This is a genomic window from Bacillus sp. BML-BC051, from assembly GCF_019656175.1.
In the GTDB taxonomy this organism is placed as follows: domain Bacteria; phylum Bacillota; class Bacilli; order Bacillales; family Bacillaceae_G; genus Bacillus_A; species Bacillus_A mobilis.
In genome coordinates this window covers 1-115,343 of the sequence record NZ_BPLI01000004.1, presented here as the reverse complement: position 1 = coordinate 115,343, position 115,343 = coordinate 1, and the positions used below count along the sequence as shown (strand labels likewise).

General features: G+C 33.5%; 133 protein-coding genes and 2 pseudogenes (1 of these 135 running past the window's edge). 101 read left to right on the top strand and 34 right to left on the bottom strand.

Annotated features, from left to right (window positions below; genetic code table 11):
• Both K5S59_RS01735 and K5S59_RS01730 read left to right on the top strand, forming a co-directional pair.
• Positions 1–514: the 3' portion of a gluzincin family metallopeptidase gene (locus tag K5S59_RS01735; RefSeq protein ID WP_098873504.1), read on the top strand. The gene continues 332 nt to the left of window position 1, outside the view; the window shows 514 of its 846 coding nt (coding positions 333–846); its start codon lies beyond the left edge, outside the window; the stop codon is at positions 512–514.
• A 28-nt stretch (positions 515–542) separates the two neighbouring features.
• Positions 543–1,211 (top strand): YjgB family protein, encoded by a 669-nt coding sequence (locus K5S59_RS01730; protein ID WP_098873505.1) that lies wholly within the window; start codon positions 543–545, stop codon positions 1,209–1,211.
• Positions 1,212–1,275: 64 nt separating this feature from the next.
• Here the strand turns inward: K5S59_RS01730 and K5S59_RS01725 are convergent, their stop codons facing one another.
• The gene (locus tag K5S59_RS01725; RefSeq protein WP_098873506.1) at positions 1,276–2,502 is read right to left on the bottom strand and encodes an MDR family MFS transporter; all 1,227 of its coding nucleotides are present in this window, start codon (positions 2,500–2,502) and stop codon (positions 1,276–1,278) included.
• A gap of 101 nt (positions 2,503–2,603) precedes the next feature.
• Between K5S59_RS01725 and K5S59_RS01720 the strand changes: the two genes are divergently transcribed.
• The 5 genes from K5S59_RS01720 (at position 2,604) to K5S59_RS01700 (ending at position 8,131) form a co-directional block, all read left to right on the top strand.
• Positions 2,604–4,340 carry an ABC transporter substrate-binding protein gene (locus K5S59_RS01720; protein WP_120450352.1) on the top strand — a complete coding sequence of 579 codons (1,737 nt, stop codon included), beginning with the start codon at positions 2,604–2,606 and terminating at the stop codon, positions 4,338–4,340.
• A 158-nt stretch (positions 4,341–4,498) separates the two neighbouring features.
• Positions 4,499–5,122, top strand: coding sequence for a YhbD family protein (locus tag K5S59_RS01715; protein WP_097843514.1), 624 nt, complete (start codon positions 4,499–4,501; stop codon positions 5,120–5,122).
• Between the two features lie 13 nt (positions 5,123–5,135).
• Complete coding sequence (locus tag K5S59_RS01710) at positions 5,136–5,846, top strand: bactofilin family protein (protein WP_001258373.1); 711 nt, start codon at positions 5,136–5,138, stop codon at positions 5,844–5,846.
• 18 nt (positions 5,847–5,864) lie between these two features.
• On the top strand, positions 5,865–6,572 hold the full coding sequence (locus K5S59_RS01705) for a hypothetical protein (protein ID WP_000401021.1): 708 nt from the start codon (positions 5,865–5,867) through the stop codon (positions 6,570–6,572).
• A gap of 23 nt (positions 6,573–6,595) precedes the next feature.
• Positions 6,596–8,131 (top strand): MDR family MFS transporter, encoded by a 1,536-nt coding sequence (locus tag K5S59_RS01700; RefSeq protein WP_120450350.1) that lies wholly within the window; start codon positions 6,596–6,598, stop codon positions 8,129–8,131.
• Positions 8,132–8,185: 54 nt separating this feature from the next.
• Here K5S59_RS01700 and K5S59_RS01695 read toward each other — a convergent pair whose 3' ends face one another.
• Positions 8,186–8,506, bottom strand: coding sequence for a hypothetical protein (locus K5S59_RS01695; protein ID WP_001062734.1), 321 nt, complete (start codon positions 8,504–8,506; stop codon positions 8,186–8,188).
• A gap of 253 nt (positions 8,507–8,759) precedes the next feature.
• On the opposite strand from K5S59_RS01695, the gene K5S59_RS01690 reads away from it, so the two are divergent.
• The 4 genes from K5S59_RS01690 to K5S59_RS01675 all read left to right on the top strand — a co-directional run bounded on the left by K5S59_RS01690 (position 8,760) and on the right by K5S59_RS01675 (position 13,018).
• Positions 8,760–9,539 carry a BC_2878 family exosporium-associated protein gene (locus K5S59_RS01690; RefSeq protein ID WP_097916754.1) on the top strand — a complete coding sequence of 260 codons (780 nt, stop codon included), beginning with the start codon at positions 8,760–8,762 and terminating at the stop codon, positions 9,537–9,539.
• A 244-nt stretch (positions 9,540–9,783) separates the two neighbouring features.
• Positions 9,784–10,554 (top strand): GNAT family N-acetyltransferase, encoded by a 771-nt coding sequence (locus K5S59_RS01685; RefSeq protein WP_098873507.1) that lies wholly within the window; start codon positions 9,784–9,786, stop codon positions 10,552–10,554.
• Between the two features lie 548 nt (positions 10,555–11,102).
• Positions 11,103–11,798 (top strand): CsxC family protein, encoded by a 696-nt coding sequence (locus K5S59_RS01680; RefSeq protein ID WP_001975871.1) that lies wholly within the window; start codon positions 11,103–11,105, stop codon positions 11,796–11,798.
• A 125-nt stretch (positions 11,799–11,923) separates the two neighbouring features.
• Positions 11,924–13,018 (top strand): BC_2427 family protein, encoded by a 1,095-nt coding sequence (locus K5S59_RS01675; protein ID WP_098258883.1) that lies wholly within the window; start codon positions 11,924–11,926, stop codon positions 13,016–13,018.
• A gap of 217 nt (positions 13,019–13,235) precedes the next feature.
• Here K5S59_RS01675 and K5S59_RS01670 read toward each other — a convergent pair whose 3' ends face one another.
• Positions 13,236–13,667, bottom strand: a complete 432-nt coding sequence (locus K5S59_RS01670) for a GNAT family N-acetyltransferase (protein ID WP_098258882.1) — start codon at positions 13,665–13,667, stop codon at positions 13,236–13,238.
• A gap of 834 nt (positions 13,668–14,501) precedes the next feature.
• On the opposite strand from K5S59_RS01670, the gene K5S59_RS01665 reads away from it, so the two are divergent.
• The 4 genes from K5S59_RS01665 to K5S59_RS01650 all read left to right on the top strand — a co-directional run bounded on the left by K5S59_RS01665 (position 14,502) and on the right by K5S59_RS01650 (position 17,542).
• On the top strand, positions 14,502–15,176 hold the full coding sequence (locus tag K5S59_RS01665; RefSeq protein WP_120450349.1) for a spore coat protein: 675 nt from the start codon (positions 14,502–14,504) through the stop codon (positions 15,174–15,176).
• A 362-nt stretch (positions 15,177–15,538) separates the two neighbouring features.
• Positions 15,539–15,739, top strand: coding sequence for a hypothetical protein (locus K5S59_RS01660; protein WP_060487103.1), 201 nt, complete (start codon positions 15,539–15,541; stop codon positions 15,737–15,739).
• Positions 15,740–15,753: 14 nt separating this feature from the next.
• Complete coding sequence (locus K5S59_RS01655) at positions 15,754–16,206, top strand: spore coat protein (RefSeq protein WP_097891924.1); 453 nt, start codon at positions 15,754–15,756, stop codon at positions 16,204–16,206.
• A 475-nt stretch (positions 16,207–16,681) separates the two neighbouring features.
• Positions 16,682–17,542 carry a DegV family protein gene (locus tag K5S59_RS01650; RefSeq protein WP_098259355.1) on the top strand — a complete coding sequence of 287 codons (861 nt, stop codon included), beginning with the start codon at positions 16,682–16,684 and terminating at the stop codon, positions 17,540–17,542.
• 33 nt (positions 17,543–17,575) lie between these two features.
• Here K5S59_RS01650 and K5S59_RS01645 read toward each other — a convergent pair whose 3' ends face one another.
• Complete coding sequence (locus tag K5S59_RS01645) at positions 17,576–18,010, bottom strand: Lrp/AsnC family transcriptional regulator (protein ID WP_098259354.1); 435 nt, start codon at positions 18,008–18,010, stop codon at positions 17,576–17,578.
• 142 nt (positions 18,011–18,152) lie between these two features.
• Here K5S59_RS01645 and K5S59_RS01640 point away from each other — a divergent pair, with 142 nt between their 5' ends.
• The 6 genes from K5S59_RS01640 (at position 18,153) to K5S59_RS01615 (ending at position 24,701) form a co-directional block, all read left to right on the top strand.
• A complete protein-coding gene (locus K5S59_RS01640) occupies positions 18,153–19,421 on the top strand; it encodes an APC family permease (protein WP_098872699.1) in 1,269 nt (422 codons plus the stop codon).
• A gap of 114 nt (positions 19,422–19,535) precedes the next feature.
• Positions 19,536–21,125, top strand: a complete 1,590-nt coding sequence (locus K5S59_RS01635; RefSeq protein WP_000544518.1) for a M3 family metallopeptidase — start codon at positions 19,536–19,538, stop codon at positions 21,123–21,125.
• Positions 21,126–21,155: 30 nt separating this feature from the next.
• On the top strand, positions 21,156–22,154 hold the full coding sequence (locus K5S59_RS01630; RefSeq protein WP_098258106.1) for a phosphotransferase: 999 nt from the start codon (positions 21,156–21,158) through the stop codon (positions 22,152–22,154).
• 20 nt (positions 22,155–22,174) lie between these two features.
• On the top strand, positions 22,175–23,566 hold the full coding sequence (locus tag K5S59_RS01625; RefSeq protein WP_120450347.1) for a 5'-methylthioadenosine/adenosylhomocysteine nucleosidase: 1,392 nt from the start codon (positions 22,175–22,177) through the stop codon (positions 23,564–23,566).
• An 81-nt stretch (positions 23,567–23,647) separates the two neighbouring features.
• Positions 23,648–24,106 carry a GNAT family N-acetyltransferase gene (locus K5S59_RS01620; RefSeq protein WP_120450345.1) on the top strand — a complete coding sequence of 153 codons (459 nt, stop codon included), beginning with the start codon at positions 23,648–23,650 and terminating at the stop codon, positions 24,104–24,106.
• A gap of 97 nt (positions 24,107–24,203) precedes the next feature.
• A complete protein-coding gene (locus K5S59_RS01615; RefSeq protein ID WP_098872694.1) occupies positions 24,204–24,701 on the top strand; it encodes a DinB family protein in 498 nt (165 codons plus the stop codon).
• A 44-nt stretch (positions 24,702–24,745) separates the two neighbouring features.
• Here K5S59_RS01615 and K5S59_RS01610 read toward each other — a convergent pair whose 3' ends face one another.
• Entirely contained in the window at positions 24,746–25,162 is a 417-nt protein-coding gene (locus tag K5S59_RS01610; RefSeq protein WP_000591785.1) for a hypothetical protein, read from the bottom strand.
• Positions 25,163–25,282: 120 nt separating this feature from the next.
• Here K5S59_RS01610 and K5S59_RS01605 point away from each other — a divergent pair, with 120 nt between their 5' ends.
• The 3 genes from K5S59_RS01605 to K5S59_RS01595 all read left to right on the top strand — a co-directional run bounded on the left by K5S59_RS01605 (position 25,283) and on the right by K5S59_RS01595 (position 29,298).
• Positions 25,283–25,930, top strand: coding sequence for a response regulator transcription factor (locus K5S59_RS01605; protein WP_120450344.1), 648 nt, complete (start codon positions 25,283–25,285; stop codon positions 25,928–25,930).
• Entirely contained in the window at positions 25,923–27,299 is a 1,377-nt protein-coding gene (locus K5S59_RS01600) for a sensor histidine kinase (RefSeq protein WP_120450342.1), read from the top strand. Before K5S59_RS01605 ends, K5S59_RS01600 begins: the two co-directional genes overlap by 8 nt.
• Positions 27,300–27,501: 202 nt before the next feature.
• The gene (locus K5S59_RS01595; RefSeq protein ID WP_120450340.1) at positions 27,502–29,298 is read left to right on the top strand and encodes a Xaa-Pro dipeptidyl-peptidase; all 1,797 of its coding nucleotides are present in this window, start codon (positions 27,502–27,504) and stop codon (positions 29,296–29,298) included.
• Between the two features lie 58 nt (positions 29,299–29,356).
• Here the strand turns inward: K5S59_RS01595 and K5S59_RS01590 are convergent, their stop codons facing one another.
• Entirely contained in the window at positions 29,357–29,641 is a 285-nt protein-coding gene (locus K5S59_RS01590; protein WP_120450338.1) for a hypothetical protein, read from the bottom strand.
• 194 nt (positions 29,642–29,835) lie between these two features.
• On the opposite strand from K5S59_RS01590, the gene K5S59_RS01585 reads away from it, so the two are divergent.
• From K5S59_RS01585 to K5S59_RS01575, 3 genes are all read left to right on the top strand, one after another.
• Entirely contained in the window at positions 29,836–30,600 is a 765-nt protein-coding gene (locus K5S59_RS01585; RefSeq protein ID WP_120450336.1) for a class I SAM-dependent methyltransferase, read from the top strand.
• Between the two features lie 204 nt (positions 30,601–30,804).
• Positions 30,805–31,068 carry a hypothetical protein gene (locus tag K5S59_RS01580; RefSeq protein WP_088082008.1) on the top strand — a complete coding sequence of 88 codons (264 nt, stop codon included), beginning with the start codon at positions 30,805–30,807 and terminating at the stop codon, positions 31,066–31,068.
• A 195-nt stretch (positions 31,069–31,263) separates the two neighbouring features.
• Complete coding sequence (locus tag K5S59_RS01575; RefSeq protein ID WP_000789031.1) at positions 31,264–31,494, top strand: hypothetical protein; 231 nt, start codon at positions 31,264–31,266, stop codon at positions 31,492–31,494.
• Between the two features lie 260 nt (positions 31,495–31,754).
• On the opposite strand, the gene K5S59_RS01570 is transcribed toward K5S59_RS01575, so the two are convergent.
• The gene (locus K5S59_RS01570) at positions 31,755–32,186 is read right to left on the bottom strand and encodes a cytidine deaminase (RefSeq protein WP_000921703.1); all 432 of its coding nucleotides are present in this window, start codon (positions 32,184–32,186) and stop codon (positions 31,755–31,757) included.
• A gap of 182 nt (positions 32,187–32,368) precedes the next feature.
• Between K5S59_RS01570 and K5S59_RS01565 the strand changes: the two genes are divergently transcribed.
• The 11 genes and pseudogenes from K5S59_RS01565 (at position 32,369) to dltD (ending at position 41,837) form a co-directional block, all read left to right on the top strand.
• Positions 32,369–32,860: an ankyrin repeat domain-containing protein gene (locus K5S59_RS01565; RefSeq protein ID WP_000511778.1), complete on the top strand. Its 492-nt coding sequence runs from the start codon at positions 32,369–32,371 to the stop codon at positions 32,858–32,860.
• Positions 32,857–33,453 carry a DJ-1/PfpI family protein gene (locus tag K5S59_RS01560; RefSeq protein WP_098258556.1) on the top strand — a complete coding sequence of 199 codons (597 nt, stop codon included), beginning with the start codon at positions 32,857–32,859 and terminating at the stop codon, positions 33,451–33,453. The genes K5S59_RS01565 and K5S59_RS01560 overlap by 4 nt, the downstream gene beginning before the upstream one ends.
• 397 nt (positions 33,454–33,850) lie before the next feature.
• Entirely contained in the window at positions 33,851–34,207 is a 357-nt protein-coding gene (locus K5S59_RS01555; protein WP_001228723.1) for an FtsB family cell division protein, read from the top strand.
• A 259-nt stretch (positions 34,208–34,466) separates the two neighbouring features.
• Entirely contained in the window at positions 34,467–34,793 is a 327-nt protein-coding gene (locus K5S59_RS01550) for a DUF3870 domain-containing protein (protein WP_000271329.1), read from the top strand.
• Positions 34,794–34,947: 154 nt separating this feature from the next.
• Positions 34,948–36,009, top strand: a complete 1,062-nt coding sequence (locus K5S59_RS01545) for a dipeptide epimerase (protein ID WP_120450335.1) — start codon at positions 34,948–34,950, stop codon at positions 36,007–36,009.
• 39 nt (positions 36,010–36,048) lie between these two features.
• Positions 36,049–37,050 (top strand): C40 family peptidase, encoded by a 1,002-nt coding sequence (locus tag K5S59_RS01540; protein WP_000755411.1) that lies wholly within the window; start codon positions 36,049–36,051, stop codon positions 37,048–37,050.
• 20 nt (positions 37,051–37,070) lie between these two features.
• Positions 37,071–38,693 (top strand): peptide ABC transporter substrate-binding protein, encoded by a 1,623-nt coding sequence (locus K5S59_RS01535; RefSeq protein WP_120450333.1) that lies wholly within the window; start codon positions 37,071–37,073, stop codon positions 38,691–38,693.
• A 144-nt stretch (positions 38,694–38,837) separates the two neighbouring features.
• Positions 38,838–39,123 (top strand): annotated as a pseudogene (locus tag K5S59_RS01530) (GNAT family N-acetyltransferase).
• Between the two features lie 66 nt (positions 39,124–39,189).
• A complete protein-coding gene (locus tag K5S59_RS01525; RefSeq protein ID WP_120450332.1) occupies positions 39,190–39,654 on the top strand; it encodes a helix-turn-helix transcriptional regulator in 465 nt (154 codons plus the stop codon).
• A gap of 37 nt (positions 39,655–39,691) precedes the next feature.
• Positions 39,692–40,072 carry an ammonia permease gene (locus K5S59_RS01520; RefSeq protein WP_120450330.1) on the top strand — a complete coding sequence of 127 codons (381 nt, stop codon included), beginning with the start codon at positions 39,692–39,694 and terminating at the stop codon, positions 40,070–40,072.
• A gap of 583 nt (positions 40,073–40,655) precedes the next feature.
• Positions 40,656–41,837: a D-alanyl-lipoteichoic acid biosynthesis protein DltD gene (dltD, locus tag K5S59_RS01515; RefSeq protein ID WP_120450328.1), complete on the top strand. Its 1,182-nt coding sequence runs from the start codon at positions 40,656–40,658 to the stop codon at positions 41,835–41,837.
• A 38-nt stretch (positions 41,838–41,875) separates the two neighbouring features.
• Here the strand turns inward: dltD and K5S59_RS01510 are convergent, their stop codons facing one another.
• Together K5S59_RS01510 and uptA are read right to left on the bottom strand one after the other, a co-directional pair.
• Positions 41,876–42,100 carry a hypothetical protein gene (locus tag K5S59_RS01510; RefSeq protein WP_098259433.1) on the bottom strand — a complete coding sequence of 75 codons (225 nt, stop codon included), beginning with the start codon at positions 42,098–42,100 and terminating at the stop codon, positions 41,876–41,878.
• A gap of 168 nt (positions 42,101–42,268) precedes the next feature.
• Positions 42,269–42,874 carry an undecaprenyl phosphate transporter UptA gene (gene uptA / locus K5S59_RS01505; protein ID WP_098259434.1) on the bottom strand — a complete coding sequence of 202 codons (606 nt, stop codon included), beginning with the start codon at positions 42,872–42,874 and terminating at the stop codon, positions 42,269–42,271.
• A gap of 493 nt (positions 42,875–43,367) precedes the next feature.
• Between uptA and K5S59_RS01500 the strand changes: the two genes are divergently transcribed.
• Positions 43,368–44,768 (top strand): HD domain-containing protein, encoded by a 1,401-nt coding sequence (locus K5S59_RS01500; RefSeq protein ID WP_120450326.1) that lies wholly within the window; start codon positions 43,368–43,370, stop codon positions 44,766–44,768.
• A gap of 193 nt (positions 44,769–44,961) precedes the next feature.
• Here K5S59_RS01500 and K5S59_RS01495 read toward each other — a convergent pair whose 3' ends face one another.
• Positions 44,962–45,726 carry a DUF1836 domain-containing protein gene (locus tag K5S59_RS01495; protein WP_000447235.1) on the bottom strand — a complete coding sequence of 255 codons (765 nt, stop codon included), beginning with the start codon at positions 45,724–45,726 and terminating at the stop codon, positions 44,962–44,964.
• Between the two features lie 258 nt (positions 45,727–45,984).
• Here K5S59_RS01495 and K5S59_RS01490 point away from each other — a divergent pair, with 258 nt between their 5' ends.
• Both K5S59_RS01490 and K5S59_RS01485 read left to right on the top strand, forming a co-directional pair.
• Positions 45,985–46,434, top strand: coding sequence for a hypothetical protein (locus K5S59_RS01490; protein WP_000914486.1), 450 nt, complete (start codon positions 45,985–45,987; stop codon positions 46,432–46,434).
• On the top strand, positions 46,422–46,730 hold the full coding sequence (locus tag K5S59_RS01485) for a YxcD family protein (protein WP_120450324.1): 309 nt from the start codon (positions 46,422–46,424) through the stop codon (positions 46,728–46,730). Before K5S59_RS01490 ends, K5S59_RS01485 begins: the two co-directional genes overlap by 13 nt.
• A gap of 24 nt (positions 46,731–46,754) precedes the next feature.
• Here the strand turns inward: K5S59_RS01485 and K5S59_RS01480 are convergent, their stop codons facing one another.
• The 4 genes from K5S59_RS01480 to K5S59_RS01465 form a co-directional block, all read right to left on the bottom strand.
• Positions 46,755–47,990 (bottom strand): NAD(P)/FAD-dependent oxidoreductase, encoded by a 1,236-nt coding sequence (locus tag K5S59_RS01480; protein ID WP_001279972.1) that lies wholly within the window; start codon positions 47,988–47,990, stop codon positions 46,755–46,757.
• Entirely contained in the window at positions 47,987–48,319 is a 333-nt protein-coding gene (locus K5S59_RS01475; RefSeq protein WP_001080018.1) for a (2Fe-2S)-binding protein, read from the bottom strand. The genes K5S59_RS01480 and K5S59_RS01475 overlap by 4 nt, the downstream gene beginning before the upstream one ends.
• Positions 48,316–48,588: a (2Fe-2S)-binding protein gene (locus K5S59_RS01470; RefSeq protein WP_000182241.1), complete on the bottom strand. Its 273-nt coding sequence runs from the start codon at positions 48,586–48,588 to the stop codon at positions 48,316–48,318. Before K5S59_RS01470 ends, K5S59_RS01475 begins: the two co-directional genes overlap by 4 nt.
• Before the next feature lie 72 nt (positions 48,589–48,660).
• A complete protein-coding gene (locus K5S59_RS01465) occupies positions 48,661–50,322 on the bottom strand; it encodes a sigma-54 interaction domain-containing protein (protein ID WP_120450323.1) in 1,662 nt (553 codons plus the stop codon).
• Positions 50,323–50,506: 184 nt separating this feature from the next.
• Here K5S59_RS01465 and K5S59_RS01460 point away from each other — a divergent pair, with 184 nt between their 5' ends.
• From K5S59_RS01460 to K5S59_RS01430, 7 genes are all read left to right on the top strand, one after another.
• A complete protein-coding gene (locus tag K5S59_RS01460; protein ID WP_001215266.1) occupies positions 50,507–51,682 on the top strand; it encodes an NAD(P)/FAD-dependent oxidoreductase in 1,176 nt (391 codons plus the stop codon).
• Positions 51,679–52,716, top strand: a complete 1,038-nt coding sequence (locus K5S59_RS01455; protein ID WP_001257533.1) for a proline racemase family protein — start codon at positions 51,679–51,681, stop codon at positions 52,714–52,716. The genes K5S59_RS01460 and K5S59_RS01455 overlap by 4 nt, the downstream gene beginning before the upstream one ends.
• Positions 52,713–53,654, top strand: coding sequence for a proline racemase family protein (locus K5S59_RS01450; protein ID WP_001025537.1), 942 nt, complete (start codon positions 52,713–52,715; stop codon positions 53,652–53,654). The genes K5S59_RS01455 and K5S59_RS01450 overlap by 4 nt, the downstream gene beginning before the upstream one ends.
• A gap of 22 nt (positions 53,655–53,676) precedes the next feature.
• Complete coding sequence (dapA, locus tag K5S59_RS01445) at positions 53,677–54,573, top strand: 4-hydroxy-tetrahydrodipicolinate synthase (RefSeq protein WP_000721282.1); 897 nt, start codon at positions 53,677–53,679, stop codon at positions 54,571–54,573.
• 18 nt (positions 54,574–54,591) lie between these two features.
• Complete coding sequence (locus tag K5S59_RS01440) at positions 54,592–56,076, top strand: aldehyde dehydrogenase family protein (protein WP_098259438.1); 1,485 nt, start codon at positions 54,592–54,594, stop codon at positions 56,074–56,076.
• Positions 56,077–56,206: 130 nt separating this feature from the next.
• Entirely contained in the window at positions 56,207–57,697 is a 1,491-nt protein-coding gene (locus K5S59_RS01435) for an alanine/glycine:cation symporter family protein (RefSeq protein ID WP_000437009.1), read from the top strand.
• A 102-nt stretch (positions 57,698–57,799) separates the two neighbouring features.
• Positions 57,800–58,165 (top strand): carboxymuconolactone decarboxylase family protein, encoded by a 366-nt coding sequence (locus K5S59_RS01430; RefSeq protein WP_098872686.1) that lies wholly within the window; start codon positions 57,800–57,802, stop codon positions 58,163–58,165.
• 145 nt (positions 58,166–58,310) lie between these two features.
• Here the strand turns inward: K5S59_RS01430 and K5S59_RS01425 are convergent, their stop codons facing one another.
• Positions 58,311–58,607, bottom strand: a complete 297-nt coding sequence (locus K5S59_RS01425) for a P-loop NTPase family protein (RefSeq protein ID WP_000398677.1) — start codon at positions 58,605–58,607, stop codon at positions 58,311–58,313.
• A 62-nt stretch (positions 58,608–58,669) separates the two neighbouring features.
• On the bottom strand, positions 58,670–59,314 hold the full coding sequence (locus K5S59_RS01420; protein ID WP_063259921.1) for an HD domain-containing protein: 645 nt from the start codon (positions 59,312–59,314) through the stop codon (positions 58,670–58,672).
• Between the two features lie 105 nt (positions 59,315–59,419).
• On the opposite strand from K5S59_RS01420, the gene K5S59_RS01415 reads away from it, so the two are divergent.
• The 4 genes from K5S59_RS01415 to K5S59_RS01400 all read left to right on the top strand — a co-directional run bounded on the left by K5S59_RS01415 (position 59,420) and on the right by K5S59_RS01400 (position 63,665).
• Positions 59,420–59,923, top strand: a complete 504-nt coding sequence (locus K5S59_RS01415; protein ID WP_001181845.1) for a GNAT family N-acetyltransferase — start codon at positions 59,420–59,422, stop codon at positions 59,921–59,923.
• Between the two features lie 237 nt (positions 59,924–60,160).
• On the top strand, positions 60,161–60,826 hold the full coding sequence (locus tag K5S59_RS01410; protein ID WP_000850058.1) for a lytic polysaccharide monooxygenase: 666 nt from the start codon (positions 60,161–60,163) through the stop codon (positions 60,824–60,826).
• Positions 60,827–60,988: 162 nt separating this feature from the next.
• A complete protein-coding gene (gene ppaC / locus K5S59_RS01405) occupies positions 60,989–61,918 on the top strand; it encodes a manganese-dependent inorganic pyrophosphatase (protein ID WP_000416857.1) in 930 nt (309 codons plus the stop codon).
• 100 nt (positions 61,919–62,018) lie between these two features.
• Positions 62,019–63,665 carry a M3 family oligoendopeptidase gene (locus K5S59_RS01400; protein ID WP_000910187.1) on the top strand — a complete coding sequence of 549 codons (1,647 nt, stop codon included), beginning with the start codon at positions 62,019–62,021 and terminating at the stop codon, positions 63,663–63,665.
• A gap of 18 nt (positions 63,666–63,683) precedes the next feature.
• Here the strand turns inward: K5S59_RS01400 and K5S59_RS01395 are convergent, their stop codons facing one another.
• A complete protein-coding gene (locus K5S59_RS01395) occupies positions 63,684–63,881 on the bottom strand; it encodes a DUF4017 family protein (RefSeq protein ID WP_000789490.1) in 198 nt (65 codons plus the stop codon).
• Between the two features lie 160 nt (positions 63,882–64,041).
• On the opposite strand from K5S59_RS01395, the gene K5S59_RS01390 reads away from it, so the two are divergent.
• From K5S59_RS01390 to K5S59_RS01380, 3 genes are all read left to right on the top strand, one after another.
• Entirely contained in the window at positions 64,042–65,247 is a 1,206-nt protein-coding gene (locus tag K5S59_RS01390) for a peptide ABC transporter permease (RefSeq protein WP_120450321.1), read from the top strand.
• Positions 65,248–65,267: 20 nt separating this feature from the next.
• Positions 65,268–65,717, top strand: a complete 450-nt coding sequence (locus tag K5S59_RS01385; protein WP_098259456.1) for a DUF6884 domain-containing protein — start codon at positions 65,268–65,270, stop codon at positions 65,715–65,717.
• A gap of 125 nt (positions 65,718–65,842) precedes the next feature.
• Positions 65,843–66,028: a hypothetical protein gene (locus K5S59_RS01380; RefSeq protein ID WP_002085081.1), complete on the top strand. Its 186-nt coding sequence runs from the start codon at positions 65,843–65,845 to the stop codon at positions 66,026–66,028.
• A gap of 52 nt (positions 66,029–66,080) precedes the next feature.
• Here the strand turns inward: K5S59_RS01380 and K5S59_RS01375 are convergent, their stop codons facing one another.
• The 4 genes from K5S59_RS01375 to K5S59_RS01360 form a co-directional block, all read right to left on the bottom strand.
• On the bottom strand, positions 66,081–66,533 hold the full coding sequence (locus K5S59_RS01375; protein WP_097844770.1) for a hypothetical protein: 453 nt from the start codon (positions 66,531–66,533) through the stop codon (positions 66,081–66,083).
• A 139-nt stretch (positions 66,534–66,672) separates the two neighbouring features.
• Positions 66,673–67,029: a hypothetical protein gene (locus K5S59_RS01370; RefSeq protein WP_000606238.1), complete on the bottom strand. Its 357-nt coding sequence runs from the start codon at positions 67,027–67,029 to the stop codon at positions 66,673–66,675.
• Positions 67,030–67,158: 129 nt separating this feature from the next.
• Complete coding sequence (locus K5S59_RS01365; protein ID WP_120450319.1) at positions 67,159–67,782, bottom strand: acetylglutamate kinase; 624 nt, start codon at positions 67,780–67,782, stop codon at positions 67,159–67,161.
• 684 nt (positions 67,783–68,466) lie between these two features.
• Positions 68,467–68,628 carry a hypothetical protein gene (locus K5S59_RS01360; RefSeq protein ID WP_000813317.1) on the bottom strand — a complete coding sequence of 54 codons (162 nt, stop codon included), beginning with the start codon at positions 68,626–68,628 and terminating at the stop codon, positions 68,467–68,469.
• A gap of 285 nt (positions 68,629–68,913) precedes the next feature.
• On the opposite strand from K5S59_RS01360, the gene recQ reads away from it, so the two are divergent.
• From recQ to K5S59_RS01300, 12 genes and pseudogenes are all read left to right on the top strand, one after another.
• Complete coding sequence (recQ, locus tag K5S59_RS01355) at positions 68,914–71,031, top strand: DNA helicase RecQ (protein ID WP_098259121.1); 2,118 nt, start codon at positions 68,914–68,916, stop codon at positions 71,029–71,031.
• 25 nt (positions 71,032–71,056) lie between these two features.
• The gene (locus K5S59_RS01350; RefSeq protein WP_000546559.1) at positions 71,057–71,440 is read left to right on the top strand and encodes a gamma-glutamylcyclotransferase family protein; all 384 of its coding nucleotides are present in this window, start codon (positions 71,057–71,059) and stop codon (positions 71,438–71,440) included.
• Positions 71,441–71,622: 182 nt separating this feature from the next.
• Complete coding sequence (locus tag K5S59_RS01345; RefSeq protein WP_120450317.1) at positions 71,623–72,366, top strand: class I SAM-dependent methyltransferase; 744 nt, start codon at positions 71,623–71,625, stop codon at positions 72,364–72,366.
• A 116-nt stretch (positions 72,367–72,482) separates the two neighbouring features.
• The gene (locus K5S59_RS01340; RefSeq protein WP_120450315.1) at positions 72,483–74,558 is read left to right on the top strand and encodes a HelD family protein; all 2,076 of its coding nucleotides are present in this window, start codon (positions 72,483–72,485) and stop codon (positions 74,556–74,558) included.
• A gap of 82 nt (positions 74,559–74,640) precedes the next feature.
• Positions 74,641–74,973, top strand: coding sequence for a DUF952 domain-containing protein (locus K5S59_RS01335; protein ID WP_000629064.1), 333 nt, complete (start codon positions 74,641–74,643; stop codon positions 74,971–74,973).
• Positions 74,974–75,141: 168 nt separating this feature from the next.
• A complete protein-coding gene (locus K5S59_RS01330) occupies positions 75,142–75,489 on the top strand; it encodes a PadR family transcriptional regulator (protein WP_000339354.1) in 348 nt (115 codons plus the stop codon).
• A complete protein-coding gene (locus K5S59_RS01325) occupies positions 75,476–76,477 on the top strand; it encodes an HAAS signaling domain-containing protein (protein ID WP_098872681.1) in 1,002 nt (333 codons plus the stop codon). The genes K5S59_RS01330 and K5S59_RS01325 overlap by 14 nt, the downstream gene beginning before the upstream one ends.
• A gap of 29 nt (positions 76,478–76,506) precedes the next feature.
• Positions 76,507–77,020 (top strand): annotated as a pseudogene (locus tag K5S59_RS01320) (GNAT family N-acetyltransferase).
• A gap of 162 nt (positions 77,021–77,182) precedes the next feature.
• A complete protein-coding gene (locus K5S59_RS01315; RefSeq protein WP_120450314.1) occupies positions 77,183–77,959 on the top strand; it encodes a serine hydrolase in 777 nt (258 codons plus the stop codon).
• Positions 77,956–78,327 (top strand): hypothetical protein, encoded by a 372-nt coding sequence (locus K5S59_RS01310; protein ID WP_000827986.1) that lies wholly within the window; start codon positions 77,956–77,958, stop codon positions 78,325–78,327. The genes K5S59_RS01315 and K5S59_RS01310 overlap by 4 nt, the downstream gene beginning before the upstream one ends.
• Before the next feature lie 32 nt (positions 78,328–78,359).
• A complete protein-coding gene (locus tag K5S59_RS01305) occupies positions 78,360–78,776 on the top strand; it encodes a GNAT family N-acetyltransferase (RefSeq protein WP_000680542.1) in 417 nt (138 codons plus the stop codon).
• A gap of 284 nt (positions 78,777–79,060) precedes the next feature.
• On the top strand, positions 79,061–79,867 hold the full coding sequence (locus K5S59_RS01300; protein ID WP_000540639.1) for a GH25 family lysozyme: 807 nt from the start codon (positions 79,061–79,063) through the stop codon (positions 79,865–79,867).
• 64 nt (positions 79,868–79,931) lie between these two features.
• Here the strand turns inward: K5S59_RS01300 and K5S59_RS01295 are convergent, their stop codons facing one another.
• Together K5S59_RS01295 and K5S59_RS01290 are read right to left on the bottom strand one after the other, a co-directional pair.
• The gene (locus K5S59_RS01295) at positions 79,932–80,144 is read right to left on the bottom strand and encodes a DUF3006 domain-containing protein (RefSeq protein ID WP_000820163.1); all 213 of its coding nucleotides are present in this window, start codon (positions 80,142–80,144) and stop codon (positions 79,932–79,934) included.
• 2 nt (positions 80,145–80,146) lie between these two features.
• Positions 80,147–81,532: an S-layer homology domain-containing protein gene (locus tag K5S59_RS01290; protein WP_000714649.1), complete on the bottom strand. Its 1,386-nt coding sequence runs from the start codon at positions 81,530–81,532 to the stop codon at positions 80,147–80,149.
• Between the two features lie 332 nt (positions 81,533–81,864).
• Here K5S59_RS01290 and K5S59_RS01285 point away from each other — a divergent pair, with 332 nt between their 5' ends.
• The 7 genes from K5S59_RS01285 (at position 81,865) to K5S59_RS01255 (ending at position 87,668) form a co-directional block, all read left to right on the top strand.
• Positions 81,865–82,218: an MmcQ/YjbR family DNA-binding protein gene (locus K5S59_RS01285; RefSeq protein ID WP_000994648.1), complete on the top strand. Its 354-nt coding sequence runs from the start codon at positions 81,865–81,867 to the stop codon at positions 82,216–82,218.
• Between the two features lie 21 nt (positions 82,219–82,239).
• Positions 82,240–82,947 (top strand): class I SAM-dependent methyltransferase, encoded by a 708-nt coding sequence (locus tag K5S59_RS01280; RefSeq protein ID WP_000655494.1) that lies wholly within the window; start codon positions 82,240–82,242, stop codon positions 82,945–82,947.
• Between the two features lie 65 nt (positions 82,948–83,012).
• A complete protein-coding gene (locus K5S59_RS01275) occupies positions 83,013–83,399 on the top strand; it encodes a ribosomal maturation YjgA family protein (RefSeq protein ID WP_000851055.1) in 387 nt (128 codons plus the stop codon).
• A 21-nt stretch (positions 83,400–83,420) separates the two neighbouring features.
• A complete protein-coding gene (locus K5S59_RS01270; RefSeq protein WP_000720538.1) occupies positions 83,421–83,939 on the top strand; it encodes a DNA topology modulation protein in 519 nt (172 codons plus the stop codon).
• 32 nt (positions 83,940–83,971) lie between these two features.
• Complete coding sequence (locus tag K5S59_RS01265; RefSeq protein ID WP_120450312.1) at positions 83,972–84,649, top strand: formylglycine-generating enzyme family protein; 678 nt, start codon at positions 83,972–83,974, stop codon at positions 84,647–84,649.
• Between the two features lie 85 nt (positions 84,650–84,734).
• Positions 84,735–85,928, top strand: coding sequence for a macrolide family glycosyltransferase (locus tag K5S59_RS01260; RefSeq protein ID WP_000124914.1), 1,194 nt, complete (start codon positions 84,735–84,737; stop codon positions 85,926–85,928).
• A 372-nt stretch (positions 85,929–86,300) separates the two neighbouring features.
• Positions 86,301–87,668: a lytic polysaccharide monooxygenase gene (locus K5S59_RS01255; protein WP_120450311.1), complete on the top strand. Its 1,368-nt coding sequence runs from the start codon at positions 86,301–86,303 to the stop codon at positions 87,666–87,668.
• Positions 87,669–87,785: 117 nt separating this feature from the next.
• On the opposite strand, the gene K5S59_RS01250 is transcribed toward K5S59_RS01255, so the two are convergent.
• The 3 genes from K5S59_RS01250 to K5S59_RS01240 form a co-directional block, all read right to left on the bottom strand.
• Positions 87,786–88,220: a GNAT family N-acetyltransferase gene (locus K5S59_RS01250; RefSeq protein WP_000555723.1), complete on the bottom strand. Its 435-nt coding sequence runs from the start codon at positions 88,218–88,220 to the stop codon at positions 87,786–87,788.
• Between the two features lie 105 nt (positions 88,221–88,325).
• Positions 88,326–88,988, bottom strand: a complete 663-nt coding sequence (rpiA, locus tag K5S59_RS01245) for a ribose 5-phosphate isomerase A (protein WP_033656356.1) — start codon at positions 88,986–88,988, stop codon at positions 88,326–88,328.
• 4 nt (positions 88,989–88,992) lie between these two features.
• Positions 88,993–89,313, bottom strand: a complete 321-nt coding sequence (locus K5S59_RS01240; RefSeq protein WP_001125374.1) for a 2Fe-2S iron-sulfur cluster-binding protein — start codon at positions 89,311–89,313, stop codon at positions 88,993–88,995.
• A gap of 143 nt (positions 89,314–89,456) precedes the next feature.
• On the opposite strand from K5S59_RS01240, the gene K5S59_RS01235 reads away from it, so the two are divergent.
• Positions 89,457–90,143 (top strand): RNA polymerase subunit sigma-70, encoded by a 687-nt coding sequence (locus K5S59_RS01235; protein WP_000337483.1) that lies wholly within the window; start codon positions 89,457–89,459, stop codon positions 90,141–90,143.
• Between the two features lie 21 nt (positions 90,144–90,164).
• Positions 90,165–90,746: an ATP-dependent Clp endopeptidase proteolytic subunit ClpP gene (gene clpP, locus K5S59_RS01230; RefSeq protein WP_000991615.1), complete on the top strand. Its 582-nt coding sequence runs from the start codon at positions 90,165–90,167 to the stop codon at positions 90,744–90,746.
• 45 nt (positions 90,747–90,791) lie between these two features.
• Here the strand turns inward: clpP and K5S59_RS01225 are convergent, their stop codons facing one another.
• On the bottom strand, positions 90,792–91,649 hold the full coding sequence (locus K5S59_RS01225) for a glycine betaine ABC transporter substrate-binding protein (protein WP_001227643.1): 858 nt from the start codon (positions 91,647–91,649) through the stop codon (positions 90,792–90,794).
• A 171-nt stretch (positions 91,650–91,820) separates the two neighbouring features.
• Here K5S59_RS01225 and K5S59_RS01220 point away from each other — a divergent pair, with 171 nt between their 5' ends.
• A complete protein-coding gene (locus K5S59_RS01220) occupies positions 91,821–93,026 on the top strand; it encodes a quaternary amine ABC transporter ATP-binding protein (protein ID WP_000370614.1) in 1,206 nt (401 codons plus the stop codon).
• Positions 93,019–93,855: an ABC transporter permease gene (locus tag K5S59_RS01215; RefSeq protein ID WP_000095064.1), complete on the top strand. Its 837-nt coding sequence runs from the start codon at positions 93,019–93,021 to the stop codon at positions 93,853–93,855. Before K5S59_RS01220 ends, K5S59_RS01215 begins: the two co-directional genes overlap by 8 nt.
• Before the next feature lie 48 nt (positions 93,856–93,903).
• On the opposite strand, the gene K5S59_RS01210 is transcribed toward K5S59_RS01215, so the two are convergent.
• Positions 93,904–94,140 (bottom strand): hypothetical protein, encoded by a 237-nt coding sequence (locus K5S59_RS01210; protein ID WP_000553814.1) that lies wholly within the window; start codon positions 94,138–94,140, stop codon positions 93,904–93,906.
• Positions 94,141–94,357: 217 nt separating this feature from the next.
• Here K5S59_RS01210 and K5S59_RS01205 point away from each other — a divergent pair, with 217 nt between their 5' ends.
• The 6 genes from K5S59_RS01205 to K5S59_RS01180 all read left to right on the top strand — a co-directional run bounded on the left by K5S59_RS01205 (position 94,358) and on the right by K5S59_RS01180 (position 97,188).
• Positions 94,358–94,525 carry a glycine zipper domain-containing protein gene (locus K5S59_RS01205; protein WP_000509285.1) on the top strand — a complete coding sequence of 56 codons (168 nt, stop codon included), beginning with the start codon at positions 94,358–94,360 and terminating at the stop codon, positions 94,523–94,525.
• 112 nt (positions 94,526–94,637) lie between these two features.
• A complete protein-coding gene (locus K5S59_RS01200) occupies positions 94,638–95,117 on the top strand; it encodes an HIT family protein (RefSeq protein ID WP_000106233.1) in 480 nt (159 codons plus the stop codon).
• Positions 95,101–95,925, top strand: a complete 825-nt coding sequence (locus K5S59_RS01195; RefSeq protein WP_000557588.1) for a PP2C family serine/threonine-protein phosphatase — start codon at positions 95,101–95,103, stop codon at positions 95,923–95,925. Before K5S59_RS01200 ends, K5S59_RS01195 begins: the two co-directional genes overlap by 17 nt.
• A gap of 68 nt (positions 95,926–95,993) precedes the next feature.
• Complete coding sequence (locus K5S59_RS01190; protein WP_080000136.1) at positions 95,994–96,317, top strand: DUF4181 domain-containing protein; 324 nt, start codon at positions 95,994–95,996, stop codon at positions 96,315–96,317.
• 28 nt (positions 96,318–96,345) lie between these two features.
• Positions 96,346–96,786 (top strand): NUDIX domain-containing protein, encoded by a 441-nt coding sequence (locus K5S59_RS01185; RefSeq protein ID WP_000701197.1) that lies wholly within the window; start codon positions 96,346–96,348, stop codon positions 96,784–96,786.
• A 21-nt stretch (positions 96,787–96,807) separates the two neighbouring features.
• Positions 96,808–97,188, top strand: coding sequence for a DUF4181 domain-containing protein (locus tag K5S59_RS01180; protein WP_120450309.1), 381 nt, complete (start codon positions 96,808–96,810; stop codon positions 97,186–97,188).
• A gap of 72 nt (positions 97,189–97,260) precedes the next feature.
• Here the strand turns inward: K5S59_RS01180 and K5S59_RS01175 are convergent, their stop codons facing one another.
• Positions 97,261–97,779, bottom strand: a complete 519-nt coding sequence (locus K5S59_RS01175) for a GrpB family protein (RefSeq protein ID WP_000901203.1) — start codon at positions 97,777–97,779, stop codon at positions 97,261–97,263.
• 40 nt (positions 97,780–97,819) lie between these two features.
• Positions 97,820–98,665 (bottom strand): oxidoreductase, encoded by an 846-nt coding sequence (locus tag K5S59_RS01170; protein WP_033656354.1) that lies wholly within the window; start codon positions 98,663–98,665, stop codon positions 97,820–97,822.
• Positions 98,666–98,839: 174 nt separating this feature from the next.
• Here K5S59_RS01170 and K5S59_RS01165 point away from each other — a divergent pair, with 174 nt between their 5' ends.
• The 5 genes from K5S59_RS01165 (at position 98,840) to lpdA (ending at position 104,161) form a co-directional block, all read left to right on the top strand.
• Positions 98,840–99,319 carry a DinB family protein gene (locus tag K5S59_RS01165; protein WP_000951601.1) on the top strand — a complete coding sequence of 160 codons (480 nt, stop codon included), beginning with the start codon at positions 98,840–98,842 and terminating at the stop codon, positions 99,317–99,319.
• Between the two features lie 169 nt (positions 99,320–99,488).
• Positions 99,489–100,487: an acetoin:2,6-dichlorophenolindophenol oxidoreductase subunit alpha gene (gene acoA / locus K5S59_RS01160; protein WP_000921294.1), complete on the top strand. Its 999-nt coding sequence runs from the start codon at positions 99,489–99,491 to the stop codon at positions 100,485–100,487.
• 17 nt (positions 100,488–100,504) lie between these two features.
• Complete coding sequence (gene acoB, locus K5S59_RS01155; protein ID WP_000198895.1) at positions 100,505–101,539, top strand: acetoin:2,6-dichlorophenolindophenol oxidoreductase subunit beta; 1,035 nt, start codon at positions 100,505–100,507, stop codon at positions 101,537–101,539.
• Between the two features lie 27 nt (positions 101,540–101,566).
• Entirely contained in the window at positions 101,567–102,766 is a 1,200-nt protein-coding gene (locus K5S59_RS01150) for a dihydrolipoamide acetyltransferase family protein (RefSeq protein ID WP_098259211.1), read from the top strand.
• Positions 102,767–102,781: 15 nt separating this feature from the next.
• A complete protein-coding gene (gene lpdA / locus K5S59_RS01145) occupies positions 102,782–104,161 on the top strand; it encodes a dihydrolipoyl dehydrogenase (protein WP_098259210.1) in 1,380 nt (459 codons plus the stop codon).
• An 82-nt stretch (positions 104,162–104,243) separates the two neighbouring features.
• On the opposite strand, the gene K5S59_RS01140 is transcribed toward lpdA, so the two are convergent.
• Positions 104,244–104,840 (bottom strand): hypothetical protein, encoded by a 597-nt coding sequence (locus tag K5S59_RS01140; RefSeq protein WP_000914461.1) that lies wholly within the window; start codon positions 104,838–104,840, stop codon positions 104,244–104,246.
• A 221-nt stretch (positions 104,841–105,061) separates the two neighbouring features.
• On the opposite strand from K5S59_RS01140, the gene K5S59_RS01135 reads away from it, so the two are divergent.
• The gene (locus K5S59_RS01135) at positions 105,062–105,718 is read left to right on the top strand and encodes a DUF4085 family protein (RefSeq protein WP_000873320.1); all 657 of its coding nucleotides are present in this window, start codon (positions 105,062–105,064) and stop codon (positions 105,716–105,718) included.
• Positions 105,719–105,767: 49 nt separating this feature from the next.
• Here the strand turns inward: K5S59_RS01135 and K5S59_RS01130 are convergent, their stop codons facing one another.
• On the bottom strand, positions 105,768–106,259 hold the full coding sequence (locus K5S59_RS01130) for a hypothetical protein (RefSeq protein WP_098259208.1): 492 nt from the start codon (positions 106,257–106,259) through the stop codon (positions 105,768–105,770).
• A gap of 249 nt (positions 106,260–106,508) precedes the next feature.
• Here K5S59_RS01130 and K5S59_RS01125 point away from each other — a divergent pair, with 249 nt between their 5' ends.
• The 7 genes from K5S59_RS01125 to K5S59_RS01095 all read left to right on the top strand — a co-directional run bounded on the left by K5S59_RS01125 (position 106,509) and on the right by K5S59_RS01095 (position 110,970).
• Positions 106,509–107,279, top strand: coding sequence for a DeoR/GlpR family DNA-binding transcription regulator (locus K5S59_RS01125; RefSeq protein ID WP_120450307.1), 771 nt, complete (start codon positions 106,509–106,511; stop codon positions 107,277–107,279).
• 12 nt (positions 107,280–107,291) lie between these two features.
• Positions 107,292–107,843: a GNAT family N-acetyltransferase gene (locus tag K5S59_RS01120; RefSeq protein ID WP_000584317.1), complete on the top strand. Its 552-nt coding sequence runs from the start codon at positions 107,292–107,294 to the stop codon at positions 107,841–107,843.
• Positions 107,844–107,847: 4 nt separating this feature from the next.
• A complete protein-coding gene (locus tag K5S59_RS01115; RefSeq protein ID WP_087956144.1) occupies positions 107,848–108,186 on the top strand; it encodes an NIPSNAP family protein in 339 nt (112 codons plus the stop codon).
• A gap of 17 nt (positions 108,187–108,203) precedes the next feature.
• Positions 108,204–108,377 carry a hypothetical protein gene (locus K5S59_RS01110; RefSeq protein ID WP_001220797.1) on the top strand — a complete coding sequence of 58 codons (174 nt, stop codon included), beginning with the start codon at positions 108,204–108,206 and terminating at the stop codon, positions 108,375–108,377.
• A 123-nt stretch (positions 108,378–108,500) separates the two neighbouring features.
• Positions 108,501–110,351 (top strand): sigma-54-dependent Fis family transcriptional regulator, encoded by a 1,851-nt coding sequence (locus tag K5S59_RS01105; protein WP_120450305.1) that lies wholly within the window; start codon positions 108,501–108,503, stop codon positions 110,349–110,351.
• A 112-nt stretch (positions 110,352–110,463) separates the two neighbouring features.
• A complete protein-coding gene (locus K5S59_RS01100; RefSeq protein WP_000873855.1) occupies positions 110,464–110,709 on the top strand; it encodes a DUF3977 family protein in 246 nt (81 codons plus the stop codon).
• Between the two features lie 21 nt (positions 110,710–110,730).
• A complete protein-coding gene (locus K5S59_RS01095; protein ID WP_033656070.1) occupies positions 110,731–110,970 on the top strand; it encodes a DUF3953 domain-containing protein in 240 nt (79 codons plus the stop codon).
• A gap of 28 nt (positions 110,971–110,998) precedes the next feature.
• On the opposite strand, the gene K5S59_RS01090 is transcribed toward K5S59_RS01095, so the two are convergent.
• On the bottom strand, positions 110,999–111,196 hold the full coding sequence (locus K5S59_RS01090; protein ID WP_000947693.1) for a hypothetical protein: 198 nt from the start codon (positions 111,194–111,196) through the stop codon (positions 110,999–111,001).
• A 96-nt stretch (positions 111,197–111,292) separates the two neighbouring features.
• Between K5S59_RS01090 and K5S59_RS01085 the strand changes: the two genes are divergently transcribed.
• On the top strand, positions 111,293–111,730 hold the full coding sequence (locus K5S59_RS01085) for an NUDIX hydrolase (RefSeq protein WP_033656069.1): 438 nt from the start codon (positions 111,293–111,295) through the stop codon (positions 111,728–111,730).
• A 35-nt stretch (positions 111,731–111,765) separates the two neighbouring features.
• Here the strand turns inward: K5S59_RS01085 and K5S59_RS01080 are convergent, their stop codons facing one another.
• A complete protein-coding gene (locus K5S59_RS01080; RefSeq protein ID WP_000799593.1) occupies positions 111,766–112,377 on the bottom strand; it encodes a TetR/AcrR family transcriptional regulator in 612 nt (203 codons plus the stop codon).
• Positions 112,378–112,536: 159 nt separating this feature from the next.
• Between K5S59_RS01080 and kynU the strand changes: the two genes are divergently transcribed.
• From kynU to kynA, 3 genes are read left to right on the top strand one after another with little or no spacing between them, the layout of a single operon-like run.
• Positions 112,537–113,823 carry a kynureninase gene (gene kynU, locus K5S59_RS01075; RefSeq protein ID WP_120450302.1) on the top strand — a complete coding sequence of 429 codons (1,287 nt, stop codon included), beginning with the start codon at positions 112,537–112,539 and terminating at the stop codon, positions 113,821–113,823.
• Between the two features lie 2 nt (positions 113,824–113,825).
• A complete protein-coding gene (gene kynB, locus K5S59_RS01070) occupies positions 113,826–114,455 on the top strand; it encodes an arylformamidase (protein WP_000858047.1) in 630 nt (209 codons plus the stop codon).
• 32 nt (positions 114,456–114,487) lie between these two features.
• Entirely contained in the window at positions 114,488–115,327 is an 840-nt protein-coding gene (gene kynA, locus K5S59_RS01065; RefSeq protein ID WP_120450300.1) for a tryptophan 2,3-dioxygenase, read from the top strand.
• Positions 115,328–115,343 lie beyond the last annotated feature (16 nt).

Sequence of the window (115,343 nt, the reverse complement as noted above, 5' to 3'; positions counted from 1 at the left end):
TGGAGACATATTTTTTGCAGCAGAAAAATTATCTCCAGATGTAAATCACCTTCGCGTTATTGTCGCTCACGAAATAGGCCATATATATCATAATGTTATGTTACAAAATGATGGAATAGATTGGGCAAAAGCTGAGTGGACTGACGCAGCAGTTACTTTGTATCGTGAAGGTGTCGCAACATATTTATCAAAGCAAATTTTGAAAGGCTTAAATGAATCAGTGTATTACTCATATGACAATGAGGGTGAACGTTGGTTACAATATTGTATAGAAAATGAAGAACATATAAAGAAACATTTTTTGGAAGATTATATAGAAAGATGGACGCTTGATAAAGAGAAAGAGTGGTTCCGATTATCTGGCGGACAATATTTTGGGTATAACCGACTTGGTTATTTTTTAGGAACAGCTTTTGTGGAATATGTTGTGCAAGCATTGGGTGAGAGTGAAGCATTTACTTTTTGGAACAAACACAATTTGAAAAGTAGTGTAATGGATTGGTTATCGAAATGAATAAGATTATTATAAGGGGCTGAAATGTATGAAATTGTATGTAAAGATAGCTATGTTATTTCTTGCTTTTACATGCATATTTGCATTAGCAGCATGTAAAGGGACAGATGAAAAAAAGGAAACAAACCAAACATCGGAAAATAGTAAAAGCGAACAGAATAATTCTGCAGAAGAAAAGAAAGAACCTAATGTAAAATCAAATAATGAAGAATCAACAAAACCAAAGACAGATTCAAGCACGAAAGATACAGTAATAAATCAAAAATCAATTAACTACGTTAAAGACTTGTTTGAATTAGCGAAAGAAGGAAAAGTACCTAACATCCCGTTTGCAGCACATACAGGAGATATTGAAGACATAGAGAAAGCTTGGGGGAAAGCAGATACAACGGAACAAGCAGGGAATGGAATGTACGCTACCTTTACAAATAAAAATGTTAGCTTTGGTTTTAATAAAGGATCACAAGTTTTTGATGTACGCTCCTATCATGCTGAACTAAAATCAATTACATTACAAGAAATAGAGAAAGCATTAGGAAAAGCAGCTTCAGTTAAAGTAAATGGGGAAGACAAAATATATGTATATAAAGTAAACAATCAGTTTGAGTTAAAATTCATTATTTCAAAATCGACTGGTAAGGTAAATCATATTTCGGTATTTTCGCCAGAGGATAGTATTAATAAAATGGCAGGGTAATAAAAAGGATGTCACAATAGTCTCAAGACTTTTGTGACATCCTTCTTTTTATAAAGAAAGCATCCTATAAAATATGAGTAGTATGCTCCGAAAGGTCTTTTTTCATTTTATTACGTTCTATATTTTGAATAAACATTGCTTGAATAATGCCTCCGACTACTAAGAAACAAGCACAAATATAAAATAGCATGCTACCGTTTAGTTGACTTAATAAAACCGCACCAAGTACAGGACCGCACGTTCGAGATATATCCCAATGTAACCCGTAAATTGAAAAATACAATCCACGTTTATCTGTAGGAGCAATTTCTGAAACGAATCGAAGTAAATGGTTTAAAGCAATACTTTCCCCAATGACTAAAAAGAGTAATGTGAAAAATAGTGACGAGATTGTTGCTGAAAATCCATAGCCAATTGCAGCTATCGTAAAGCAGATGTAAGAAATAAGTATAATTTTCGTCATGGAAAATCGTTCAGACCATTTCACGAGGAAAATTTGCAGAATGATTTCCATCATAGCTTTGCATGTTGAAATAAAAGCGAGTATAAATACGAAATCTGGAAATATATCTTTAGCGAAAATGCGATAATTTGTTTCAGTTTGTGCATAAAAAAAGCTAATAGGAAGTGTAGTAATCATAAGTCCCAAAACAGCGTAATGTTTGTGTACAAATTGTTTTGGAGATGATACTTCAAGTTTTTGCTTTGGCGTTGTAAGTACTGGAGCCGTTTCTGGAAGCTGCGTCCATACAACGACTGCATATACCATAAGTGTAATACTTTGCATAATAAATAAATATTCAGGGTGAGTACGATAAAAGATAGCACCAATTATTGGACCGATTACGGAACCAATTGCAGCCATTGTATGCAAAAGAGCAAAAATTTCTGCTTGCTGCTTTTGCTTTGTTAAATCAGCAATTTGTGCACGTTGAGCGGGAATATATAAGGAACGGCCAACCCCATTTATGACGTATAACAATGCAAATATAAAAACAGATTGAGCAAAGACGAAGCTGCCGATTGCAACGCCTTGCAGCAATAAGCCGAGCAACATAATTTTCTTTCGCCCATATTTATCAGTCACTCCTCCAGCAATAAGTGTAAATACAATATCTGAGAGAGGTTGTAGTCCAAAAATGAGCATAGTTATTATTATATTACCGTTTAACATTTTATTAACGTAAATAATCATAATAAGAGCTAACATAGATTCAGTCGTTCGTGTTAATAATTCGCCGCACAGTCTAATAATAATGGGTTTATTATAACGTAGTATGAGATTGTTCAATATTAATTCCTCCTTTCTATATTGAAATGATAAGATGAAAGGAGAGGTGGAAAAAGGGTAGAAACAAAAGGGGTTATTTTTCACCTTTTAGGGGGATTATGATGTTTATTTTAAATCAATATATTGAACTATGGTGTGCCTATGGTAAAGGTAGACAAGAAGGAGAGCAATTAGAAGTTACCGTACAAATGATAGCAGAAACATTATTTTGTACGGAGCGTAATAGTAAATTAATTATAAAAAAATTAGAAGAGTTACATTGGATCACTTGGTTTCCAGGTCGCGGGAGAGGGAATCGTTCTAAATTAATATTTCAAAAGCAGCCAATTCCACTAATTTTAGAAAGAGGAAAAGAACTAACGAAAAAAGGAGATGTGAAAAGTGGAATCTCATTTGTAGAACGCTACAGCTCACAATTTCCATCAGTAAAGAAAGAGTATAAAGCTTGGGTAGATTCCATATTTGGTCATCAAATAGAAAGGACACCTGAAGGAAGAAAAGACGTACTTCGTTTGCAAGTACAGATGAACCTAGACATCGCTTTAGATCCGGTTTACGCAACAATGCGCTCAGAATGTCATATGGTTAAACATATTTTTGATACACTCGTATATGTTAATGAGGAAACAAATTGTATAGAGCCTAGGCTTGCTTTTCACTGGCAATATAATGCTGCTGAAAAGGTTTGGACATTTTATTTAAGAAAAAGCGTTTATCTTCATAATGGAAAACGACTTACTGCACACCATGTTATACATTCATTGAATCGATTTATGAAAGCAGATAACAACCCACACGCATGGATGTTACAACATGTTGAAAGTGTCCGTGCAGCGGATGAATTTGTTGTTGAAATTCAATTACATAAGGAAAATAGGATGTTTTTACATATGCTAAGCGCAGAACAGTGTTCTATCGTAAATGAAGATGAAACAGGGAGCTTCATTGGTACAGGTCCTTTTATATTACGTGAGAAGAATGCACAGTTATTTGTATTAGAAGTGCATGATTTATATTATCGTGAAAGACCTTTTCTTGACCGAATTGAACTAATGAATGTAGAGCAAAATGTAAATACGTATGATGTATTAGTAAAGGCACAGTATAAAGATAAAGAAAATCCTAAAAAAGAGTTGTCTCGGCTTGAATCGAACGTAACATATGTAACGTGCAATCTTGTAAAAGATGGACCAATGCAAGATGAGTTGTTTCGAAGGGCGCTATATAAAATTATTCATGGCGATAAAATTGTTCACGAGCTCGGCGGTGAACGTGGAGAATCGGCAAAGAAACTAATATTAGCAAATGAAAGCATAGTAGAGATTGAAGAAGATATAGCATGTTTAATGAAAAGGAGTACGTATCATAACGAAGTGCTACAACTTTATACATTTACAGGACGAGATCACGTTGAAGATGCACAATGGATACAAAAAGAGTGTGCGAAGTACGGGATTCGTGTAGAAACTAATTTTCTTGAAATAGAAGAGTTATTGGAAATAAGTACGATACAAAAGGCTGATATGATGCATGATAGTGCAACTATTAGCGAACGAATTGAAGATAGTCTGCTATATATGTTTCTTACAAAAAATAGCTTTATTCATGGGCAAAGCAGCATGGACTTTCATAAAACGTTGTCCCCGTATTTTAAACAAGAACGAGCAGAAAAAAGAGTTACATTGTTACGCGATATTGAGAACACTTTGTTACGTCAAATTCATATTATTCCTTTATACCGCAACGAACAACAAGTAACTTCTCACGAAAAAGTACAAAATATAATGATTAATTCACAAGGGTGGATTGATTTTTATGAAATATGGTTTACATGTTGATATATAAGGGTTTTTACGCATTTTATAGGATGCGTGAGAACTCTTTTTTTGTGTAAAATAGGGTTGTTTTTACACATTGTTACGCTGCTTGTGATAAAAGTCTATTTACAGCGTAACAGTGTTATGTTACATTGTTATCAGGAAGGAGTGTTATACAGTTGAGTACAGATTTAATTTCAAAAAAAGATTTATTAGAACTAACTGGTATTTCATACGGACAGTTATATAGGTGGAAAAGAAAAAATTTAATACCGGAAGATTGGTTTGTACGAAAGTCAACATTCACGGGTCAAGAGACATTTTTTCCGAAAGAAAAGATATTAGAGCGTATTGATAAAATTCAAACGATGAAAGAAGATTTATCTCTTGATGAACTAGCGAATATGTTTTCACCGAGTGTAAGAGAAATCCTTTTAACAAAGGAAGACGTCTTACGTAAAGGGATTGCATCAGAGTCAGTTTTACAATTCTTCATAGAACAAACGAATAAAACAACAGAGTTTCAATTTGTAGATATTCTTTATGTGTATATGTTAGAAGAATTACTACAATCTGGAGAGATTAGTTTAGAAGAAGGAAAAATGGTCTTACAAGTTTTACGTGAAAATTATGAAACGATTAAGCATAAAACTTGTGATTTAATCGTCGTCCGAAAGTTAGGGATTTCTACATGTTTCTTAGTTTCAAACGTGGACGATTTAATTTTTGAAAAAGGCACCAAAATTGTTTTACGTGAAGCGATTATGAAATATACCGAAGCATTAAAAACGAAACTATTATAGTGGAGGAGAAAGTATGCGTACAGATAATTTGATTATAAATGGTTATGGTTCATCGAATGGCGGCGAGTTTCATAAAGTGCAATTAAATGGAAAAGGGACTGTTAATGGAAATGTTGAATGTGATCAATTTGAATGTAACGGTTACGGTGCTGTTACTGGAAATTTGAAAAGTAGCAATGCAAGAATTAGTGGATCGGGTAAAGTCGATGGTACAGTTATTGCGGAAACAATGCGAATTGATGGAAAAGCAACAATTACGCAAGATGTGAAGGCGAACAGTTTAAAAATTGCAGGAAAAGGTACGATAGGTGGAAATGTAACTGGTGAAGAATTTAAAATCAACGGTCAAGCAACGATTGATGGTAATTGCGAAGTTGATACTTTTTCTTCAGAAGGACAATTTACAATTGGCGGATTATTAAGCGCCGATGAAATAAATATTAATATTCACGGTACATGTCGAGCGAAAGAAATTGGTGGTCAAACGATTAAAGTAAAACATAGACTAAGTACTTTTAGTAGACTGTTTAAATCAGTATTTGGTATGCAGCTAGAGGCTGAACTATTAGAAGGTGACAATATTGATATTGATTATGCTCACATAAGAACGGTAAGAGGAAACAATGTGACAGTAGGAGCGAACTGTGAGATTGAACTCATTGAATATACGGGTGTTCTGACTGTCGATAAAAGCGCAAATGTAAAAGAAATTAAGCAGGTCTAATGGGAGGGGAAAAGTAATATGGAACATCAACATAGTCTTACTGTCAACGGTTCTGGTAGTTCAGCAGGCGGGGATTATAACAAAGTGAAGATACGCGGCGAAGGAACGATTTCTAATGATATGAGTTGTAATGAATTTAAAACGTACGGAACGAGTGATGTACAAGGGAATATGAAAGTAAAAGATTATGTTGTGTATGGAGATAGTGAAGTACAAGGAAATGTAACTGCGGAATATGTAAAAGTATATGGAAATACACAAATGAATAGTGATGCTCATATTGAAAAAACGAAAGTAAGAGGTATGATAGAAGTTAAAGGGAAGTTTACTGGTGATTTCGTAGATGTGAAAGGTGCTTTAAATGTGAAAGGAGATATTGAAGTAGAGGAATTATTACTAACGGGTGGCCTTGAAAGTGATGGATTACTTAATGCTGAAAATATTGAAATTTCACTTCGTTATGAAGGAAGTAAAGTGAGAGAAATCGGCGGTAAAAAGATTACTGTTCGTAAAAAAGCGAGATTTATTCCATTTACAAGTCATGCTGGAAGCCTCCAAACGTCTGTCATTGAAGGAGATGAAATTTATTTAGAGCATACTATCGCTGAAGTAGTAAGAGGTAATAACGTTACCATTGGTCCAGGGTGTGAAATTAGTGTTGTAGAATATCATACTAGTTTTAACCAAAAAGGTAATGCAGTCGTAAAAGAGCATAAACAAATATAAGTAGTACGAGGGAGAGCAAGGTTATGGTTGAGAAGAATAATAAGCTCGGCTTTGTTGTGGCGGGCTTATTGCTAGGTATTTTAATGGCATCAATGGATAATACCATTGTCGTAACAGCAATGGGAACGATTGTTGGTGATTTAGGAGGCCTTGAAAACTTTGTATGGGTCGTTTCTGCCTATATGGTCGCAGAAATGGCAGGTATGCCGATATTCGGTAAATTATCAGATATGTATGGTAGAAAAAGATTCTTTATTTTCGGTTTAATCATCTTTATGATTGGTTCGGCACTTTGTGGTACTGCTGATAATATTACACAGTTAGGTATTTATCGTGCCATTCAAGGTATTGGCGGCGGGGCATTAGTGCCGATCGCGTTTACTATCGTTTTTGATATTTTCCCTCCTGAAAAGCGCGGGAAAATGGGTGGATTATTCGGAGCAGTATTTGGTTTATCAAGTATTTTTGGTCCATTGCTTGGTGCGTATATTACAGATTACATAAGCTGGCACTGGGTATTTTACATTAACTTACCGCTTGGCGTTTTAGCACTTATTTTTATTACATTCTTTTATAAAGAATCACGAGTTCATAGAAAGCAAAAAATTGATTGGTTTGGCGCAATTACTTTAGTTGGAGCAGTAGTTTCTTTAATGTTTGCGCTCGAATTAGGTGGACAAAAGTATGATTGGGATTCTAGCTTTATTTTAAGTTTATTTGGTGGATTCACTATTTTAATGATCGCATTTATTTTTATTGAACGAAAAGTAGAAGAGCCAATCATTTCATTCGAGATGTTTAAACAACGTTTATTCGGAATGAGTACCATTATTGCATTATGTTACGGAGCTGCGTTCATGTCAGCAACTGTATACATACCGTTATTCATTCAAGGTGTTTACGGTGGTAGCGCAACAAACTCAGGATTATTACTTTTACCGATGATGTTAGGATCAGTCGTAACAGCTCAATTAGGTGGATTTTTAACGACGAAGCTTAGCTACAGAAACATTATGATTATTTCTGCTGTTATTATGCTAATTGGACTATTCTTATTAAGCACATTAACGCCAGAAACAAGTCGTATATTATTAACGCTTTATATGATTATTATTGGATTTGGAGTAGGGTTCTCATTCTCTGTACTAAGTATGGCAGCTATTCACAACTTCGGTATAGAACAGCGCGGATCTGCAACTTCAACGAGTAATTTCATTCGTTCATTAGGAATGACACTTGGTATTACAATCTTCGGAATGATTCAAAGAACAGGTTTCCAAGATCAATTAGAAGAAGCTTTTAAAGGTATGAGCGGAGGAATGAATACAAACGCTTTAGGAGATTCAAGAGCTATTCTATCAGAATCAGCAAGATCTCAAATCCCGCCGCAAATATTAGATAAAATTATTGATGCTCTTTCTAGTTCCATTGTTCAAACATTTATGTGGGCATTAGTACCAGCTGGTTTAGCATTCGTATTTATTTTCTTTATGGGAAATGAGCGCATGGTAATTAAGAAAAAGCAAACGAATAAAAAGAGCGAAACATCAAAAGCGTAATGAAAAAGCTCCTTTCCAATTGGAAGGGAGCTTTTTCGTATGTACGGATTTAGATTAGCCTTCGATAATTTCGTATTCTTCGTCTGCTAATAATAAAACTTGTGTTTTCTTACCTTTGTTTTGAACTTCGATTACATCGTATGCACCTAAGTCTCTTAGCTTGCTTTGAGAAGCGTTAACCATAACTTCCATAGAATCAATTAAGATATCTTCTTCAATGTATGATTCAGGCAATGCCATATCTTCTGTTTCTAATACACATGCATATAGATTTTGTAAGTTTTCAGCAGTTGGGTTTTGTTCCTCAACATCAATGATGTTTTTTACTGCTTCCATATTTTCTTCTTTTGCTTGGTATACTTTAATTTTAGCCATTGTTTTATTCTCCTTTATAACGTAATCGTAGAGGCTACACCTTATTATAACGTTTTTTTCATGAAAGATGAAATTGTTATATGTATTTATAGGGAAATTTATGTGCTATTACTCATTATTGGCGTAATTTCATTATTAATGTGGTAAGTAAGTACCTATATTCCTGAGTTAAAGTTATATTGTCCAAGCTTTTTTATACTCCGTTCATATTATATGTATTAGATAAAACATATAGGGAAGGGATGGAGTGTAAGTGGGTTGTGAGCCGAAACGAAATTATCAATTCTGCCAAAATAGTATTTGTGAATTTTTGCGAAGTCTAGAGCCTTTTACAAAAGTTGAGAGTATAGTAATCGCTGGAAACGAAATTGTTGTATCTTATTTTCTTTCGTTTAATAAGAGGAATGGTATCGTATCCTTCGTACAAGAGGACAATGAGGTTATTTTTGTAGATTGCTCTAAGATTGATGCAATTCGAATAGGAAAGGTTTGTAGTTGTAAAACGAAAGTTAAATTTATTGAAGAAGATTTTAGTCTTCTTGGAAATGTGTGTCCGAAATGTTTAACGGAGGGAAGTACACTCTTTTTCGACTTTTACAATCCAGAATTGAATGTATCACTACAAGCAAAAACTATTGATGCACCTAGTTGTACTGAATTTATAGATGAGATGGGGAATATCGTAAAGCAAATTACTATAATAGGTGAAGCGATTGTTTCTAAAGATTTTGTTCAAGTGCCTGAACTATTAAACTTTCGATTAGTTTTATCTGATACGGCTGCGAATCCTGTAAAGTTTGGAATACTGTTCATTAATTTCCCAGATCTTACGTTTATTATTCTTTTCGCATCGAGTGGATACCTCAACATCTCGAACTGTTTGAAAATCGAGAGTGGAGCTGGTAATACTGAGATAGAAGAGATGAAAAAGATGATATCGAATGACGATAATACTTACACATCAGTTGTTAAAGTGACTAAAGTATATAAAAACGGAGGAACAGAAAAATTTGTTTATAAGAATGAGTTATAACATATATATTTAAATGAGCCCTTAAACTAATGTTGAGGGTTTTACATAATAAAAGATTATAGATTGCGAATTATTATTAAGTATATTAACTGTTAACCTTTATATAGGACAGTCATATACTATTCATTAGATGTTATAATAATTTTATATTTACGAATATTTTATGATTATATATAGTTTAATAAACTTTTGTTTATATATGAAAAGTAGAGTTAAACTGATTCCAAAGAAAGCGGGAATGTAAATGATATATGAAGCGAATATACATACGAGAGAAAAATTAGTTACTATGTTCGAGGATTTCAATAACGTTGTTTTACTTTCTTATTTACAAGGACATATGGGTAATGCTTGGGTAAATGATCTTGAAAACCCAACAGTAGCGCAAGTTACGGTAGGGATTTTCACATTTTACGCTGGGGATCCAAATAGGAGAGAAACAGAAGAATTACTACGTAACATTCCTGATAGAATGTTAGTAATCGTAAATAGTGAAGAGTGGAAAAAGCGTTTAGAAACATTTTACGGAAGAAAAATAGATAAGTTTTTACGCTATAAATTCAAACGTAATGCAGAAGTTTTTAATCGTTCAAAATTACAATCTTTTATATCAGTGCTTCCAAAAAGATACGAGTTAAGAAGAATAGATGAAGATATCGTAAATAACCCTACATTACATAAAGTCTCTGAAGATTTTACAAGTCAATTTCAATCAGTTGAAGATTATATAAACCGAGGTATAGGGTATTGTATTTTGTATACAGGAGAAGTTATATGCGGTGCATCATCATATAGCATTTATGATAATGGGATTGAAATCGAAGTGGCGACTGATCATAACCATAGAAGAAAAGGGTTGGCAACTATAGTTAGTGCGGCGTTAATCTTGGATTGTTTAGAAAAAGGGATATATCCAAACTGGGATGCAGCAAATACTACATCTGCGAAACTAGCAGAAAAGTTAGGATATGTTTTTGATAAGGCGTATGATACGTATTTTGTGGATAATAGATGAATGGGCAGAGAGTGTAAGATGTGTACAAAGTAAAGAGTTTAAAGGGAAAGACAGATAACTAGAATGCTTTGATAGAGTTTTTAAAAACTCTATCAAAACATTAGAAAATAAAATAATTAGTTCAATAATAAGAATATTTTATAATATATTGAGTGTAAAAACTGGCTTTTTTAGTCCGTTTTTATTTTTTATAAAAAGATAAATTAGTCGTGACCTTCTATTTTGTGGATATTAAAAAGTCGGTAAATGGTTCTTATTAAATATTATCCTTTGTTAGATGGAATAAAAGACTCTTGAAAAATTAATTTTGGAACACCTATTAGCTCTAACAGAAAAAAGTCGAGACCTTCTATTTTATATAGGTAGATATCAGTATAGGCTCCTTTTATTAATTTATATGTTTTTAACTATCAAGGGGAAATGAATCTCTTATTTTGCAAATGATAAAAGTGACTATGATACAAACCCACGCATTAATAGAAAAAGTACATATACAGTATAGAGAGTTGAAAAACTCTAATTTTTTTTTATAAAGGAGATTATATATTATGAGTGAACAATGTCCAATTAATGTACCATGTCAGGTAGTAGGACAAACCCAAACACCATTAAGTGATGAGGCAGCAGCACCAATTCTTACACCAGGAGCACCGATTGTAAAAATTCCAGTGGTATTAGCCGAAAGAACAATTCAAATTGTTGTAGAATCAGATGTTCCATTAGCACCTGCAGCATCCGAAATTAAACGTGTGTTAAAAAACGTATTTTTAACACAGTGTAAGTTAGTTCCAGTAGCATTCACTCCAGTACCAGGTACAAATTACCGCCGAGTTACAAGAGCAAAGTTATTTGTACAAGGATATATTCGTAAAAACATTGAATATGCAGGTAGTGGATGTAATTCAGTACTATTTGATCGTATCGCAAATGTTCCATTTTCTGGTTTTGCAGATTTAACAGAAACAGATTTTCTATCACTAGCAATAGTAGCTGCTTCCTCAGATACTACATCTCACTTTATTAATCCTAATAACGGTGACTTACCACGTTTAGACAAATACTTCTTTGAAAATACTGTTTTTTATAATGAACAACCATATTGTGAATTAGTTAGCGCTCAATTTTTTGAATTAGACTTCTCTCCTTGTCCAACAGAATTAAACGAATCATTTGAGACTCTTCGTGAGAAAATTGTACTGGATCTTACTGTGAAAGTTTTACAAGTGCAACAAGTACGAGTGTAAAACTAAAAAAGCATTGTCTTTGATAAAAAGACAATGTTTTTTTTCGTTTTATAAAACATATATAATAATGAAATGGTTGCGTACAAAAATATATTTTTATGAGTTTCATTGGTGGGGGGATGGTGATGAAAAATCCATGGGTTGGTAAGAAAATATGGAACAAAGTTTACAAAGGAGAGATACTGATTGATCAAGAGCAATCCCATGAAATAAGAGAAAATAAGAAAAGTAAACAAACAGATTCAGAGAAAAAAGAGAAAGCAATACAAGTAGAGAAAGAAGGTAAAGGACCAGAACGTAAGGTGAAGGCAATACAAGCAGAAAAGGAAAATAAAGAAACAAAGTCAAAAAAAGAAGAAAAAGCAATACAAGCAGAGAAAGAAAGTAAAGTAACAAAGTCAAAAAAAGAAGAAAAAGCAAATGAATCTGAGAAAAATATTGAAAAAATTTTCCTAGGAAAAGAACATAAAACGAGTGGATTAGAGGGGAAAAGTATAGATTCTGAATCAAAAATAGCGAATTCAGAACGTTCAATAGAAGTGAAAACCCCATTTTCTATTATTTCAGATGTTACTAGTTTTAAAAAATCCCCTAATATGAATGTGAAAAATCAAGAAGTATATGTATTTCGTAATGAAGAAGATGCAAGAGGGCGTGAGCTGGATTCTACGTTACTAACTACAATGGAATATTATCATGGAGAGATTGATTGTAATTTAGTTTCTTCAAACCTTCATGAAAAGAGGGTACTTTTAGAACTTTCTAATCAAAAAGAAAAAAGGAATATTGAAGAGGGTTGGGTAGGCTCATCTTCATGGATTCCTATCCACGGTATAATATTAGAGAAGGAAGTTGAAGCAGATGTAAATAATTATATAACTGCGAAATTACCAATTGAAATAGGGAGGTATAAAGGTGAAATTAGTCTAATAGAAAAGATTGTTTTTAAAGAAACAGTTATAGAAATAAAAGAAGTATCACAGGAAATTATTGTAACAAACAAAGAATTCTTATTGCCAAAAATAATAAAGAAAGGAAAAAATCCATCTATAATTGAAAAAGGAAGCTTACGTGTAGAAGGTTATATATTTCAGTGTATTGAATTTACATCAGAACAAAGTGAAAATCATGATAAGATCTACCAGTTAATGCAAAATATTATATTGGAACTAAACGTCCAATTATTACAAGAACAGGAAGTTCGTGTGCGAATTACATAAATGATTATTTCACTATCAATCAGTTGAATTTTTTTAGGAGTTTGTAATAGAAAAACACAAAAAGTGCTAGCAAGTCTGCAAACAAGCTAGCTAACATGCATTGGAAGTGAAATACTGCCAATGTAGTAATTAACAATACGTTAATTAACTAGGTGAAACGTGATAAATCTTTTTTACATGTGGGGAAATACAAGGTGTTAAATCCTAATTTAGAAACTCACAACTTAAATAGTAAAACATGTTTATCATAAGTATCCAAACACCAGTTATATTTTTTTAGAATAATTGGATGGATAACCTCCTTTGTAGCATCAACTTCAGTAAAGCCATATTTCTTATAAAAGTTTTCTAATTCCTCAAAAGGAAGACAATATACATTTTTTACTTGTAATTTTTTCGCAGTTTCTACTAAAAATGATACAAGTTCCCCAGCTAAATGTAACCCTCTAAATTGAGGGCGAATATAAATTCCACCCATTTCTAAAGTATCATCATCTATTTGGACTAATCGTCCCACACCTGCATACTCATTGTTGTATGTAATGATTGCAACTTTATCTCTTTTTAAATCACTTCGTACAAATCCTATTGAGTCATATTGATTATTAATCCATTCTAAATCGTTAGATGTAGCCATTTGAATACTCATAGACATCCTCCTTCGGAATACTAGCACTATCTTTATTATATAAAACATAAGATGCTATATCAAAAGAACCTTGATATAGCACATTTGCTAAATTTGTTAGTTGAAGGTGTGGATTTGCTGGGATTGAAATGATTACTTCAACTAAAAGAGGATAAGAACCTTGTGAATTTAGTGTAAAACTATTTCGTGTGTTTGGTAACGCATTATTATTTAAGCGTATAGAGTTTATAGGTTTATTTTAATTGGTGTAGCTACTATATTATTGGAACTAGTAAGGAAATATAATAATCACCAGCCTGAGTGATAAAAATCGTATTAGGATTTAGAAAAAAAACCTCCTGAAAAAGAAAAGGGATTTAAAGATAAGAGCACTTCGAAAAGTGCCCTTCAGTAACGACTACTCATTCTAAAAAGAAAGGATGCAATATATCATATGAAGTTAAGTGTATTTAATTATGGGCCTTTTATATAAAAGTTTTATTTTGTTCCGAATAAAAAGGCGGTTGTTTCCGCAACCACCTTTCAGTAAAACAAAGCACTTTTTATGAAATAAATTATGGATGATCCCTAAAAAGGTTATAGGATATACCCACATTTTTATAACTAAAGTGACGAACTCAGGTTATAAGGAAGGAACAATTATATTGTATGAAATCTATTCTAGAGTAGTCACAAAGAAAGTTGTCTTCTTATTAGAAGGCAGCTTTTTTTATTAGAAAAAGAAGTAGAAGATTAAGTTACTTGTCCAAACAAATTTTTAAAAAATACATAAAATGCTAGTAGTTAGTCAATATTTTAATATTGCTAATTTTTAAGACAAAAAGGGGTGATTTTATGTGTGAATGTGAAGTTTGTAGAAGAAAGAAAAATCGGGATCCATTAAACCGGGAGTTTGAGCCGAAAAAACGAGTTCCTGAGCCAAAAAAAGAGGATTGTGAGCTGAAAAAAGAGGATTGCGAGCCAAAAAAAGAGGATTGTGAGCCAAAAAAAGAGGATTGTGAGCCGAAAAAAGAGGATTGCGAGCCAAAAAAAGAGGATTGTGAGCCGAAAAAAGAGGATTGCGAGCCAAAAAAAGAGGATTGTGAACCCAAAAAAGAAGATTGCGAATCATTAAATTATTATTCGTTTAGTAAAAATGCAAATTTTTTAGAGGAAGCTATACAAACAGATGAAATCGATCAAATTTCTGAGGAATATATTGAAATAGTTGATTCAGCAGATGTACAAGTTACTACTACAGATACAAAAGCTGCGCTATCTATCCAAGCGGCATTACAAGCAGCTATCGTAGTTGTAGTAAGTATTTCTATAGCAGATAGTGAAAAGGCAGATAAAATAACACAAGAATTATTTCAAAAATCAGCTATTAAACAAATTAATAGACAAAAAACATTTATTAAAAATTCCAGAAACGTAACCGTAACAACTACTGATACAGATATTGCAGTGAATATTCAAATTCTCCTTCAAATTTTATTAGCTTTATTAGTTAAACTAAACATTTTATAAAGTGTCTATCCTATTGATATTTAGCTATAAGTTTTCACTCTAAGTAAATGTTTTTGTTGTAATACGTGGTACAAGCTTGGACTTTTTATTATGACTGAATTAATATTCAAGATTAATGGTAAAGCAAGTATGGAAAACTACAAATAAAGATAAAATACATGATTTAACAGTAATGAAACTTATATTTATGTGCAGTGAAGGAAAGCTGTCTTCTTATTAGAAGCCAGCTTTTGATTTTATTAGCAAAAAGAAGTGAAAATAGAAGATTAAGTTACTTGTCCAAGCAATTTTTATTTCATTACATATAATGCTCGTAGATATTTAAAATTTTTATATAAAATTGATTGGAGTGAATATTGTAAATGGATGATTTAAACAAATTTTCTTCCTTTAAGTTTGATAAGGATCAAAAGAATATAATCATAGACCTTTTACTCTCAGATATTTTTAATAGGCATGGGATAAATGAAGAAAGGTTAAAAAATTTATCGCCAGAAAAAAAACAGCAAATTAAAAGTATTGTTTCTGAAATACAATCACAGGTTAATAATTATTTAGATTGAAAGGGGGTGAACTTATGGACAAAGCATGCCATACAGATGAAAATAAAAAGTGGAGTGCATTAGATTCTTCAAATCCTCATCCATCTTTTAAAAATGCCAATGTTTCAGAAGCAGCTGCACAAGAAAGTAAAACTTACCAAATTTCTGAAGAATCTATTACAATTGTTGATTCAGCAGATGTAGAAGTTACAACTACAGATACAAAAGCTGCGTTATCTATTCAAGCAGCATTACAAGCAGCTATTGTGGTTATAATAAGTATTTCTATAGCAGATAGTGAAAAAGCTGATCGTGTTGCACAAGAATTGTTTCAAAAATCATCTATTAAACAAGTTAATAAACAAGAAACTGTTATTAGAAATTCTAGAAATGTTACAGTTACGACTACGGATACAGACATAGCAGTAAATGTTCAAATTCTTCTCCAAATTTTATTAGCTTTACTAGTAAAATTAAATATTCTATAAAATATTTAACCTATTTTTTATATATGCTGCTTCTTAGTGATAAATATTCACTGTTTTAATTCTAGTACAGGCTATAAATATTAATCATAACTGGACTAATATTTAACATTGCATAAATAATAATGTAAACAAACAATGTGATGGAAAATAAAGTTTGGTTATTTTTTAAAAAATTTAAAAGCCGTTTCCTTTATTGGATTTGGCTTTTAAATTTTAAATAGTATAAATTTGAAAAGACTATATTGAATTAAAAAATAAAATATATAAATGCAAAATAATTATAAAATCATTTGTGTTATAGAAAGAATAATAAATAGTTAAAATAGAATGATTTTTAGTAAAGGTTCAAGTTTTGAAGAATAGTGCATACAATATAAAGTGTTTTCCTTTCTTCATTTAAGTTTTACGTATATAATTTAAAAGTACTATTTTTTATTTTATTATTTTATATTTATAACAGAATAGAGGTTTAAAAATGGGTGTTAAAATCATTACGGATAGTGCGGCGGATTTACCAGTAGAATTGCTGCAAGCATATGATATTGATTTAATTCCACTCCGTGTATATGATGAAGCAGAAACAGAGTATTTAGATGGAGTTACATTAGAGTCAGTTACATTATTGCAAAAAATGAGAGAAGGCGCTGTTTATAGAACGTCGTTGCCTTCACTTGAAACTTTCCAAGAAAAATTTGTTTCTTATGCAAAAGAAGGTAATCCTTGTATATATTTAGCTTTTTCATCTGAACTGTCTGGTACATATCAATCATCAGTTGTCATTAAAGAGGAAGTAAAAGAAACATATGCGGATTTAGATTTAGAAATTATTGATACGAAATGTGCTTCGCTTGGTCAAGGGCTTGTCGTACTAGAAGCTGCTAAAATGGCGAAAGACGGTGCATCAAAAGAAGATATTTTAAAACGTGTTGATTTTCTAATGAACCATATAGAACATATCTTCACAGTAGCTGACTTACAGTACTTAGTGAGAGGTGGGCGTTTAAGTAAAGTAGCTGGTTTTATCGGTGGTTTACTAAACATTAAGCCGATCTTAAATGTGCAAGAAGGCAAACTTGTACCACTTGAAAAGGTAAGAGGGAAAAAGAAAGTACTAAGCAGAATTGTAGATATTATGGAAGAGCGTGGAAAAGACCTTAAAGGTCAAACAATCGCTATGACTCACGGTGATGATTTAGAAACTGCCGAAGCATTAAAAGCATTAATTACGGAAAGATTCGGCTGTGAAGTATTTATCGTAAATACAATTGGAGCTGCAATCGGAGCACATACAGGACCTGGCGTTATAACGTTATTTTTCTTAAATGAAGTAGAGTAAAGGATTGATCATTTGATCAATCCTTTTTTCTTATTAATCTGTAATAATCGGTCTATATGGTATCGGTGAAGATAATATCATCGAAGTTTTGACTGTTCCAAATGGTATAACGAAATCAATTAATTCCTCTAATTCCTTCATAGAGTGAACCGCTACTTTTAAGTAATAGCTACTTTCACCTGTTACTCGATGACATTCGAGTATTCTATATTCTTCGTAGATTTTCTCCTCAAATTTTTTACAAGGAATCTTTAGATTTTCAATTCTTAAAAATGCTTGAATTGATTTCCCTACTGCATCTAATGATATCCGTGCGGTATATTTCTCGATTATTCCAGTATCTTGTAATCTCTTTAGTCTTTCGGTAACACTAGGACGACTGAGGTGTAAGTGTTCGGTCAATTCTGTAATTGTCATTCTGGCATCTTCTTGTAGTAATAGAGTTATTTTCTTATCAATTTCATCCATGAATTATGCTCCTTTGCAAAATTGAAAGTAAATTTCTTAAACAAATACATAATATAAAACCTTAAGTTAAATTACATACACTTTTGTATATTGAATAGACTGATAACCTTCTATAATTAAAATATAAATGGAGGTGCTTGTAATGTCTAATCATTTTAATGAAACTATTTCTATTAAAAGGGGAACAGCCTTATACGTCGGAGCGGTTTTAGGATCGGGAATTCTTATATTACCTGGTATGACAGCGAGTGTAGCAGAAGGGAATGCGATTGTTTCTTGGCTTGTTATGATATCACTTAGTATTCCACTTGCATTCACATTCGCTTTTTTATCGATTGAGCATCCAAGTACGGGTGGAATTGCTACTTTTTCAGAAAAAGCTTTCGGTAAAAATATAGGTGCTATTATAGGCTGGTCTTTTTATATAGCAGGTAGTGTTGGGCAAATCGTTGTATCTTTGACTGGTGGCATGTATATAGTGAAGGTTTTTACGTTACCATCATATTTTTCGTACGTTATAGCGCTAATTATTTTAAGTATTTCAATTGGTTTCAATTTATATGGGTTACAAATAAGTGGATTGTTTCAAATATGTATAGGTGTATTAACTTTCATTATTTTAATCGTAACAATTATAAGTTCATTACCTTATATTGAAATGAAAAATATAAATGTACATATTTCTATGCAAGAAATAAATCCGATTTTAGATGCATCTTTATTAATTTTTTGGTCTTTTTTCGGCTGGGAAGCCATTGCAAGTTTAGCTTCTGAATTTAAATCACCTAGAAAAAGAAATATTATTTTATCTACGGGATTTGCGATTATAATTATTGGAGTTTTATATATAGGTATTGCATTATCGGTAATTGGAACGAAATCTTATCATATCAATGCTGATAATACTACGGCTCTCGTGCTTGTAATGAAACAAACATTAGGCGACCAATTTGCATGGATAATTGGATTTGTAGCTTTTATCATTTGTTTAGGGACGACAAATGCATTTATCGCAAGTATGGGGCGCTTAGGTTATTCACTAGGAAAAGAAGAAGTTGCACCGCGTTATTTAGCGCATATTAATAAAAAAAGAGAAACACCAACAAATGCAGTAAAAGTTGTAAGTTTTATTGCAATAATAGGTTTGTTAATAAGTTTCGTTTTCCATATTAGCATAGATAAAATTGTTTTAATACCGAATTCGTTAGGGATTGTTACATACATTGTCGGTACTGCGGCTGGAATGAAATTAATAAAGAATAGGTTAGGTAAAATTTTTTCTATAGTAGCTTTTACATGTTGCGTAGTTGTTTACCCTTTTATTGGAGGAGTAGTACTGATCCCAGTAGCCGTAGCATTCATATGTTTATTTTATGTGCGTTTCAGTAGCAGAAGAAAAGAATATAAATAAGAATGCGTTTGTAGAAATCTAAATATTTAAATATATTAAATTTTTTACATTTCGTTTATAATTGTGAGGGTAAATATCTGTAACTATTTGTAAAAATAGGAGGCGGCTATAAAAATGCATGAAATTACTAGGTGGGATTTAGATCGATTGTATCCAATTGAGGATATTGTAACGCCAATATTGAGGTTGAAAGAACAATATTATGTGACAAAAGATGTAGAGATTCTTTCAAAACTTATACAAGCTATTGAAAAAGCAGAATACTATATGTATTGTCGATCTGCTGAAGAAAGTATTTCATCTGATCTTTCTGTATTGACTATTACAGTAAAAGATTTGAAAAGAGAAGTACAGCAAGTAATACAACAAAGTGAAGTGGAAACTTCCGATAATATTAATACTAGGTTAATAAAAGATGAACTTGGTGCATGGGAAAATATGTACATACAATTAAGGGGTAAAATGGAAATAGAGCACGATAATAAGCAATTATCATTTGGCCAAGCAAATAATATTGCAATGAATAGTGATAATGAAAAGGAAAGATTAGAAGTATTCGAGTTATTAACAAGTGCTTTATATAAGGAAAAAGAAATCTTTGCTACTGTATTAAATCAAATAGGGAAATTGCGTAATACAAAGAGTAATGAATTAGAAGATAGAGAGTTTTTAACGCAATCTCTACATGCGAATGGTATTTCTGAAACTGTATTATTACAAATGTGGAATGCGACAGAAGAAAATCTTGATACATTAGTAAGTGCTTTAAACGTGTATAAGAAGGGGGAATCTTCGATTACATGGCATGAACTTATGACTGTAAAGGAAAATAATGAGGTTAATATCCCTTTTTCAGTAGCAGTTCAAAACATATACGATGCGTTTGAAAATATAGATAAAGAATTAGCAGAATTTGCACGGAATGCAATAGAGAGTGGATGGGTGGATGCGGAACCGAGAGATAATAAACCACCGGGTGGATTTTGTGCTCCATTTTTCAGTGAAAAAGAATCACGAATCTCTATGCGTTATGACGGAAGTATCGATAGTGTAAGAGTACTTGCGCACGAACTAGGACATGCTTGGCATTTTTATAATATGAGTTTTGAGCAATCTACTTCTTTTTTAGATGATTATTTGCCAATGAGTACGGCTGAATCAGCGTCTATTTTCTTTGAAACGGTACTCTTAAACTATCTAATTCAAACAACAGATTGTATAGATATGAAAAAGTCATTGCTTAGTTGGAAAATAAGAAACTGTTTTAATTATGTAATGGCAATTCGAGCATCATTTGAATTTGAAAAGAATTTTTATGAAAAATGTAAAGAAGGTCCTTTAAGTGCTGATGAAATCGAGAGGTTATCTATAGTAGCACAAGAAAAAGCATACGGGAATGCATTATTAGAATATCAGCCGTTTGTTTGGATGAAATATGTTCAGTTTTATATAGCAGATGTACCTTTTTATAATTATCCATACACATTTGGGTATTTAGCTAGTTTTAGTTTATTAGAAATAGCTAAAGAAAGTAAAAGTACTTTTCATTTAAAATACAAAGAGTTTTTACGAGAAACAGGAAAAGCTCCAGTGGAAGAGCTTATGAAAAAACATTTTGAAATAGATATAACAAGTTATTCGTTCTGGGATAAAGCTTTTAGACAAATTTCGAAAGATGTTGATAAATATTTGCAACTGATGTAAAGAACGCCTAGTTAAGAAAGGATAAGTAAGATGATTGAGCCATTATGTAATAAAAAAGCTGTAATGATTTTTCAAGAGCTAAAAGTGGAGTGCGAATCTTTATTTGAATTTAAAATTCAAAAAGCAAAACCTATTCATCGTGGTTGGCTAAATTTGAAATGGAAACTCGAAACGGATGCAGGATCATTTGTATTAAAGCAATATAATAAAGAACGATACAAAATGTATAACCCAGAACTTTTAATACAAGCGTTACATCAACAACAAAGATTACATAATAATGGTGTATGTTGTCCGAAGCTTCTAACTTATAAAAATAATGTAATGCATACATCAAAAAATAATGAAAGATTTATAGTTTTAGAACATAAAGAAGGTAATCTAATTTCACCAGGAAAAGTGAATGAAAAGGAAATCTACTCTCTTGGTAAGACAATAGGTCAAATGCATAATTTGTTAAATGATGGCTCTTTAATAGAGGGAGAAAACCCTAAATTTGTTCCGCCTACTAAAGAGGAAAGGTTGAAACATTGGGAAGATAAAAGGAAAGAAGCAGAACAGTTAGGAAAAGAACATATTCTCTCCCATATAAAATTGCAGCAAGAAGCAACACAATTAGTAAATATAGATCAATTTTATAGTAGTAAAAAAGGATGGGTGCACCGTGATCTATGGGTAGATAATTTCTTATTCCATAATGATGAAGTCTCAGCAATTCTAGATTTTGATCGTATGGATTATGATTATGTAGAGTTGGATATTGGGCGTGCGGTTATATCTTGTGCCTTACATGATGGAGTATTAAATAAGAGTCTTGTTGCATCATTTTTAGCCGGATACCGTAATAAATTAGACTTTCCAATAGGGAGTATTGTTCGGGCAATTCAAATGCTTTGGTATATGGAGAGTACATGGTGGATTCATACTAATATGGATCTGAATAGTGTACCACCTTCACGTTTTGCAGATGAAATGAATTGGATAGCTGAAAATTATAGTGCATTACATAATATATTGGCAGACTTATAAGAAAAAAGGAGATAACATTCATGAACAAAATCGGCATTATTGGAGCAATGCAAATCGAAATAGACTTACTTTTAGAAAAACTAGCTATACAAGAAGAACAGACGATTGCGGGAATGCCTTTTTACATTGGCGAATTCATGGGAACAAAAGTAATTATTACACGTTCTGGTGTAGGGAAAGTAAATGCAGCCGCATGTACGCAAACATTAATTCATAAATTTGATGTAGATGCTATCATCAATACAGGTGTTGCTGGCGGATTACATCCAGATGTAAAAGTTGGTGATATCGTTATTTCAACGAATGTTACCCATCATGATGTAAGTAAAACTCAAATGAAAAACTTATTCCCGTTCCAAGAAGAATTTAATGCAAGTAAGGAATTAATAGAGTTAGCACGTACAGCATGCAATAGTAGTAGTTTACATATGGAGATTCATGAAGGAAGAATCGTCAGTGGTGAATGTTTTGTTGAGGATTCAAAACTAAAAGCGAAATTAATAGACGAATATGCGCCGCATTGTACAGAAATGGAAGGCGCAGCAATTGGACATGTTGCGCACATAAATGATATACCGTTTCTCGTTATACGATGTATTTCTGACAGTGCAGATGATGAAGCTCAAATTTCATATGACGACTTCGCGAAAACTGCCGCAAATTATTGTTCAGAAATTATAGTTGAGATGCTGAAAAATATATCGAGTAATACTTATAGTTCAAAAGGGGAGAATGACATGTTACAAGCATTAATTTTTGATATGGACGGAACGTTATTTCAAACAGATAAAATTTTAGAATTATCGTTAGATGATACTTTTGATCATTTGCGTTCATTACAATTATGGGATACGGTAACACCTATTGATAAATACCGTGAAATCATGGGTGTTCCGTTACCGAAGGTTTGGGAAGCTTTATTACCAGATCATTCTCTTGAAGTAAGAGAACAAACAGATGCATATTTTTTAGAAAGATTAATTGAAAATATTAAGAGTGGAAAGGGTGCATTATACCCATATGTAAAAGAAATCTTTACATATATAAAAGAAAATAATTGTTCAATATATATTGCTAGTAATGGTTTAACTGAATATTTACGAGCAATCGTATCTTATTATGATTTAGACCAATGGGTTACTGAAACATTTAGTATTGAACAAATAAACTCACTTAATAAAAGCGACTTAGTAAAAAGTATTTTAAACAAATATGATATAAAAGAAGCAGCTGTAGTTGGAGACCGTTTATCTGATATACGTGCAGCGAAAGATAATGGCTTGATTGCGATTGGATGTAATTTTGATTTTGCACAAGAAGATGAACTTGCTCAGGCGGATATAGTAATAGATGATTTATTGGAGTTGAAGGGGATATTGCCTGAAGTAAAGAATAAGCATGTTACGAATTGAATAAAGTAACAATCATAAAAATGCTCAGAATAAATGATTCTTGAGCATTTTTATGTATTTTCAAATTAAGGGGGAAATCAATTGAAAGATATACATATTCAACAAATAGAAGATTTAATGATATATGAACACGATTATCTTGTCCAAGAAAGCAAAGAAGAAGGATTTCATTTCCTAATAAGACTTATAAGTGAATATGAAAATAAAATAAACACGTTTAATAAAACTGGTGAATGTTTATATGGTATTTTTCAAGGGGAAAAGTTAATTGGAATAGGAGGGGTAAATGAAGATCCATATACAGAAAACAATAAGATTGGTAGGGTAAGGAGATTTTATATTGCAAAAGAATACCGAAGGAAAGAAGTAGGGAGGTTACTGTTATTGCGAATTTTAAGCGATGCGAAAAAATATTTTAATACTGTTGTCTTGCATACAGATACAGAACAGGGAGACAAATTTTATACTTCAAGTGGATTTGTGAAAGGGACAAAATATGTAGGAGCGAGTCATTATGTGTACATATATAAAAGGATTTAATTATTATTTATCTCTTCTATCGGAACTTTTGTTCTATTTTTAGGTGGATGGGTGGTATAATTTATATGAATCTACTATTAGAATGGGGAATTGGATCATGGGAGAAAATAAAATTATTAATGATTTCAATGAATATTCAATTTGGATAAATACATTGAAAGGTATGAAAGAGGAATTGTGGGTGGCACCAATATCAGAGGGGAAATGGACTGTTGGTGAGATCGTATCTCATATTATGAACTGGGATGACTATCTATTACGTGAGACATTATCATCAGTGCGAGAAGGACAGGGAATGGAGTTTCCTGATTTTGATACATATAATAAACTAGCATCTAATTATGCTAAATCAGGAATATCTAAGATGAGACTTCTTGAAGAAGCAAAAGCTAAGAGAGAGTTACTCGTAAAAGAACTTAGATTACTGCATGATGAAAAACTAAAGAAACCTTTAACAGCCAATGGAGTATCACACTGTCCTCATACTGGAACGCCGTATTCTCTTATTTATATTATTAAAGAATTTATAGAGCATGATAACCATCATAAAAGACAGATTATTCATTTTTTAAATGAAAATGCAGTTGCTAACTGATAAAGAAAGATCCCACAAATGATATTTATGGGATCTTTCTTACATTATAATTTAACATTCATTTCTTTCAATAACCCCTTCGGATCACCTTTCACATAATAAAAGTGCGGATTATTTTCATCATCGTAAAGCATAATATAAGGTTTTTGATTAAGTGGTAGAAGAATAAGTACTTCATCAATTGTTGTATGTAACCATTGATTTGTAATAGAAATTGGTTTAGATAATGGGATTTTTATCATGTGACCATCTTTTGGAACGACGTTTAAATTTTTGAACGGGCCAGTAATGGATTTAGCATATTGAACAGCTTCTTTTTGAATAGCTGGATCTAAAGATTGTTTTTGAACGACCATTTCTTTTTGACAATCAAATACTTCAATTTGTTGATTTGTATTTGCGAACACATTTGTTGATAATAAGAAACAAAGAAGAGTAATGACCCCAATTTTTTTAATCATAATACAACACCTCGTCTTTACTATACCCTTAAAAGGTTCAAATATTTTTCTGTCACATTGATGTAACAAAGAAGTTGTATAATACAATTGGTTTTGTTTAAAAGCAATGGAGGATAATGTATGAGAGTATTAATCGCGGATGATGAACAAGATATGTTAAGGATTTTAAAAGCTTATTTTGAGAAAGAAGGCTTCGACGTTTTATTAGCGAAAGATGGGGAGGAAGCACTTCAAATATTTTTTGATGAAAAAATTGATTTAGCTATTTTAGATTGGATGATGCCGAAACATAGTGGTATTACTGTCTGTCAAGAAATAAAAAAGAATTCAAGCGTAAAGGTATTAATGCTTACGGCGAAAAGTGAAAGTGAAGATGAATTAGCAGCGTTTCAAAGTGGGGCAGATGAATACGTAAAAAAACCATTTCATCCAGGTGTACTCATTACGCGAGCGAAAAAGCTAATACAGCATGATGATGTCATTCAAGTTCAAGATTTGAAAATAGATTTCACTAAAAATAAAGTTTATAAAAATGACAAAGAGTTAGATATTACAAAAACAGAGCTAGAATTAATAAAGTGTTTTTTAAATCATAAAGGCATGATTTTAACTCGTAAAAAATTGTTAGATATCGTATGGGGATTTGACTATTTTGGTGAAGAGCGAACTGTTGATACACATGTAAGAAGATTACGTAAAAAAGTAGGAGAAAATATCATAAAGACGCACCGCGGGCTAGGATATAGTTTGGAGGAGCAGAGTGAATAAACTTGGAAAAAAGCTATTTCTCAGCATTTCTTTAACTGTTATTCTTATTTTTACAATCTCTTTATTATTAATTAACTATCTTTTACCGAAATATAATATTTACAAAACGCGAGAAAGCTTAGAAGGTATTACAGCACAAATACAGTCCATACCGAGTAAACAACTGGATGAAGCAATTACTAGCATTGAAAATGAAGGAAATGTTACGATTGCGTATACATCCATAAAAGACTCAGAAGATCATATTAATGATGAATTACGAATGCAACTTTCAAGGAAAAGAGTTGCGCTTAATAAACTTTGGATTACTAAAGAAGAAATAATGAAAGTAAAGCACTTCGGGCAATCGAATAAAATATATGATCAAGAGAAGATGAAATCTAGCTTTTTTGTGAAATACATTGCGAAAGAAGATATGTTGATTTTAGTAGGGGTTTCGATTGCACATTCTAATGAAGTAATCAAAACGTTAAATTCATTTTATTTGTACATTTTAGGCATTACGATTTTTCTCATTATCGTACTTGTATGGATACTTTCAACTACAATCACTAGACCATTGAAAGAGTTAAGTGAAGTGGCAGAAGATATTTCAAATTTGAAATTTGAACGAGCGAAAGTGAAAACAAATGATGAAATAGGAGAATTAGCTAATAGTATTAATGTCATGAGTGATAAACTACATGAGGCACATGAAGATTTAACAGATCGAAATGAACATTTAAAACGATTTATGGGTGATGTGACGCATGAATTAAAAACTCCAATCGCATTAGTAAAAGCATATTCTATGGGAATAAAAGATGGTTTAGATGATGGTACATACATAGATACTATTATTAAACAAACGGATCACATTTCGAACTTAATTGAAGAGTTATTACGATTTTCTAAACTAGAGAGAGATGTTTTACAAAAAGAACAATTTTCTATCGTATCACTAGTCCAAAGTATATTAGATAAACATAAGATTGAACTGGAATCGAAAGAAATTGATTTGCATGTGAACTATAATGTTGGCGATGCAATTATTTATGCAGATATAAATAAAATGAGAATGGTGTTTCAAAATTTAATATCTAATGCGATAAAATATACAGCAAATCAACATATAAAAATTACTTTAGAAGAACGAAATGACAGTGTATATTTTCAAATCCAAAATGGTATGAATGTAGAACATATAAAAGATATCGATAAAATTTGGGAACCTTTTTATGTCTTAGAATCTTCTCGTAGTAAAGAACATTCCGGCACAGGACTAGGCTTAGCGATTGTGAAAAGTATTTTAGAAAGACATGGTTTTGATTATGGAGTCTATACAATAGAGGGAGATATACGATTTTATATTAATATGAAGAATGACTAATTCAATACTATTAGAAACATCGTCTATTATTAGGCGATGTTTTTTATTGATTATATGAGAGTAGTAAATCAGAATAGATAACCTCGAAAGCTCGTTTAAAGGGTGTTCTACTAATTTTTCAAGTAATTGCATAAATTATAAACTGAATTTTCAGTAATTTTGTTGTATAGTAAAAAGGAGACATATATGGGGAGGAAAGAATATGGGGAAAAAGAAAATAGCAATTACATTATCGACAATCGTATCTTTATCAGTCACATCAGGAGTTTCTAGTATGACTGCGTATGCAGACAAGAAAGAAACAAACTACATAAATGAGAATGACGTGAAGTTAAATGGGAAAGTTGCAGAAGGACTACAATCGAATACGAAGATCGAATTAGAAAATGGGATGACAAAGCCGATTTACTCGCTTGATGAAGCAATTATCGAAAATCTATTTGTAGAGACGGAAGTTGATAGTGATCGAGATGGAAAAAAGGATCGTGTATCAGTAAAGGTTATGCGTCCAAAAACAGATCCTAATGTGAAAGTGCCCGTTATATATGAAATGAGCCCATATCGAGCTGGTTTAAAAGATGTACCTGTATATAATGTAGATGAAGAATTGTATGCGTATGAAGGTAAACCGTATGGAGCTGTTAATCTTGGTTCATACGGCAATTATTATGTGCCAAGAGGCTATGCAGTCATTTTAGGTGAAAGTATTGGAACAGGAAAATCAGATGGATGTCCGACTACTGGAGACGAACAAGAAATATTAGGGACGAAATCTGTTATTGATTGGGTGAATGGACGTGCGAAAGCATATACAGAAAATGGTGAGGAAGTTAAGGCTGATTGGTCAACAGGAAATGTAGGTATGACAGGAGTATCTTATAATGGTACGTTACCGAATGCTGTTGCGACGACTGGTGTTGAAGGTTTAAAAACAATTATTCCAATCGCAGCGATTAGTAGTTGGTATGATTATTATCGTGCAAACGGTGCAGTCATTGCGCCAGGTGGATACCAAGGAGAAGATACAGATAATATGGCAGAAGCAGTACTAACAAGAGAAAATCCTGAAGTTTGCGGACAAGTAATAAAAGAGCTAACAGCTGGACAGGACCGGAAAACTGGTAATTATAATGATTTTTGGGATAAGCGTAATTATGTAAAAGATGCTAAAAATGTAAAAGCAAGTGTATTTGTTGTTCATGGTTTAAATGATTGGAATGTTAAGACGAAGCAGTTCGCGCAATGGTGGGATGCACTTGGAGAAAATAATATTCCTCGTAAAATGTGGTTACATCAAGGTGGACACGGTGGGACATCAACGAATGACTGGCAAAGAACACAAAATAAATGGCTCGATTATTGGTTGTATGGAATTGAAAATGGAATTATGAATGAACCAATGGTTGATGTACAACGTGAAAATAAAACTTGGGAAAAATTAAAAAACTGGCCGGATCCATCAGCTGTGCCGTCAAAAGTTCGTATGTATTTAAGTAACAAAGCAGTGAATTTACCATTAAGTATGGGCTCTGCAAATAAAGTTTTCTCATTCGTAGATGATGCAAAATTGAAATCAAATCAATTAATAGCAAACCCAGAATTAGAAGTGGCCAATCGTTTAGTGTATACAATGCCAGTATTACAAAAAGATATGAGAATAAGCGGGACACCAAAGATTTCAATTACAGGAAATATTGATCGTCCTGTATCAAATTTAACAGCATTACTTGTTGATTATGGCGGAGCAAAGCCTGAAATTGTTACGAGAGGTTGGATGGACCCACAAAACTTAAATAGTATAAAAGATTCAACAGCACTTAAACCAGGTAAAGATTATACATTTACATGGGACATGCAGCCAGATGATTATGTATTTAAATCGGGGCATCAAATAGGGGTTGTTTTACTCGCTAGTGACTATGATTATACAATTAGACCGAAAGCTGGAACGAATCTTACGGTAAAATTAAGTGAAGTGACATTGCCAATTGTGAAATAAATAGTTATGGATAAAGAGCTTACTGCATAGTAAGCTCTTTACATTTTGAAATAGGAGTTTAATTTGAATTTTTATTGGTAGATACAAAAATGCTTACAATAAATAAAAAAATGGCATTTATGATCAGTAGGACACTAAAGGTAAGCCCCGCAAAACCTCCAGCAACTCCATCTCCTACTTTTTCACCAAATACGTGCAAAGCGGCGAAGAAAACAATGGGGGAAGAAAGAATGAAAATACCACTGGCTATTTTCCATATTCGTGGATAGCTCTTTGCTATAATGAAAATCAGTATATTAAAAGAAATAAGAAGAAAAATAAACCCAATTAATGAATTCATCATATCCTCCTTTCAGTATAAGTCTGAATTTTCATGTATTAATTTCGTATGGAATATTATACAATATAATTATATTTTATGGAAAGCGAGTGATATATTATGACAGTCAGCTCTTTCGAATCTTTATTAAAAATAAAGGTACAGGAAGATTAATTGAATGAAAATCTTCCGTACGTAAAAAACGGGGGAGAAAATAAATGTTTAGTTTTTATAGTACACTTTGCACGGAACTTTATGATTACACAAAGCCTGTCGGTTATTCTTTAAATGGTGATATTGAGTATTACGAAGAACGTTTAAAAAATTGTAGGGGAAGAATTCTCGAAGCGGCAGTAGGATCAGGGCGTGTCATCATCCCACTTCTTGAAGCTGGTTTTACAGTAGATGGGATAGATTATTCACCTGAAATGCTAGATTCTTGCCGTATACGGTGTAAAGAGAGAGGATTACATCCTAATTTATATGAAGGAAGTTTACAACAATTTTCACTGCCACATAAATATGAGGCAATTATCATTCCTACTGGATCTTTTTGTTTAATTGAAAATCGTACAGATTCTATAAATGCATTAAAATGTTTTTATGAACATCTTAATCCAGGTGGGCGATTAATCGTAGATATTATGCTTCCACATGATTGGAAGACTGGGGAGATTCATACATCGACTTTTTCTTTACCGAGCGGAGACGGAATTACATTAGAAAATAAATCAATTGAAATAGATTGGCTGAACCAAGTTACTCAATCATATTTAAAATATGAAAAATGGAGTAAGGGACAGTTAGTACAATCAGAACTGCAACGCTTTGCGGTGCGCTGGTATGGAATAGACGAGTTTAAACTTCTGTTAGAAAGTATAGGTTTCTCTAATATTACTTGCTCTGCTGACTATGTTTATGGAAAAGAACCGTCAAATGCAAATCAAATGTTTACTTTTGAAGCAGTGCGAAACGAAAAATAAAGAACTATGTATGAAAACAAGGCAATCGATACAATATCGATTGCCTTATTTTCATTTGTATATTACTTACATGTTATTACGTTTTCATTGTCCAAGCAACCTTCTACTAACTACATATACTACTTATATTAAAGGCAGTCACTATTTTAAATAGAACTGTTATTCTTCTATAAATGATAGTTTAGAGCAGTAGGGGGGATAATATTGGAAAACATAGAACAAGGAAGAATTGAAAATCAAGTGTATTCAAATCGTGTAGTAAGATCTGAATTTGATGCAAATTGGGAAACATGTATATCAAAAAGTGGTTATGTAATTTATGTAGCAACAAGTAATAATGCTGAGGTAATAGTACTTCTTGCAGATGGTTCAAGTAAATTATTAATTTTTGAAAAAGGCGGTAAAGTAGTAGTAGGTGGCGGTGGTACAAGTCATTACAGTAAGCCGCATATTGCAAGAAATATTTAAGATTAATTGAGAAGAAACCTATAAGTAACATAGAAAAAGCATTTCCTATTTCGAGAAATGCTTTTTCTATGTTATAGTATAATAGTGTTTTGGAACAGTGTTATTTTAATATACCTCAAGTTTTGTTGTGTATTATTTTTATATTAAATTAGTTGCGTAAGTATTTTTTTATATAAGGAGTAATAATTAGGAGAAATGAAAAATATAGACTTTATACTAGAAAGTGATGAGGCATTAAAACCGTCTGAACGATTAGTACTATTATTATTAGAGAAGCATAGAATGTTATATACGAACGATCTATTAGCATTATCTAATTTATCATATAAAACATTAACGGATTCATTAACGGCGCTAGTTTTAAAATCATATGTATTAAAGGAAACAGGTAAGGGAAGAAGACAGAATTGTTATAGATTAGTATGATAAGACTGCTGATTTTAGAGAGTTCGTACTAACTTTTTTCAAATGTAAGGAGAAATATTATTTTTATTTTCAAATGAAAAACACTCTGCGATGCGCGCTTAAATATTTAGATTTCATTTTTGTTAATGATAATTCTATTAGTGTAAAAATAGAAAAATAAAATAAACTGCATAAAAAAGAAATAAAAAAACAATCCGTTTTAAAAATGGATTGTTTTTTTATTGGAATAATATTATTTGAAATGTTGAAAGTATGAATGATTATTCTACTTCGCTTGTATACTTTTCAGGTAATAATTCCATTACGTTACATTTTACAAGTTCACCATTATAAGAAAGTATAACTTTCGTATTTTTTCCATAATCACTTATCAATTCTCGACACATACCACACGGAGCAACAACCCAACATTTTTCTATATCTTCATGGGGGTGTGGGTGAGCAACTGCTACAATGGTATCAAATTCATGATCGCCTTCTGAAATAGATTTTCCAATTACCATAGCCTCACCACACACTGTTATTCTTCCGACATTCGCTTCAACATGCACTGCTGCATAAATATTACCTGTTTTAGTTCTTACAGCTGAACCGATATGATGACGACCATATTTATAGTTTTTTTCAATTACTTTTTCAGCAGCTGTAATTAAATCATAGTCCTCGCTATTTAAAGGTATTACTTTTAACATAATTTCTCCTCCGTATTAAACAAGATTTTTTTATTTTAACAGAAAATTTTAATATTTAAAATAAAAGATGGTAATCAGTCAGATAATATTATTATGTAAACTGTTGTTTTGACAGGAATATATAATAATCAATAGAATTTATAGAAGAGTATGCTTAAATATTTGAAAGATGGGAGATTATTATGGGAATTTTAGAATCAATAGTACAAGCTGTTATAAGTGGTAATAAGGAAGAAGTGGTGGTCTTTATAAAGAAGAATCCAAGTGCTGTTAACGAATTTAGTGACGATGGCTGGACTTTACTTCATTTAGCAGCTTATTTTGGACAAAAAGAGTTAACGAGTTTTCTTTTAGAAAGCGGAGCAGATATACATAGTAGAGCAAAAAATGAAAATGAAAATACACCTTTGCAAGCGGCAATCGCGAATAAACAAAGTGAGCTTGTTGCTTTCTTAATTGAAAAAGGATCAGATGTAAACGCTATACAAAGCGGAGGTTGGACAGGTTTACATGAAGCAGCATTATTAGGAAGTGAAGAAATAGTTATATTACTTCTTGAAAAGGGAGCTAGTAAGACGATTAAGAAAAATGATGGAAAAACAGTATATGATATTGCATTAGAAAAAGGATATGATCACCTTTTACATTATTTAAAACAGGAAGCGAACGTATGATAAATAAATGGAGCGTAGGCATATTTTTATTTAATGATGTAGAAGTGTTAGATTTTGCAGGGCCATTTGAAGTTTTTTCTGTAACTGAAGCGGATGAAGAAAAACCATTTACTGTTTATACAGTTAGCCAAAATGGAGAAATGATTACAGCAAGAAACGGATTAATGGTAAAGCCGGATTATAGTATTGAAGATTTACCACCAGTTGATATTTTAATCATTCCAGGTGGTAAAGGCGTTAGGGAAAATGAAGTGAAAAATGAAATTATAATTAATTGGGTTCGTCAGCAAATGAAAGAAGTAAAGCTAATGACTTCAGTTTGTACTGGTGCGCTATTACTCGCGAAAGCCGGTTTACTGGAAGGTTTAAAAGCAACAACGCATTGGGCTAGTATTCAAACTTTCAAAAAAGATTTTCCGAATGTAGAAGTAATGGAGAATGTGAAATTTGTAGATGAAAGACACATTATTACTTCGGCAGGTATTTCAGCTGGTATTAACATGTCATTTCATATTGTCAAAAATTTGTTAGGTGTGAAGATTGCTGAGGAAACGGCCAAAAGCATGGAATATGATATTGATTTACAAAATTAAAAAGCCCGATTTGGGCTTTTTTATATTGAATGTATATAGGTAAGTGCCGTAAGAGTTGATCTATAATCCAACTTCTAATTCTGAAGCAGTAAGTCCAGTTTTATCGAATGTACGACAATACATTTTTTCTCCTTGTAAGCATGTTATAACAAGGAGAAATTTCGTATGTAAAAAAACTCTTCTACAATAGTAGAAAAAGAATAACAGAAACTACTATTTTATGGCAGCATACATAAAAAAAATCAATGCAAATATGGAAATGTCGTCGAATGCTATCTTTAATTGGTTAATTTGTGAGATATTTTTGTGAAGGAGCTTATTTTATAAGGATAGAATTACAGTTAGTAAGAGATCATGCCGATGGTAGTGAAAAAATATGTGTTAGGGGGATTTCATAATGAGGAAACTCAAGCGAATAAATGTTCCTAATATACAAGAACAACTATCACAGTCTAATGAGAATCGAGCAATTAATAAGAAGAAACTAAGGCGATTTATATTCATGTTTATATTTATTGCGGCGGCTACTTTGTACGTTCAATTTATTTTAACGAAACAACAAGAAATAATCGTGGAAAAAAAAGATACAATAACGAATCAAAAGAAACAATTAGTATCTTTAAAGAAAGATAAAGGCTCTTTAAAGGCTAACATAGAAAATTTAACAGACGATGAGGAAGAAATTTTGAAGTTTGCGAGAAAAGAATATCAATTTTCAAAATCAAATGAAACTATATTTGTGTTGCCGAAGTAGTGTAATAGAACAGTTAGCGATAGCTAACTGTTCTTTCATGTATTAATGGCATGGTACAAGAAACAATTACATATTGTAAAAATGAAGAGTTTGAGCTGTTTTTATACTTATGGAATATATACGAAAATAAATGTTGTTAAAATTCTGTCAATTGTATTATAATACAAGGTAAGCGGATACATTTTTTAATCAACGTTGAGTTTATCACTCATACGACTATTAAGAAAACCGTTATCCCGTATTAGAAAGGAAGATAGCTGTGTACGCTTCAAATACAATTTATGTCGTAGGGGATGCGAAAGCACCTCAAAATAATCCTATTACCGAAAAGTTCAAAAGTTATTTTGTAGCATTTGTACTTGTTAAGGAAACTGGGGAAATTGTAGATGCAGATTGCTCAGCGACAATTGCATTAACATCTCAATTCGTTAAATATTTGTTTCTACATAAAAATATTAATGATCCAACGTTAGTAATGGAAATAAAAGATCGTTATTTCGGTTCGTCTCAAAAGGCACTACTTGTAGCGTTAAAAGATGCACAGAAAAAATATAATCAAATTGCTGCTTTGTCTACACATTCCTAGACAAAATCCAGCCGTAAGAATCTTCTTATGGCTGGATTTTTTTATTTCACATTAATCTCTTGCATTGAAAGTAAGTGAAAGAGGAAATGAATTGTACGTAAAAACATAATTTGTTTTTAAAGATTAAAGTTCCACTTTGTTAGACAACGAAAGGATGAACAAAATGAAAATTACAGATGTAAAAGTAAATCGTAGACGTGTAAATCTTCATACACCATTTAAAACGGCGCTTCGTACTGTAACCGAAATAGAAAGTATAGATGTATATATTCATACAGATGAAGGGATTGTTGGTAAGGGTGCTGCTGCTGCAACACCAGTTATTACGGGTGATTTCGCAAGTGGGATTGAAGAAGTAATTTTAGGGCCGATGCGTTCCTGTTTAATTGGTAAAGATATCGTTCAGTTTCAGCAGTTACTACAGCACATTCAAATGAGTTGTATTGGAAATCCAAGTGCGAAAGCGGCAGTAGATATCGCTTTATATGATGTGTATTGTCAATATCAAAACGTTCCACTTTACGCATTATTAGGCGGGAAGAAAGAAATTCACACAGACATTACGGTGAGTGTAGATGAGCCTTTCGTTATGGCAAAAGAGGCGAAGCAACATGTAGAAAAAGGATTTCAAACTTTAAAAATTAAAGTGGGGAAATCTGCTCATTTAGATTTAGAACGTATTGAAGCAATTCGAAATAGTGTACCAAAAAATACGACGTTACGATTAGATGCAAATCAAGGGTGGAATCCAAAAGAAGCGGTTACGATTATTAAAGAGATGGAAAATCGTAATTTAAATATCGAATTTATTGAACAACCTGTTCATGCGAAAGATTGGGATGGGTTAAAGTACGTCAGAGATCATGTACAAACGCCTATTATGGCAGATGAAAGTATATTTTCAGCAAGTGATGCATTGAAAATTGTTCAAGGAGGATATGCAGACTTAATCAATATTAAATTAATGAAATGTGGTGGCATACGTGAAGCGTGGCGTATTGCAGATATCGCTGAAACAGCGGGTGTAAAATGCATGGTCGGTAGCATGATGGAATCTTCCACTTCCGTTAGCGCTGTAGCCCATTTAGCAGCTGCACATCCTAATATTCATTACTTCGATCTAGATGCACCGCTTTGGTTAATGGAAGAACCGGAAGGAATGACGTATTCAGGGTCAAAGGTAAACCTTCAATCGACAGTGAATAGTAAATCTTAGGAGAAGAGACTAATAAACTATCTTTTAAGGGGGATATTTATGAAAAAAGTAGGAACTGCATTTTTAACAACTTTATTTATATTTTCATCGTTTACATCAGCACATGCTGAAGAGAAGAAAGATAGTAAGGCGTTTATCGATGTATCTGCCGCAACACTTTGGACCACGCCTGATTCATTACGGCAAATTGATGCACCGAGTGCTACAAATCCAGTTGATTTGTGGAAGTGGACGAAATCAATGACGCTTGATGAGAAACTTTGGTTAACAAATGCAAATAAATTAGAAACGCAAGCGCTATTAGGTCAAGAAGTAACAGTTGTGGATAAAAAAGGAGACTGGGTGAAGGTGTTAGTCCATGGTCAGCCGACACCTCGAAATGAAGAGGGCTACCCAGGATGGATGCCCGAAAAACAGTTAACATATAATCAAGAATTTGCTGATAAAACAAATGAACCTTTCGTATTAGTAACAAAACCGACAGCCATTTTATATATAAATCCTTCTGAAAAACATAAATCACTTGAAGTGAGCTATAATACGCGATTGCCACTACTTAGTGAAGATACGGTTTCATACCGCGTGTTGTTACCGAACGGACAGAAAGCTTGGCTACGAAGAAATGATGGCACAGTTTACCGTTCGCAAAATGATATTCCAACTCCAGCGGCTGATGATTTAATAAACACTGGAAAAATGTTTTTAGGATTACCTTATATATGGGCTGGTACAAGTGGCTTTGGATTTGATTGCTCTGGATTTACACATACGATTTATAAATCACATGGTATTACAATTCCGCGGGATTCAGGTCCGCAATCGAGAAATGGAGTTGCAGTTGATAAAGAACATTTACAAAAAGGAGATTTAATCTTCTTTGCACATGATCAAGGAAAAGGTAGTGTTCATCATGTGGGGATGTATATTGGTGACGGAAATATGATTCACTCGCCGAGAGCTGAAAGATCAGTAGAGATTATACCACTAAATACACCAGGATATATAGAAGAATACGCTGGTGCTCGTCGTTACTTACCTTAAAAAGTAGAGGGGGTTTTCAAATGAAAAAAGTTGTTCGTTACTCATTAGTTAGTACTTTATTAGCTTCTTCGTTTTTAGTTGGCTGCGCAAAAGAAAAAACAACGACAAAGCCGAAAGATGAGAAAAAAGTATTACAGTTATTAGAAACAGGTGAAATTCCGTCTTTACATTCAGGGAAAGTAACAGATGCGGTATCGTTTAACGTGTTAAATAACGTAATGGAAGGATTATTCCGTTTATCGAAAAATGATGAAGTGATTGAAGCCGGAGCACAAAAATATGAAGTGAGTGAAGATGGGAAAACATATACATTCCACTTGCGTGATGCGAAATGGTCTAACGGAGATCCAGTAACAGCACAAGATTACGTATACGCTTGGAAGCAACTTATTAATCCAGATACTGCTTCTCAATATGCATACATTGCATACGATGTGAAAAATGCAGAGAAAATAAATAAGAAGCAACTAGGGTTAGAGGAATTAGGGGTGAAAGCGAAGGATGATAAAACATTCGTAGTAGAGCTAGAACATCCTGTTCCGTATTTTACGAAACTACTTATTTTACCGTCTTTCTATCCAATTAATGAAAAATATGCGAAAGAACAAGGTGATAAATATGGATTAGAAGCAAATAAAGCGGTATATAACGGGCCGTTTACATTATCGGAGTGGAAGCATGAAGCGAGTTTTACAATGAAGAAAAACGATAAGTATTGGGATAAAAAAGAAGTAAAGCTAGATGAAATAAACTATCAAATTGTAAAAGAAATTTCAACTGCGGTAAATTTATATGAAACAGATAAAGTTGATAGAGCTGTCATTTCTACAGAATTCGTAGATAAATATAAAAATAATAAAGAACTTAAACAATATACAGATCCGGTTATGTACTTCTTCCGATTCAATGAAAATGTACCGATTCTTAAAAATAAAAATGCACGTCTTGCGCTAAGTACAGTGTTTGATAAGAAAGGACTTGCGACTTCGTTTTTAAATGATGGTTCGGTAGCAGCGAACTATTACGTACCTAAAGGGTTCTTAAAAGGCCCTGATAAAAAAGACTTTAGAAGTACGGCAGGTGAGTTTAATAAGACGGATGTAAAACAGGCGAAAGAATATTGGGAAAAGGCGAAGCAAGAAACAGGTACAAATGAAGTGACGCTGGAGTTATTAAACTATGACTTAGAAAACTTCAAAAAAGTAGGAGAATACATTAAAGAAGAGTTAGAGAAAAACTTACCCGGCTTAAAGGTAAATGTAAAATTACAACCGCATACGCAAAAACTAGCGTTAGAGAAGAAGAAAGAATATGAAATGTCACTATCACGCTGGTTACCGGATTATCCAGATCCAATGACTTACTTAGAAGTATTCCTTTCTGGAAGCAGTGTGAACAATACAGAATATGCAAATCCGGAATATGACGCTTTAATTAAGAAGATTAAAACAGAATTAGGTAATGATGAAAAAGCTCGTTGGAAAGCAATGCAAGATGCTGAAAAAATGTTACTTGATGATGCGGTTATTGCACCGGTATTCCAGCGCGGACTATCTTACTTACAAAAACCATATGTGAAAGACTTATATGTACATCAATTTGGACCAGCAACAAGTTTAAAGTGGGCAGATGTACAAAAATAAAGGATGAGAAAACAGACTCCATGTGTGTGGTAGTCTGTTTTTCTTATGTAAAGTTATATAAATTGCTCGTGGTATAAATTACTAGTCTGTAAACAGAGATTGGAGGGAAATGATGTTTAGGTTAAAAGAAAGTAATAGGTACTCATGAGGAAACTAATTATAGAAGATGTCGATCAATTTTATAACATTTTAAAGAAAGAAGTTATTGGTAAGTAGAAAAGTGGATGAAACTGATGGAATAGAAATTATGTATCTACTTGATCCGGAATATTGGGGGAATGGATATGCATCAGAAGTAGCGAAAAATTCCATTCAATATGCAATAGAGCTTATGTGTGTAAAAAGAATAATTGGTAAGGTGATAATAGTAAATAGGGATGGATTTCAATGCATAAAAGTGACAAAAGCTAACGTAAAGAAAATAAGTTGAAAATAAAACAGGTATAGTGTAAAATTACACTAAATAAAACATAAGTTACTTTCAGAGGTGAAGGAATTGAATAAAGAGCTTACAATCGAACTCATATCAACAAAAATAAAGTTAATTCGTACGGAGAAAGGATACACACAGGATAAAATGGCTGAAGTTCTTGGTATTTCAAAAAAAACGCTCGTTCAAATTGAGAAGGGACGAACAAATGCAGGGTGGACCAATACCGTAGCAATTTGTGCATTGTTTAGGGATAGCGAGGTTTTACAGTCTAGTCTAGGAGATGATCCATTAGTAGTCATTGCAACTTTAGCGCATAAAAACATGAACAACACCAAACAGAAAACACTGGGAGGAAAAGTCTGGTGGAAACAGATTCAAGAAAAAGGGAGCTTTCGTTTACAACAAAATCTAATTAGTCAGCATTATCGTATTTTAGATAAACAAGATTATCGTTGGTTTAACTCGTTTGATTTAGAAGAAGCACTTAGTCACCTTGAAAAATTAGTAGCAGATTCAGAAAATCAATAGACTACCATGACCCAAAATAAATTGGAGGAAGTTACATATGCTCATATTAAGTCTTCTTTGGATACTATACACACCTTATCTCGTATTATGCGGATTTGCGGGTGGGATTTATTTAATAATAACAGGGGGCAAATATCATAAATTACTCGTGAGTATTATGGGATTACTCAGTGTTTCCTTTGTGGTACTGCCCTATATTTTTTGGGGGCTAGGCGTTGAGGGTAGCCAATATCTTGACATCCCAACCGAGTTATATTGGATCCTATTTTCTTTAACTGGGCTACTATCAGGGCTTATAGGTTTACAGTCAAAAATCAAAGGCATACGCAATATGGGATTTATTATTTTTACTAGTGGAATAATTGGAGTCTTTTTCTATTATTTAATGTCTGTACCTGATTCTATGTATATCAGATAGTTTTTTCTAAATTCGACTTATCTACTACTATATGATACTGAATTTAAAAGGATAATAATAAAAAGAAGATGCTATAGCGTCTCTTTCCAACCACTTGGACATTTGTCTAAGTGGTTTATTTTTTATAAAAAACTGTTTATAGATAAAGCGGCTAAATCTTTACATAACAAGCCCCGATGGTCGAAGGATTAACAAGATTTGTTGAATATGGGGAGTTAGAACAGAAAGCGAGGTTTTGCATATAATCATGATGTTGATTATAGTGGACGTACCTTATCTTATTTTGAATTTAATATAGCTCCTGATGAATTATAGACATTTTATATGTTTTTTCATGTCTTAATAATAAAATTATTACTAAAATTCCAGTGTGAAATTTATGTAGAATCTTGTATAATTAACGTGTTTCTATGGAAACATTTTCTTGCGCTATTTATATAAGACTTAATAGAACAAGGAAAGAAATACATACATGTATATAATAGATAAATAGAATGGAACATGTATAGAGAAAAAGGAGAGAAATGATGGCGTGTCAAAAACAAGGGTTACAATTTAATGGCGATAGAAAGAGGAAGAGACGATGAAAATGAAGCATGCTTTTGGTCCGATAATTTTAGCGTGTGTGCTTTTTTTCATTATCATACTCATCCCATCGAAAAGTTTAGTATCACTTATTAGTGATAAGAAGGTAGAAGATGCGGCAACCTCCTTACAAAAAGAAAAATTACAAGGTGTTTTCTTACAGCAAAAAATGTTAGAGAATTCACAGTATTTGCCGATGTATGGTTCATCTGAATTTTTACGAATGGATGCATATCACCCATCTAATTACTTTAAAGTAAATCCGGCAGGTTTTACGCCATATTTAATGGGGGTTGGCGGTACGCAAAGTTTAGCTCATATATTAAATATGACGTCTACTATGGATGGATTAGAAGGTAAAAAGGTGGTCTTTGTTTTATCACCACAATGGTTTACAAAGACTGGGGTATCACAGGGGGATTTTACGAACAATTTCTCGAAGCAACAAGCATATCATTTTATTTTTAATGATAAAATAAATCTTGAAATGAAGAAGCAAATTGCGAAACGATTATTAGACTATAAAGTTGTTCAAAAAGATGATATATTAAAAAATTCATTAGAAGGTATTGTATATAATGATACGAACCATAACATAAAAGCAGGTATAGTCAAACCACTTGCTTATATGCATCGAAATATTTTAGATCATAGAGATTTATTTAACTCCTTATTTAAGATTGAGCCGATGAAAGAAAAAACAAATATGGGATTACGTTCGATTTCTTGGGTAGATGCACGTAAACATGCAGAAGAAGAAGGGAAAGCGGAATCTACTACAAACAAATTTGGAATTGAAAATCCGTATTACTATAAACATAATTTAAAGAAAAAATTAAAAGGTTTAAAAAACTTTAGAGCAAATGAATCGTATGAAGAATCACCTGAATATGATGACTTACAAATTGTTTTAAATATTTTTAAAGAGAAAAATGTCAAGCCACTCTTTATTTCTGTACCTGTAAACGGACCATGGTATGATTACGCTGGTTTCCCTAAAGAGCGTCGTGAAGTGTATTATAAAAAAGTTCGGGAACAAGTTGAGAATGCAGGATACCCAGTAGTTGATTTCTCTGGCCATGAATATGATAAGTATTTCTTAAAAGATACAATTCATTTAGGTTGGAAAGGCTGGATTTACTTTGATGAAGCAGTACAAAACTTTTATACTGAGAAATAAGTATGGAGAAAAAGGAACGGCTATAAGCTGTTCCTTTTTTAGTATAAAGTATTTTGATGTGGGCAATTCGGGAAGGGATGTATATCTTGAATTTGTCTAAAATCATAATGCTTCATTGCGAATTGAGCTTGATAAAGGTATTCATATACATATAATTGACCATCATGTGCTGAACATAATACACCAGAAGTACCTTGCCCGTTCATGAAAGAAATGCCGATAGGGCGTCCGATTAAGTATTGTATTTTTTGTTGCCAATGCATAGGGAAATCACTCCTTGTTGAGATAATATACGAAATGGATGAGCGAAAGGTTGCTTATCCATGTAAATGTTAAACTGAAGGACTTTCTTGTCATGTTTAAAGATTAGTCAATTTTAATAGAAAAACCGCTAACATTCGTAATGAATTATTAGCGGTTTTTCTATTATCTTAAGCAAGATTTTTACGTTTTTTTGTCCATTTTTTAATGATGAAGTATAAAAGAATAAGTATGACGCCGCCAATTGCGAAAGAATTCACATAAGGCCCAGCTACATCGTTAATATTCTCCCAATTTTGACCTAGTTTTTCACCTAAGTAAATGAAAATGATAGACCAAGGAATGATTGCAAGTGCTGTTAATGTAGTGAAACGCAATAATGGCATTTTTGTAATACCAGCAGGAATTGAAATTGCATGGCGTACTACTGGAATAAAGCGTGCTGTAAAAATAACGCCAGTTCCGTAACGATTAAACCAATCTTCAGCTGCATCTATTTGTTTTTTATGGATGAAAATATATTTTCCATATCGTTCTAATATAGGTCGTCCACCGTATCGTCCAATCCAATAAATAAAGATTTGGGCAATAACACCGCCAATTGTACCAAATACAACTGCGCCTATAAATGAGATACTACCGTTGAATACTAAGTAACCTGCATAAGCAAGGACAATTTCACTTGGAATGATCTCAATCATAAGTCCAAGCATAATGCCCCAATAACCTAACCCTTCAAAAAACGTTAAAACTGAGTGAATAAAACTACTTACCATTGTTGCACCTTCTAATTTATGGATTTTTGAATAAATGCCCCTTTATTTAACTATATAAAAGGTTCACTATATGTATATTATACCTTATTTATATAGGGGATTGCTATTTCAATTCTTTTATGTCTCTCTTAAGTATTATAGTAATGGATATGAGCTTAGTTTTCATGAAGAGATAATGAAAAAATTATTAAAAATTGCTTATATGTAAATCATAATGTTATAGGCTTTTAATTTACAAAATGAGAAGAGTAATGTATGCAAAATAAGAATCAAATTTATGGACTATTTTCTATTTGGGATAGAGATATGATTCGGTTGATAAAAACAAAAGTATTTCAAAGGTTGGCTTATAGGCTCAAAAATATAAAAATAATTCAAGGAGAATAAAAACATAAATATTCTCTTATCACCTAGACAGGTACTTCACTTTCAAATAACGAATTATAATGTTAATAAAATTTTTATAGAAAATTAACGTGATGAAGGTGAAAATATGAAAAAAGCATTATTAGAAAAGGCCTCATACCTAAATAAAGCAGAATTAGAAAAATTACATAAAGCTATGTTAGTTTCTGAGAAAGCTCATGAAGGACAATTCCGCGTTTCCGGTGAGCCGTATATTACTCATCCATTTGCAGTTACAGAAATTTTGTTAGATTGTAAGGCAGATATTATTACTTTAGTTGGAGCATTACTACATGATGTGGTGGAGGATACAGATTATACAATTGAGTATGTACGTGATATATTCGGTAAAAAAGTGGCTGATATTGTAGAAGGGGTAACTAAAATTGATAAAAAACAAATCCCTAATAAAGAAGAGTATGAAGCAATAAATTTAAAGAAATTATTGTTAGCTACACATGGAGATATAAGAGTGGCTATTATAAAAGTGATAGATCGTCTACATAACATGAGAACTTTACAGGTGAAAGCTGTAAAGAAACAAGTTCCTTATGCAAATGAAACACTCAAAATTTTCGCTCCGATTTGTAAAAGACTGGGGCTATTTCATATTCAACATGAGTTAGAAGAGTTAGGTTTTTATTATCTTAATCATTCTAAATATAAGGGAATGAAAATGCTTTTACAAAATTATGTTAAGTTATTAGAGGATTTGTCTCAAAACATTAGGATAGATATAAATAATTTTCTGAATCGAACTTTAATAATTGAAGTGGGCTATGAAGTAAGCCCTATTTATACAGCTTATTCTCGTCTCCAAGATATTCAAGACATTACAGCGGTGTCAAAAATAATCATCACGGTCACAAGTAATTTAGACTGTTATAAAATATTAGGGATTATACATCAACTATACAAACCAATCCCTCATCAATTTGAAGATAACATAGCAATTGAAAGTGATGTTTTAAACCAATACTTAAAGACCAAAGTGGTGATCGATAACCATGAAATAGTGATATGTATTGAGACAAAAATAAATCAGGAGATACGATATAAAGGAGTATTTCATATTCTTACAAAAAGTATAACTGATAAGGATATGCAAAATATAATTCATAAATTGATGGATCATTTTATTAAGACAAATGATCTAGTAACTCAAGATGCGATTGAATTTTATGATTTAGTATCATATGAACTATTCCAAGATAACATTGTAGCATTTACTCCTAAGTTAGATTCCGTGAACTTACCGCAAGGTTCTACTGTAATTGATTTTGCTTTCGCATTAAACCCTGAGATTGCTAAATATATGTCAGGTGTTAAAGTTAATGGTATAAATAAACCGATAACAACGAATGTTTCACATCTAGATATCGTTGAACTTTTGGTAACTGAAAACATTAATAATGTGAGTCAGAGTTGGTTAAGTTTTGCTAATAGCTCAAAAGCTCAAATCGAAATTTGTAAAGAGTTACAAAGATGAATGAATAAAATTTATCGAGAAAATTTGTTCGAAATTTAAGAGAATGAGATGAGCATTTTTGAATTAATAATAGGCGATTATGTTTTTTCATAATTAATACATAGAAAAACAAGTATCCATCTGTTATATATTTAGAACAGGTGGATGCTTGTTTTCATTATAAAAAAATAGAAGCATTTCTGCTTCTATTTTTTTACGGTTTCACATCTAAGTTCTGTAAAAATAAAGTTGCTGTTACGTAACGTTTTGCTAACATTTGTACATAAGCGGTATGCACAGATAATGTGGCGATAATAATAGCGTTACGAATTGCTTCACGTTGTTCGTTGTTAACCTGATCGAACTTGCTTGCAATTTTATCAGCTCTTTCTTTTACGATGTTTTCAATTGTATGGATTGTATCTGTTGCATTTAGTTGTAAGCAGTTCCCTTGATTGAGTTCTTCAAATAGAGAAGAGTATGCTCCATATAAATGAACAGGATTGATTAAGTCATCACTTCGATCGGCTGGGTCATTTACGATAAGGCGTAATAGCTTACGAATGGATTCAAAATCAAGTGCTGTTTTTAAATCTTCGACAATGAATAGTAAGGCTGCTTGTTCAATTGAATATTTTTTCCCTTTTTGAGGGGAGCCGATCATTTCTTTAATATCTCGTTTTACCCAGTTTTGCATGGCCGTGACTGAGAAACTTGTATTTTCAATCTGATTTCCAAGCGCAACTATTTCATTTAATGAAAAACCAACGTCCGTATCTTCAATCTTAATTAGTTTTTCAAAAATAGGTGAAAGTGCGGTAGTAATAAAAGCAGTTACGCTTTGGCCGCTTTCAATATCTTTTTTATGTGACTTTGCCCAAGCTTCTTGTAAAATACCGAGAGGCTTTTTCGTATTCCATCCTCTTAGTGATAGAAGAAGGGTAGCCATTTCGTTTCGTGTGAGATGAAATGTTTCCATCTTTTCACCTCCAAAATAATAAAAAGTTCTTATGAACTTATAATATGTTTTGTTTCATTTAAAGTCAATTCTGTTTTGCTTAATTTTTCCTTTGTCACCAAACTGTCGGAAGTAAATAATACTTGCATATTTCGACAAAAGTTCATATAATAAGTTCATAAGAACCTTTAAAATGTTTTTAAAAACAAATCTATCATTCTGAATTTACTAGAAAGGTAGATTTCACATATATCTATATAAAAGGAGAATGGATATAATATGTTGAAAAAACTTGTAGCAGTCATGACAGCATTCATGGTTATCTTTGGAGCTAGTAGCTTCATGTTTGTAGATCACGCAGCAGCGAAGAGTTACAAATCTGGTAAAAAATCATACACACCAAGTTCTGGTCAAAAGTCAAAAGTTGATTTGAACAAAAAAGATAGTAACGTGAATTCACAAAAAACAACAACAGATTCAAAAACAAAAGCAACAAACACAGCACCAAAAAGTAATAAAGGAAGCTTTATGAAAGGTTTATTACTAGGTGGTCTTGGTGGTTTACTAATGGGTAGCTTATTTGCAAATATGGGAGCTCTTGGTTCTGTATTAGCGTTTATGGTAAATATGTTAGTAATGGCTGGTATCGTAATGTTAGCAGTTCGTGCATTTAAATACTTCAAAGATCAACGTAAGAAAAAGGAAGATGAAGTGGCATGGAAACAATAAAAATTTCTGAACAAGAACTTATCAATGCGCTTTGTGTATATATCGCTGAAAAAAGACAAGTTGGTCCAGAAGAAGTTTTAGTTGAACTAATGTATGACGATGACTATGGTTTCTCTGCTGAAGTAGAGGTAAATGGCCGCAAACAAATTTTAATTCAAGCGAATTTAATCGAAGCACTACGCTTATTGCTTGACAGAGAATATAATGTCAATTCATTTGTAGCAAGATTACAACTTGAATTAGACGATGAAGAAGGCATTTACGCAATAGCAAAGTTTAATAATTCAGATGAGTAGAAAAAAGAGCTGTTGAGAGTAATCTCAGCAGCTCTTTTTAGTATGTGCATATGCTAGGGAATAATCACGCCAAATTTCATTCATTTTCCGTCTACCTTCATCAATCATCGGGTTAAATTGAATGGCAGCTTGTTGTCGTACGGCATGTACATGTTGGATCGCTTGTTGCAAGTGTTTTTCAACCGAATGAGATTTTGTATTTGCTTGTTGTACAATTGAATATCCAGCAACAGTTCCTTGTGCCATTGCAATTTTCCCGCTTTCAATGCCAGTTATATTGCCGGCTACAAATAAACCGGGAAGAGGGGTTTCCATTGTTTCGGAATGCAGTGGAACATGTCCGCCTAATTCCGGAATGTAACGGAAAGGACAGCCAGCTACAGCAGCTAACTCAGCAAGAGGGTATAAGCCACCAGCAATACAAACGAAGTCTGCCTCATATATTTGTTCCGATCCAGTTATGATGTTTCCTTTTGTATCAATATTAGCAACACGTACACCTTCAACTTGATCTGTACCGATAATTTCAAGAGCTGCTTTTCGGAGGTGAAGAGGTGTGCCATTTATTTTCATACCGTTATTTGGATAGAAGTTTAATCCAGCTTGTTTCGCCCAATTATATTTCATCAATCGACTACCTATACGTAATAAAGGTGACGGGGCAAGGTGTGCAGCATGTAATAGAGAGTTTAAAACTTCTTCTGGTTCACCAGCCTGTTGACTTAATTCACTTTTTTCAGGAAGTACGATATGTTCCACTTTAATACCCGCTAATTGTAATTCATTTAAAATAGCGAATGACAAAATGTTAGCACCAATAATTACTCCTTTTCGCCCAACTTGAACGCGATGTACATTTGTCATTACTTGGGCTGCTCCGATTGACATGACACCTGGAAGTGTCCAACCAGGAAGGGGGATAGAGTACTCAGCGGCTCCAGTAGCAAGTAAAACGAAAGGTGCTTCTAACGTACCGATATTCGTATGTACGAACCAAGAACTTTCATCTTTATCTAAATTATAGACGGAAATGCCACATCGAATATCAACTGAAAGTGATTGTGCTTCTTCGTGAAGACGTTTTGATTCTTCTATCCCGTTCCACCATTCTCCAGTAGGTTCTTGATGTAATTGACCGAGCAATCTTCCGCCAGGCTTTATGAATTCATCAATAACAATTACATTCAACCCAAATCGAGCGCAAGAGATAGAGGCTGATAAACCTGCTGGTCCAGCTCCGATAATAATGATATCGCTCATCGTTTTTTCACCATCTCTCTAACGATATTTGGATGCTGTTTGCCGCTATCAACTACCATATTTTCTTCTACAACGGTTAAACATGCTCGTACGTTCGTTTGATTGTTTACTGTGACGCGGCATTCAGAACAATGTCCAATATTACAGTAAATACCTCGCGGCGTCCCACTATCTTCATGCACTCTTAAATTTCTTATTCCGTTTGCGAGTAAAGCGGCCGCAATCGTTTCATGTTCATATGCTTCATATTGTTGCCCGTTAAATTGGAAAGTGATGCTTTTACTACTATTTAAACTCCCTAAAATAGGGTGATGTGTAATTCTATTCATTGATTTTCACCTACCGCTCCAAAGGTAACTGCGCGCACAGGTGGTTGATATTTTAATGGGATTTCATTAGTAGTTACGCCAGGATTTGCACTTTCAATCATTCGATCTATCATCATTCTACATGTGCGGCCACCGCAAAATCCCATGCCAGCACGTGTTCTTAGTTTTAATTCTCTTGCCGAGCATTTATATTCAGCAATTGTCGATTGAAGTTGACCGTATGTAACTTCTTCACATCGACAAACAATTAAGTGATCTTTATTCGTCATATGAATTCCTCCTCTAGTTCGGTTTGCACAAATTATTATGCAAAAACTATGCCAATATAAAGGAGGAAACGGTTATTGTAACCCAAGCTTTTTTAAACGGTTATATAAAGTGGCTCTCGTAACACCGAGTTGTTTCGCGCACTCTAATTTATTCCCATTTAAAATACGTAAAGCCCTCTCGATTACTTTTTTCTCATGTTCATCCATCTCTTCTTGTAAGGAGAGGATTGTATAATTGTTGCTGAGTAATAGGGAATGAGCCGTATGATTATCTAACGTTTCAGTTGTATGAAATGGTAAATATTCTTGTTTTATAATACCGTCAGTCGCAAATACGACAAGTCTTTCGACAACGTTACGAAGCTCGCGAATATTACCTGGCCAATTGTAATGAAGCAGTTCATGCATAATGCTTGAAGGTAAGTCACGAATTGGTCTGTTATAGTTGATTGAAAAATCGTTTAAGAAAGAGTAGGTTAATTCAATAATATCTTCACGTCTCTCGCGCAGCGGTGGAATATGCAAACTAACTACATTTAGGCGGTAGTATAAATCTTCTCGGAAGGTGCCTTTTCTCATTTCTTCTTGTAAATCACGATTTGTAGCAGCGATAATACGGAAGTCAATATTGATCTCTTTTTCTCCACCAACTCGGTAATATTTTCGTTCTTGTAATACACGCAATAGCTTTACTTGCATATCGAGCGGCATTTCTCCTATTTCATCAAGGAATAGTGTGCCGCCTTGCGCGAGCTCTATTTTACCTTTCTTACCTTTACTATTTGCACCAGAAAACGCCCCGCGCTCATACCCGAATAATTCACTTTCAAATAACGCTTCTGGAATGGCGCCGCAGTTAATTGAAATGAAAGGTGCCTTAGCTGCCTCACTAGCTTCATGTATCGCTTTTGCAAATACTTCTTTTCCAACACCACTTTCGCCAAGTATTAATACAGTTGATTTGACTGAACAAACCTTTCTAGCTAATTGTATTGTTCTTTGTATAACAGGGCTCTTTCCATTCATGGCAAGGAAAGGATCTGATTCATCTTTGTACTTTGCAACCTCTTGTTCTAAACGGTGCATTTCATGAGACATATTAAATAGTTTTTCATTAAGTGCGACTTGATTTGTAACATCTGTTTCTGAAACGACTGCTCCAATAATTTCATCGTTACAATACACTGGGTTTGAATTTATTAATACGAACAAATCTGGACGAGGTTGATGAAACTGAGCGATTATGCTTTTTCCGTCGTGTAATGATTGCAAAATTTCCAAATCTTTGTAGTCAAAAAAACGAGTGATAGGTTGTCCAATTATTTCATTATGATTGACTGAAAAAATTTTTTCGGCGCCATCTGTCCAAGTACGAACATGTTCTTTATCATCGATGACTGTAACAGAAGAATCCGTTGTTTGTATAACGGCGTTATAAAAAGATTGTAGTTCATAGTACGACTTAACTAGAAACGGAATGATCTGCTGAGTCGTTATACAGCATATAGGCTCTTTATTTTCGTTTATTATGATAACGACTATTTCATTGGAAAACGCGTCAATTAAAGCGGTGAATGAGTCATCTTCATATATTACTGCGCAGTTATATTCTTCTGTAGTAGATGAGCGGTAATAATACTTTTCGTTAACTTGCTGGGTATGTTGCAAGCTGTATGTATGATCAATTGATAAAGTTTTTAGAAATTCTTTTATTGTGGGAAATGAGAATGCCATATTGTCCTCCTGTTATGTATAAAAATTTTGACAGTGATAAAAAATAATACACCTATTTACGATAAATTTAAAATATTTTTACAAATAAAAATATTATTTATAAAAAGTGTATATATGTACAGTTGGCACGTCAATTGCATAAAAGAAAGTGAGGGATGAAAAAGAAAGAAGGGAGGGGTGCTACGTGAGGCACTGTGACGTTTTAATAATAGGTGGTGGTATTATAGGCTGTTCTATCGCTTATTACACATCAAAATACGGAAGAGACGTAACAATCATTGAAAAAGGAGAATTTGTCAGTGGGACGTCTTCACGGTGTGACGGGAATATTTTGGCTATTGATAAAGACCCAGGGTTTGATAGTCAAATGTCGTTAGTAAGTCAAAAATTAGTTACTGATTTAAGTGAAGAGTTAGAGCACTCATTTGAATATAGGGCGCCAGGAAGTATTCTCGTATGTGAGTCAGACGAAGAAATGGAAGCAGCGCAGCAATGGGTGAATCGTCAAAAAGAAGTTGGTTTACCGTTCCGAATGCTTGATAGGCAAGATATAAGAGAGGAATCGCCATTTTTTGCGGACGATTTATTAGGTGGTTTAGAATGCGCAACGGATTCGACTGTAAATCCATATCTCCTTGCTTTTTCACTACTTGCAGAATCGAAGAAATTTGGTACGAAAGCTTTTAATCATACGGAAGTAAAAGAAATGAAAAGAGATACAGATGGTTCCTTTATTGTAGAAACGACTAACGGGACGTTTAGTGCGAAGCAAGTGGTGAACGCAGCTGGTGTGTGGGCTCCGAAAATCGGAGAAATGTTGAATGTAAATATCCCAATTGAACCGAGAAAAGGGCATATTATAGTAGCTTCAAGGCAACAACACGTTGGTTGCCGTAAAGTAATGGAATTTGGTTATTTAATTTCTAAATTTGGCGGAAAACGAAAAGTGGATGCTTTAACTGAGAAATATGGGGTAGCTCTTGTGTTTGAGCCGACAGAAAGCCAAAATTTTTTAATTGGTAGTAGTAGAGAGTTTGTAGGTTTTCATACGAAGATAAACAACGAGGTTATTAAATGTATTGCAAACAGAGCAATTCGTTTTTATCCGAAAATGGCGGATATGATGGTGATTCGTTCATACGCTGGATTACGTCCGTGGACAGAAGACCATTTGCCAATCATTTCACGCGTGGAACATATCCCGAACTACTTTATAGCAGCGGGGCATGAAGGGGACGGCATTAGTCTTGCCGCAGTTACTGGGAAAGTAATTGAAGAGTTATTAAATGAAAAAGAAACAATCATTCCTATTGAACCACTTCGTTTGAGTCGTTTTACAGAAAGGGTGTTAAACGGATGAGGTCACAAAGAGTCTTTACGACAATTGATACACATACGGGCGGGAATCCAACGAGAACATTGATAAGCGGACTGCCAAAGTTAATTGGAGAGACGATGGCAGAGAAGATGTTACATATGAAAAAGGAGTATGACTGGATTCGCAAATTGTTAATGAATGAACCGCGTGGTCATGATGTAATGTCAGGAGCATTATTAACAGATCCATGTCATCCAGAAGCAGATATTGGTGTTATTTACATAGAAACAGGTGGATATTTACCGATGTGTGGTCACGATACAATTGGTGTTTGTACAGCTTTAATTGAATCGGGTTTAATTCCGGTAGTTGAACCAATTACTTCGTTAAAGTTAGACACGCCAGCCGGCTTAGTTGAAGTAGATATCTTTGTTCAAGATGGAAAAGCAAAAGAAGTTTCCTTCTGTAACATACCAGCTTTTTTACTGAAACATATTACTGTACAAGTCGAAGGAATTGGAACCGTAGAGGCCGATATTGCGTATGGAGGGAATTTTTATGCCATTATTGATGCGAAATCAGTAGATTTAGAGCTAGTACCAGAAAACGCATCTACAATCATCGATAAGGCAATTCATATTAGAAATATCATAAATGAGAAATTTGAAATCATTCATCCACAGTATTCGTTTATTAGGGGATTAACACATGTTGAATTTTATACAAATCCTACTCATGAAAGTGCGCATGTAAAAAATACAGTTGTTGTTCCGCCAGGAGGAATTGATCGCTCTCCATGTGGTACAGGAACATCAGCGAAGTTAGCTGTATTATACGCAAATCAAAAAATTAAAATGGATGAAGAGTTTATTCATGAGAGTATCGTTGGTTCTTTATTTAAAGGATGCGTCATAAATACGACATTTGTAGAAAATATTGAAGCTGTCGTAACGAAAATTACAGGTTCAGCTTGGCTTATGGGGATGCATAGATTTTTTTACAATGAAAAGGACCCACTGAAAGAAGGCTTTTTGCTAATTCCGCCGATGGAACATGAAACGGAGGATGTAAAATGAACATTCAAAAAATGTATACAGCAGTAGACGTACACGTAAATGGCGAGGCATTTCGTGTAATAAAAGATGTACCATGCAAGTTCTACTACAATTTAGAGCAATTAAACGAACAATTTTCAGGTGAATTAGCAGAAGAAATGAAGCTTTTATTAAATGAACCGCGTGGTTTTATTGGTTTAAATGGATGTATCGTCGTTCCTTCTATTCATACGGAAGTCGATGCAGCTGTAATATTTTTTAATCATGAAGGATCAATTCCTCTTCATTACGGAGGTATTGTCGCAGTCATAACGATGTTACTAGAAAGCGGGTATTTAAAAAAGAGAGAGACGAATCAATACACAATCGAAACGTTATCTGGCATATTCTCAGTCTATGCGTATGTAGAGAATGATGAAGTTGTATCTGTTTCGTTTGAAAGTAAACTATGTTATATGATTGAGAAAAATTTACAAGTTGGTAATATAAGTTACTCTCTCATACAGGCAGATAAAGTATACGCAGTTGTAGAAAAAGGTGCGTATTCGCCAGAAATTCGTATTGAAAGCATTTCAGAATTGAAAAAATGGGGAGAAGCTACACTTCAAGCTATACAAAAACAGTCACTTATAAAAAGACTTATTTTAGTAGATTCCACGCAAAAAGAAAAGAACCATATAAAGTCGATTACATTTCATGAAGATAACTTTATCGTACGTTCGCCAGGGTTTGTCTCTACTATTGTGTCCTTTGTTCATACATTATTTAAAAATGATTATATAGCGGATAAACCTTTTAAAAATGAAAGTATTTTTAATAGCTTTATAACAGTGGAACAAGTGAAGAAAGAAGAACAAGGCTACATTTTTCGATTTGAAAGTAGAGGATTTATTACAGGGATGCAGACGTTCCTATTAGACCCTACAGATCCGTTTCCGACAGGATTTTTATTAAAATAAAAAGGTAAAGGGAGAGATAAATATGAAAAAAATTAAAGGGGCATTTCCAGTATTAATCACACCGATGGATGAGTTTCAAGAAATTAATTGGAACGGTGTAAAACAAAACGTAAACTACTTTATTGAGCAAAAAGTAGCTGGGATTATTATTAATGGAAGTACAGGAGAGTTTGTTAGTTTATCAAAAGAAGAACGATTTAAAATGGTAGAAACAGTATTAAAAGAAGTTGATGGGCGTATCCCAGTTATTGTTGGAACTGCAGCAGAAACGACGAAAGAGACGATTGAATATACGAAACATGCAGAAGCGAATGGAGCAGATTGTGTATTAATTATAAACTCATACTATTGTAAACCGAAAGAAGAGGAAATTTATTTTCACTTTAAAGAAATCTCAAACGCTGTAAATATACCAATTATGTTATACAATAACCCGTTTACATCTGGTGTTGATATGAGTACAGAGCTCATGCTACGTATTGGAAAAGAATGTGAAAATGTTACACATATTAAAGAATCAAGCGGAGATATTCGAAAAGCTAGAGATTTAGTACGACAAGGTGAAGGTGCTTTTCAAGTATTCTGTGGATCTGAAGATTTAGTTATGGAATCTTATTTAGTTGGTGCGACGGGATGGGTTTCAGTGGCAGGAAATATCGTACCGGGACTTGTTACGAAAATGTATGAGCATTTCCAAAATGGTGAATTAGAAAAAGCTTGGGAAATAAACGATGCGATTTTACCACTTTGTGAGTTTCTTGAAGGGTCTGGGAAATATGTACAAATCGTTAAACGCTCAATGGAATTACACGGGCAAGCCGGGGGACCTTCTCGTTATCCGAGACTCGGACTAACTGAAGAAGAAGATCAAAAACTTCAAATGATTATTTCAAAAATTGCAGCTCATGCAGCTGTTTAAATAAGGAGGAGATCATATATGTTAACGACAAACATTGAGCTGAGACCAAAAGTGAAAGCGTTTTTAAATGAAGAAATTAAAATGTTTATTAATGGTGAATTTATCCCTTCCATTAGCGGAAAGACATTTGAGACATACAATCCAGCAACAGAAGATGTTCTGGCTGTCGTAAGTGAAGCGCAAGAAGAGGATGTTGATGTCGCAGTAAAAGCAGCAAGATCTGCATTTGAATCAGGACCTTGGGCAGAAATGACTACTGCTGAAAGAGCGCATCTTATTTATAAATTAGCAGACTTAATTGAAGAGAATGGAGAAGAATTAGCACAGTTAGAAGCTTTAGATAACGGGAAACCATATCAAGTAGCACTGGATGATGATATTGCAGCGACTGTAGAAAACTATCGCTATTATGCGGGATGGGCTACAAAAATTATCGGGCAAACAATTCCGATTTCAAAAGATTACTTAAATTACACACGTCATGAACCTGTTGGGGTTGTAGGTCAAATTATCCCTTGGAATTTCCCACTCGTCATGTCTTCTTGGAAAATGGGAGCTGCATTAGCAACAGGTTGTACAATTATATTAAAACCAGCAGAACAAACGCCTTTATCGTTATTATATACAGCGAAACTCTTTAAAGAAGCAGGTTTTCCAAACGGTGTCGTAAACTTTGTGCCAGGTTTCGGCCCTGAAGCGGGAGCTGCAATCGTAAACCATCATGATATTGATAAGGTAGCCTTTACAGGTTCAACTGTTACAGGGAAATATATTATGCGTCAATCTGCAGAAACAATTAAACATGTAACATTAGAACTTGGTGGTAAATCACCAAATATCATTTTAGAAGACGCTGATTTAGAAGAAGCGATTAACGGTGCATTCCAAGGCATTATGTATAATCATGGCCAAAATTGTAGTGCCGGTTCTCGCGTGTTCGTTCACCGAAAACATTACGAAACAGTCGTAAATGAATTAGTGAAAATGGCGAATAACGTGAAACTTGGAGCAGGTATGGAGAAGGAAACGGAAATGGGGCCACTTGTATCTAAAAAGCAACAAGAGCGTGTGTTACATTACATTGAACAAGGAAAAGCAGAAGGCGCTACTGTTGCTGCGGGTGGTGAACGGGCATTTGAAAAAGGATATTTTGTACAGCCAACAGTATTCACAAATGTTACTGATGATATGACAATTGTGAAAGAAGAAATTTTTGGACCAGTTGTCGTTGTACTTCCATTTGATTCAACAGAAGAGGTCATCGAAAGAGCAAATCGCTCTTCATACGGACTCGCTGCGGGCGTATGGACACAAAATATTAAAACAGGACATCAAGTTGCCAATAAATTAAAGGCAGGAACAGTATGGATTAATGATTATAATTTAGAAAATGCAGCGGCACCATTTGGTGGCTTTAAACAATCTGGTATCGGTCGTGAGTTAGGTTCTTATGCACTTGATAACTATACAGAAGTGAAAAGTGTTTGGGTAAATATAAAGTAATAGAGAGTCTAACTGTTATTAAATAGAGGGATGAAATAATGAGAAATACGGGCAACTGTAAGGTTTAATAATAGTTGTCCGTTTTCTTATATATAAAATAGTTTTCAAAAGAATGTTAAGGGGGATTTGGATGGAGCAATTAGTAGAGTGGTTAGTAGGGCAAGTATGGAGTATTGGGTTAGTTGTTTTTGCATTAGGAGCAGGTGTGTATTTTACAATTGCCACTCGCTTTCTGCAAATTCGTTATTTTAAAGAGATGATTAAACTATTATTTGAAGGGAAGAGCTCGGAGACGGGAATTTCATCCTTTCAAGCATTTTGTTTAGCCTTATCAGGTAGGGTTGGAATAGGTAATATCGCAGGGGTGGCGACAGCTATCGCTTTTGGCGGACCTGGAGCTGTATTTTGGATGTGGGTAATGGCACTTTTAGGAGCAGCGAGTGCATTTGTTGAATCAACATTATCTCAAGTATATAAAAGTAAAGTCGGAAACGAATACCGCGGTGGTACACCATATTTCATTGAAAAAGGCCTGAAAATGAAATGGTTTGCAGTCATTGTAGCGGTCGTTGTAACACTTTCATATGGTGTTTTACTACCAGGTATTCAATCTAGTAGTATCGCAGTCGGTTTTGAAAACTCTAATGGCATTAGCAAATATATAACTGGTATATTGTTAGTCGTATTATTAGCAGCCATCATTTTTGGCGGCGTAAAGAGAATTGCTGGCGTTTCGCAAATGCTTGTTCCATTTATGGCAATAGGTTATGTAATTGTTACATGTATCGTATTACTTGCGAATGTAACAGAAATTCCAAGTATGTTCGCATTAATCCTCTCTAGTGCTTTTGGTGTAAATGAAATGTTTGGCGGAATTGTCGGTGCAGCAATCGCGTGGGGAGTAAAGCGCGCTGTATTTTCAAATGTTGCTGGTGTTGGAGAAGCGACGTATAGCTCCGCTGCTGCGGAAGTATCCCATCCTGCAAAACAAGGGCTAGTTCAAGCGTTTTCTGTATATATCGATACTATTGTTGTATGTACAGCGACAGCTCTTATGATTTTAATAACAGGTATGTATAATGTTATACCGGAAGGGAAAAGTGCTATTGTAAAAAATATAGGGAATGTTGATGCAGGTCCGATCTATACGCAACAAGCAGTTGAAACTGTTATGACAGGGTTTGGACCATTATTCATTTCAATCGCAATCTTCTTCTTCGCATTTACAACATTACTCGCATACTACTATATTGCTGAAACGACACTTACTTATTTAGATCGTGAGCTTAAACATAGCTGGTTAAAACCAGTTTTAAAAATTGGATTTTTAATTATGGTTTACATTGGTAGCATAGAATCAGCGTCGCTTTTATGGAATCTTGGAGATTTAGGAATCGGTAGTATGGCATGGTTAAATTTAATCGCGATTTTACTACTAAGTAAAATCGCATTAAAAGTGTTAAAAGATTATGAAGCACAGAAAAAAGAAGGAAAAGATCCCGTGTTTGATCCTAGAAATGTAGGAATTGAAGGTTTAACATTTTGGGAAGAGAGAAGTAAAGAGATTAAAAGGAAAAACTATAAAGAACAATCAGTAGTAGATGATAGCCTAAAATTATAAATAAAATAAACCGAATATTCATTTTATTTAGAGAGGTATATTGCCTTCTGTTCATCACATACTACAATAGGTACACATAATTGGAATGGGGGTAATAATAAGATGGAACACGAACAACATAGTTCAGTAAATGATGTTCTACATCATTATAAAGAAGGAATCGGTATGTTTACAAACCAAATTCCTGAAATTGCTGAAACATATAATGCATTCACGCAAGCTTGTTTTCAAGAGGGTTCTTTAACAAAAAGAGAAAAACAACTTATTGCATTAGGAATTAGTCTAGCAACACAAGACGAATACTGTACTATTTATCATACAAAAGGTTGTCTTGATCAAGGATGCTCAGATAAAGAAATTCTGGAAGCATGTGGTGTATCAGCAGCATTTGCTGGTGGAGCTGCAATGAGTCAAGCTGTAACTTTAGTACAAGAGTGTTTAAGTGAACTGAAAAATCAAAAGCATTGAATAGAAAAGAACGTTTTAAACTTTATGTTTAAAACGTTCTTTTACGTGAGATTAAATTTGAGTATGAAAATTATCTGGTATGTGATGTAAGAAATTAAGAATTTTAAATTTAGTGGGAATGAGAAATCACACCCTTTATTTAGTTTTAAGATTTTCTAAAAAGTTTTAATTGTTTCATATAATCAATAGCTTTTGTTTTGTTCTTTTGTTTACATACATATTCGAATTCATTCTTATCTCGATAATAACTATTCATCATGTCTTCTGTTACAATTCCATCGGAAATAGCTTTTTTAATTGCACAGTGTGGTTCGTTTGTATGAGAGCAGTTAGAAAATTTGCATCTCTTACATATCGCCTCGATATCTTCATATCCAAGATCAAAGTTACCCTCTTGATTTATTAAGTCAAATCCTATTTTGCTAATGATTAATCCCTCCAATTTTTAATGAATTCTTTAGAAGTAAGCATACAGATTTTATCGTTTTTTTAGTTGTATGTAATTTAACATTCCATATTTTTATAAATCGATTTCTCTACGTCAGGAAGGACTCTGTATATGCTCTTACCGATTAAAGATTCTAATTCATTCTTAATTGTATAGAAACCTTTCCAATGTAAAGAAGAATGAGAGGTTGTTCCATGTCGTAAACCAACTGAAATCAATCTTTTTTCAAGAGTAGTAAAGCCTTCCGCATCAGCAAGTGCGTCACAAAGGGTAATGACCTTATTGTATAAGTCGTAGTCGCTATTTTCATTTAATATTTCAATTAATCGGCTTTTCATATAATCAGGAACAAGGGCCCACTCGGCTGCTATATCTAAATGCTCATTTTTGCATGGGAATGAATGTGTTACGCAAATAATCGCGTTTCCTTTATACCCTAAATTATTCATATACATATAACCATCATAGGAATGAATAACAGATTTAGTAAAACCTTTATACCTTCCTATATCATGCAGGAGGGCAGCATTATATGCTATGTCAGCATTTAGGTCATAATGCCCATTATTAATAAGTTCTACAACTATCTTTTCAGTTGCAAGAGCAACATTAATTGAATGTTCGAACCACGGACCTGGGTTTTGTTCATATGCCCACTCGAGAAGTTCTCTTGCATATGTCCTATCTAATATATACTTCATATAAGTATCCTTTCTCTAAAAAATTGTACCTTAAATAATTTCATCTAAGTAACCTGTTATTCCTTCTTTAAAACTTGGTACAATGGAACAAAAGGGGGATTAGTAATGCAAAATGTAGTAATTGAAGAAATTAAGCAAATAAAAGATGATGTGGAAGAGCTTTCTAAACTTTTGAAAACGGTTGTAGATGATGGGGCGTCAATTGGTTTTTTACCTCCACTGGAACAAATAGAATCAACAAAGTATTGGGAAACTGTTTTAGCACCAGAAGTGTTCTTGTATGTTGCAAAAATAAATAATGAAGTGGCAGGGAGTATTCAATTACATTTAGTTACAAAGCCTAATGGGATTCATAGAGCCGAAATTTGCAAATTAATGACTCATCCAAATTTTAGACGTAATGGCATTGGACGTTTACTTATGCAAAAAGCAGAGGAGCGAGCAAAGCAAGAAAATAGGTCTCTTATAGTGCTAGATACGAGAGAAGGAGACCCTTCTAATAGATTGTATAAATCATTAGACTATAAAGAAGTTGGAAAAATACCAGAATATGCAATTTCTCCGAGTGGTGATTTGGATGCCACAGTTATTTATTATAAAGTTTTATAAGTTATGATTAAAAAGCTATTATGCTAAAAATAATAAACTCTGATTTTTAACACCGCCTATATTTTTATAGCGGTGTTATTTGAATGTATCAATAATATTTATTTCAAGTACTTAATGAATTTGAGAAAGTTTTTAGAGGGTTCTTTTAGTTACGTACCTCGACTTATAATGAATGTAGAGAAGATGACTAGGCAACTATAGTTATTTTCGCTTTATTATGGGAAAGGGGATGACGGGATGAAAACGAAAGGTTTACAGAAGGCGAAGAAAGTTATATTAAGTGGTGGTATATTACTTACGGGATTGTTAACTTTCGGTTTTGCAGAAAAAGCTTCAGCTCATGGATATGTAGAATCACCAGCGAGCCGTTCTTATTTATGTAAGCAAGGGGTAAATGTAAATTGCGGTCCAGTTCAATATGAACCGCAAAGTGTAGAAGGAATAGGTGGATTTCCTCTATTAGGACCTTCTGATGGACAAATTACAGGAGCTGGCCATTTCCCTGCTTTAGACGTTCAAACAGTTGATAGGTGGAAGAAAGTTACGTTAAACGGCGGCGCGAATACATTTAAGTGGAAATTAACCGCACCTCATAGTACGAAAGAATGGAAATACTATATTACGAAAAAAGATTGGAATCCAAATAAGCCTTTAACAAGATCTGATTTAAATTTAGTACCGTTTTATGTAAAAAATGATGGCGGGGCTAGACCAGGAACTTCGGTAACACATGAAGCAAACGTACCAACTGATAGAAATGGGTATCACCTTATTTTAGCTGTGTGGGAAATTGCAGACACTGGGAATGCATTTTATCAAGTTATAGATGTTAACCTTGTAAATAACGGTTTAGCATCAAATTTTCCGCTAAATCATGTAGTGCAAGCTCCTAGCCTATTTTAAATAAAATATACATTTTGATCATCTAATTCATTTTAGATGATCTTTTTTTACGAAAAACGATGAAAAATATAGAAGAAAGTGCAATTATTTATAAAAAATTATGCTTTAAATATTGTCATATTTGCTTCTTTAAGATATCCTTTTCATGAAGAGGTGGAAAACATGGAAAAAGTACTAGTTTTCGGGCATAAAAACCCAGATACAGATGCAATTTGTTCTGCAATTGCATATGCAGAATTGAAAAAAGAATTAGGAATGAATGCTGAGCCTGTACGTTTAGGCGAAATCAGCGGTGAAACTCAATTTGCGTTAGACTATTTTAAAGTAGAAGGACCGCGTTTTGTTGAGACAGTAGCAAGCGAAGTGGACAACGTTATTTTAGTTGATCATAACGAGCGTCAACAAAGTGCTAACGATATCGAATCTGTTCGTGTGTTAGAAGTTATTGACCATCACCGTATTGCTAACTTTGAAACAAGCGATCCTATTTACTACCGTTGTGAGCCAGTTGGTTGTACAGCTACAATCTTAAACAAAATGTACAAAGAAAACGGCGTTGCAATTCGTAAAGAAGTTGCAGGTTTAATGTTATCTGCAATCATTTCAGATTCTTTACTATTCAAGTCTCCAACTTGCACAGAGCAAGACGTAGCGGCAGCTCGTGAATTAGCAGAAATCGCTGGTGTAGATGCTGATAGCTACGGCTTAGAAATGTTAAAAGCTGGTGCTGACTTAAGCGGAAAAACAATGGAGCAATTAATCTCTCTTGACGCTAAAGAATTCCAAATGGGTAATGCGAAAGTTGAAATCGCACAAGTAAACGCTGTTGATACAAACGACGTTCTAGTACACCAAGCGGAACTTGAAAAAGTTATCTCTGCAGTAGTAGAAGAAAAAGGTTTAGACCTATTCTTATTCGTTGTAACTGATATCTTAACTAACGATTCTGTCGGTCTTGCGATCGGTAAAGCAGCAAAAGTTGTTGAGAAAGCATACAACGTATCTCTAGAAAACAACACTGCTACTTTAAAAGGTGTTGTATCTCGTAAAAAACAAATCGTACCAGTATTAACAGAAGCATTCCAAGCTTAATAGTATTGAGTATGGTTTAACAAAAAGGACAAGTAGTCAGATTGGCTACTTGTCCTTTTTATCTATAAAAAAACAGAAAATTTAAAATGGGGGATTGTGTATGCTTAAAGATTTAGAAAGTAAATTACAGTCACTTTTAGAGCGAAATATTACTTCTGTTTCAGAATTAGAGCGTTGGCTTTTGGAGGAATTGCGTGTAAACGCTGAAGTAGAAGAGGAGATAACAAGTAGTTTAATCGCCATGTATAGAGATACAAATGACAGAAATATACGTGATTTACATATGTATAATCAAAATACAATTCAACCACTTTTAAAAAGATACAATGCAAAATTTGACCAGAAATTTAGAGAGTGTCCATTTTCTAATTTATTAGATGAGCAGAAATATGGATTTATGAAAAAATCAAGGGTAGTAAAAAGTAAAATGTTTAATGAAAAGAACATTGCTCTCTCCATTAAAGAGCAAGAACTTATTACGAAATATAGAGAAATAATGTCTAACATATCTATTAATTGGGAAGGTGAGCAAAAGACGTATGCATACGTAAAAGCAAAGCTAGATAACCCCAATAGAGCTATTCGCAAAAAAGCTTGGTACGCTTTATGTGAAGCGAGAAGTGTAGTGAAAATAGAAATAGATTGTATTATGAATGGACTCGTACAATTACGGAATGACATTGCTTTACATGCAGGATTTAATAATTATAGTGAATATGCTTTTAAACAAAAAAATAGAGACTATAGTATTGAAGAGTGTTATAAACTTCATGAATCTATAGAAAAGTATGTTGTACCAATTTGGAAACAGTTAGGAAGTCTTTCTAAAAAGAATCTCGGTGTAAAAACGTATCGCCCTTGGGATCTAACGCCTTGTAATTTACCAAAAGCCCCATTTCAAAATACCGTTGATTTATTGGATGGGGTGGAAGAAATGTTTCGGAAGACTGATTTATATTTTTATGAGAAATTTATTCATTTAAGGAAAGCTGGATTCATTGACGTAGAAGAACGTGAAAATAAAGCTCCAGGAGCCGCTTGTTTTACCTTGCCTCATAGTAAAGAGGTTTTTGTGTATTCTAATTTTAGTCCATCATTTTATGCAATTAATGCACTCATACATGAAGTAGGGCATGCGTTTCATTTTTATAGACAATTTAACAATGATAGTAGCATGCAGGAAAGATATCTTCGTGAAGAAGTGGCTGAGCTTTATTCCCTTAGTCTTGAGTTGCTAGTAATGGATAAGCTGGATATCTTTTATAAGCAAGAGGATGAATATAAAGAAGTGCAGCGCGTACAATTATATCGTGCTTTGTCTCTGTTAATGTCGTCAATTGCAGGAGATGTATTTCAGCACTGGCTCTATACAAATCCAAATCATACACCAGAAGAACGTGATAAGAAATACGCTGAAATATGCAAAAGGTATCAATATTCATCAGTCGATATTACAGGATTAGAGAATGAAATCGGTGCAAGCTGGTTAGAGTCATTTCACTATGTTCAGTTTCCTTTTTATCAAATTGAATACGCCATTGCACAAATAGGAGCAATGCAATTGTTTCAAGTTTATCGGAAAGATCCAGAAAAAGCGATTGCTTTCTTTAAAGAGGGAGCGAGTGCAGATTGGAATTTAACTATACAAAAAATATATGAAAAAACAGGTGTCACGTTTGATTTTTCGGAAGAAAGGATAGAAAGTACTGCAAGTGTAATTTTTGATCTGATTCATGAATTAAAATAAGGATAGCATTAGCTATCCTTACAACTGTTTATTCGTAGACTTTTTCCTGTTTATATAAAATGTAATAATAGCTGCAATGATGAAAATAGGTATGGCATACGCTTGCCCAACAAACAATTTCCAGCCAACATGATTATAACCTTCAGATGCTGGAGCAATCATAGCGATTATGCAAACAATAATATAGAGTACTAGTGCAGGGATTATATTTTTCATTTGTTCACCTCCCTTTCATAAAATCATCACATGTATATTTATATAATACATTATAGTTTAAAAAAGATATATACTTTTCTAACATTTATGTAAATAAAAGGATTGTTTTTAAGTGGAATAGAATAGGTGTATGTAGAATGATATAGGGGTGTTACATATAATGAACAATATATTAAATCGAATAAAGAAAGATGTAAATATAGAATTATTGAATACGCTATGGCCTGGTTTCAATAGGACTGCATTTGCATTATATAATGATGAGCATGTGTATGTATTTCATCATCCATTATTTTTGAAAGATGATAGTGAGTATGCCGTTATAAAGTGGGATGAACAATTTAAGGGTGATACATTTATCCTATTCAAAGATTATCCGACTGCCATCGTTAATATGAATAGATATAAAGATTATGAAAGTTTATTTGCGATTTTGGTGCATGAACTTTTTCATTGCTATCAATATTTGAATAAAGAAAGTAGATTTCCAAATGAATCTTTAGGATTTCAATATTCTATAACAGAAGAAAATATAGAATTGCGAAATAAAGAGCGAATTTGTTTATATAATGCTGTGCACTGTAAGTCACAAGCTGAGAAAAATAATTATATTAAGCAATTTATTGAATTAAGAGAACAAAGAGCTCATTTTATAAAAGAAGAGTTTATAACTTATGAGTGTATGGTTGAAAGTATAGAGGGACCTGCTTGGTATGTTGAAATGAACGCCCACATTGCAGTATGTAAAAATGATGAAAGCGAAACATTACGAAAATATAGCAGACTTATTTTAGATACATATGATGCTAATTATAACATTAGGAAGAGCTGCTATAGCTCAGGAATGCTTTTATGTTTATTATTAGATGAAATCCATCCTGAATGGAAAACGAACTTCTTTAATAGTGATAAATCGTTATATGCTTTTTTAAAACAAAATATTAATGTTGTTTTAAGTTTAAATAATGAATTTGCAATAAGCAAAGAAACGAAGCAAATCCTTCATTTTGTTCAAAACGAAAGAGACAAGGAATTTAAACAATTTTATAAGGAAAAAGGATATCATTTGTATATTGTAGGGAATATACAATTAAATTCGTTTAATCCAATGAATGTAAAATTAAGCAAAAATAAAGCGTTACATAAAACCTTTTTAAGTGTACGTATACATAATAAAACATATATGATAAATCAACCTGTTTTAGCATCTTTTGAAGAAGATTTTAAAAATATGACACAAGTTCATATTATAATGAATGAAAAGCCGATAGAAACAAATAATGGTTGGAATGTAGTGGGTGTTGGTGATATAGAAGCTGAGTATGAAGAAGAAGAGAATTCTATATTTTTATATTTAAAAAGTTAGAAGTGAGGTAAGAAATAAAGATGAAAAGGTTATGCATAATTCCATGCGGAAAAAAGAAAATTTGGGATAAGTATCCGGATTACGGACCGATGGAGGCAAAAGATGTATATATTAGCCCGTTCGGAAAAGCATGTCAGGCGTATGCAACTATGTTTTTTGAGAATTGGGTTATATTATCGGCGAAGCATGGATTTTTAAGACCAAATGATATTGTACTAGGAAACTATAATCTTGCCTTCGATTCAAAGAGCGATGAAATTATTTGTATGGAACAATTAAAACAACAGATGATTGAAAAAGACTTGCTTCAATTTGATGAAATTGTTTTACTTGCAGGCAAGAAGCATAAGAAAGTAGTGACACAATTATATCCAGGAGAAATCATTACATACCCGTTAGCGGGGTGTAAAGGAATTGGGTATATGTTGCAGAGATTGAAGCGGGCAGTGGAGGCGCAGAAGGAAGTATAGGGATAAATTAGTAATATAGATTCAAATTATACCAAATGAATACATTTAAAATAGACTAGTAAACAAGCCTTTTTCGTTTTTAAGCATAGAATATGATGAACGCTATAGAGGGGAGAGTCATATTCATGTGTAATAATTGTGGTTGTAGACGTAGAGATTGTAATAGATTTTGGGATGATTTAATGTTTGGAAGATGTAGACGTAGAGATTGTGATGATTGTGGTTGTAGACGTAAACGTGACTGTGATTGTGATGATTGCCGTCGTAATCGTAAACGTGACGACGATGATGATAAATGTCGTAAGTGGTAATATTTTTAAAAGAGTACTTTGAAGTAAAGTACTCTTTTTTTGTATGAACCTTTTAAATTCCATCTTGAACAGATTTTTTTACAATTTCCCACGTGTCTTGTTTTTTTATCTGTATAGCTACATTAGTTCCGGTAGACTCCGTATAAAAGATATATCCATTGTTTTCATCCACATATGTTAATGGTTCACCTATGCAATCTCGCGCACAAGAAGTATTAATTAGCTCGATTAATGATAGTTCGCTCGGATCGGTTTTACTTGTATCTATAATAGTGTCAAGATCTGTTTTACGATAACCTTGTAAGTTCACATGGAAATTCTGTTCAATTTCTCCTGTAATACTAGTATTCATTACTTCAACTGAATTTTTCTTTTCTTGAAGAAAGCCGTTTTCATAAAGAAATTTTGTATATCCAAGCCATCCAATTAAAACTAGCATAATAAACATACTAGATATTTTAAGTGTTCGAAGCCGTTTACTAACAATCGTTTCTGAGTATTTCATTCAGTTTAATCCTCCAATGTTTTTAATTAAAAATATGCCTAGATACATACTTTTAGAAGAAGGATAGAACTTAACGAGTTCTAAATTCAAAAAAAGAAAGCATCCGAAGTTAGATGCTTTCTTTTGTGCGTATTTTTCACTATCTGTTTGTTACTTGTTTCATAAGTGGTCTTATTTCTTTAACGGGTGGTTTTTTATCATAGGCATCAACGTAAGAGAAATAGTAATTTAAGTTTCTGAGAAGTCCTTTTCCTATTTTAGCGCTTAAGAATGGAAATACTTGTCCAGTATAATCGTCGAGGGATTTACAGTAGTATTTTTCATCTAAATATATACTGTATTTACATGTTAGTTCTACTAACGAGTTACCTTCATCATCAATTACTTCCTTAGAATCAATAATGTCTATTAATGCGAATTTTTCATTTAGATAAACTTTCTTTTTTTTCTCGTGTTTATTTGTAAGAATAAATACGAGACCAATTGCGTTAATCAAACTGTTTCCTCCTATAAAAAACGGATATAAATAAAATATATCGATATACGTTAAATGTAAAGAGGAGAGATGAAATATCATTGATAGAAAGTTTTATAAGCCGATTTGTTTTTTCAAATCGGCTTATTGTTATTGAAACACTTGTGGGAATTGTTTTACGATTGCGTTTGTTATCATGTCGGCCATTTCTAATGCTTCCTTTTCAATTTTATCGTATAGTTTTACGCTTGCTTCAAAATCTTTATTTAGGAAGGCAACTGCTTCCGCTTTTGTTAAGGCTAAATGTTTATAAAACATTTTTCGGAATGCTTCTTTTTCTATATACGGGTTGATACTAGTAAGAAACGCCACAATTTCATCACCGTTAGCGTACCATTTCTTCTCTATAGCGGCAGTGGCATTTTGGTCACCAGCTTTTGCGGCTTTAACAAGATCCGCTGCAATTACTAAGTGGTCTTTAATTAATGCACTATATTTTTTTACAGCATCCTCACCATAGAATGGTTCAAGTGATAGTCCCATATGTGTTGCGTTTTGAAGAAGCCGCCCAACTGTAACGTTAACGTCTGGTAAATTAAAGACAATACTTATAATAGCTAATCTCGTCCAAGCAACATGTTGTTCCCATAAAGAACGCATATAACCTTTTAAAAAGTTCTCGTTTTTACTAATTCGGTAATTACGTACAGATGTATCAAAGTGTACATAAGGGTTATGATAGGGGGAGTAATACGATTGCCAATAAGAATACATAAACGGTAACACTCCTTTGAACATGTATAACTCAAAGTATGTTGGGAATTTATTTTTAGTTACGTGTCCTAGATTAATTTCAAAAATTGATGTGGAAGATGATGAAGAATTTCATTGTGGTATATATGAATAAAATGAATATAAAGTAAAAGAGGCTCTGCAAGGGAAGTTGCAGAGCCACAAAGGGTATTGCCGAGATGTCGGACTCGACTACGTAATATTATCATAAAATTCTTTTAAAAAAACCTGGTAAATGTGTCCAAATCAAAGTGGGTCTTTAATAAAGTCAAAGGGATCCGCTTCCCGCAGCAGATCCCATTAACTAGATAATGTTGATGAGCAAAAAACTCATCTGGAGTACTTTTATTGTAACAAGTGAAATTTGTTTTATGTATTGAGAAAAAAAGAATTCCTTCAATAAATGTTTAGAACTTATATTTTACTTCTAGTTATTATCATCATTTGTTGTGAGTGGAGTATGGTTATAAAATGGAGAAAAGACTTGCAAGCATTTATAAGTGTACTGAAATATATAATATTCAAAAAAAAGACCTGCTGATATAGGCAGGTCAACTTAAGGGATTTATAAAAGCAGAATATTTCATATGATAACAGCTGTATTGTAGTAAGTCTATAAGGTTTATATTGAGAAAATATTTGTGAATGATATATTTCATACACGTATTAACGTTTAAAAAGTTGAGAAAGAAAATGAAAAAGCTTTTTATAAGAAAATAATGGCTGGTATTTATAATACGATTCATATTTCCACGCATCATGATTCGAGAATTGTAGTTGGTTCGGTACTGTTTTCTGTTTGATGGAACTAATATTCTGCTGTTTCATATAGTAACCTCCTGAATTCATATGTATAAGATTAGTAGTATTCAAGAAAGAGTAATAAAATGTATATTTATTTTGTAATTCGTTTTATATGTGCTTTATTTATGTTTTAAAATTTATAAACATAAATCACCATTAAAACACCGTTACTAACCAACCTTTAAAACGTAGAGAAGCGTAAAATAATGAAAAAGCAAGCTGTTAGTCGTGTATTCATCACTTTCAAGACGCTTAAGTAATGATATAATAGGAATAGATGAAAGATATAGAAAAGCAGGTGACTCTTTTTTGTTTACAAAAGCACAAGAACTTTTAGCGTCTTATTTCGGTTATTCGTCATTCCGAAGAGGACAAGATGAAACAATTAAAAATGTATTAGATGGGAAAGATACAGTTTGTATTATGCCTACGGGCGGTGGTAAGTCAATTTGTTATCAAATTCCCGCATTAGTATTCGAAGGAACGACATTAGTTATTTCACCTTTGATTTCACTTATGAAAGACCAAGTAGATACATTAGTACAAAACGGTATTTCAGCTACTTATATTAATAGTTCTATTTCTATTACAGAAGCAAATCAACGAATTCAATTAGCGAAACAAGGTCATTATAAGTTACTTTATGTGGCGCCTGAGCGTCTTGATTCAATGGAGTTTGTTGACCAACTTATCGATATGAAAATCCCGATGATTGCAATTGATGAGGCGCACTGTATTTCGCAGTGGGGACATGATTTCCGTCCAAGTTATTTACATATACATCGCATATTAGATTATCTTCCAGAAAAGCCGCTCGTATTAGCATTAACTGCTACGGCAACACCACAAGTTCGTGAAGATATTTGCAACACGCTTGGAATTAATCAAGAAAATACGATTATGACAACGTTTGAGCGCGAGAACTTATCATTTTCTGTTATTAAAGGACAAGATCGTCATGCATATTTAGCGGATTATATTCGTCAAAATCAAAAAGAATCTGGGATTATATATGCAGCTACTAGAAAAGTAGTTGATCAATTGTATGAGGATTTAATGAAGGCGGGCGTTTCGGTATCAAAATACCATGCTGGTATGAGTGATACCGATCGAAATGAGCAGCAAGAACTCTTTTTACGTGATGAAGTGAGTGTAATGGTAGCGACATCTGCATTTGGGATGGGGATTGATAAATCGAATATTCGTTACGTAATCCATTATCAACTGCCAAAAAATATGGAAAGTTATTACCAAGAAGCAGGACGTGCAGGACGTGACGGATTAGATAGTGCATGTATATTGTTATATTCTTCTCAGGATGTGCAAGTACAGCGCTTTTTAATTGATCAATCGACTGGAGAATCTCGTTTTTCAAATGAACTTGAAAAGCTGCAAAATATGACTGACTACTGTCATACAGAACAATGTTTACAATCATTTATTTTGCAATACTTTGGAGAAGAGCCGAAGGAAGATTGTGGACGCTGCGGTAATTGTACGGACGACCGCGAAAGTATCGATGTGACGAGAGAATCACAAATGGTTCTATCTTGCATGATTAGAACGAACCAACGATTTGGTAAACAAATGATTGCACAAGTTTTAACTGGATCTAAAAATAAGAAAGTTATTGAATTTAATTTTCATACGTTACCAACATACGGATTACTATCAAATCGTAGCGTAAAAGAAGTTAGTGAATTTATTGAGTTTCTAATTTCCGATGAATTAATTGCCGTTGAACATGGTACGTATCCGACATTAAAAGTAACGGAAAAAGGGAAAGAAGTGTTACTTGGTAAAGTGAATGTTTTACGTAAAGAACGAGTAGAGACGAGACAAATTGTTCAAGATCATCCTTTATTTGAAGTACTTCGTGAAGTACGTAAAGAAATTGCGCAAGGAGAAGGTGTACCTCCATTCGTTATTTTCTCTGACCAAACATTGAAAGATATGTGCGCGAAAATGCCGCAAAGTGAATCTGAACTTTTAACTGTAAAAGGGATTGGCGAACATAAACTTGTGAAGTATGGTTCTCACTTCTTACAAGCAGTTCAGCACTTTATAGAGGAAAACCCAAACTATGCTGAAACAGTTAAAACAGAAGTGGTGACAGAGCCGAAAAAATCAGGGAAAGCTTCAGCAAATTCTCATTTAGAAACGTATGAAATGTACAAGCAAGGCATTGATCTAGATGTAATTGCGAAAGAACGTGGCTTATCAAGGCAAACGATTGAAAATCATTTAATTCGTTGTTTTGAAGATGGAATGGAAGTAGACTGGAACAGTTTTGTTCCTGCAGAATATGAATCACTGATTGAAACTGCCGTGCAAAATGCAGAGGGTGGTCTGAAATCGATTAAGGACCAACTTCCAAATGAAGTGAGTTACTTTATGATTCGTGCTTATTTACAAATTAGAAAATAGAGACATATAAAGGGGATAGGGATATATGCATCACGTTTTCGTGTATGGCACGTTAAGAAAAGAGCAAGCGAATACTCATTTTATGCAAGGTGCAATATGCATCACAGACGAAGCATGGATGTATGGTAAATTATTTGATACAAACGAGGGGTATCCGGCAATGATTTGTTCAAATGAGGACAAAGTATACGGAGAAGTTTATGAAGTAAATGAGGTTGTTCTGCAAAAATTAGATGAACTTGAAGAATATACAGGTAATGCAGAAAGTGATTTATATGACCGAATCACCGAAACGATTTATTTAGGCGATAGAGAAATACATGCATTTGTGTATGTCGCTCAAGATAAAGAAATGCTAAAGAAAGTTATCATTTCTGGTGATTGGGTGAAGTATCAACAAGGGAAATAATAGCAGCCATAGAGCAGATAGTGGAATCATCCATTATCTGTTTTTTTATTTTAGTACTTTAAAAATTCTTATTATTTAGATAAAATGTAAATATAGGGGAATTAAAGGAGGATTTTTCATGGGTATCAGAAATTTAGTTTCTCACCTGTAGCAGAAAAATAATATACAGGAGGAGAATATTAATGAACGAATTAGATGTGAGAGAATTTTACGAAAAACAATTCAAACTATCCAATTACGATATTAATACAGAAAGCTGGTTAGAACAGGTTGCGAAAGAAGTTCAAGAACAAATTGGCCATTCATTTCAGTCGATGTTAGAACTAGGAGCAGGAAATGGCGGATTTGCAAGGGCAATGTCTAAGTTACAAGTGAAAATGACTACAGTTGAGCTCGTACCAGAGTTAGTTATGTTTGCAAAAGAGTATTCTACTAATGATATTGTTATTCATTGCGCTGATTTTTATAAAATTAATTTTGAAGAAAAATTTGATGTTGTTAGTTATTTAGATGGATTTGGTGTAGGAACAGATGATGAACAATTGATTCTATTAAAACGGATTAAAAATTGGATGAAGGATGATGGATATGCACTAATTGATATTTATCAACCATTGTATTGGAAAAAGGTAAGCGGACAAGAAATGTCCTTAAGTTCAGCTATGCGAAAATACGAATATGATAGAATAAATGAAAGAATGTTAGATCATTGGTGGCATCCTAATTCTCCAAATGATGTAGTAACTCAGTCTTTACGTTGTTATACGTTAGACGAGATTAGCAATCTATGTACTGAAGCTGGTTTAAGTATTGTAGGAATCTTTCCAGGTGGCGCATATGATTTTGAAAAATGGAAATATAGAGAGTTAGCAACTTTAAATGAATGTTTGGCGTATCGAATTAAAGTAAAGAAGAGTAGGGATTAATCTCTACTCTTTTTTAATTTAGAAAATTCTCACTAAAACTATTGACTTTATAAATGGATTTTTAATACAATTATATTTCGACTGAAAAATTAGAACGGACAGGAGGGAATCATCAAATGAACAACATTTTTGAAGAAGAGTTACAAAGGATGAAAGATACATTACGTACGATGGATGATCAATTAGAACAGCTCGAAAACATTCCGGTTTATTATGGAGATGATTTTAAAGAACAAATTCTAGAAAGTATGAGAGAATCTAATAGGCAAAATTTACGTATCGGTGTACAAGAACCGTACTTTGGAAGATTAGATTTTCAAGAGGACGGCAAGGAAGATGTTATGCCGATCTACATCGGTAAAGTAGGTGTTTCACATAAAGACACTATGAAACCAATTGTAATAGATTGGCGGGCACCTGTTGCAAGTATGTTTTATTCATTTACCGGCGGTGATGAATTAGCGTTTTATCAATCACCAGACGGATTAGTAGAAGGTGATGTACATTTAAAGCGAAACATCTCTATTCGAAAAAGAGAACTAGAACGTGTTGTTGATACATATGTAAAAGGAAATGAAGATGTCTCACATGCCGATGATTTTCTTCTATATAGATTAGGTGAGAATAAAGATAATAAACTAAAGGATATTGTTTCGACAATACAATCGGAGCAAAATGATATTATTCGTGCGGAAAGAAACTTACCACTACTTATTCAAGGGGTTGCAGGGAGCGGAAAAACAACAATCGCTTTACATCGCCTTGCTTTTTTAATTTATGAATATCGTGAACAATTAGAAGCAGAGAGAATGATTGTATTCGCACCGAATAGTCTGTTTTTAGACTATATCTCGAGTGTGCTTCCGGAATTAGGTGTAGGGAATATTAGTCAAACAACATTCGCAGATTGGGCATTACGTACGTTAGATGATTCGGTGAAACTAAAGCAAACAGAAGAGAAGTTGAAAGAAGCATTTTCTATTAATCGTGATGAAGAAAAGGTTATGCTCGGTAAATTGAAAGGCACGCTGGAATTTAAGTCCTTTATTGAAGAGAGGATGGTTCAATTTGAAAAAGAATTAATACCAACAAGTGATTTTGAGGCATGGGACAAAGCTATTATTCCAGTAGAAGACATAAAAAAATGGATGCAAGTGGAATATAAACACTATCCATTAAAGAAAAGAAGAGAAAGATTAGTCGGCAGAATGAAGCGCTGGATTGAAATTGAACTGAAAAAGTATGGAGAAACAAACGAGAAGAAATTACTAAAAAAAGAAGCGACAAAGAGATTGAACACATATATGAAGTTTTGGCCGAAAATGAGTGCACTTTCACTATATAGTTCAATATTGAAAAGTAAAGAAATACTCGAAGTATTACCTGAAGAACTTGTGAAAGAAACTGAAAAGAGTTGTCGTAAAAAAGAAATGTATGTAGAAGATTTACCAGCTTTAATTTACATACATCACCGCATAACAGGTATTGAAATCGGACAGAAATTCCATCACGTCGTTATTGATGAAGCGCAAGATTTCTCGCCATTCCAAGTGTATGTATTAAAAGAAATTACACTAGGTAATTCTTTCACTATATTAGGTGATTTATCTCAAGCAATTTATGATTATCAAGGGATTGAAGATTGGAGTGCTTTTAAGGAAGTATTTCAAGAAACAGGTTATTATGAATTAACGAGAAGTTATCGTTCTACAAAAGAAATTATAGAATTTGCGAACGAAATAATTAAAAATGCACAGATTCCAGTTGGACTCGCAACACCAGTTTTTCGTAGTGGTGAAGAGGTTAAAGTAATCCATGTAGAGGATCAATTTAATGAGATTATGAAGACGTTAAAACATCTACAAAATGAAGATGTGAAAACAATTGCGGTAATAGGAAGAACAGACGATGAATGCCGCGATATATATGAGAAATTAACAAATGCAGGATTAGCTGTAAACGTCATTGAAGCAGATCAAAGTAAATATGAAGGCGGTATTTCAGTAGTACCTGTATACTTGGCGAAAGGGCTAGAATTTGATGCCGTACTATTAATGGACGTTGATGAAGAACATTATAAAAATACAAAACACGATGCGAAGTTATTGTATGTCGGATGTACAAGATCGCTTCATGATTTATGGATTTTCCATAGCGGAGAAGCATCGCCTTTAATTAAAGGATTAAAATAAATATGAAAAACAAGAGGATTTTCTAGTAACAAAAAGAAGAACCTCTTGTTTTTCTATATAAAGACATGGAGAGAAACTAACTATGATTACAAAGGTAATAACAAAAAGAAATTGGGAAATTGCAAAGATAAATAGAGAAATTAATGAGACTTCATTAAAAGAAGAGGGATTTATTCATTGTTCATTTTTAAAACAAGCTTTAGAAGTTGCTGAAAAACATTTTAATCATGAAGAAGATGTTTTATTACTAACAATTGATCCATCCTTAATAAAAGCAGAAACAAAATATGAACTTGCTTCTAACGGTCAAGAATATCCGCATGTATATGGAGTAATTCATATTGAATCAGTTGTAAATGTTACCCCATTTATTAAAGAAAAAGGAGAGTTTATATTACAAGAGGTACAAAATTAAAATTGTTATAAGCATTTAAATTAGCCAGAAAAGCACAAAATATATAGTTTGTGCTTTTTATTTTCTATTTTTTGTAAATGCTTATTGTTTTTATCACATTAATACTGTACGATACATAGTATAAAACACATACTGTATGACATATAGTAATGAAAATGAGGTGAGTGAATGGATGCTTTATTAAATTCGTTAATTACTGAACTAAGAAGAGGTACATTAACATTAGCGGTTTTAAGCCAGTTAAGAACACCGCAGTATGGGTATTCACTTGTCCAATTATTGGAACAATCAGGGATTACAATCGATCAAAGTACTTTATATCCACTACTTCGCCGATTAGAAAAGCAGGAGCTAGTAACGAGTAGTTGGGATAAAACGGAGAGTAGACCTCGTAAGTATTACGTTTTAAGTGAATACGGATTAGAGATATTTTTGCAGTTGAAAAAGGAATGGACAAAGGATTCGAAAGAGCTTTATAACCTATTAAAGGAGGAGGACAAAAATGAATTTGATTGATATTTATGTAGAAGAAGTAGCGAAGAGATTACCTGAAAAAAATCGTGAAGATATTATTCTTGAATTACGGTCAACAATCGAGGATATGTTACCTGATGATTATAGTGAAAACGACGAAAAAAGAGTTCTTGAAAAATTGGGAAGTCCCGTTTCATTGGCTAATGGATATTTGGATAGACCGATGCATTTAATTGGACCACGTTATTTTGATGTATATACGACGCTATTAAAAATGATTATACCAATTGCAGCTGTTATCGCACTCATTGCAATGGTTGCAGAAAATTTTGTAGGATATAATGGTGAGCAAGCGGTATTAAACGTTATTTTAAATTTGATAGGTAAAGGAATTGGGGAAATTATCGAAGTAGGCCTCCATGTGTTTTTCTGGTTGACACTTGTATTTGCAATTTTAGAAAGAACAGATAAAGACAAAGGTACCCAACCGTTGACGACAAGTTTAAAAAAATGGACGCCTGATGATTTAAAAAATATTTCTTATGTTCCAAAGAAAAAGTCGATTTCAAAGTTCGAAGTATTTGGAGGGTTAATGTGGACGGCAATATGGGCAACACTTTATTTTTATGCGAATCATCTTGTAGGTGTATATCATGGTACAGAAAACGGACTGAAGTTTGTCACGCCTACTTTTAATCAGGATGTGTTACTTCAGTATTGGCCAATCGCTGTAATTATGATTGTTTTTGAAATAGCTATATCTCTTTATAAGTTTGTACAGGGACAATGGACGAAAAAGTTGGCAATTGGGAATGCTTTTCTTCAAATAGCTGGAACAATAGTATTCATTGTAATTGTAGTAAATCCGCATTTGTTTAACGAAGGATTTATTACGTTTGTGGCAAATGTGTTTACTATTTCTCCAGAGGAATTTAAAACGTGGTTAATAGGTGGAGGTATTATCATTTACATTTTGTCTGCTGCGTTAAATATATTTGATGGTTTCCGAAAAGCTCGTATTCGTATATAGGAGTGAAATTAGAGGAAAGGAAGAAAGTGATGATAAGGGAAGCAAGGAAACAAGATGTAACATACATTTTAGATATTTATAATGATGCTATATTGTATACAACGGCCGTATATACGTATAAACCTGTAACCCTTGAAAATAGAATAGACTGGTATGAACAAAAAAAGGCTGAAAGTTATCCGATTTTAGTATACGAATTAGATAATAAAGTAGTAGGGTTTGCGACATTCGGGCCGTTTAGAGCTTGGTCTGCCTATAAATATTCAATTGAGCATTCTGTTTATGTTCATAAGGAATATAGAAAAAATGGGATAGGAACTTCTTTAATGAAAGCATTGATCACAGTTGCAAAAGAAAGGGAATATATGACCTTAATTGCTGGAATTGATGCAGAAAATAAGAAAAGCATTTGCCTTACATGAAAACTATGGATTTGTTCATGCGGGGACAATTAAAAAGGCTGGTTATAAGTTTAATAGGTGGTTAGATTTAGCTTTTTATCAATTGGAGCTTAATGGTCCTAAAAAACCTACGGAAGAGTAAATGTTTGCGTTATGCGAATGATGTATTTTAGCAAGATAGCATGGGGAAATTTCATGCTATCTTTTTTATTGTATGCATAAATATCATGAAACAAAAAAGGTTTTTAATATTCTATATCGAATTTTGAGAAGATGATAAAACAATATAAAAAGAGGTATGAATATGCAAACGATTATAGAAAAAATGAAAGAAATGCAATCTGGTCAACTTGGAGTGATTGTGTACTCAACAAAATATGATAATATAATTGCCTCCTATAATAATGAGCTGTATGTTCCTTTAGCATCAGCAGCAAAATTGGCAATTGGATTTGCAGTAGCAAACATGATAAAAGAGAAACAAATTAGTTGGAATGATATACTTCACCAAATTAAATTTAATCCGAAAGGAGATAGCGCACAATTATATCCACACTTGCAAGGGAGAGATACATTAACACTTAGTAAAGCTGTTGAAGTGATGATAGCGTGTCATGATAGTTATATTGCACAGTCAATTGTAATGCACTGCGGAGGATGGGGTTTTATTAGAAAGTATGTTTCAACGTATTTTTCCAAGATACACGTCCAAGAAAACCCTATAGATGAACAGAATGTTGGAGAGTTAAATCAAGTACATTCACTTTTAGTACATATTTTTAAATGTTATAAAAGTAATCCAGAATTATGGGAACCAATAATAAAAGGAATGGTAAGGCAGCAAGGAGAATATGAGGGGATACCGTATTATCATATAGCCCATATGACAGGTGGATTGCCCACAGCAATAATAAATATTGGTATCATGGGAAAGTTCCAGGAATTTCCGCTTCTTTATGTTATTGGAGGGAAAGATTTGCCTAATCGATTTGATAATAACGAAGTCGATGAAACCGTTATATCGGCTTTGAAATGCATATACAAAAAATATAATGATGGCATGTTAGGGGTGAGAGATTGAAAAGAAACTTGAAGACTTCAACAATCATCATATTAATTTTAACAATTATTGCTTTGGAAGTTGGAATCGCGATTTACGATCATACTCTGTCATTAGATACGATTTACTTTGCAGCAATCCTTATTTGTATTGTATTGCTTTTTGGCACACGTGTTTCTGAAGAGAAAGAAAGTACATCGAAAGAGAGTCGAAGAAAAACAGCTCTTATATTTTGGCCATCTATTTTATTGTCTATCGCTTGCTTTGCCGTTATTAGTTATATAAGAATAGGTTATGTCTCTGTACCAGGGATAATTGGTTTTTCATGCTTTGTTACTTATGGTGGATTCGTGTTTATTAGTATTTTAAAAAGGAAAAGTAAAAATTAAAGGTAGCTTATTAAGTTGAAAGGAAGAAATATATGAAACATATAAAAAGTGGTACTCGAACTGAAGGAGAATACATAAAAAATAAAGTAATTCAATATAACATGTCAATTTTAAAAGATGAAGCAAAACAGCCGATGGAGCAAGTAAGTTTCGTAGTAAAAGATGAGGATGGAAAAATATTTGGTGGGGTAACAGGAACGATGTATTTTTATCATCTTCATATAGATTTTTTATGGGTTGATGAAACAGTTCGTCATGATGGTTATGGCAGTCAACTGTTACATAAAATCGAAGACATCGCGAAGGAAAAAGGGTGTAGATTAATATTATTAGATTCATTTAGTTTTCAAGCGCCAGATTTTTATAAAAAGCACGGCTACCAAGAATATGGTGTTGTTGAAGATCATCCTAAAGGACATAGTCAACACTTTTTAGAAAAGAGGTTATAGGAATAGTATTCGTGCCCTAGAAGAAAAGTGGATTTTAAAAGCATCACCAATATGGTGATGCTTTTTTTCTTTTGTTTATAGCAACTACTTAATCTGATGCAATTATGGAAACAAATAGTACAATTCGTATTACTATGATTTTCTTTTTTATTTGAAATGAGTTACTGTCTTTGTAGAGGACACTTGTAGTATAGGTTTTTCTAACAAATGCTGTTGAATTTTTAAGAGCAGAAAAGCAATAAGACGAGCTCTGAATATAATACTAATAAAGGAGGTGTTAAGCAATGGGTTACATTGTAGATATTTCAAAATGGAACGGTAACATTAACTGGGATGTAGCCGCTCCACAACTAGATTTCGTAATCGCTAGGGTACAAGATGGATCAAATTATGTAGATCCTTTATATAAAAATTATGTCCAAGCAATGAAAACTAGAAATATTCCATTTGGTAACTATGGATTTTGTCGCTTTATTTCAATTGCTGATGCGAAGAAGGAAGCGCAAGATTTTTGGAATCGCGGTGATAAGAGTGCTACAGTTTGGGCTGCTGACGTAGAAGTGAAAACAATGGATGATATGAGAGCTGGTACACAAGCTTTTATCGATGAGTTACGCCGACTAGGTGCTAAGAAAATTGGCTTATATGTTGGGCATCATGTATATGAGCCTTTCGGTATGGCGAACGTAAAAAGTGATTTTTTATGGATTCCTAGGTATGGCGGTAACAAGCCGGCATATCCTTGTGACATTTGGCAATACACTGAGACAGGTAATGTACCAGGTATCGGTAAATGTGATTTAAACCAATTGATAGGAAATAAGCCCCTTTCTTGGTTTACTGAATCGGTACCAAAACAAGAAAACATACAAGCACAAGTTTCTAAACAAAATATTATCCAATCGGGTGCTTTTTCACCATATGAGGCTCCTGAAGCTATGAAGGCTTTAACATCGGTAAAAATGACTGCGACCTTCATTTTACAATCAGATGGCTTAACGTATTTTATTTCGGATCCAACTAGCGATGCGCAATTAAACGGTATGAAAGGTTGGCTTGATAGGAAGGGTTGGTGGTACGAAGTTAAATAATAAAAAATAACTAGCTACTATTTGTGCAAAAAAAAGAGCCATCCTTTTGGAGGGCTCTTTTTTTCTATTCAAATAGCCTATTCATTAAATCTTGGATTTCACGTCTTCTTTTATCTGTTTCGTTCTTATCAATTGTATACTTATCATTCTCGATTATAAGTACATCACCTTCTTTTGCAGTGGAAGGGATTTTTGATTTAGGTACATCAATTGTTACGTTATTCACCTCAATAACTGCTAGTTCGCCTTCAAAACGGTCAATAATACCTCTTTTCATAATTACCTCTCCGTTCTTACAGAAATATTTGAACCATCACTATTAATAACTACAGTGCCATTTATATCTGTTCTATATACTTTAACAGACATTGAATTTAACTTTGTTAAAGTTTCCTGCGTAGGATGGCCATAGCGGTTACCTGCACCTGCACTAATTACAGCGATATTTGGTTTCACTGCATCTAAAAATGGCTGAGAAGAAGAAGTCTTACTTCCGTGATGACCTGGTTTTAATACATCTGATTTTAGGTTAGAACCATGTGTTGCAACCATATCTTTCTCACTTTTAGATTCAGCATCACCTGTGAATAAGAAGGATTTGCTACCGTGTGTTACTTTTAATACAGCACTCCACTCATTTAGATCGTTACCATATTCTTTAACGGGGGCTAAAAATTGTGAGTTTAAACCGTTGATTGGTAAAGTTACACCAGATTTCGCTTCTTTAATTGTTAATCCTTTGTTTGCTACTGCAGTTAGGAAGTCTTTAAACGTTTGTGTCGTATGACTTACTTTAGGGGCGTAAACGTTTTTTACATTCATAGAATATAGGACTTCATCTAATCCACCTACATGATCAGCATCAGGATGCGTAGCAATCATATAATCAATAGTTTGGAATCCTAATCCTTTTAAATAATTTGCTACTACTTTACCTTTTCCATTGTTACCAGCGTCAATAAGGATAGTTTCTCCACTTGGGGATTTAATAAAAGTAGCATCACCTTGTCCGACATCAATATAATGAACCTCTAAGTTACCTTTAGGCTTAGGGAGAGCTGGACGGAAATTTGGTTCTAAAACACGAGCCAAGAATGCAGCGAATTGCTCACGAGTTACTTTTACATCTGGACCAAATGTACCATCAGGAAATCCAGCAGTGATATTATTTTGGGCTAAAATTTTGACATAATTGTAACCCCAATGTGTAGATGGAACATCAGGAAAATTGACGTCGGCACCTGTAGGTTTCAAATCAAAAGTTTTAACAAGAACTACTGCCATTTCTGCACGAGACAATGAGCGATCCGGGAAATAGTTTTTTTCACGTTGTACAATGTTGTTGTGTGCTAGCTTATGTACAGAATCGTAATAATAGATACCTTTAGTTACATCTGAAAAAATATGATTATAACTAGATGGCTTTTCTAATTTTAACGATAAATCTAGCATTAAGGCCATTTGTCCACGAGTTACATTATCGCTTGGCTTAAAATAACCTTCTGGGGTACCATTAATAATACCTTTATCCGATAAATAGTTAATTTCTTTAATCGCCCAATGATTAGATTGGACATCTGGGAAAGCTTTAGCACTTGTAAAATTAGGGATGAATAACGATAAGATTATGACAAATGCTGTTAGTAATAAACTAAACTTTTTCAAAAAATCGCCTCACTTTATGTATTTTTCACCTAATTAACTTTACCAGTTCTTGAAAGAAATTCAAGCTTTAATAGTTAAATAGTATATGAGAAATGCTTTTGGTATTATATTCACTGGTTTTCTTTTATTCTATATATTTAATATAAGGAATGTGAAAAGGAGAGTAACGATTGCAATTGTAAAATCGATATTATAAATTAATCTTATGTAGGTTTTCATAACAAGCTGGATTCTATAGTTTTATATTGAAGGAAGTAAGACAAAATAAATATAATGAGCAAATTGTAATGCATCGTAATCAAATCGTGAAAGAATAAGAGGTGCCAATAAGAATGAATGCAACTAGAACATATTGTTTATCAAAAAGAAAAGCGACAGAAGATTCTCCAGATGGTTGGAATGCAACATGTATGAGGCTAAATAATAAAATATTTGCGATAGTAAACCATGAAGTAGGAGAAAAAGCTGCGATTACATTAAAATGTGATCCAGAACTTGCACTAAGAGTAAGAGAAGAGTATCCAGAAGCAATCATTCCAGGGTATCATATGAATAAAAAACATTGGAATACAGTGTATATACATAAAGATGTAGAGCAGGAGCAAATTAATAATATGATTGATTGGTCATATGATTTAGTTTTACAATCATTTTCAAAGAAAAAGCAGCAAGAGTTATTAGATTAGTATGTATAAGGGGTGGATGTATTGAAAGACACGATCAAAGGTACATATGATAAATTAGCGAGTACATATAAAGAAAATTTAGATGTGGCAAATCCATATAACAGTTATTACGAAAGACCAGCGATGATGGAGATGATTCCAAAGAAGTTAGAAGGGAAGAGTATACTAGATGCTGGATGTGCAGCTGGATGGTATACTTCTCAATTTGTAGAAAGAGGAGCAAACGTTACTGCAATTGACGTAAGTTCTGAAATGGTAAAAGCTGCAAAGGAAAGTATGGGTGGTAAAGCAACGTTTCTTTGTCATGACCTGCAAGAAGTATTACCATTTGAAGATAATACATTTGATATTATTGTAAGTTCGTTAACGCTTCATTACTTGAAAAATTGGAATATAGTATTTCAGGAGTTTCGCCGAGTATTGAAGCCTGGTGGAGAATTTATATACTCCATTCATCATCCTTTTATGGATTTCACAAAGTTTACTAGTGAAAATTATTTCGAAAAACAATTATTAGTCGATACTTGGGTTAAACCAAATATTACAATAGAAGTTAGCTTTTTTAGAAGGTCACTTCAAGACATAATTAATGAAACAACAAATTATTTCGTGTTAGAAAAAATGGTGGAACCGAGACCAGTTGAAAAGATGAGAGAAGTAAACGAAAAATCATATCATTACCTAAATACAAATCCACATTTTCTTATTATGAAAGCCATTAATAAATAGGTAGTAAAATAATTATATTTTACTACCTATTTACAATTTTAAATTACATATTAGGAGATCTTGAGATGAAAACGAAACGAAATAGACTATTATATGCACTGTTTACTATCGTTGTAATTATTTTAGGTCTTAGCTCGAGAAAGTTAGCTTTTGCGTTACCTCAGCTATTAAATGACTACTTAGGCGATGCTTTATGGGCATTGATGATTTTTACTGGATTCGGATTTTTATTTCCTAAAATAAAAACGAAGAAATTGGCTTTTATTAGTTTGCTATTTTGCTACGTGATTGAAGTGAGCCAATTGTATCATGCTGAATGGATAGATAGTATTCGTGCAACGACTTTAGGTGGACTCGTATTAGGTTACGGATTTTTGTGGAGTGATATAGTTGCTTATACAATTGGTGTTGGGATTGGAATGTTTTGTGAGTTTATGTTAAGGAAGAAATAAAAGATGTAAAAAGGGGTATTTATGAAAAAAATAATATTAATAGGTTCTGGTGGTTCAGGAAAATCTACATTAGCAAAGCAATTAGGAAATAAATTAAATATTAAAGTACATCATCTTGATGCGTTATTTTGGAAACCAAATTGGGAGGGTGTACCGAAAGAGGAGCAAAGAAAGGTCCAAAATGAATTAGTTAAAGAAGATGACTGGATCATTGATGGGAATTATGGCGGGACAATGGACATAAGAATTAACGCAGCTGATACAATTATCTTTCTTGATATTCATAGAACAATATGTGTTTATCGTGCCTTTAAAAGGATTGTACAATATCGGAATAAAACAAGACCGGATATGGGGGCTGGATGTGAGGAAAGATTTGACTTGCAATTTTTTAAATGGATATGGCAATATCCTAAAACGAAACGGCCTTCAATTTTAAAGAAGCTAAATCAATTGAGTAAAGATAAAGAAGTTATTATTTTAAAATCCTCAAATGAAGTAAGACTATTTTTAGAGAAGTACGATACCATAAATAGTTAGATTATAAAAAGAAGTAATATGGGGGGATAGGATTGAATAGATTCATTGGCTCCGTTGATTCTAATATGGTGAAAATTCCAGAAGGAAAAGTAGTATTAAGAGATGATCGAATTAAAAAAGAATGGCAAGTCCAAGTTAAACCATTTCTTCTAGCAAAGTACGTTGTAACGATGGAATTATATGATGCGATTGCGAATCATAAACCAAATTTATTCAAAGATAAAAATAAACCAGTTGTAAATATCTCATGGAATGATGCTATTATATTTTGTAATTTACTTTCAAAAAAAGCAGGATTAAAAGAATATTATTCTATTAGTGATGATGGTCTAATTGTTAGTTGTCATTTAGATTCTATTGGCTACCGATTACCTGTTGAAGCAGAGTGGCAATATGCATGTAAAGCGGGAACTACTGGATACATATATGGAGATCTGAAAGAGATTGCTTGGTATAATGAAAATTCAGATGGACGTATTCATGAAATCGGTAAAAAAAAGCCGAATGCATGGGGTTTGTATGATATGTTAGGAAACGTTTGGGAATGGTGCTATGATTTGTATGATGAAGAGGTATATGGATCATACCGAATTTTTCGAGGCGGTAGCTGGGCTGAAGCAGCTAGAGGTTGCGGTGCGACTTGTCGCCGGCGTAGTCATCCTACATTTCATATAGATGATCTTGGATTTAGGCTTGCAAGGTCAATTTAATAAAAGCATGGTATATAACAAAGTGTTTGGAGAGTATCTTTATTCTTAACATAACAAACAAGATTTGACGTAAGGAGTGTTCATAGTGGCACGTGTTTTATTCATTAATACTGGATCAGAAGGACATATAAATCCAACATTGCAAGTTGTAGAAGAATTAGTTTCACGCGGGGAAGAGGTAGTTTATTTTTCAATAGAATCTTTTAGAGAGCGCATTGAAAAGACAGGTGCTACCGTACGAACAATTGAAGAACAAAAGTTTATAAAAGCTTTTCTTTCTGGTGGTCGAAATTATTTATCAGAGAGAATAAATGGTCTTTTATATACGGCAGATGTTATTATACCAAATGTTCTTGAACAAATTGAAGGCGAACATTTTGATTACATCATTCACGATTCGATGTTTGGATGTGGCCATATAATTGCTCAAATTCTAAAGCTTCCGGCAATAAATTCTTGTACATCTTTTGCACAGGATGAAAAAGCATTTGAACAAATGTTAGCCCACTTGTCTAAAAATATCCCAGTGGAAGATCAAGATAGGATACATAATGATTTTGAAAGCTTAACTAAGGGAATTGCGAAAAAATACGGTGTTAAAATAAACTCGCCGTATGAAGTTTTCTGTAATCCAGCGCCACTTACTATTGTGTATACAATAAAGGAGTTCCAACCTTTTGGAGATATGTTTGATGAAACATTTACATTTGTAGGTCCATCTATCTCTACACAAGTGAAAAATGAAGAGTTTGATTTTACTGCAATTGAAGAAAAAAGCCTGATTTACATTTCATTAGGTACTGTTTTTAATGAATCGCTTGATTTTTATAAACTATGTATGAAGGCGTTTGAGAATAGTGATTATACTATTGTGATGTCTATTGGCAATAAAACGAAAATAAGTGATTTAGGTAAAATTCCTAAAAACTTCATTGTGAAAAATTATGTACCACAAACAAAACTACTTACATATACAAAGCTATTTATTACACATGGTGGGATGAACAGTACACATGAAGGATTATATAACGGGATTCCACTCATTGTAATTCCGCAAAGTGCAGATCAGCCAGTTATCGCAAAGCAAGTGGAGAATCTTGGAGCTGGGGTTAAGTTGTCAATGAAGGAACTAACTGAAGAACAACTACGTGAAAGTGTAGAACTCATATTAAATAATCCTTCATTTATAGAAGCTGCTTTGAATTTGAAGGAGTCTTTCCAGAAGTCTGGTGGCTATAAGCAGGCTGTAGATATTATTTTTACATTTATAGATCGCTAATAAGTATAAAATTACACATGAAAAAAGTGCCTATATTAAATGATATAGGCACTTTTCTATTATTTGAAAAGAAAAAGGATGAATATCAATTTTGACAAAAGCACCTGAAATCCCCAGTATGTACGGTTACTTAAGGCGTAATTTTACATGTTAGTAATGATGTCACTGTTTCTGCACAACTTCTGCACATACTTTGATGATTTCTATGTAATGATATATTCATTAAGTGAAATATTTCACAAAAGATGAAATGTATTTTCACTTTGGTGTATGCATAACTAACACATACATCGATACAAGATTGTCTCTTATTATTCTTTTACATCAAAGCCCACATTACACTACGAAGTATAACAAGAAGGGGACAGGAACATGAATAATCGATTTTTAAAACAAATACAAAATGTGAAAATGAACAAAAAAAGTCTAGGAGTTGTTGCATTAACAGCCGGAATTATTGGCTCCACACTTATTCCTCAAAATGCATACGCGCACGGTTTTGTTGAAAAGCCTGGCAGCCGATCTGCTTTATGTAGTCCAACTTATGGCGCACTAAATGTAAACTGCGGAAGTGTTATGTATGAACCGCAAAGCTTAGAAGCACCAAAAGGATTCCCGCAAGGTGGCCCAGTTGATGGACAAATCGCTTCTGCAGGCGGAAAATTTGGCGGTATTTTAGATCAACAAACTGAAAATCGTTGGTTTAAAAATACAATCACAGGCGGAGAAAATAGTTTTACTTGGAAATATACAGCGCCTCACTTAACGAGTAAATGGCATTACTATATTACCAAAAAAGGATGGAACTCAAATAAATCGCTTACAAGAGCAGATTTTGAACCAATTGGAACTGTACAACATGATGGTTCTGCAGCCTCAAATCATTTAACTCACAAAGTTAATGTACCTACTGATAGAAGTGGATACCATGTGATTTTAGCAGTATGGGATGTAGCTGATACAGCAAATGCATTCTATAATGTTATTGATGTTAATCTTATCAATGATGTGAAACCAGATATAGAAGCTCCAAGTAGTCCAAATGGAATTCAGGCACAAAAAGTAACAGCGAATAGTATAGAACTAACATGGAACTCTTCTACGGATAATGTAGGGGTAAAAGGGTATCAAATCTTCCGTAACGGAGAGATGATTGACACAGTACCAGGAACTCATTTTATTGATAAAAAATTACAAGCGAGTACAGAGTATTCTTATATTGTAAAAGCGATCGACGCAGCTGGGAATGTATCGAAAGAAAGCCAATCGCTTACAGTAAAAACAACTGTTGAGACTCCTGATACAGAAGCACCAACACAACCAAAAGGATTACATAGTATGGGAACGACAGCGTCAAGTGTGGATCTAATGTGGAGTCCTTCTGACGATAATATTGGTGTAGACCATTACGATATTTATAGAGAAACAGAAGGATCAATGAAAAAGATTGCAACATCCAATGCGACTTCTTATATGGATAAAAATTTACTTCCTAATACTACTTATAAATATGTAGTGAAAGCTGTTGATGTAGCTGGAAATGAATCCGTACAGAGTGATATATTCGTAATTACCACAAAAACTGAAAGCGCTTCATATGAAGAGTGGGATGCGAAGAAAGCATACGAAAAGGGAGATAGAGTACTACACGAAGGAAAAGTATATGAAGCAGTCCAGGGTTATAAAGGAAATGGGGATCCAAACTGGATTTATGCCTTATCATTATGGAAAACAGTGTAAGTTTTATCTAGGTATAAACTAAGAGAGGTTGGGCTTTGATGCAAAAGGAAATATTGAGAATTTACTTTTCTATTAATAAATAAGGGTAGTATATGAATTCATATATTACCCTTTTTATTATGATAATACTTTCGTCATAAGAACGTGTGGAATGCCATCTTCCATAAATACATCTGAAGAAGTTTGATAACCTAGTTTTGTATAAAATCCTTCAGCTTGTGTTTGACCGTGTAGTTTTACTTTTGTTGCTTCTTTGTCACGAGCAATTTCTTCCAACGCCTTGATTATTACTTTTCCTAATCCATATTTACGGTAGTCTTTTAAAATACAGATGCGTTCTAATTTTCCTGTGCCGTCAACAAATCGGATACGACCTGTACCTACAGGAAGCTCGTTATAATAAACTAAAACATGTTTACATTTCTCACCGATTTCATCGAATGTATCGAATTCATCTTCAAGAGGGACATTTTGTTCTTTTACAAATACTTCTTTTCGAATATGAAAGGCAGTTTCTAAATCTGTAAGTTCTGTTATGAGTTTGGAGTGCAAATTATTCAGCCCTTTCTAGTGTGATGTGCTTTTGTTTTCATAGTATATCATAATACTACGCTATAAAGAAAAATATAAAAAGCTGACTGTAAGGATCAGCTTTCATTATAATTCCTTTATTCCGTTTTCAGTTCCGATAATCGCCTTACTAGCTATATTAACAAACAACCCTGTTTCAACTACGCCTGTAATCATTTTTAATTTGGTGTGTAAATTGGCGGGATTCGTTATATTTTGAGGGAATACGCAATCAATAATCACATTATTGTTATCGGTAATAAACGTTTCATTATTTTTTAAACGTAACGTTGTTTGACAACCTAAAGATCGAATTTTCCTTTCAGTTTGTTTCCATGAAAAAGGTGTAATTTCTACAGGTAATGGGAAAGTACCTAAATACGTTACGAGTTTTGATTCATCAGCAATGATAATTAGTTCTTTAGAAGATGAGGCAACGATTTTTTCACGAAGTAATGCGCCACCACCACCTTTTATAAGCTGTAAATTAGCATCAATTTCATCCGCTCCATCAATTGTAAGCTCAAGAATTTGTACGTCGTTTAACGAAATTAGAGGGATATTTAGTTGTTTAGCTAAAGCCTCTGTTTCTTTTGACGTTGGTACAGCTTGAAATGATAATCCTTCTTTTACACGCTCACCTAATTTTTTTATCGTCCAATATACAGTAGAACCTGTACCTAGCCCAACCGTCATTCCATCTTTTACAAAGTTAGCAGCATATTCTCCAGCGAGCTGTTTTAAATTCAGCATATTATTCTGCTGGACGTGGGCCTGCATCAAGGCCTGAATTTTCTACTGTAAGTATTGGGCGAACGACTATATCTTTATGTACGTGCATTTGGCATGATAAACGTAAGTGATCTTCAATTCCTTTTTCTGTAATCGCATTTTTTTCATTAGAACCAGCTTCACAAAACTCACCTGCTATTATTTCTACTCTACAAGTTGTACAGCGGGCTTTCCCGCCGCAGCGATGGAGAATGTGTACACCGTTATCTTCGATCGCTAATACTAACTTTGTGCCTTCTTTTACATCAAAAGTTCCCGCACCTTCAATTGTTAATTTTGGCAAATTTGTTCCTCCTCAAGTAAAATTGTACATAACATATTTATGACCGCGAATTATTGAACATAAACATAATTTTTTTATATGCCCCGTAACTTTTTTATTTGTTGAATCGTTAATTAAGTAAGCGCTGAAAAGGAGTGGTTATTTTGTGCACAAAAGTAACTCATATTTTAAAGAATCATATCGATATGAATCATTCAAATATAGACTTTTTAATTGAGCAATATGGAGAATTGAAAAGGTATTGTACATTTTTAACGAAAAACAAATGGGACGGCGAAGATCTTGCCCAAGAAACAGTGTGTAAAGTTATTCAAAAATATAGTAATAAAGATATTTGTAGGACGCTTGTATATAAAATAGCTCGAAATCGCTGGATAGACCAGATGAAATCAAAACTAGTTCATGAAAAAATAAAGGAACAAATTACTGTTGAAGAACCACAGGAGAACATTGCAGATTTGCATGAAATGGTAGGGAAAGTATTATCGTCACTAAATGTACAGCAGTCCACAATTTTTTTATTAAAGGATGTTTTTCAATATAGTATCGCTGATATTGCTAAAATATGTTCCGTATCAGAAGGTGCAGTGAAAGCTTCTTTATTTCGGAGTAGAAATAGGTTGAAAACTGTAAGTGAAGAAGGGATTGAGATAGTCGAATTCACAGATGATATTGAAGTTGTAGTAACGTCTATTCGTGAGGAAAAGCCGGAATTGTTAACAAAGCTTCTTCCGACAATAGATTTTACTAAGTTACCATCTAAACAGCCAGTCTTATTATTTAATGCAAAAAAACCTTCTTCCTACAGTTGTATGCTTTGCGCGGCATAACAATTATTGGAGGGATTAAAAATGAATGCAATTCCATATGTAGTAGAACAAACGAAATTAGGAGAACGTTCCTATGATATATATTCACGGTTATTAAAAGATCGCATTATTATTATCGGTTCAGAAATAAATGATCAAGTAGCAAGTAGTGTCGTAGCTCAATTATTATTTTTAGAAGCGGAAGATGCCGAGAAAGATATATTTTTATACATTAATAGCCCAGGTGGTTCAACGACAGCAGGTTTTGCCATATTAGATACGATGAATTTAATCAAACCAGATGTGCAAACACTATGCATGGGATTTGCAGCATCATTTGGTGCATTGTTATTATTATCAGGTGCAAAAGGGAAACGGTTTGCACTCCCTAATAGTGAAATTATGATTCATCAACCGCTTGGTGGTGCGCAAGGTCAAGCAACGGAAATTGAAATCACAGCAAAAAGGATATTGAAGTTAAAACATGATATTAATAAAATGATTGCAGAAAAAACGGGGCAATCGATTGAGAGAATAGCACATGATACAGAAAGAGATTATTTTATGACTGCAGAAGAAGCGAAGGCATATGGGATAGTAGATGATGTTGTTACGAAAAAATAAGATACAAACAGGCTAGAGGATATGTTAATCCTCTAGCCTGTTTTCTTAATCTTTTACCCATTCATCAACTAGCGCTTGATTCTTTTCGATCCATTTTCGTGCAGCTTCTTCAGGATCTTTCGTTTTATTTAACATGACCATTAATGTACCAAGTTGTTCATCGTTCATTTTCCATTTATCAAAGTATTTCACAATATCTGGATGATCTTTTTCGAAACCTTTACGAACAGAGTAATAAATGTCATCTTTTTCACCATATACTTTCTTAGGGTCTTTTAAATATTTTAAGTCAAATTCTGAAAAGCCCCAATGCGGATTCCAAAGCGTAACAGCGATTGGTTTCTTTTTCGTATATGCTTTCTTTAGTTCACTCATCATCGCAGCTTCAGAAGATTGGACAAGTTTTAGTTTTATATCATATTCCTTCATTGCTTTATTTGTTAAATTCATAAGACTACTACCAGGTTCGATTCCGACAATTTTGTTATCTAGCTCATCTTTATGAGCATTTAAATCTTCGATACTGTTTATGTTTTTCACATAAGAAGGGACGACTAAGCCTAGCCCAGTACCTTCATACCATTTGGATTTTAAGACAATATCATCTTTATAACGAGCATTTAGCGGTTTATCCGTAACGGGTAGCCATACTTCTAAATTCGCATCCACATCACCACGAGCAACGCCAGTCCAAATCGCAGCTTTTTCTAAATACATGAGTTCAACTTTATAGCCTTTTTGTTCTAGTAATACTTTCCACATGTTTGCAGTTGCAATATTTTCTTTCCAACTTGTTACACCAAGTTTAATTTTTCCTTTCGAATTTGCATTTGTTGCATTACATGAAGAGAAAATCATAGTAATAAATAATGCAAGACATATAAGCCATATTTTCTTTCTCATTGAAACCCTCCTAAGAAACGTTTGCGTTTTTAAATAAATGTATAAGTAAGCATTCTTATTATGAACGGAAACGAGAATTTTAAAGAAATCTTATGAATGTCATTTTTATGTAATATTTCTCTGCAAAATCGCAACACTATGTGAATAGATGGGTAGAAAAGGAGTAGTGACATGGATAATACAAAGGTGCGTGTTGAAAACGTAACAAAAGTATTTGGGAAACACCCGCAAAGAGCGCTGTCTTTATTAAAAGAAGGAAAAAGCAAATCGGAAATTTTGAAAGAGACAGGAATGAACGTTGGTGTAAAAAAGGCAACCTTTGAAGTATATACTGGAGAGATTTTCGTTATTATGGGTTTGTCTGGTAGCGGGAAATCTACGTTAGTTCGGATGTTAAACCAATTAATTAAACCAACAGCGGGGCATATATACATAGATGGTGAAGATATCGCAACGATGGGAAAAGAAGAGTTGCGAAGAGTGAGAAGAACGAAGATGAGTATGGTGTTTCAAAAGTTCGCTTTATTTCCACATCGTACAGTGATACAAAATGTTGCGTACGGTTTAGAAATTCAAGGAGTTCCAGTAGAGGAACGAGAGAATAAAGCGTTAGAATCGCTACAGTTAGTAGGACTTGATCATCATAAAGATAATTATCCAAGTCAACTTAGTGGCGGTATGCAGCAACGTGTTGGAATCGCAAGGGCATTAACAAATAATCCAGATGTATTGTTAATGGATGAGTCATTTAGTGCATTAGACCCACTGATTCGAAAAGAAATGCAAGATGAGCTGTTAGAATTACAAGATAAAATGGAGAAAACAATTATTTTTATTACACATGATTTAGATGAAGCTCTTCGAATTGGAGATCGTATCGCATTAATGAAAGATGGAGAGATTGTCCAAATTGGAACACCGGAAGAAATTATGATGAGTCCTGCCAATGAATTTGTAGAGAAATTCGTAGCGGATGTAAATTTAGGAAAAGTAATCACGGCGGAATCTATATTAAAACGACCGGAGACTTTATTAATTGATCGTGGACCGCGTGTAGCACTTCAAATTATGAGGAACGCTGGGGTTTCTACTGTGTATGTTGTTAACAAAAAGTATGAGTTTTTAGGGATATTAACGGCAGATGATGCGAGTAAAGCCGTTCAAAAACAGTGGCCAATTGCTGATTTATTACTTACCGATATCCCGCATGTGTATTTAGATACTTTACTTGAAGAAACGTATGCGAAAATGGCGGAGATGAAATATCCGTTACCAGTAATTGATGAGAAGAAAAGGCTTAGAGGAATTATTAAACGCGAAAGTGTCATTCAAGCTCTTGCAGGTAATATTGAGGAAGAGGTGAAAGACGATGAGTAGTATACCACGTATTCCATTAGGGGAATGGGTCGATTCATTTGTTGCAAGTTTATATGAGCACCTTGAAGGCTTATTCCGAGGATTCTCTTATATTATCGGTGGATTCGTTGATTTACTCACTAATTTTTTAACAATAATACCGGCCATATTGATGATTATTATCCTTTGTTTCCTCATTTGGTACACAACGAGAAAGGTATCTTTAATTATTTTTACACTGATCGGTTTATTATTTATTTTAAATATTAACTACTGGGCACAGACGATGCAAACATTAGCACTTGTACTTACGTCTGTTATTATTTCAATTATTGTAGGAATCCCAATCGGAATTTTAGCTTCTCAAAATGAACGATTCTCAAAATTTTTAAAACCGACATTAGACTTTATGCAAACAATGCCGGCTTTCGTATATCTTATTCCTGCAATTACATTTTTCGGAGTAGGTGTAGTGCCTGGGATTATCGCATCCGTAATCTTTGCAATGCCACCGACAATTCGTTTTACTGACTTAGGAATTAGACAAGTTCCAGAAGATTTAATTGAAGCAGCGAATGCGTTTGGCTCTACCGCATCACAAAAATTATTTAAAGTACAATTACCACTCGCAACTGGAACAATCATGGCTGGTGTGAACCAAAGTATAATGCTTTCTTTATCGATGGTAGTAACAGCATCTCTTGTAGGAGCACCAGGTCTTGGAGTTGATGTATACCGTTCTGTAACACAAGTTAATATTGGAATGGGATTTGAAGCCGGACTAGCTATTGTTGTCATTGCGATTATATTAGACCGCATTACACAAGGATTTCATCAAAAAAGAAGATAAAAGGAAAACACACTTTATTATACAAAGTGTGTTTTTTTGTTCAAAAAATTACATACGAACGATAACAGAACCGCCAGCTGGTGTGCAAACTTGGTTTTGTTGTTGTTCCATTGATTTAATTAATTGATTATTTTCGTCGATTAATGAGATTAGTTTCGCTAATTGACTTTCAAGACTTGCAATACGCTGCATCATATATTGTGAATCATGATGTAATGTATTCCTTACGGGATGGGGGGAATAAACATATTGTTGATTCATATTTGGATTCCAATAAGGATGCATTTAAATCGTTCCTCCTTAAATAAATTACGGATCTTTCTTATAGTAAATGCCTATGTATAATTAATGGTTACATGAAATTTTTTTATGATAAAAGGAGTATGTACATAAAATGGAAAATATTATATGTGAAGTTATAGTGCATTTTTTGGAAATATTGAAACGAGATAGTGCATATATTAATACATTCAAGTAAATGTATGTTATTTAGGGAGAAATGATGGGAGGAAATGCAATTTTGGCTAAAAATAAAAAAAGAAATGATGCTTTGGCAATAGGTGTCGGTATAGGGGTTGTAATCGGCGTGTTTCAAGGGTTTTTTACTAATAATTTAGTAATCGGAATTGTGATTGGGATTATAATTGGGATTGCGTTTTTGAAGAAATAATGAGGTGTAAATTCATTTCAAAAATTGCTGTATCAAAAGAATGAAAATTCGGAATATCAAACCTGTTTTTCCTTTTTTTGTGATATTATATATAAAAAGGATGGTGATGGATATGTCAACAAACAATCAAGTAGAACAAAACTGCTTCATTTGCGAAAAACATAAAGGAAATATTATAGTTCCAGGTGGAGCTATTTACGAAGATGAACTCGTTTACGTTGGACATGTCCACTGGGATAGTGAAGAAACATACCTTGGTTATGTAATGATAGATATAAAAAGACATATACCTGGTCTTGCTGAACTAACAGATGAGGAAGCGAAAACGTTCGGACTTATAACAAGTAGAGTAAGTAAAGCGTTAAAAGAAAGCGAAGGTGCAGAGCATATTTACACTTTTGTTTCAGGAAATGGTGTACCACATATGCACATGCACATCATACCGCGTTATCCAAATACACCCAAAGAATTTTGGTCACCAACTGAAGTAGCGAAATGGACTGATGCGCCATATGGTGACGAAGAGAAAATTAAAAAAATATGTGAAAGAATACGAAAGTATATGGTAAATGAGTATGCATACAACAAATAATAGACAATATTCATGGGTTGGAAATACAGAAATGTGTTTAGGAGAAATTTCAGTTAAACAATATGGTGACACTGTACTTGGAAAATACGGCGGGAATATAAGCGCCGGAGCAAAAAAGAACGAAGATGGTGCGTTAGTTTGGTCAAATGGTGATTGGGAATTAGCAGCTATTTTAGATGGACATAATAGTGCGGAAAGTGTTGATTTAGTAGTAAATACAATCCAAAAAGAATATGAAAATATAAAAGTAATGATGAATGAATCGATTGATACAGTATTTCGATCTGTTGAAAATCATCTACTTACAATCTTTCAATCCCTCTCATTTAAAGAAAAGTGCAAAAGAGTAAAAGGGGAAACAGCGTGCTTAATATGTGTAAGAAAAGAAAACTACATATGGTGGTTATCTATTGGTGATTGTTTAGTTTATGTATTTCATGAAGAGTTACATAAGTTAGGACAATATGCATTAAATCAACGTCATTTTTACGAATGGATTGGAAATGTAAACACATTTGATTTACCTGTTCCTTGTTATTCAACAGGCATTCGTGAATTACGTAATGGAAAGAATCGAATTGTAATGGTGACAGATGGAGTATTAGAATGCGGGGAACGTCGGTATGAAACTCCTGTAAATCTGTATAGTGATATGAATAGAAATGAGATAGAACTTCACGAAAGTGTACATTATGTATTAGAACATGTTCATCATCAATTCGGACGAGATAGTGCGACAATTATTAGTTGGGACGTTGAAAACAAAGAGAATGCTACATATCCGAGTAATCAGCCGGGTAAAAAGTAAAGGAGGAGACATCACTGTTTTTAGTTAAAGGGATTTTATTAGTAATATGGATCATATTTGTAGTTATTTTGGAAAAAGTAGTGAGGAAAAAATTAAATATACCGAAACAAATAGACTGGAATAGAAAATATGTAAACAACTCTCATAAATGGGGTACTAGGGTTCTTATCATTTCTTATATAATTGTTACGATGATATGTGCCACTTTAAATCCCATTTATATTAGTAATTTACCCATATTATTTTTAATAACTTTATACTGCTTTCAATCATATATGGAGTGGAAATATGATAAAGAATCAAGGGAATATGTCATTTCTTTAGGAACAGTTCCATTATTAATAATAACAGGAATTATGTTTAATCTCTTCTTTTATAGTTATTGGATTTAATCATATGTGGAATGAATGGGGAGACAAAATGAAAATACCTAAATTACGTGCTGAAGTAATAATTTTAAATGAATATCATTCTAAAGTACTTGTACAATGTGATTTAAGTGAAACATTTTATCGTTTTCCAGGCGGTTCTATTGAATTTGGTGAAACAGCAAAAGAAGCAATAATGCGAGAATTAATGGAAGAATACGATTTGAAGATTGATGTTCAAGAATTAGCAGTTATAAATGAGGATATTTTTGAGTGGAACAACGAAAAAAGACATCATTGCACATTGATACATAGGGGGACTGTTCAAGAGAGAATTATAAAGGAAATAAGACATAAAGAATATGAAGATATTATATTAACTTGGAAAAGTATAAATGAATTAATGGAGAAGCCCACATATCCTGAAGGGATTATAAGCTATTTAGAAGAGGATAACCGTAATATAGTCCACTTTATTTCTAAAAATAAATAAAGTAATAGGAGGGGAACAACAATGAGTACCTCTACAATCTTGATTATTATTATTGGACTGGCTATAGGTGGTTACTTTTTAGAACAGTTTTTAAGAAGAAAGTTGAAAGTGGAAAAAAGAGGGATATTTGGATGTAAGCATGTGAATAGTTTACATGTAAAATTGGAAATAGGGCTTATTATTATTTATGTAATAGGTAGTTGTTATTATATGTTTGAATTTGAAAACGCTAAAATGGCTTATGTCATGTTCACTTATTTAGGGATATCATGGACTTTAAGAGCATGGATGGAATGGAAATATGATAGAAAATCAAAAGAATATATACTTTCTATAACGGGAATGATTGCATTTATATTGATGCTCTCAATACTAGTTTATTTCGTTCCACCTGCTGCATAATAAGGTGATTATTGATGGTACAAATCAATAGTTAACTAATAAATAAGAAACCATTTAGTAGTAAATGGTTTCTTATTTAAATTTATCATTTATTTTAGCTAAAATGGATGTAACGAAATTTGTTTTATCTTCAGCATATCGATGTTTATCATTAGGATTAGCTTGTGAAAGTAGAATCTTTAACTGTTCATACTGTATACGAGAAGTTTTGTTGTCAATTAAGTAATCTCTGAATTGTAATTGTTCTATTAAATATGTATTGCCTTGTTCATACATATGAATTTGATGAGTTCGTGGATCTCCTTTATTAAAATAATATCGTTCAGGCAGTACATCTTTTCTGTATTTATAGTTTAGCAGTTCTAATTTATTAATACATTTTAAACCGTCCTTATACTCATTTAGTTCGATTGCAATATCAATAACTGGCTTTGCACTTAGATGTGGAATAGAGGTACTACCAATATGGTGTATCGCTAAAATATGTTCGCCAATTTGTTCCTCAATGAATTGTTTCTCTTTTATAAACTCAATTTCCCATTCTTCAGTCCACGGAACTAAAAATACTTTTCCATACGGTAAACCTAACATTTAATTAGCACCTCTTTCAAAATGGTTTTCAAAAAGTCTATTACATTTTCTTAAAGCTTCTTAACACAAGGTATTCCCACAATCTCCATGGAAGAATCTTCTTCGCAAAAATCATAAATTTTACACCTTTTCCAATCGGATATCGTAATTTCGTACGCTTCGATTCAGCAATTTCTACGATTTTATTAGAAACATCTATCGGATTACCAAATGTATCACTGCCGCTATTAATATGTTTTTGTATTTTATCCATATATTCATTGTAAGGAGAAGTAGTTTCAGATTGGTTTGTAGCTAGTTGTTTACCTACTTCCCAAATATTTGTGTTATAAGAACCTGGTTCCACTAAAACAACATCTATTCCGAACGGTTTTACTTCTAAACGAAGGGATTCACTCCAGCCTTCTAACGCATATTTTGAAGAAACGTAAGGGGATAGACCAGGAAATCCAACTTGACCACTAATGCTGCTTATATTAATGATTTTCCCACTTTTTTGTATTCTCATATAAGGTAAAACAAGCTGAGTGATTGATATAGCCCCAAAAAGATTCGTTTCAAATTGTTTACGGTATTCCTCTACCGGAATCTCTTCTACAAAGCCCCCATGTGCATATCCTGCGTTATTAATCAGTAGGTCTACTTTGTTTATTTCTTTTAAATATAATTGAAAGTTATGTATTGAGTTTTGATCGGTTACATCTAATTGTTGAACTGTTATGTTTTTCTGCAAGTTGAGTTGAGTAGCTTGAGAAATTAAGTTCACTTGTTTTTCAAGGTTTCGCATTGTAGCTATGACTAAATAGTCTTTTTTCGCAAGCTCAAGTGTTGTTAAAAGACCGAAACCGCTTGAAGCCCCGGTTATAACTGCGATTTTTTTATCCATTTTCCGCCAGCTTTCTTTTTCTTTTATCATAACGAGTTATGAAAAGAAAATCTATTACTCTTACATTCGTTTTGAGAGCAATACCGTTAATTCTATTTTAAAAGAGGGAATCATACGGACTCAGCGTATATAAAGAAGTGAGTATGAATACGTTAATGAAATGAGGGAATAAAAATGGCCCATGTGAAAGATGTTTTAGCAGATCAATTATTAGCGAATGCAAACGACCCCAGTTGGTATATTCCATTTTCAGATGCAGTGAAAGATCTATCTGAGAGAGAAGCTTTCTGGAAACCGAATGAAGAGAGTAATAGTATAGCTGAAATCGTACAACATTTACTGTATTGGAACTCTACGTGGCAAACTAGGTATAAAGAATCAAATGTGAATGCAGTACCCGCTATAGGAGATAATAACAAAAGTTTTATGCTTTCAGATAATCAATCTTTCGATGAGTTAAGAGAAAAACTACTAGAGAAACTGTTACAATGGCAAAAGCTTATAGATGAAGAGAAGGTTGAAAATGATGTAGTTGGATTTCCTGTTTCTGCAAAGTGGTGGGAAATATTAGCGAATGTAACGACTCATAATGCTTATCATATTGGTCAAATTATTTACATTCGAAAATTACAGAAAAGTTTTGATAATGAATAAGATCATAATTCTCAAATTAGGTGAACAAAAGTGGACAAAACGAGACACCTGTCTCATTTTGTCCACTTTTTTATTGTGAAAGAAAAGAGAAAATCTATTAAATCAAGGATTAGAATTTGGCACAGTACTTGCAATATAAAAGATGAACAAGAAAATAGGAGGGCTGAACATGTTAAAAACAACTGAAAGTAAAGGGAATGAAATTACGAAAGAACAAGCTCGTTGGATGTATGAAAAAATGTTAGAAATTCGTAAGTTTGAAGATAAGGTACATGAATTGTTCGCGCAAGGCGTTTTGCCAGGTTTCGTTCATTTATACGCAGGTGAAGAAGCGGTAGCGGTTGGTGTATGTGCCCACTTAACAGATAGTGACAGTATTACTAGTACGCATAGAGGACATGGGCATTGTATCGCAAAAGGCTGTGACTTAAATGGGATGATGGCTGAACTTTTTGGGAAAGTGACAGGGTTATGTAAAGGTAAAGGCGGTTCCATGCATATTGCCGATTTAAATAAAGGAATGCTTGGTGCAAATGGCATTGTAGGCGGAGGTTTTCCACTTGCTTGCGGTTCAGCATTAACAGCTAAATATAAAGGAACGAAAGATGTGAGTGTTTGTTTCTTCGGTGACGGAGCAAATAATGAAGGGACATTCCATGAAGGGGTTAATTTAGCGGCGATTTGGAAGTTACCAGTTATTTTTATTGCAGAAAATAACGGTTACGGTGAAGCAACAACATTTGAATATGCTTCAAGTTGTGATTCCATTGCCGATCGGGCGAAAGCTTATAATATTCCAGGTGTTCAAGTAGATGGAAAAGATTTACTTGCAGTATATAAAGCAGCTGAAGAAGCGGTGGAGCGCGCACGTAATGGCGGTGGTCCAACAATAATTGAATGTATGACATATCGCAATTATGGTCATTTCGAAGGTGAAGCGCAAACATATAAAACTTCAGAAGAAAAAGAAGAACATTTAAATGAAAAAGATGCGATTGTGAATTTCCGTAAGCATTTAATTCATGAAGCTTTATTAACTGAATCTGAACTTGTGGATATGGAAAAGGCAGTAGATGAAGCAGTACAAAAATCAATTGAATTTAGTGAAAATAGTCCATATCCAGAGGATGAAGAATTATTAAAAGATGTATACGTTTCTTACAAATAAGAGGAGGGTGAAAAATAATGACTAGAACAGTAAGTATGTCAACTGCAATCAATGAAGCGATGAAAATATCAATGCGTCGTGATGAAAATGTAATTTTAATCGGAGAAGACGTTGCAGGCGGTGCACAAGTGGATCACTTGCAAGATGATGAAGCTTGGGGCGGTGTACTCGGCGTTACGAAAGGGCTTGTACAAGAATTTGGTCGGAATCGTATTTTAGATACTCCAATTTCTGAAGCAGGTTATATGGGAGCAGCAATGGCAGCTGCGGCAACGGGATTACGTCCGATTGCTGAATTAATGTTTAATGATTTTATTGGAAGCTGTCTTGATCAAGTATTAAACCAAGGTGCAAAATTCCGTTATATGTTCGGTGGTAAAGCGAAAGTGCCAGTTACAGTACGTACGATGCATGGTGCTGGTTTTAGTGCAGCGGCACAGCATTCACAAAGTTTATACGCTTTATTTACGAGCATTCCAGGTATTAAAGTTGTCGTTCCTTCCACTCCATATGACGCAAAAGGCTTATTATTAGCAGCAATTGAAGATGACGATCCAGTAATCTTCTTTGAAGATAAAACACTTTACAATATGAAAGGCGAAGTACCAGAAGGGTACTATACAATTCCTTTAGGAAAAGCAGATATTAAACGCGAAGGTTCTGATGTAACAATCGTCGCAATTGGAAAACAAGTTCATACAGCACTTGCAGCTGCTGAGCAATTATCGAAAAAGGGACTTGAAGTAGAAGTAATCGATCCACGTTCTTTATCACCACTGGATGAAGATACGATTTTAGCATCTGTTGAAAAAACAAATCGCCTAATTGTTATTGACGAAGCAAATCCAAGATGTAGTATCGCAACAGATATTGCAGCAATAGTAGCGGATAAAGGATTCGATATGTTAGATGCACCTATTAAACGAATTACAGCACCACATACACCAGTTCCGTTCTCTCCACCACTTGAAAAGTTGTATTTGCCAACGCCGGAGAAAGTAATTGAAACTGTATCAGAAATGATTGGAGACCAATCTTTATTACATGTGTAATGAAACGATGAGAAGGGAGCGATAACCATGGCTGTAGAAGTTGTAATGCCAAAGTTAGGTATGGCGATGAAAGAAGGTATTATTACGAGCTGGAATGTTAAAACAGGCGATAATGTGGCTAAAGGTGAACTAATTGCTAGTATTAACTCGGAAAAAATCGAAACGGAAATAGAGGCACCAGCTGATGGAACTGTTCTTGATATAGCTGTAAGTGAAGATGAGGGAGTTCCACCTGGCACTGTAATTTGCTATATCGGTAAGCAGAATGAAAAAGTAGAAGTCCATGAAAGTACAAATGTTGTAGAAGAAAAAATACCTAATTTAGAATCTAAAAATGTACAACATCCAGAAACATATGCGAAAGAAGTAGCAAAACAAAGAATCAAAATTTCACCTGTAGCGAAGAAAATTGCAAAGTCTGAAAATCTAGATATCAAGGCATTAGTTGGTACAGGTCCTGGCGGAAGAATTACAAAGGTAGATGTGTTAAAGGTGCTTGAAGAAAGAGTGACGATTCCAGAAATATTTGAACAAGAAGAAAGTAAAGTAATTCCGGTGACTGGTATGCGAAAAGCAATCGCAAACCGTATGCATGCAAGCTTACAAAATAGTGCGCAATTAACATTAACGATGAAAGTAGATGTGACAGATTTACTTGCTTTACATAAAGACATAGCGGAAGTTGTACAAAAACGATACGATAACAATCTAACCATTACAGATTTCGTTTCTCGTGCTGTTGTATTAGCGCTTAGAGAGCATAAAGAAATGAATAGCGCTTATATAGATGATGCAATTCATCAATTTGAACATGTTCATTTAGGTATGGCAGTCGCGTTAGAAAAAGGATTAGTTGTTCCGGCTATACGCTTTGCTAATAATCTATCTGTAGTAGAGTTATCTAAAGAGATTAAGAATGTGGCACAAAAGGCACGAGCAGGCAGTTTAAGTAGTGATGATATGCAAGGGACAACATTTACAATTAGTAATTTAGGTAGCTTTGGGATTGAATATTTTACGCCAGTATTAAATACGCCGGAAACTGGTATTTTAGGTGTAGGTGCAATTGAACATGTTCCACTATATAAAGGAAAGAAAATAAAAAAAGGGAGTATGTTACCTTTAAGTTTAACATTCGATCATCGTGTATTAGATGGTGCACCAGCAGCTGCATTTTTACGCACAATTAAACGTTATTTAGAAGAACCTGTAACAATTCTTTTATAAAGAGAAGGTGAGAGAATGAGTAAATTAGTTGTTATTGGAGGCGGACCTGCTGGGTATGTAGCAGCAATTACCGCGGCTCAAAATGGGAAAGATGTCATTCTAATTGATGAAGCAAATCTTGGCGGGACTTGTTTAAATGTTGGTTGCATGCCTACAAAATCTTTGTTAGAAAGTGCAGAAGTGCATGACATTGTGAGAAAAGCGAACTATTATGGAATTGCTCTTAACGAAGGAAGTATTTTAGTTGATTGGAAGCAAATACAGGTGCGGAAATCACAAATCGTAACGCAACTCGTGCAAGGAATTCAATATTTAATGAAGAAAAATAAAATACAAGTTATACAAGGTAAAGCGAGATTTGAAACGGATCACCGAGTGAGAGTTGCACATGGTGATAAAGAAACCGCAGTAGATGGAGAGCAATTCATTATAGCCGCAGGTTCAGAACCAACTGAATTACCTTTTGCTCCATTTGATGGGAAGTGGATTTTAAATAGTAGCCATGCAATGTCCCTAGAAAATATACCGAAATCATTACTAATCGTTGGAGGTGGTGTAATAGGGTGCGAGTTTGCAAGTATTTATAGTCGTCTTGGAACAAAAGTTACGATTGTTGAAATGGCACCGCAATTATTACCTGGTGAAGATGAAGATATCGCACATATTTTAAGAGAGAAACTAGAAAATGATGGTGTAGAAATATTTATAGAAGCAGCTTTAAAAGGATTAAATAATTATAAGAAGCAAGCTTCATTTGAATATGAAGGAAATATCCAAGAAGCCAATCCGGAATATGTACTTGTTTCTGTCGGCCGAAAACCACGTGTACAAGGACTAGATTTAGAAAAAGCAGGCATTCAATTTTCAAATAAAGGGGTTGCTGTGAATGAACATATGCAAACAAATGTATCACATATTTACGCAGCAGGTGATGTGATTGGTGGAATCCAGCTTGCTCACGTTGCTTTCCATGAAGGAACGACAGCAGCATTACATGCGAGTGGAGAAGATGTGAAAGTTAACTATCATGCAGTACCTCGATGTATATACACATCCCCAGAAATCGCAAGTGTAGGTTTAAATGAAAAAGATGCAAGAGAGCAGTACGGTGACATACAAATTGGTGAATTTCCTTTTACAGCGAACGGAAAAGCGCTTATTATTGGAGAACAAACGGGGAAAGTAAAAGTTATTGTGGAACCTAAATATCAAGAAATTATAGGGATTTCAATTATCGGTCCTCGTGCAACCGAACTGATCGGACAAGGAACCGTAATGCTTCATACAGAAGTTACCGCTGATATAATGAGAGATTATATTGCAGCGCATCCAACTTTATCTGAAGCGATTCATGAAGCATTATTGCAAGCGATAGGACATGCTGTACATGCTTAAATGAAAATATAATAAACCACTATTCTCTAAATGAATAAGAGAATAGTGGTTTGGATTTTTACAGAAAAAATTGAATATCCTATTATTTTTTTACGTCAATCGCTGAAGTAATATCGTTCCAATCAGCAGCTAAATTAGCAGTTTTACCGTACCAATCAGCATGTTTAAATACAACACCTTTTCCATATCCCTGTGTGGAAGTATGCTCCCAAAGTGTCGTTGAATAACTTGCTGAAGGCGATGCTGTACTTACAGAAGAAATTCTGTCATTCCAGCTAGAAGGCAAGTTTTTAAAACCGCTGCTCCAGTAAATATATTGGCCACCTTTATCTTTATGTTCATAAAAATCAGTACTACCAGCACCGCTACCTAAAGGATTAATTTTATTTTTAAGTGCTTTTTTATCCTTTTCAATATAAGCATCTAATGTTTCACGGCTAGTAAAACCATAAGCTAGCCAATCTCCATTTTCATTTTGCTCAGGTAATACCATAGTAATTTGGATGTCTTTTTTCTCCTGATCACTTAATTTTGCAAAGGAAGTAACATTCTGTTCATCAACTTTTAAATAATCAAATGATTTAATTACATTACTTTTTTCTTCAGCACTTGCTACTCCTAGTCCGCCAGTTAATGCAAATCCCGCTACTAATGTCCCTGCTACTAATTTCTTCAACATATAACCATCCCTTTTTGTTTAGATTTTTGTACAGGTGAATCTTTGTACTAGTAAAATGTATTCTAATTATTGATTGTTGTAAATATTCTGAAGTTTTAGAAATAAAAGGCGGAATATTTACAGTTTTGCATTTATTCTTTAGAAAAAATAGTTATTGGAATGATATAATAAATAGATATATCGCTTTTGTTGGATGTTAAAATGTTTTAGGAGGAAAGCCATTGAAGTATTTCAATAAAGATTGGTATAAAGAAATGCAAGTATCTGGATTTTTAATTTTCCCAGAAACAGTAGAAGAATGGGAAGAGATGTTGCGAGAGAGCGAAAAAATAGGAATGGATTATAAGCAAAGTTTAAGAGAAGACGTGGAAGAAAAGAAAGAAGATTTATTAAAGTTTCTACCTAAGTCATTACATCCATACATTCATGACAATACAATTAATTCAGAATATCCATCGAAACAATTAAAGAAACTTATGCTTGAATGGAGAGTAGATTATGAGAAAAGAATGAATGATTTAGAACAAGCCTGTATAGATACTTATAATAGTATAAAAGAAAAGCTCTCGCAGAATGTCGTTCAACTACATGATTACTCACTACATGACAGTGTAGTCAAATCAGTAGAGAAAAAATCAAAAGATACGCTAATTATTACTTTAGATTGCAGTGGTACTTTCAGTGAATTTGATAGACTGCAAGTAACTTTTACAGGTGTAACGAAATGTTCAATTTCGGAAGATTTTGAAGGTGCTTGGTGGTTATGTCATGAAATAGATCTTACTAATGAAGGGTTCGAATTGGGTGTTTTATTTGATTGCCCATTTGAAGAAGTGACAATTTGTGCAAAAGACGTATTGCTTGAGTTAGGTAACTAGTAAACTTTATCACTTTACAAACAAAAAAACAGTCTTATAAGACTGTTTTTTATTTAGATGCTAAATTATCAAGTTTCCAATATGTATCTGTTAACGGCGCAGCTTTGCTATCTATGTATAAATACATATTATTTAAATCTTTTGGTGAAGTTTTCATATTAAATTGAATGTCGCTAGTTAAAGAAAACTCAGATGGAACCTTTTTAGCATTTTCATTTTGTATAACTGCACCTTCGTATTTTTCACCCGTTTTTTCATCTTTTATGAAATATTTTATTTCTGAAAGATCTATCGTTTGTCCGTCAACACGAGCGTTATTTATAGTAACGCGAGCTGTGAGACGCCACTCTTTGTCTATTTTTTCGAATTTAGCATTTTCAACAGTTGCTCTATAGTATTCATTTTTATATATTTCCCCATAGTGCATTGCATTCTTTTCAAGAGCGCTCTTTTCTTGTTTCGGTGCAGTATTCCCATTACATCCTGCCATTAGTCCTGTAAATAATAATGCTGTACAAGTTACTTTAATTATAGATTTCATAATAATTCCTTTCTGTGTTAAAAAGTAAAACATAGGAATAATTTTACATAAATAGGAAGTTAAATGGAAGTATGTTTGTGGAATATGCAAATATGCATTTGTTTCGTTCTGAAGTTAACGGAATAGAAAGAGGGAAAAGCTGAATAAAACGGAGTGAATAAGAATTGAAAATATTGTAAAACGGAAGAGACATGCATATAATTAAAATAAGGATGAGATTTCAGAATCTTCAATAACGGCGGTGGGTACATGTTTACTGAAGAGCGTAGAGAGAAAATTCTAGAGTTACTTAAGAAAAACGGAAGGGTAATTGCTAAAGATCTTGCGGAAAGTTTCGATATGTCTATTGATTCTATAAGAAGAGATTTGTCTATTATGGAGAAGGATGGCTTGTTAAAAAGAACACATGGAGGTGCAGTTGAACTTACGCGAGTGAGGAACTTAGCCGCCAAACCATCGAAATGTTATCGTGATAGTTCACTAAATGCAGAAGCGATTGCGAAAGTTGCTGCATCATACATACAAGAAGGAGATTCCGTTTTTATTGGCGGGGCATCTATTCATAATACGATGTTAAAGTATTTACCTGAAACATCATTTACAGTGATTACGAATTCTTTAGAGATTGCTAGTAAGTTACGGGAGTATAAGAATGTAGAAACGTATTTAATTGGTGGAAAAGTGAAACCATCAGGAAATATGACAGATACACTTGCCTCTGAAATGATAAGTAGATTATCTATTGATCTGTATTTCTCTACAGGTGGCGGCATTTCATTAAATGGTATAAGTACTGCAACGCCTGAAGTTGCTTATTTTGGAAAAACCGTAAGTAAAATTGCTAGAAGAAATATTTGTTTAGCTCCTCATAATAAACTCGGAATAGACTGCTTTATAAAAGGAGAGTCACTAATAGAAATCGAACTTATTATAACAGATGAAGAAGCTAGTAAAGAAACGATTCAACAACTTCAGGAACAAGGTAAAGAAATTGTAATAGCGTCAATAGATCCCATTTAAAAGGAGTTTAAAATGATTATAAAAGAACAAGAGTTTCATATAAATGGATTAATTTATACAGTTCGTTCTGCAGTTGAAACGGATGCAGAGCAGTTATCGAAAATTAGAGTTCAGATCGATGGTGAAACTGAAAATATGGATAGAGAAGCTGGGGAGGGATTTATAGATAAGTTAGGTTTTCAAAAAATAATAAAAACAGATAGTGAAAGGATAAAGAATCTCTTTTTAGTTGCAGAAGTGGACAACCGAATCGTAGGATTTTCAAGATGTGAAGGATCAAACTTGAAGAGATTAAAACATAAAGTAGAATTTGGTGTTTGTATTTTAAGAGAGTTTTGGGGATATAGAATCGGTAAGAGTTTACTGCAACAATCTATTCAGTGGGCTGATGAAAATGAGATTAAAAAGATATCATTACAAGTATTAGAGACAAACGAGAAAGCCATTCAACTTTATAAAAAATTAGGTTTTGAAGTAGAAGGTATTTTGAAACATGATAAAAGGCTGTCGGATGGGAAGTATTATAATACGGTTGTAATGGGAAGATTCATAAAAGAGGTGTAGTGGAATGTTTTACAGAAGAAAGTACTATTTAGTAAAGAATGAATTTGTAGAAATATTTAACGAGCATTTTACTAACACGAACTTACCCAATCAATTAAAGCATGGTTCCAGGCTAATAGGACGCTGGATGAAAGATAATAATGATGGTACAACTGAAATATTCGCCATATGGGAATACGATAGTTATATACAGTATAAAGAAATTGAATCGAAAATCAGAAGCGACGAGGGGCATGTGAAAAGAATATATGATTGGTATGAAAAGCATGGCGGAAGAGAATATGTTTTACAGAAGTACATACTAGAGTTAAAAAATGAAGAGTTAGTCTGTACAGTAAGGTGATAGAGGAGGGAGTAATAATGAGAATTAAAACAAAATTATATTTTAGTTTAGCATCTACCATTTTATTTGCAATAGCGGTCATTGTTTTCTTTATAAATGATACTCCACAAAAGTGGTTTTGGTTATGTATTTTCTTTGCGTCCATTATACAAAATATGGTTTTACTAAAAAAGAATAAAGAAGTGCATTAAGATATTCAAATTATTAACATATTTGTGTCGTCTTTCTAGTTTTATTGAAAACGCTTTTATTCAGTTTTATAATAAAAGTATGTTTTTAATAATCTCCAAAATAATGAATAGGGAGATGATACAATGTTAGCTTCACCGTTTTACTTACATACATGGAAAAAGTTTATTAATGAAGGGGTCCTTGATTCGAACCGTATGAACGAAAGAATTTCAGAGTCATGGCATCGATGTAAACAAGCAAATGTGAATCCTCACATGAATAAAGGTCAGAAAATTTTGTCTTCTAATGTTTTTCAAGATCAAAAGAAAAAGAGTGAAATCTTCCTTGATATAGCAATACCTCAAATACAAAATATGAGAAAAACCATTGATGAACTGCAAATGATGGCATTATTAATCGATCCAGACGGTTACGTTCTATCGCTAAGTGGAAATAAACAAACGTTAAAACGAGCGAAACATATTAACTTCATTGAAGGTGTGAAATGGACGGAAGCAGCTGTTGGTACAAATGCGATAGGAACCGCGTTACAGATTGAAGAGGCTATTATGATAAGTGGTACAGAGCATTATTCTGTCGCATCTCATAGCTGGAGTTGTGCGGCCGCTCCCATTCATAATGATGATGGGAAATTAATTGGAGTTCTAGATTTCTCCTGTCCAATTGAATTTTCCCATCCATATATGCTTGGAATGGTAACCTCGATTGCACATGCGATTGAACGTGAATGTAGTATTCGAGTGCATCAAAATGAACTGCATTTAATCCATCGTTTTTTAGATGTAATTGACAGTGATGAACAAGTTGTCATTTGTAATCATCGTGATGTTATCGTTTCTGCGAGCAAGAGTGTTCGGGAACGAGTTTCTAATTGGTCACGAATGAAACTTGAAGATTTAATGCAAAATGGGTTGAAATCTAAATTAGAAGTACCAGTATATAGTAATGATAGAATGATCGGGAAATGTATTTATGTAAAGGAAAATAAACAAGGAAATGTATTTTCAACTTCCCCATTTATAAACGGAATTACTTTCCCTGGAGTTATTGGGACAAGCAATGCATTTCAACATACTTTAGAAGAAATTAAGCTTGTATCTCCAACTGATGCTAGTGTATATGTTTGTGGTGAAACAGGTGTAGGCAAAGAATATGTAGCGAGGTCGATTCATGAAAATAGCCCAAGAAAAAATGGTCCTTTTATAGCTGTTAACTGCGGTTCATTGCCGAAAGAATTAATGGAAAGTGAATTATTCGGTTATGCTGAAGGCGCGTTTACAGGTGCGCGGCGCCAAGGATATAAAGGGAAATTCGAACAAGCAGACGGAGGGACAATATTTTTAGATGAAATTGGTGAAGTACCACCAGAGATGCAAGTAGCATTATTGCGTGTTTTACAAGAACGAACAGTAACCCCAATTGGTAGTTCAAAAGAGGTACCGGTAAATATTCGTATTATTACTGCGACACATAAAGATTTACTGAGATTAGTAGAAGAAGGGAAATTCCGTCAAGATTTATATTATCGTTTACATGTGTATCCGCTATATGTTCCATCGTTAATAGAAAGAAAAGAGGATATTCCGTACTTCATACAACATTTTTGCGAACGAAAGAATTGGAATGTTGTATTCCCAAAAAGTATTTGTAATCAATTTTCACAACATGTATGGCCCGGAAATATTCGAGAGTTATTAAATGTATTAGAACGTATTTACATTTTGTCGCAAGGTCGGAAAATATGCAAAAAACAAATCTCTTTTTTATTACAAACCATGATGGGAAATCAACATCAACTTGCATTGCAAGCAGAAAATAAAACGGAACTTACATTAAATTTCCGTGAAAAAATACAGCGTGATAGCATGATTGAAGCGCTAGAAAAGACGAATGGAAATGTTTCGTTAGCTGCAAAACTTTTAGATGTACCCCGAAGTACATTTTATAAACGAATGCAAAAATATAAGTTATAAAGTAGATTTTTGTAATCTACTTTTTCTTTGTGGGCTCATGTTCTGTCGGAATGTGCGCTTACCGGGGAAATAATAGAATAGTTAGAAATTAATTTCCGGGAGGGGGACTTATGTGAAGTATATTGAAATTGGCATCGGAAATAGGTGGTTCGTTCGAACAGAAACTGAAAATACAGATGGAACTGAATTTGAAGAACGTGGAATTATAAAACCAATTTACTTTGAGTCTTTATATGTACGAATTTGGTTTCGGAAAACGTGTTTAATTTTTGATACGAAAGAAGGATTTAAGAAAGTAAGCAAAAGTAGAGATGATTATAAGTTTATTGTTGGAATTGTAAGTAGGTTAAAGCAATAGAATTAAATAGGGGGTGTTTTTATAATTAGAATTACGACATTCATAATCGCTATTATTGTAATGGGCTATTCTATTTACAGTTTGAATGATGATTCGAAGCAAAGTATGCTTATTTTGCAATTATTATTAGGTTTTATGCTTGCTGGTATGGGGATACAAAACATTAAGAAAGATGAAAAAGAGAATAAGAATATGGGACTGTTGCTTTTACTTACATCGCTAATTTGTATCATTGTATTGGTAATAAAATATTTAAAATAACCTGTTACTTAATATGTTGAGTAACAGGTTATTTTTTTGAAGTTTGCTCATTAAAAATTTTAATAGCTGTTTGATACATCTTTCTATCAATACAAAATCTTTCTGTCATCCAATAAGCGAGTTCAGAAGAGGTAAGGTTATGTTCTCTTTTCTTACCTTGGAAATATCGTTTTAAAACATTATCATTAAATGATAGAAATTCGTTTACTAGTTTTTCTGACAACATATTTTTTTCCTTTCTATATAGAAGTTAGCATTAAAAATATTATACAATTAATATCAGAAAATACAGTTATTTATTAATGGAGTGTGAGAGATTTATATGTCTATGTCGCTATATTATAAAAAAATCCGGGAGAAATTAGGCCATGAACTAATTTTTGTGCCGAGTGTAGCTGCTGTTATAAAAAATAGGCAAGGAGATATTTTGTTTCAATATCCTGGCGGGGAATACTGGAGTTTGCCAGCTGGAGCAATTGAACTTGGAGAAACTCCAGAAGAAGCAATAGTTCGGGAAGTTTGGGAAGAAACAGGATTGAAAGTGCAAGTGAAAAAACAAAAAGGAGTATTTGGAGGTGAAGAGTATCGTCATACATATCCGAATGGTGATGAAGTAGAATATATTGTTGTTGTGTTTGAGTGTGAAGTTACTAGTGGCGAGCTAAAATCAATAGATAGTGAATCTTTAAAACTACAATATTTCTCTTTATCTGAAAAGCCACCTTTAGCGTTACCATACCCAGATAAAATATTTTTATAGATGTAAAATAGCACACCTTATTTATTGAAGGTGTGCTATTTATATAACCCCGTCGTATACATTTCCGTCAATGTATGTACTATCTCTTCTAACTCTAATTTTTTATCATTTTTCACAATCGTCCAAAGAAACATCTCATTCATCGCGAACCAAGCACGGGCTACAATTTCTTTATTTAATTCAGTCTGTGCTAATTCACTTTCTTGAGAGTACGTAATATCCTGCGTAATATTGTTTATAAAGCGTTCCTGTATCTCGTCCCATTTTTGACGTATCTCTTTTGATAATCCGATTGCTTCTTGTACAACTTGCAATATAGCTCGTTCTTTCTCTGCTAATTGTAGAAATGCTCTAACTTGATTTTGAATCATGCTACGTGCTTCTTCTTTTGTTTGAGGCGAAAAGGAGCGCTCAGCAATATCATAAAATTGATTCATAACATCTTCCATTAAAACAATGAGGAGATCATCTTTATTTTTAAAGTATACATATGCGGTGCCATAACCAGTTTCTGCATGTTTAATAATTTGTGTAATTGTCGTTTTTTGAAATCCGTTATGTATAAAAATCGTGTAACCAGCGTGTAATAGTTTCTTCTTTGTTTCTAAGGAGCGGTGTTTTCTTGATGAAAGAGTAGTGTTTTTCAAAGAATCACCTCTTTATACTGAAATGTCTGAAAATATAACTGTATTGTAAAAGAAATGCATATATAAAGTCAACTGACATAATATCATTGACGTTATATCAACTAAGGTGATATATTTCAATTAGTTAGAATAAAAAGAAAATTAAAAGAAGGTGACACCATGTATAAAGAACCATTTCAATCAACTTATGAATATGCGCTTGAATGTGATAAACATGATGAACTGAAAGATTTTCAAACTGAATTCTATAAAAAAGAAGGAACAATATATTTAGATGGAAACTCATTAGGACTACTTTCAAAAAGAGCAGAAAAATCGTTACTTACGTTACTCGATTCATGGAAGGAGCATGGTATTGACGGTTGGACAGAGGGTGAGCATCCGTGGTTTTTCCTTTCGGAGAAATTAGGTGAATTGACAGCACCTCTTATTGGAGCTTTACCGGAAGAAACAATTGTAACCGGTTCCACGACGACAAATATACACCAAGTAATTGCGACATTTTATGAGCCAAAAGGAATACGTACAAAAATTCTTGCTGATGAATTAACTTTTCCATCAGATATATATGCACTTCAAAGTCAAATTCGTTTAAAAGGATTAGATCCAGATGAGCATTTAGTTCGAGTGAAAAGCCGAGATGGAAGAACACTTTCTGAAGATGATATTATTCAAGCGATGACAGATGATATCGCGTTAATTTTATTGCCTTCTGTACTATATAGAAGCGGACAAATTCTTGATATGAAACGTTTAACAGCGGAAGCGCATAAGCGTGGTATTCATATCGGATTCGATTTATGTCATTCAGTCGGTTCTATTCCGCATCATTTCAAAGAATGGGATGTTGATTTCGCTATTTGGTGTAATTATAAATATTTAAATGCAGGACCTGGTGGTGTTGCGGGGCTTTATGTAAATAAAAAGCATTTTAATAGACTTCCAGGATTATCAGGTTGGTTTAGTTCTAGAAAAGATAAGCAGTTTGATATGGAACATACATTAACAGCTGCTGATCATGCAGGTGCTTATCAAATTGGTACACCGCACGTATTAAGTACTGCACCGTTAATCGGTTCTCTTGAAATCTTTAAAGATGCTGGAATAGAACGTTTACGTGAAAAATCGCTACATATAACAAGATACATGCTTAATTTAATTGATCATGAATTAAAAGACTTTGGATTTACAATCGGCAATCCATTAGAGGATGAAAAACGAGGCGGCCACATTTATTTAGAGCATGCTGAAGCAGCACGCATTTGTAAAGCGCTAAAAGCAAATGGGGTTATTCCTGATTTTCGTGCACCTAATGGAGTAAGACTTGCGCCGGTTGCTTTATATAACACATACGAAGAAGTGTGGCATTCTGTTCAAATTTTAAAGAAAATCATGAAAGATGAAGAATATAAGCAGTTTGAAAATAAGCGAGAGGTTGTGGCATAGGCATGAAAACTTCAGAGTGGATTGATATTTCACAACCGCTAAATAACGATATTGCCACTTGGCCAGGAGATACACCGTTCTTGTATGAAGTTTCATGGTCAAAAGAAGAGAGTGGGTCAGTAAATGTCGGAAAGTTAACGATGAGTATTCATACAGGTACTCATATTGACGCACCGTTTCATTTTGATAATGATGGAAAGAAAGTAATAGATTTAGATGTTCAAGTTTATGTCGGTCCAGCGCGCATCATAGATGTTTCTAATCTTGAAAGCATTGGGAAAAAGGAATTAGACAGCTTTCATTTAGAAGGCGTAGAAAGATTGTTGTTACGCACATCTTCACATGGTAAAGCGAATGAATTCCCAGATGTAATCCCGCATTTACGTGCAGATATAGCACCGTTTCTTTCAGAGAAAGGTATCCGTTTAATCGGGGTAGATGTACCTTCAGTAGATCCATTAGATGATAAAGAATTAGCAGCGCATCATCAATTGTTTAAACATGGCATACACATTTTAGAAAATGTCGTACTAGATCATGTAGCAGACGGTGATTATGAATTAATCGCATTACCACTTGCCTTAACAGATGCAGATGGAAGTCCAGTTCGAGCAGTTATTAGACCAATATAAGTAGAAATATATAAAAGGGGCGTTTAGCTAATATGAAAGAAAACGAAAAGGTAATTATGGAAAAAGGAATTCATACGGACTTTAAAGAGAATATGACGTACGGGGAATATTTACAATTGGATAGTTTACTATCTTCTCAAAAGAGATTATCAGATCATCATGATGAAATGTTATTCATCGTGATTCACCAAGCAAGCGAGCTTTGGATGAAATTAATTTTACATGAGTTAAATGCAGCAATCGAATCTATTAAAAATGATAAATTACAACCAGCTTTTAAAATGTTAGCACGTGTATCAAAAATTCAGTCGCAAATTATTCAATCTTGGGATATCCTTGCGACATTAACACCATCAGAGTACATTGAATTCCGTGACTCACTCGGTCAAGCTTCAGGGTTTCAATCGTATCAATATCGTATGATTGAGTATGCACTTGGCTATAAAACACCGCACGCATTAAAAATTTATGAAAAGGATCCAGAATTACACGCTCGACTTCATACAGCGCTACATGCAACAAGTTTGTATGATGTGGCAATTCAAGCTCTTGTAAAAGAAGGATTCCCAATCCATAAAGATGTGTTAAACCGTGATATTACGCAGCCTTATGAAGAAGATGCAACAGTAGAAGCAGCTTGGATTGAAGTGTATGCGGATGTGAAAAAACATTGGGATTTATATCAACTCGCTGAAAAATTAATCGATATTGAAGATTGGTTACAACAATGGCGTTTCCGTCATATGAAAACGGTAGAACGCATTATCGGACATAAAATGGGAACAGGCGGCTCTTCTGGTGTATCTTATTTAAAACGAGTACTTGATCAACGTTTCTTCCCAGAGCTTTGGAATGTTCGTACAAAATTATAAAAAAGAAACCTGTCAG

Bases quoted from the DNA above. Each gene is read 5' to 3' on its own strand.
- K5S59_RS01695 (WP_001062734.1), bottom strand. From the start codon at position 8,506: ATGGCTAAAATTAAAGTATACCAAGCAAAAGAAGAAAATATGGAAGCA.
- K5S59_RS01165 (WP_000951601.1), top strand. From the start codon at position 98,840: ATGGCCCATGTGAAAGATGTTTTAGCAGATCAATTATTAGCGAATGCA.
- K5S59_RS01285 (WP_000994648.1), top strand. From the start codon at position 81,865: ATGAATGCAACTAGAACATATTGTTTATCAAAAAGAAAAGCGACAGAA.
- dapA (WP_000721282.1), top strand. From the start codon at position 53,677: ATGAAAAAAATTAAAGGGGCATTTCCAGTATTAATCACACCGATGGAT.
- lpdA (WP_098259210.1), top strand. From the start codon at position 102,782: ATGAGTAAATTAGTTGTTATTGGAGGCGGACCTGCTGGGTATGTAGCA.
- K5S59_RS01470 (WP_000182241.1), bottom strand. From the start codon at position 48,588: ATGACGAATAAAGATCACTTAATTGTTTGTCGATGTGAAGAAGTTACA.
- K5S59_RS01680 (WP_001975871.1), top strand. From the start codon at position 11,103: ATGAGTGAACAATGTCCAATTAATGTACCATGTCAGGTAGTAGGACAA.
- ppaC (WP_000416857.1), top strand. From the start codon at position 60,989: ATGGAAAAAGTACTAGTTTTCGGGCATAAAAACCCAGATACAGATGCA.
- kynA (WP_120450300.1), top strand. From the start codon at position 114,488: ATGAAAGAAAACGAAAAGGTAATTATGGAAAAAGGAATTCATACGGAC.
- K5S59_RS01540 (WP_000755411.1), top strand. From the start codon at position 36,049: ATGAAAAAAGTAGGAACTGCATTTTTAACAACTTTATTTATATTTTCA.
- K5S59_RS01090 (WP_000947693.1), bottom strand. From the start codon at position 111,196: ATGTTGTCAGAAAAACTAGTAAACGAATTTCTATCATTTAATGATAAT.
- K5S59_RS01450 (WP_001025537.1), top strand. From the start codon at position 52,713: ATGAACATTCAAAAAATGTATACAGCAGTAGACGTACACGTAAATGGC.
- K5S59_RS01390 (WP_120450321.1), top strand. From the start codon at position 64,042: ATGAACAATATATTAAATCGAATAAAGAAAGATGTAAATATAGAATTA.
- K5S59_RS01375 (WP_097844770.1), bottom strand. From the start codon at position 66,533: ATGAAATACTCAGAAACGATTGTTAGTAAACGGCTTCGAACACTTAAA.
- K5S59_RS01330 (WP_000339354.1), top strand. From the start codon at position 75,142: ATGGATGCTTTATTAAATTCGTTAATTACTGAACTAAGAAGAGGTACA.
- K5S59_RS01305 (WP_000680542.1), top strand. From the start codon at position 78,360: ATGAAACATATAAAAAGTGGTACTCGAACTGAAGGAGAATACATAAAA.
- K5S59_RS01180 (WP_120450309.1), top strand. From the start codon at position 96,808: ATGAGTACCTCTACAATCTTGATTATTATTATTGGACTGGCTATAGGT.
- K5S59_RS01315 (WP_120450314.1), top strand. From the start codon at position 77,183: ATGCAAACGATTATAGAAAAAATGAAAGAAATGCAATCTGGTCAACTT.
- K5S59_RS01555 (WP_001228723.1), top strand. From the start codon at position 33,851: ATGAGGAAACTCAAGCGAATAAATGTTCCTAATATACAAGAACAACTA.
- acoA (WP_000921294.1), top strand. From the start codon at position 99,489: ATGTTAAAAACAACTGAAAGTAAAGGGAATGAAATTACGAAAGAACAA.
- K5S59_RS01475 (WP_001080018.1), bottom strand. From the start codon at position 48,319: ATGAATAGAATTACACATCACCCTATTTTAGGGAGTTTAAATAGTAGT.
- K5S59_RS01510 (WP_098259433.1), bottom strand. From the start codon at position 42,100: ATGCATTGGCAACAAAAAATACAATACTTAATCGGACGCCCTATCGGC.
- K5S59_RS01130 (WP_098259208.1), bottom strand. From the start codon at position 106,259: ATGAAATCTATAATTAAAGTAACTTGTACAGCATTATTATTTACAGGA.
- K5S59_RS01535 (WP_120450333.1), top strand. From the start codon at position 37,071: ATGAAAAAAGTTGTTCGTTACTCATTAGTTAGTACTTTATTAGCTTCT.
- K5S59_RS01335 (WP_000629064.1), top strand. From the start codon at position 74,641: ATGATTACAAAGGTAATAACAAAAAGAAATTGGGAAATTGCAAAGATA.
- K5S59_RS01630 (WP_098258106.1), top strand. From the start codon at position 21,156: ATGATTGAGCCATTATGTAATAAAAAAGCTGTAATGATTTTTCAAGAG.
- K5S59_RS01495 (WP_000447235.1), bottom strand. From the start codon at position 45,726: ATGGAAACATTTCATCTCACACGAAACGAAATGGCTACCCTTCTTCTA.
- acoB (WP_000198895.1), top strand. From the start codon at position 100,505: ATGACTAGAACAGTAAGTATGTCAACTGCAATCAATGAAGCGATGAAA.
- K5S59_RS01420 (WP_063259921.1), bottom strand. From the start codon at position 59,314: ATGAAGTATATATTAGATAGGACATATGCAAGAGAACTTCTCGAGTGG.
- K5S59_RS01720 (WP_120450352.1), top strand. From the start codon at position 2,604: ATGTTTATTTTAAATCAATATATTGAACTATGGTGTGCCTATGGTAAA.
- K5S59_RS01500 (WP_120450326.1), top strand. From the start codon at position 43,368: ATGAAAAAAGCATTATTAGAAAAGGCCTCATACCTAAATAAAGCAGAA.
- K5S59_RS01365 (WP_120450319.1), bottom strand. From the start codon at position 67,782: ATGTATTCTTATTGGCAATCGTATTACTCCCCCTATCATAACCCTTAT.
- K5S59_RS01210 (WP_000553814.1), bottom strand. From the start codon at position 94,140: ATGCATCCTTATTGGAATCCAAATATGAATCAACAATATGTTTATTCC.
- K5S59_RS01125 (WP_120450307.1), top strand. From the start codon at position 106,509: ATGTTTACTGAAGAGCGTAGAGAGAAAATTCTAGAGTTACTTAAGAAA.
- K5S59_RS01205 (WP_000509285.1), top strand. From the start codon at position 94,358: ATGGGAGGAAATGCAATTTTGGCTAAAAATAAAAAAAGAAATGATGCT.
- K5S59_RS01595 (WP_120450340.1), top strand. From the start codon at position 27,502: ATGGGGAAAAAGAAAATAGCAATTACATTATCGACAATCGTATCTTTA.
- K5S59_RS01625 (WP_120450347.1), top strand. From the start codon at position 22,175: ATGAACAAAATCGGCATTATTGGAGCAATGCAAATCGAAATAGACTTA.
- K5S59_RS01400 (WP_000910187.1), top strand. From the start codon at position 62,019: ATGCTTAAAGATTTAGAAAGTAAATTACAGTCACTTTTAGAGCGAAAT.
- K5S59_RS01325 (WP_098872681.1), top strand. From the start codon at position 75,476: ATGAATTTGATTGATATTTATGTAGAAGAAGTAGCGAAGAGATTACCT.
- K5S59_RS01270 (WP_000720538.1), top strand. From the start codon at position 83,421: ATGAAAAAAATAATATTAATAGGTTCTGGTGGTTCAGGAAAATCTACA.
- K5S59_RS01110 (WP_001220797.1), top strand. From the start codon at position 108,204: ATGAGAATTAAAACAAAATTATATTTTAGTTTAGCATCTACCATTTTA.
- K5S59_RS01660 (WP_060487103.1), top strand. From the start codon at position 15,539: ATGGATGATTTAAACAAATTTTCTTCCTTTAAGTTTGATAAGGATCAA.
- K5S59_RS01575 (WP_000789031.1), top strand. From the start codon at position 31,264: ATGAAAAATATAGACTTTATACTAGAAAGTGATGAGGCATTAAAACCG.
- dltD (WP_120450328.1), top strand. From the start codon at position 40,656: ATGAAAATGAAGCATGCTTTTGGTCCGATAATTTTAGCGTGTGTGCTT.
- K5S59_RS01485 (WP_120450324.1), top strand. From the start codon at position 46,422: ATGGAAACAATAAAAATTTCTGAACAAGAACTTATCAATGCGCTTTGT.
- K5S59_RS01385 (WP_098259456.1), top strand. From the start codon at position 65,268: ATGAAAAGGTTATGCATAATTCCATGCGGAAAAAAGAAAATTTGGGAT.
- K5S59_RS01415 (WP_001181845.1), top strand. From the start codon at position 59,420: ATGCAAAATGTAGTAATTGAAGAAATTAAGCAAATAAAAGATGATGTG.
- K5S59_RS01170 (WP_033656354.1), bottom strand. From the start codon at position 98,665: ATGGATAAAAAAATCGCAGTTATAACCGGGGCTTCAAGCGGTTTCGGT.
- K5S59_RS01105 (WP_120450305.1), top strand. From the start codon at position 108,501: ATGTTAGCTTCACCGTTTTACTTACATACATGGAAAAAGTTTATTAAT.
- K5S59_RS01665 (WP_120450349.1), top strand. From the start codon at position 14,502: ATGTGTGAATGTGAAGTTTGTAGAAGAAAGAAAAATCGGGATCCATTA.
- K5S59_RS01655 (WP_097891924.1), top strand. From the start codon at position 15,754: ATGGACAAAGCATGCCATACAGATGAAAATAAAAAGTGGAGTGCATTA.
- K5S59_RS01650 (WP_098259355.1), top strand. From the start codon at position 16,682: ATGGGTGTTAAAATCATTACGGATAGTGCGGCGGATTTACCAGTAGAA.
- K5S59_RS01175 (WP_000901203.1), bottom strand. From the start codon at position 97,779: ATGTTAGGTTTACCGTATGGAAAAGTATTTTTAGTTCCGTGGACTGAA.
- K5S59_RS01395 (WP_000789490.1), bottom strand. From the start codon at position 63,881: ATGAAAAATATAATCCCTGCACTAGTACTCTATATTATTGTTTGCATA.
- K5S59_RS01730 (WP_098873505.1), top strand. From the start codon at position 543: ATGAAATTGTATGTAAAGATAGCTATGTTATTTCTTGCTTTTACATGC.
- K5S59_RS01545 (WP_120450335.1), top strand. From the start codon at position 34,948: ATGAACAAAATGAAAATTACAGATGTAAAAGTAAATCGTAGACGTGTA.
- K5S59_RS01115 (WP_087956144.1), top strand. From the start codon at position 107,848: ATGTTTTACAGAAGAAAGTACTATTTAGTAAAGAATGAATTTGTAGAA.
- K5S59_RS01410 (WP_000850058.1), top strand. From the start codon at position 60,161: ATGAAAACGAAAGGTTTACAGAAGGCGAAGAAAGTTATATTAAGTGGT.
- K5S59_RS01645 (WP_098259354.1), bottom strand. From the start codon at position 18,010: ATGGATGAAATTGATAAGAAAATAACTCTATTACTACAAGAAGATGCC.
- K5S59_RS01350 (WP_000546559.1), top strand. From the start codon at position 71,057: ATGCATCACGTTTTCGTGTATGGCACGTTAAGAAAAGAGCAAGCGAAT.
- K5S59_RS01490 (WP_000914486.1), top strand. From the start codon at position 45,985: ATGTTGAAAAAACTTGTAGCAGTCATGACAGCATTCATGGTTATCTTT.
- K5S59_RS01295 (WP_000820163.1), bottom strand. From the start codon at position 80,144: ATGAAAAGAGGTATTATTGACCGTTTTGAAGGCGAACTAGCAGTTATT.
- K5S59_RS01670 (WP_098258882.1), bottom strand. From the start codon at position 13,667: ATGAGTATTCAAATGGCTACATCTAACGATTTAGAATGGATTAATAAT.
- K5S59_RS01345 (WP_120450317.1), top strand. From the start codon at position 71,623: ATGAACGAATTAGATGTGAGAGAATTTTACGAAAAACAATTCAAACTA.
- kynB (WP_000858047.1), top strand. From the start codon at position 113,826: ATGAAAACTTCAGAGTGGATTGATATTTCACAACCGCTAAATAACGAT.
- K5S59_RS01440 (WP_098259438.1), top strand. From the start codon at position 54,592: ATGTTAACGACAAACATTGAGCTGAGACCAAAAGTGAAAGCGTTTTTA.
- K5S59_RS01705 (WP_000401021.1), top strand. From the start codon at position 5,865: ATGGAACATCAACATAGTCTTACTGTCAACGGTTCTGGTAGTTCAGCA.
- K5S59_RS01200 (WP_000106233.1), top strand. From the start codon at position 94,638: ATGTCAACAAACAATCAAGTAGAACAAAACTGCTTCATTTGCGAAAAA.
- uptA (WP_098259434.1), bottom strand. From the start codon at position 42,874: ATGGTAAGTAGTTTTATTCACTCAGTTTTAACGTTTTTTGAAGGGTTA.
- K5S59_RS01120 (WP_000584317.1), top strand. From the start codon at position 107,292: ATGATTATAAAAGAACAAGAGTTTCATATAAATGGATTAATTTATACA.
- K5S59_RS01520 (WP_120450330.1), top strand. From the start codon at position 39,692: ATGCTCATATTAAGTCTTCTTTGGATACTATACACACCTTATCTCGTA.
- K5S59_RS01195 (WP_000557588.1), top strand. From the start codon at position 95,101: ATGCATACAACAAATAATAGACAATATTCATGGGTTGGAAATACAGAA.
- K5S59_RS01585 (WP_120450336.1), top strand. From the start codon at position 29,836: ATGTTTAGTTTTTATAGTACACTTTGCACGGAACTTTATGATTACACA.
- K5S59_RS01465 (WP_120450323.1), bottom strand. From the start codon at position 50,322: ATGGCATTCTCATTTCCCACAATAAAAGAATTTCTAAAAACTTTATCA.
- K5S59_RS01215 (WP_000095064.1), top strand. From the start codon at position 93,019: ATGAGTAGTATACCACGTATTCCATTAGGGGAATGGGTCGATTCATTT.
- K5S59_RS01435 (WP_000437009.1), top strand. From the start codon at position 56,207: ATGGAGCAATTAGTAGAGTGGTTAGTAGGGCAAGTATGGAGTATTGGG.
- K5S59_RS01615 (WP_098872694.1), top strand. From the start codon at position 24,204: ATGGGAGAAAATAAAATTATTAATGATTTCAATGAATATTCAATTTGG.
- K5S59_RS01700 (WP_120450350.1), top strand. From the start codon at position 6,596: ATGGTTGAGAAGAATAATAAGCTCGGCTTTGTTGTGGCGGGCTTATTG.
- K5S59_RS01565 (WP_000511778.1), top strand. From the start codon at position 32,369: ATGGGAATTTTAGAATCAATAGTACAAGCTGTTATAAGTGGTAATAAG.
- K5S59_RS01480 (WP_001279972.1), bottom strand. From the start codon at position 47,990: ATGAGCGATATCATTATTATCGGAGCTGGACCAGCAGGTTTATCAGCC.
- K5S59_RS01220 (WP_000370614.1), top strand. From the start codon at position 91,821: ATGGATAATACAAAGGTGCGTGTTGAAAACGTAACAAAAGTATTTGGG.
- K5S59_RS01640 (WP_098872699.1), top strand. From the start codon at position 18,153: ATGTCTAATCATTTTAATGAAACTATTTCTATTAAAAGGGGAACAGCC.
- kynU (WP_120450302.1), top strand. From the start codon at position 112,537: ATGTATAAAGAACCATTTCAATCAACTTATGAATATGCGCTTGAATGT.
- K5S59_RS01340 (WP_120450315.1), top strand. From the start codon at position 72,483: ATGAACAACATTTTTGAAGAAGAGTTACAAAGGATGAAAGATACATTA.
- K5S59_RS01635 (WP_000544518.1), top strand. From the start codon at position 19,536: ATGCATGAAATTACTAGGTGGGATTTAGATCGATTGTATCCAATTGAG.
- K5S59_RS01455 (WP_001257533.1), top strand. From the start codon at position 51,679: ATGAGGTCACAAAGAGTCTTTACGACAATTGATACACATACGGGCGGG.
- K5S59_RS01710 (WP_001258373.1), top strand. From the start codon at position 5,136: ATGCGTACAGATAATTTGATTATAAATGGTTATGGTTCATCGAATGGC.
- K5S59_RS01140 (WP_000914461.1), bottom strand. From the start codon at position 104,840: ATGTTGAAGAAATTAGTAGCAGGGACATTAGTAGCGGGATTTGCATTA.
- K5S59_RS01185 (WP_000701197.1), top strand. From the start codon at position 96,346: ATGAAAATACCTAAATTACGTGCTGAAGTAATAATTTTAAATGAATAT.
- clpP (WP_000991615.1), top strand. From the start codon at position 90,165: ATGAATGCAATTCCATATGTAGTAGAACAAACGAAATTAGGAGAACGT.
- K5S59_RS01255 (WP_120450311.1), top strand. From the start codon at position 86,301: ATGAATAATCGATTTTTAAAACAAATACAAAATGTGAAAATGAACAAA.
- K5S59_RS01560 (WP_098258556.1), top strand. From the start codon at position 32,857: ATGATAAATAAATGGAGCGTAGGCATATTTTTATTTAATGATGTAGAA.
- K5S59_RS01380 (WP_002085081.1), top strand. From the start codon at position 65,843: ATGTGTAATAATTGTGGTTGTAGACGTAGAGATTGTAATAGATTTTGG.
- K5S59_RS01225 (WP_001227643.1), bottom strand. From the start codon at position 91,649: ATGAGAAAGAAAATATGGCTTATATGTCTTGCATTATTTATTACTATG.
- K5S59_RS01675 (WP_098258883.1), top strand. From the start codon at position 11,924: ATGAAAAATCCATGGGTTGGTAAGAAAATATGGAACAAAGTTTACAAA.
- K5S59_RS01605 (WP_120450344.1), top strand. From the start codon at position 25,283: ATGAGAGTATTAATCGCGGATGATGAACAAGATATGTTAAGGATTTTA.
- K5S59_RS01150 (WP_098259211.1), top strand. From the start codon at position 101,567: ATGGCTGTAGAAGTTGTAATGCCAAAGTTAGGTATGGCGATGAAAGAA.
- K5S59_RS01685 (WP_098873507.1), top strand. From the start codon at position 9,784: ATGATATATGAAGCGAATATACATACGAGAGAAAAATTAGTTACTATG.
- K5S59_RS01360 (WP_000813317.1), bottom strand. From the start codon at position 68,628: ATGAAACAGCAGAATATTAGTTCCATCAAACAGAAAACAGTACCGAAC.
- K5S59_RS01430 (WP_098872686.1), top strand. From the start codon at position 57,800: ATGGAACACGAACAACATAGTTCAGTAAATGATGTTCTACATCATTAT.
- K5S59_RS01300 (WP_000540639.1), top strand. From the start codon at position 79,061: ATGGGTTACATTGTAGATATTTCAAAATGGAACGGTAACATTAACTGG.
- K5S59_RS01610 (WP_000591785.1), bottom strand. From the start codon at position 25,162: ATGATTAAAAAAATTGGGGTCATTACTCTTCTTTGTTTCTTATTATCA.
- K5S59_RS01085 (WP_033656069.1), top strand. From the start codon at position 111,293: ATGTCTATGTCGCTATATTATAAAAAAATCCGGGAGAAATTAGGCCAT.
- K5S59_RS01570 (WP_000921703.1), bottom strand. From the start codon at position 32,186: ATGTTAAAAGTAATACCTTTAAATAGCGAGGACTATGATTTAATTACA.
- K5S59_RS01275 (WP_000851055.1), top strand. From the start codon at position 83,013: ATGAAAACGAAACGAAATAGACTATTATATGCACTGTTTACTATCGTT.
- K5S59_RS01590 (WP_120450338.1), bottom strand. From the start codon at position 29,641: ATGATGAATTCATTAATTGGGTTTATTTTTCTTCTTATTTCTTTTAAT.